Origin of the sequence: Mesorhizobium loti (genome assembly GCA_014189435.1) — a bacterium.
Taxonomy (GTDB): domain Bacteria; phylum Pseudomonadota; class Alphaproteobacteria; order Rhizobiales; family Rhizobiaceae; genus Mesorhizobium; species Mesorhizobium loti_G.
In genome coordinates this window covers 1496355-1611697 of sequence record CP050293.1, presented here as the reverse complement: position 1 = coordinate 1611697, position 115343 = coordinate 1496355, and the positions used below count along the sequence as shown (strand labels likewise).

The following is a 115343-nucleotide window of genomic DNA, read 5'->3' as shown; positions in this document are numbered from 1 at the left end:
GTGCCGGATTCGAAATCATCGGCCGAATAGGTGCCCATGAACGGCATTTCGAGATGCGTGTGCGGGTCGATGCCGCCCGGCATGATGTAGCAGCCGGTGGCATCGAACTCATGGTCGCCATGCAGGTCCGAACCGATGGCGACGATCTTGCCGTGCTGCATCAGCACATCGGCCTTCCACGTGCGGTCAGCGGTGACGATGGTGCCGTTCTTGATGACTTTGGTCATTTTTCTTGTTCCCTTGTTCTCTTCGCGCTTCTTTGCGAGCGGCGTTTGGAATCTAGATTTCTAGGATCACTCCACGATGACAGCCGTCTCCACCACCGCATGGAACAGAACGTCGGCGCCAGCCGAGGCCCATTCCTTGGTGATGTCCTCGGCCTCGTTGTGGCTCAGCCCGTCGACGCAGGGGCACATCACCATGGCGGTCGGCGCAACGCGGTTGATCCAGCAGGCGTCGTGGCCGGCGCCGGAAACGATGTTGCGATGGGAATAGCCGAGGCGGTCGGCGGCATCGCGGATTGCCTTGACGCAGCCGGCGTCGAAGGTGACCGGATCGAAAGCGCCGACCTGTTCGATCTTGTACTGGATGTCGAGTGCCTCGCAGATCGTGTCGATGCCTTCGCGGATGCGGCCGTCCATCGCATCCAGCACTTCCTTTTCCGGCGAGCGGATGTCGACGGTGAAGACAGTGCGCCCGGCGATGATGTTGCGCGAATTGGGAAACACTTCCATGTGGCCCACCGCGCCGACGGCGTCGGGCTGGTAGTCCATGGCGATCTCGTGCACCAGCTCGATCACCCGCGCCATGCCGAGCCCGGCATTGCGGCGCTTGGGCATCGGCGTCGAGCCGGTATGCGCTTCCTTGCCGGTCAGCGTCACCTGCAGCCATTTCAGGCCCTGGCCGTGAGTGACGACGCCAATGTCGATGTCCTCGTCCTCGAGGATCGGCCCTTGCTCGATATGCAGTTCGAAGAAGGCGTGGATCTTGCGGTCGCCGACCTTTTCGGTGCCTTTCCAGCCGATCCGCTCCAGCTCCTCACCGAACTTCTTGCCGGCCTTGTCGACATGCCCGTAGACATCGGCCTGGTCGAGTACGCCGGCGAACACGCCGGATGCCATCATAGCCGGCGCGAAGCGCGAGCCTTCCTCATTCGTCCAGTTGGTGACGACGATCGGATGTTTGGTCTTGATGCCGAGATCGTTGAGCGAGCGCACCACTTCAAGCCCGCCCAGCACGCCCAGCACGCCGTCATACTTGCCGCCGGTCGGCTGCGTATCGAGATGGCTGCCGACATAGACCGGTGGCAGGCTGGGATCGGTGCCTTCGCGGCGGGCAAACATCGTGCCCATCTCGTCGACGCCCATTTCGAGCCCGGCCGCATCGCACCAGCGCTTGAACAGATGCCGGCCCTCGCCGTCCTCGTCGGTCACGGTCTGGCGATTGTTGCCGCCGGCAATGCCGGGGCCGATCTTCGCCATCTCCATCAGCGAATCCCACAAACGGTCTGAATTGATTCGCAGATTCTCGCCGGGTGCGGCCATTCAAAGTCCTCTCATTTCATATACTGGTCGGGCGGCGGTTCCCGCCGCCACCCGTCCAGGCAAAGCAGATCTAGTCTATCGACCGCAGCACATCACGCACATGGTCGATCAATTCGTTGATCTGGCCTTTGGTGATGATCAGCGGCGGCGACAGCGCGATGATGTCGCCGGTGGTGCGGATCAGCGCGCCGCGCTCGAACGCCTTGACGAAGGCCGAGAAGGCCCGCTTGGTCGGCTGGCCGGCGATCGGCGCCAGTTCGATCGCACCGATCAGGCCGATATTCCTGATGTCGATGACGTTCGGCTCGCCCTTCAGCGAATGCAGCGCGTCCTCCCAATAGGGCGCCAGCTCCTCGCCGCGGGTCAGCAGGCCCTCTTCCTTGTAGGTGTCGAGCGTGCCGAGTGCGGCTGCGCAGGCGATCGGATTGCCCGAATAGGTGTAGCCGTGGAAGAACTCGATCATGTGCTCGGGGCCGGTCATGAAGGCGTCGTGGATTTCCTTCTTCACGAACACCGCGCCCATCGGGATGACGCCGTTGGAGACGCCCTTGGCGGTGGTCATGATGTCGGGCGTGACGCCGAAGTAATCGGCGGCGAACGGCGTGCCGAGACGGCCAAAACCGGTGATGACCTCGTCGAAGATCAACAGGATGCCGTGCTTGGTGCAGATTTCGCGCAGCTTCTGCAAATAACCTTTCGGCGGCAGGATGACGCCGGTGGAGCCGGCGACCGGCTCAACGATGACGGCGGCGATGGTCGAGGCGTCATGCAGGGCAACGATGCGCTCCAGCTCGTTGGCGAGTTCCGCGCCATACTCCGGCACGCCCTTGGTGAAAGCGTTCTTTTCCGGCAGATGCGTGTGCGGCATGTGGTCGACGCCGCCGAGCAGCGTGCCGAACATCTTGCGGTTGGTGACGATGCCGCCGACCGAGATGCCGCCGAAATTGACGCCGTGATAGCCGCGCTCGCGGCCGATCAGGCGGGTGCGGGCGCCCTCGCCCTTCACGCGGTGATAGGCGATCGCCATCTTGAGCGCGGTTTCGACCGATTCCGAGCCGGAATTGGTGAAGAAGACATGGTCCATGCCCTTGGGCGCGATGTCGACCAGGCGGTTGGCCAGCTCGAACACGATCGGATGACCCATCTGGAAGGCGGGCGCATAATCGAGCTCGGCGGCCTGGTGCTGGATCGCCTCGGTGATCTTCGGCCGGCAGTGGCCGGCATTGACGCACCAGAGACCGGCGGTGCCGTCGAGAACCTTGCGGCCATCGCTGGTCGTGTAATGCATGTCCTTGGCGGACACCATCATGCGCGGCGCCTGCTTGAACTGCCGGTTTGCCGTGAACGGCATCCAGAATGCGCTGAGATCGTTCGGCGTGACTTTCAGCCGGTTGGACATGACCAGGACTTCCCCTTGTAATCTGTTTCGGTGCGCCCAACGCTTGGTCTTTGCTGCATTTTCATGCTACGCAAATTTTTGACCGATTGGACAAACGTTAGCACCGCCCTGTCGGCGGTCAAGGGATTACTAGCGGAAATGCGGCACCTGAAGTGCGTTCCACAGGCTAGGGAAAAACTGGTCCAGAGAATTGGTCCAGATGACCCTCAACGCGAGGGCTGGCAACGGTGACCACCAGCACGGACGCCCCTCGTCGCACCCGCATCCAGCAGGAAAAGCGCGAACTCATCCTGGAGGCGGCGCTCGAGGTCTTCTCCACCAACGGCTTCCGTGGCTCGACCATCGATCAGATCGCCGAAGCCGCCGGCATGTCGAAGCCGAACCTGCTCTATTATTTCCGCCGCAAGGAAGACATCCACGAGACGTTGATGCAGCGCCTGCTCGACACCTGGCTGGCGCCACTCAGGGAACTCGACGATATCGGCGACCCCATGACGGAACTCAGGAGCTACATCAGGCGCAAGCTGGAGATGGCGCGCGACTTTCCACGCGAGAGCCGGCTGTTCGCCAACGAGATCCTGCAAGGCGCGCCGCGCATCATGCCGCTGCTGGCCGGCGAACTGAAGACGCTGGTCGACGAGAAGGCGACCGTCATCAAGGGCTGGATGCGCGCCGGCAAGATCGCCAAGACCGATCCGTGGCACCTGATCTTCTCGATCTGGGCGACGACACAGCATTATGCCGATTTCGACGTCCAGGTCCGCGCCGTGCTCGGGCCGAACCGCGGTGGCGAAGGCCGCTTCGAGGATGCGGCAAGATTTCTCGAGCAATTGTTCTTGGATGGGCTGAAGCCGAAGGGGTAATGTCTCGTCCTTACCAGCCGTTGAGCTGTTGTCGACAGTGGGGATGGCTGAGGCACCCTATCACTTCGTCATCCACGGGCGGAGCAAGGAGCGTAGCGACGCGGCGCAGACCCGAGGATCCATGCCGCGACCTCTAAGCGCCGCTGCGGGTGCAGAATTCTGCTCCGCTGCACTCCAGGACCAATGTCACGGAATGGATCCCAGGGTCTCCGCGACGCCGCTTCGCGGCTGCTTCGCCCTAGGATGACGAAGCCGAGAGGGCTTCGCCACAACACGCACCGTCGTCAAGCGCTGCGTCGCTCGGCCGGCAGTTCATCCAGCAATGTCTGCAGCTTGGCGACCGAGTTCTGCTCGGCGAGCGGTGTGTAGACGATCAGCTTCATGTCGGAGCCGTCGCCGATCGACAGGCTCATATGCTCGAAGGTCATGGCGCCCGCGCTCGGGTGCCGGACATGCTTCACCCCCGACAATCGGTGCGCGACGTCGCGCTGCGGCCACCAGCTGCGGAACTCCGGGCTCGAGCGCGTCATCAACTCGATCAGCCGCTCGAAATCCGGATCGCCGACATACCGGGCGCTCGCGGCGCGGAACGAGGCCAGCACCGTGCGCGCCAATTCCTCCCAGTCGACCAGCAGGCGCCGGTGGTGCGGATTGGTGAACACCATATGGACGATGTTGCGGGCATCACCCTCCAGCAGGCCATAATCGCCGAACACCGCCACCGCCGCCGGGTTCCAGGCCAGCACGTCCCAGCGCCGCCCGACCACATAGGCCGGCTGCAGCACCAGGCTCTGCAACATATGCAGCAACGGGCCGTCGACTTTTTCCGGCGCCACGGCACGGCGCTCCGGCTGCTGGCGGTTGGCGAGGATGAACAGATGCTGTTTTTCGGCTGCGTCGAGGCGCAGTGCTTCGGCGAGCGCCGTCAGCACCTCGACCGAAGGCCTGACCTCCCGCCCCTGCTCCAGCCATGTGTACCAGGTCGTGCCGACGCCGGCGATCATCGCCACCTCCTCGCGCCGCAAGCCGGGCGTACGCCGCCTGAGACCGGTGGCGATGCCGGTGGCCGAGGGCGTCAGCCTTTCGCGGCGCGAGCGCAGGAAGGCGCCGAGTTCGCGCCGGCGGCTGTCTTCAGCGGAGTGTGTCGGGACCGAGTGGGGTTGGGTCTCCATGCGCATATTATAGCAGTATTGATACCAGGATAAAGTTTGAACTGTTTGGCTCGCGCCAACTGTCCCATCTTCGGTTCAGAGCAACAGAACGGAGGCTCTGAACATGGAACTCAAAGACAAGACAATCCTCATCACCGGCTCGACCGACGGGGTTGGCCGCGTCGTCGCGCAACAGCTCGGCGCCGCCGGCGCCCGTGTGCTGGTGCATGGCCGCGATGCGACGCGCGGCAAGGCCGTTGTTACCGAGATCGAAGCCGCCGGCGGCAAGGCCGAGCTTCTGGTCGCCGACCTCTCTTCGCTGGCCGAAGTGCTGCGGCTTGCCGAAGCGGTGCGTGCCCGGACGAACCGGCTCGACATCCTCGTCAACAATGCCGGCATCGGCACAGCGGGCCAAGGAGCCAAAAGGCAGGTCAGCGCCGACGGCTACGAACTGCGCTTCGCGGTCAATTATCTCGCCGGTTTCCTGCTTACATCGGAGCTTCTGCCATTGCTGAAGGCGAGCGCTCCGGCGCGCATCGTCAATGTCGCCTCGGCGGGGCAGCAGGCGATCGATTTCAGCGATGTCATGCTGACCCACGGCTACAGTGGCGTGCGCGCCTACTGCCAGAGCAAGCTGGCGCAGATCCTGTTCACCGTCGATTTGGCGGAGCAGCTGAAAGGCACCAGCGTCACCGTCAACGCGCTGCATCCGGCGAGCTACATGAACACCACCATGGTCCGGCAGGCCGGCGTGACACCATGGAGCTCGGTCGAAACCGGCGCCGACGCCATCCTCAACCTCGCGACATCGCCGGCGCTGGACGGGCGCACCGGCCTCTATTTCGATGGCCTGCGGGAATCTCGAGCCGATGCCCAGGCCTATGACGCCAAGGCAAGGCAACAGTTGCGAGCCTTGAGTCTCGATCTCGTCGGCCCGGCCTCCCCCACATCGAAGGAACAGCATTCATGACCCAGACAACCGAACACACTGTCATCATCGGCGGCTCATCAGGCATCGGCCTGGCGACAGCGCGAAAACTGCTTGGTCCGGGCATGAAGGTGACCATCATCGGGCGCAACGAGGAGAAACTGAAGAGCGCATGGAAGGGTCTTGGCGGCGCTGCCGAGAAGGCGGCGTTTGACGCCTCGAAGCCGGATGAGGTCCGTCAATTCTTCGAGCACCTCGGTCCTTTCGACCATCTGGTGCTGGCGGCCAGCGGCGGCAAGGGCCTTGGCCCCTTCCCGACACTTGACCTGAGCGACATCGGCAGCGGCGTCGACGAGAAAGTCCGCCCGCAGCTGTCCTGCCTGCAGGCAGCCTTGCCGACGCTGAACAAGGCCGGATCGGTCACCTTCATCTCGGCGGTCTCGGCGCAGCTCGCAACGCCCGGCGTCGCCGGCATCGCCGCCATCAACGGCATGCTGTTGACCGTGGTGCCGATCCTGGCCCTGGAGCTGAAACCGCTGCGCGTCAATGTCGTGGCGCCCGGCGTCATCGACACGCCCTGGTGGGATTTTCTGGCCGAGGAACAGAAGCAGGCGATCTTTACCGACTATGCCGGCAAGACCCCGGTTGGTCGCGTCGGTCGCGCCGAAGACGTCGCCTCGGCAATCGCCTTTCTCGTCTCCAACGGCTTCATGACCGGTCAGGTGCTGACCTGCGACGGCGGCCTGCGATTTGCGGCGTAGAGACAAGGAAAAACGGCGGCGGTCCAAGGCCGCCGCCAGACCTGTCGAAGCGGCAAGCAGCAGGCGCATAGCCAAGGATCGTGATCGGGCGCCGTCAGGACTTGGTACTTATCTGGCCTCTTTGGAACGCACGGCTGTCCCTCACGTTTGTAGGTCTGTCGCCAACCGGTCTTGCCGTATCTGAAGCAGGCTTTTCCGGAACATAGGAATAATCAGGCGTATCGGCCCCATACATTTTGTTATCAATGGTTTCTTGCCAGCTGGAATCAGCGTCGGATGGCGATGTGTCGGTGGTCCCATGGCGGGAGAAGCGAGAGTGAAGCCAACTCGGCGTGATCTCTCGAACCAATTGTGCAAAGCGTCCCATCGAACGTTCCTTTCCTTTGCCGAAACCCCTCTCCAAGATACGCGATCGCCTTGGCGTGCTCGGCTGGGGCTAGAGTTGACCTCTCAGCCAGGCGAGCGTCTCGGCAACGCCGGCAAGCCCGTACCGCGCGGCAGTATGCGCTGCCGGTTTGATCCGGATCGATAGGCCGCCGGCATCATTGATGGCTTCGAAGCCGTTTTCGTCAGGCGTGTCGTCGCCGAGGAAGACCGGGCGGCGACCTACGAATGGCGCGATGTCCATGAAACGCCGGATCGCGGCGCCCTTGGCGGCCTCGAGCGGCAGCAGCTCCACACCGGCATTGCCCGCAACCACCCGGTAGCCCTTGGGCAGACTGGCCAGCGCCTGCTCGACGAGCTGCGTTGCGCGCGCAAGCAGATGCGGGGCAGCGCGCGTGTGAATGGCCAGCACTCGTCCCTTGCGCTCGATAAAGGCCTCACGACCAAGCTCTGCCTCGATCTCGTCGGCAAGCGCTGCGATATCCGCCGGCTCTCCCGCGACTTCGACATCGTCGTCCGGCTGGAGCCTGTGTTCCAGGCCATAAAGCCCGGCCGCGCGCAGCTTCAAAGGCTGAAACAGCTGGTCCACCGCCGCAACGGAGCGACCCGTGATGAAGGCCAATGCCCCGTTCAGCTTGTGATCCAGGCCTTGCAGCAAGTCGCGAAGCTCGTCGCTGACCAAGACGGCGTCCGGGTGTTCGGCATGTTCCAGCAGGGTGCCGTCGATGTCGAGGAACAACGCCCATTCGCCGGTCAGCACAGTCTGCGGTTTCCGCATGACGGCCGGCGGCTTTTGCAGGGTCTCGCTGGTAAACTTGTGCAGGGTCTCGCTCATAACATTGCCATCCGTTTGCGTTCGAACATGGACACGACATTGTCGATGCCTCCCGGCCGGTCGCCAGCACCGGTTACCCGATCGAGGTCACCGCGCTTGCGCAGGCGCGCCGCGTCCAGAAGCATGCTGCCGGCCCAACGATAGACATTGTTGTCGCGGACCATCTGCCGCATTGGCCGCATACGCTCGCGCTGTTCGTCGGGCGTCATGGTCAGCGCCTGCAGCAGCGCTTCGCTCATCATGGCGGCGTCGTAGGGGTTGACGATCAGCGCCTCCAGCAATTCGCGCGAGGCACCGGCGAAGGTGCTGAGCATCAGGACGCCCTGCTCGTCGTCGCGCGCGGCGACGAATTCCTTTGCGACCAGGTTCATGCCGTCATGCAGGCTGGTGACCATGCATATGTCGGCCGCACGATAGATCTCATAGACCTGTTCCTGCGAGTGATGTTCGGCCACCATGATCACCGGTCTGTAGCCCTCGCTGCCGTAACGCTGGTTGAGCTCCTCGGCATAGCGCTGGCATTCGTCGTGGAGCAGCTTGTAGGCCGGGAGCGTGCCGCGGCTGGGGGCTGCGATCTGCAGGAAAGACAGTTTTCCGATCCATTCGGGGTTGTGCTTGAACAATTCGTCCAGTGCCTGAAACCGATCCAGAATGCCCTTGGTGTAGTCGAGACGCTCGACGCCTACGGCCAGCTTCACATCCGCTTTCAGTCCGAATCGGTCGCGCAAGCGGGTCCGGCAGTCGTCGACATCAGGCAATTTTGCCAACAGGTCCGCCGGCCATTCTATCGAGATGGGATAGGCGTGCACCAGCGTCGTCTGCCCGCCATAAGAGATCGCCGCATCCGCTCGCTCGATGCGGCTCTCCAGGAAACGATCGACGCTTTCGGTGAAATTGTTGGCGTGGAACTGGGTGTGGAAACCGATGATCGAGCTGCCGAGCAGCCCCTCAAGGATGCGCTCACGCCACGGACAGATGCTGTACACTTCCGAGTTCGGCCATGGGATGTGCCAGAAGGTGATGATGATCGCCTCCGGCAGGCGCTCGCGGATCATGCGCGGCAGCAGCGCGAAGTGGTAGTCCTGGACCAGCACGATCGGCCGCTCGTTGCGCGCCTCGGCCACCACCGTGTCGGCGAATTTCCGGTTGACGGCCTCATAGGCTTCCCAATCCGAGGCGCGAAAGATCGGCCGGGTGAAGGCGATATGGCAAAGCGGCCACAGGCCCTCATTGGCGAAGCCGAGATAGTAGCCCTGATGTTCTTCCTCCGTCAGCCAGACCCGGCGCAGCGTGTAGGACGGATGGCCGGGCGGAACCTGTACCCGGTCGTCCTGGTCGACCGTCAGGCGGTCCGCGGTTCCGCCGCCATAGGCGATCCAGGTGCCGCCGCAGGCGCGGGTGATCGGCTCGAGCGCCGACACCAGTCCGCTGGCCGGCACCAGCAATTCGACGCCATCACCTTTGATGTTGTGGATATAGGGTTCGCGGTTGGACACCACGATGACCTGCGCGTCGGGCAGGTCGTCGGCCAATATCTTGCGCAACGTCTCGGGCGACCACGTCACCAGCGCCGCATCGGCCGATTGACCATTTTTTCGAACTCCCGGATCACCTTGCGCGCCGCTTCCGCGGCCACGTCTTCGCCCGCTGTATGCGCGACCGCCGGAGGGTGACTGCGGCGCTGCCGCGATAGGGAGAAGAAAACGGCAAAAGCGGAAAAACCGAGGCTCGCGAGGATCAGAACCCAGAGCAGGTCCGCACCGTAATTTGTCATGGGAATGCCAACTCACCTCCGGCCGTTCGGCGGCCGTTTTGTTCGTGTTTCCGATTTGAAACTGTCCGCGGCGACAGGGTCGACGTCCGGACCTGTATTTTTGCAACGCACAAAGCCCGGATCGGTTCCGGATCATGTTCTGACGATGAGCGGCACCAGCCCTTCATGGCGATCGGCGAGGAAAGCGACGACCCGGTCGCCGACGCGCTGGAAGGTGAGATCGACCACTCTATCGCCGACGCCTAAATGGCGAAGCGTGAGTGTGTCGATGCCGATCGGCAGCCTGGGACGGGTGACGCGGATTTCCCCATCCCAGCCGTCTATTTCAAGGCCAAGGCAGGCCTGCATCAGCATGAAGGCGGAGCCCGCCGACCACGCTTGCGGCAGGCAGGCGACCGGATAGGCGATCGGTGCTTCGCCCGGCGCGCGGGTAAAACCACAGAACAGTTCGGGCAACCGCATGTTGAAATGGACGGCGGATTCGAACGTGCCGCTCATCAGACGGACCACGCTTTCACGCTCGCCATAACGCGCCAGGCCGGCACCGCATAGGGCGGTGTCATGCGGCCAGATCGAGCCATTGTGGTACGACATCGGGTTGAAGAACACGGCATCATCGGCAAGCGTCCTCAGCCCCCAGCCGGAATGGAAGGAGGCGGAAAGCAGCTGGTCGGCGACCATCTGCGCGCGTGCCGGCTCGGGCAATCCGACAAGGAGCAGATGGCCCGCATTCGAGGTCCGAACCTTGCAGGGCTCGCCTTCACCGTCGATCGCCAGGGCATAGAAGCCGAGGTCGTCGAGCCAGAAGTCGCGTTCCACAGCCACCCGCATGGCCTCCGCGCGGTCCTCCCAGTGATCGGCTTTCTCGTCTTCGCCACGGCGGCGGGCAAGCTTGGCCAGCCCCCGAAAGGCGGCAAAGACATAGCCTTGCACTTCGACCAGCGCGATCGGACCCTTGGGAATGCGGCCGTCGGCGTGAAAGACGGAATCGAAACTGTCCTTCCATCCCTGGTTGGCGAGTCCGGACTCGGCGGCTCGCTGGTAGGTCACGAAGCCGGTCTCGCGGCCCGCCTCCTCCGTCCATTCGGCCGCGGCGCACAGCGACGGCCACAGGCTGTCGATGAACGCCATGTCGCCGGTCCGATCGGCATAGGCGCAGGCGAGATGGATATAGAGCGGCGTCGTATCGACGCCGCCATAGTAGCGGCCGAAAGGAAGCTCGCGCAGCGCCGCCATCTCGCCCTTGCGCGTCTCGTGCATGATCTTGCCCGGCTGCGAATCGCTGAACGGCGACGTCTCCGTCGCCTGATGCTGGGCCAGGAAGGCCAGCACGCCTCGCGCCAGGCCCGGATTGAGCCACAGCATCTGCAGCGCCGAGATGACGCCGTCACGGCCGAACGCCGTCGAGAACCAGGGGATGCCTGCATAGGGATAGGGTCCGGTCGCAAGCTCGGTGGTCAGCAGCGCGACGTCGGCGCGGGCGCGCTCGACCCAGTCGTTGAAGACGCGGCCCGAACTGTGCACTGTCGCGCCATGGCGGCGCTTGGCCCGCATACCAAAGCGCGCCCGGGCGGCAGCGGCGCGGAAACGGTCGCGATCGGGCGCATCCGACAACTCGGGACCGACCTCGACATAGAGAATGGTGCTGCTGCGCTTGGTGACGGCGATCAGGAAATCGGCGCGGTCGGCTGTCAGATGGTCGGGTGCTTGCGAGAACGATATCGCCGATGCGCGCGCCAGCCCGTCCAACCCATCATAGCGTAGCAGCACGGACGTCGCGTCCATCTCGGCCAGATGGGCCATCCCACGGCGCAGCCGTGTCGAGCCGCGCACTTCGAACATGTCGCGGAAATCGGCGGCAAAGTGCAGGGAAACGCCGATCGTCGAGGTTTCCCGGCTGTAGTTGGAAAGTGTGATGCGTTCGAACAGCCTGTCCTGCCAGAGCAGCCTGACGCGTTCGACATGGATCGCGCCCTGCGGAATGTCGCGACCGGCGGCACTTTGCATCGGCAGATTGGTCAAATTGGTGGTGAACAGCACATTGTCCTGACTGAGCGAGGCGCCAAGCAACGATGTCTGCCGCCCGCCGACGGTCAGCCGGAATTCGGAGAGCACGCGAGTGTCGTCGCGGAAGAAACCGTCGCCGGCGCCGCGTATGTCGCCATAGGCATCGGCAACGACAAAACAGTCGCCCTGCTTGAGCGCAAACAGCCGGTGCGGCTCGCGAGGCGCGGTTGCGTCGAGCGATGCAAGGGCTACGGCGGGATCGAGCTGGCGCTCATCGAGTTGGGCCATTCGTCACAGATCCCTGTTGTTGCGGTCCTGTCGCTGGGGCACGTCGCTGCTCACGACGCCTTCGCCTCGCTCGGGACGCCGATCAGGCGCGCATAGGCGGCCAGATAGTCGCCGGCCATTCTTCTGGCGGAAAACCGCTTTTCGAAAACGGCCCTCACCTTTCGCCTGTCGAGCTGCAGCAAATCAGGCACCGTGGCGACGGCGCCATCCACGGACTCCGCGATGAAACCGGTGACGCCATGATCGATGATCTCGGGCAGCGCACCGCAATTCCACGCGATCACCGGCGTGCCGCAGGCCATTGCCTCGATGGCGACAAGGCCGAACGGCTCCGGCCAGTCGATCGGAAACAGCAGGCCGGCCGCCTTGCCGAGAAATTCCGCCTTCTGGTCTTCCTCGATCTCGCCGACATAGACGATGCGATCGCCGTCGATCATCGGCTCGACCACCTCATGGAAATAGGCGCGATCGTCGTCGCCGATCTTGGCCGCAAGCTTCAGCTTGAGCCCCGAGCGCAGGGCGATCTCGATGGCGCGATCCGGGCGCTTGTCGCGTGAGAACCGGCCGAGGAAGGCAAGGTAGGGCTCCTCTGCCTTCGTCTCGAAAGTCGGCTCGTAGATACCGGTCGGCAGTCCGTGGTGGATCGCCGCCAACCAGTTAGCCTTGGCAAGGCCTGCCTTCTGGCTGTGCGAAATGGAAATCAGGGGAAAGCGCGGGAAACGCTCATAGGCGGGTGCGAGGTCGACATAATCCAGCCTGCCATGCGGCGTTGTCACCGTCCGCTCCGCAATGTCCTCGAAGAAGGAAAAATGCAGGAAGTGGCTGAGGTGGAAGTGGATGACGTCAAACTCCGACGCCCGTTCCCTCACCTGCGCAAGCATCGAAAGATGCGCCGCGATCTCGGATTTCAGCGGGCGCGGATCGAGGCGCAGAGCGCATTCCCGGCCAGCCACCAGCTTTGCCGAGGTCTGGCTGTCGCCGCTGGCAAACAGCGTCACCTCATGGCCCAGATCGACCAGCGCTTCGGTCAGGTACGAGACGATGCGTTCCGTGCCGCCATAGAGTCTGGGCGGCACCGATTCATAAAGCGGCGCGACATGGGCGATTTTCATATTTCATCCTGGATGCTGGGCATACAGGTGCGAAATGCGTCAACGGCTCGATTGGTTCCGATTTAATGATCGATGCCGTCGGCGCCGCACTGCCGAAGTCGGCATGGAACCGCATCAAGCAGACTGCGCGATCAGCGTCAGAAAGCCACCGCTCAGGGCGACATTGCCGACGAAGCCGTTGATGCGCGAGCCGCGGTCGGGACCCTGATGGTCCCAGAAATTGTGGAACATCGGCGTGGCGACGATCAGGAACACCAGCAGCACCGCGGCCGCGAATGCCGTCCACAATCCGGCGGTGACCAGCACACCGGCGGCGACCTGAAGCACGATGCCGAGCCACAGCGCCAACCGTGCCTGCGGCGCGCCGCGCGCGGCCATCAGCTGGGTCAGGAAGGCCTCGTTCTGGATGTTGCGCAGGCCGGCGAAGACAAAGGCGCCGCCGAGCAAAAGGCGGCCGAGAAACAACAAGGTCGAAGGCAAATCGGCAGGCATCAAACGCTCCCTTTGAAAAACAGTGGGAGCGCCGCCTGTCGACGGCGCTCCCAACAAAACCGATCGATCAGGCGGCCTTGGCCGCCGGCATCGGATGAATGGCCTGGAAGGGGATGCACAGCCGGTTCCAGGTGTTGATCATGCCGAGCGCAACGGACAGCTTGACCAGTTCCTCCTCCGAGAAATGCTCGAGCGTGCGCGCATAGAGTTCGTCCGGCACGCCATTGTTGGCGATCAGGGTGACGGCCTCGGTCCACGCCAAGGCGGCGCGTTCGCGCTCGGAAAACAGCGGCGATTCCTTCCACGCCGAAACCAGATAGAGCCGTTGTTCGGTCTCGCCGTCGCGCCTCGCCTCGCGGCTATGCATCTCGACGCAGAACGAGCAGCCATTGATCTGCGAGGCCCTGAGCTTGATCAGGTGCAGCAGGCCAACCTCGAGCCCGCATTCGTCGACCGCCTTGTTGAGCGCCGACACCGCCTTCATGATTTCCGGCGCCTTGGCGAAAAATTGCAGCCTCTGTTTCATCTTGATGTCCTTTCACGTCTGCTTTGGGTTTTGGGTCTGCGGGTTAACTGGATTTCTGCGACCGCTGGTGGCGCTCGACGAAGGCGCAGCTCGCGGCAAGCGACCTCGGATCGCCTTCTGCCGCATAAGTGGCCACGATATCGGACAGCTTGGTCTCGGCGAGCGCGGCCCGATAGGCGCGCTCGGCCTTCAGCATCGCGGCGTTGATGCCGCAGGGCTTCACATAGGCCGACGCATCGAGTCTCACGGGACCGCGCTGGCGGATCTCGCCGCAGCGGAAGGCCGGCTCGCGGCCCTCGACGGCCAGCACGATGTCGAGCAGCGTGATGCGCTCGGCCGGCCGCGCCAACCGATAGCCACCTGCCGGCCCTGGAACCGATTCCAGGATGCGCTCGGCGCTCAGCATGTTGAGATGCTTGAGCAGATAGCTCGGCGACAGTCCGAAGGACTCCGCCATGGCGGAGGCAGGCATGGTGCTGTTGCCCTCGACGCCAGCCAGCATGGCAGCGCAATGGATGGCTGCTTCGACGCCCTCGCCCAGCTTCATTGTGTTGATCTCCAATTCATGGATATCTTTTATCGTGGATAATTTTTATCTGCAATAGGGAAATGGACGACGACTCCATTTTCGAAATGGTAATATGCGTGAGATTTATAATGCTGCAGAAGCCGGGGAACTTCCGGTGCGCGATCTCAAAGGGTAGCGCTGCCCCTCATTGCCCTGCCGGGCATTTCTCCCCGTATAGTGACGGGGAGAAAGACGCCGTCATTGACGGTTTTCGCCAATCGTCAACGTAGCAAGACGAGTGCCGAGGGCACCGCAGCTTCCCTTCTCCCCGTCACTATACGGGGAGAAGGTGCCGGCAGGCGGATGAGGGGCGGCGCTGGCCTCAGCAGTTGGATTACAGCACGGTACGGAACGTACCCGTGCGACGATTTGGAGCGACCGAACTCAAACTCCCTCGCATGAGAGAGGCGCCCTACTCCGCCGCCACCTTGGCCATCGGGTTGTTCGGGTGCGTCGTCCAGTTGGCATAGATCGGCGACACCGGCTTGCCGGTGCGCTGGTCCATCTCGCCGACGGCCAGCGGCTCCATGGTGATGCAGTTCTCGACCGGGCAGACATTGACGCACAGATTGCAGCCGACGCATTCTGCCTCGATGACCTCGAAGTGCCTGACGCCGTCGACCATGCTGGTGATTGCCTGGTGCGAGGTGTCCTCGCAGGCGATGTGGCAGCGGCCGCATTTGATGCAGGCGTCCTGGTCGATGCGCGCCTTGGCGATGTAGTTGAGGTTGAGATACTGCCAGTCGGTGACGTTGGGCGTGGCGCGGCCGACGATGTCGTCGAGCGAGGCATGACCCTTCTCGTCCATCCAGTTTTCGAGGCCGGCGATCATCTCCTGCACGATCTTGAAGCCGTATGTCATCGCCGCCGTGCAGACCTGCACATTGCCGGCGCCGAGCGCCATGAATTCGGCAGCGTCACGCCAGGTGGTGATGCCGCCAATGCCGGAGATCGGCAGGCCCTGCGTTTCCGGATCGCGCGCGATCTCTGCCACCATGTTCATGGCGATCGGCTTCACCGCCGGGCCGCAATAGCCACCATGCGAGCCCTTGCCGTCAATGGTCGGCTGCGGCGCGAAACTGTCGAGATCGACGCCGGTGATCGAGTTGATGGTGTTGATCAGCGACACGGCATCGGTGCCGCCGGCATGTGCCGCGCGCGCGGGCTTGCGCACATCGGTGATGTTGGGCGTCAGCTTGGTGATGACCGGCATGCGGGTGTTCTGCTTGCACCAGCGCACCACCATTTCGATGTATTCCGGCACCTGACCTACGGCGGCACCCATGCCGCGCTCCGACATGCCGTGCGGGCAGCCGAAATTGAGCTCGATGCCGTCGGCTTCCGTCTCCTCGACCACCGGCAGGATCGCCTTCCAGGCTTCCTCGACGCAGGGCACCATCAGCGAGACGACGATGGCGCGGTCGGGCCAGTCCTTCTTGACCTGCTTGATCTCGCGCAGGTTGACCTGCAGGTCGCGGTCGGTGATCAGCTCGATGTTGTTGAGGCCGAGCAGTCGGCGGTCGGCGCCCCAGATTGCGCCGTAGCGCGGACCGTTGACGTTGACCACCGGCGGGCCTTCCTCGCCCAGCGTCTTCCACACCACGCCGCCCCAGCCGGCCTTGAAGGCGCGGATGACGTTGTAGGCCTTGTCGGTCGGCGGCGCCGAGGCCAGCCAGAACGGATTGGGCGATTTGATGCCGACGAAATTGTTGCGGATGTCAGCCATGACAGGTCCCTTTCAGCCGAGACGAAGGAGCAGTTCGACGGGTGCAAGAATGCCGCCTTCAAGCGCGGCAGTGAGATTGGCGATCTTGGTGCGGGCATCCTCGCCCATGACGAGGCCGACGCCGGGCGGCGGCTTCCTGCCTTCCGCTTGCGCGGCGGCCATCCGGGCACGCACAGTGGCGAAGAATTCGATGGCAAAGGCGCCGCGTGGCCGCTCAGCGATTACAGAGAACCCCGCTGCAGCAGCAGCCGAGCGATAGTCGTCGGGCGCGGCGACAAACGACATGGTATCGTTTGATGCCCATGGCAGCGGATAGGTCAGCGCTCCGGCTTTCAGGCGCATCACATCGTAGACAGCGAAGATACCGCCCGGCTTGAGCACACGGGCAGCCTCGCTCATCAGCTTTGGCTTGTCGGGAAGGTTCATGCCGACATGCAGGATGATTGCCGCATCGAAACTGGCATCGGCGAATGGCATGTCCAACGCGCTGCCTTGCACGAAGCGCGTCTTGTCGGCCAATTCGGTTCGCTTCGACAGGCTTGTCGCGATATCGACATAGCTTTGCGTCAGGTCGATGCCGGTGACGTCAGCGCCAGCACTGTTCGCGACAAAGCGGGCCGGACCGCCGATGCCGGATCCGATATCGAGAAGCTTGGCTGCAGGCTTCAGCCCCATCTGATCGATGAGTTCCCTGGTGGCGGCCACACCGCCAATATGGAACTCATCCACCGCCTCGAGATCGCCGGCACGCAGATGGGCAATTTCCACGCCGGTATCGGCGAGCGCGGCGATGATCCGCTCCTCCAGACCAAATATGTCGTAGTGACGGGCGATGCCTGGCTCCACCACGGTCATGGTTCCTATCCCTCTTGCCGGACCCTGATCATTCCTCGCATCGAAGAAAATCCGTCGGCGGCTCCCCTTCGACCGTCACTGTGACCCTGTCCGGATTGCCCTTGCGCGCCACCAGCTTGACCCTTCTCTCGTCCATACGCACGGTTTCGTCTCCGTTGAGATAGACCTCGCGCATTGAACCGCGGTTTCGACCACGTCGCCTTTTGGCGGCCCTGATGTCCATTGGCATATCGTGTGCTCATTGAAGCCGACGCCGGACGCTTCGACGGACATTCGCTCTTCACCTTTCTCGTCACACCATTGCGTGTGAAGCCAATAGTCTGCTGACCCCCCGGCACTGCCGCAACTCCAATGATGGCGGCAAAGACCGGCGCTATCATTGCAGCGCCCGGTTGATGCTCTCCGCCGCGTCGCGTCCCTGCGCCACCGCCGAGACGGTGAGGTCGTCGCCACCAAAAATGCAGTCGCCACCGGCCCAGACTGTTGCCAGCGAAGTGCGCCCTTCCGCATCGACCTTGATGCGGCCGGCTTCGAGGTCGATGGAGGCGCCGCTGCCGTTGAGTGCGGCCGGCACGAAGCTCTGGCCGATTGCCTTGAACACTTGGTCGGCGACGAGCGTAAGCCGCTCGCCGGTGCCGGCAAGCTTGTCGCCGTTCATGGCGGTGTATTCGAGTTCGATGGCCGATACCTTGCCGCCGTCGGCGATCACCCGCTTCGGCTGCAGCCAGTGGCGGATGGTGACGCCATTGGCGGCCGCGAGATTCTGTTCGAACTCCGAGGCGTTCATGTGCTCCTGGCCGCGCCGGTAGCAGATCGTCACCTCCTCGGCGCCGAGCAGTTTCGATTGCACGGCGGCGTCGATCGCCGTCATGCCGCCGCCGATGACGACGACACGCCGGCCAACCGGCAGACCGGAAAGGTCACTGGCCTGGCGCAGTTCGGCAATGAACTCGACCGCATTGATGACACCGTCGGCGTCCTCGCCATCGGCGCGCAACGCATTGACGCCGCCAAGCCCCATGCCGAGAAACACCGCGTCGTAATTGCGGATCAGATCGGACAGCTGATAGTCGCGGCCGAGCGCCTTGCCGTTCTGGATATCGATGCCGCCGATCGCGGTCACATAATCGACTTCGGCCTGGGCGAAATTGTCGACGCTCTTGTAGGCGGCAATGCCGTATTCGTTGAGGCCGCCGGCCTTTGGCCGTGCCTCCAGGATGGTCACGTCATGGCCATGGCGGGCGAGCCGATGCGCGGCGGCAAGGCCGGCCGGCCCGGCACCAACCACGGCGACCGTCTTGCCGGTCGGCTCGGCGCGCGGATAGAACTGCTTGTTCTCGCCCATGGCGACATCGGTGGCGTAGCGCTGCAGGCGGCCGATCTGCACCGGCTTGCCTTCCGCCACTTCGCGCACGCAGACCTCCTCGCACAGCGTCTCGGTCGGGCAGACGCGGGCGCACATGCCGCCCAGTATGTTCTGGTCGAAGATGGTCTTGGCCGAACCGATCGGATTGCCGGTCGAGATCTGGCGGATGAACAACGGAATGTCGATCGAGGTCGGGCACGCATTCATGCACGGCGCGTCATAGCAGAAATAACAGCGGTCGGATTCGACCAACGCCTCGTGGTGATCGAGCGGCGGGTGCAGGTCGGAAAAATTGTCCGCATACTGGTCGGCCGAGAGCCTGCCGCCTGCAATGCCTTCCCTGAATTGGCCTTCTGGCATCGTCAGTTCCCCATGTTTTGTTTTGGGGAAGGCTAGCACGTTTTATTTTTTTATCAATTGGTCAATTTTCGGCACAAGCCCCTGAAAAGGCTCGACAATAACATGATTTTTTTACTCATGTTATGGCAACTGCGGTTGCGTTTGCAGCGGGACCGAAGGACCGGGCTCAAGTCCATGGCCATGGATAGCCCGGACCTCCTCGGCGACCAGTTGCTGCAGCCGCCACAGATTGCGGTCGTGGATGCCGAACGCTTCAAGGTGGCTGACCGTGTTGTAGAGATACTCGGCGCCGGATCCGATATGCCCGCAAGCCCTGGCCAGAACGCTCGCCACTCTGTCCAGCGGCTGGTTCAGCGACGTTCCCCTGCCCTTCACGCCGACCCAGAAGCCAAGCGCACGCAGCGCGCCTTGCGGCGTATGCACCGGCAGCCACCGGACCGTGTCGATGCTTTCGTGGTCGCTGATCTCACGCCGCAGCAGCCTTTCGATCTGGGCTGGCTTTTCGCCCTCCGGCAAGCGATAGATCACCCCGTTGCAGCGTCCGCCCCGTTCGAGCGCCATCATCAAACCCGGCTGCTCGGCGCTGCCTCGCCAACGCACCATGTCGAGGCAGAAGGAGCGGTGCCAGCCAAAGGCGGTAGCGAGCTGTTGCTCGACAGACTCGAATTCCTGCTTCCAGATCAGCGATCCGTAAGCGAACACCCATAGCGGCCCCTCGTCGGCTTCCTCGGACAGCCGCAAGGCAAGCGTCCGGAAATCCGCGTCGTTCAACTCCGTCCAGCTCGGGTCCGGACCGGGATCGGCCTCCTCCCGGTGGCACAGTGCGACAAGCTCGGGCGTGAGCGACATCAAGCGCATGAACAGCACCCCCTCATCACCCTAGAGAAATCGAAAAACGCGGGGCGCGCAACCGGGAACGCTTACCGCGGTTCGACCATTATCGTCCGGGCGGTGTCGGATTTCCGTCGTGAAGATCGTCCTAGGATGGATCGGACGACGATCGATGCCTGAACGGTGAGGAGACCGACCATGCCAAAATCCCCGATGCCCTTCTTCTGGTACGAATTGATGACCACAGATCTCGACGCCGCCGAGGCGTTCTACCCTAAGGTGATCGGCTGGACGGCGCAGCCTTTCGACGTGGCGCCCGGCATGCCGCGCTATGTCGTCATGAATGTCGGCGAACGTGGCGTCGGCGGCCTGATGACGATGCCCGAGGATGCCGCCAAGATGGGCATGCCACCCGCTTGGCTCGGCTACATCAAGACAAGTGAAGTCGATGCCTCGACGGCATCGCTGGAGAAAGCCGGCGGCGCCGTCCACCGTCAGCCCGACGACATTCCAGGCGTCGGCCGCTTTGCCGTCGTAGCCGATCCGCAGGGCGCGACCTTCATGTTCCTGCAGCCGAACGGTCCCGACCAGCCTGTCGTGCCAGCCAGCACGCCGGGCCATATCGGCTGGCACGAGCTTTACACGAGCGACTGGAAGGCCGCGTTCGACTTCTATTCCGATCAGTTCGGCTGGGCCAATGCTGGCGATTTCGACATGGGTCCGATGGGCACCTACCAGACGTTTACGGCCGGTCCCGAATCCGGCGGCGGCATCATGAACAAGCCGCAGCAGATTCCGGTCCCGGTCTGGCAGTTCTATTTCAACGTCACGGCCATCGACGCGGCGGCCAAACGGGTGACCGACAATGGCGGCAAGATCCTGATGGGGCCGATGGAGGTCCCCGGCGGCAGCTGGATCGTGCAGTGCCAGGATCCGCAAGGCGCACACTTCGCCTTGATGGCGCCGGTGCGCTGACGGCGATAAACACGGCTGGTACAAAGCACCGGCCTTTCATCGCACCATCGATGAAGGCCGTGTTCCTTTGCTTGGCGCCGACCTATTCCGGCGCCAGCACCGCGACCTTCAGATCTGCCTTTTTCGCACCGCTGAACTGGACGGTGGCGGGGCCGGCCGCGAGCTTGAAGCGCACGCTCTTGCGGATGCCGGGGCAGGTTTTCACACCGCTATAGCCGGCCGACTTGATGGCTTGGCCATCCTGGATGACATCGATCCAGGCCTCCCCCGACAGACTTATCTGGATGGCCCCCTCGGCCGGTACGTCCACGCTGGCGACGGCGCCAAACGTGCCTGACGCCGGGGCATGTTCGGGCGCCAGCGCGAAGCCGGCCTTCTCCACCGGCACCAGTGCCAGATCCGCGGCAGCGCCCACCGCCAGCGTCGCTCCGGACGGTGTTGCCGGGGCGGCGGCAAACAGCGCCTGTTCCCGCGTGACTGGCCACTTGAAGGCCTCACAGCCGGCGTCCTCGGCCATGGCGAAGCTGGTGCCTGCAAGGATAGCGAACAGGATGATGACGACTTTTTCATGGCAAAGGGAACCCACATGTTGAGAGCATTCACATACAACCATCGCGATAAGAATGCAACCCTGACGAGAATAATATGAAAGACCAGGCTGGGGAACATTTCCAATCACCGATTGTTGATGGCAGGCCATGGGAAGTGAATGGTCCATTTCCGGGCGATAATCTATGGCCGGTCCGGGACGCCAAAATGGAGTTTTAGATGAAGCTTTTCGAAAGCCTCGCCAAGTATCAGCCGCAGGCTCTGGGCGTACTGCGCATCATGACCGCGCTGCAGTTTATCGAGCACGGCAGCCAGAAACTGTTCAATTTCCCGGTCAGCGACCATGCCGGTGCTTTGAGTGGGCTGTCACTCAGCTCCGGCATCCTCGAATTCGCCGGTGGCATCCTGCTGGCGTTGGGGCTGTTCACCCGCCCGGTCGCGTTCCTTCTGGCCGGCGAGATGGCGATCGCCTATTTCATGGCGCACATGCCGCGCGACTTCTTCCCGGTCAACAACGGTGGCGATGCGGCGATCTCGTTCTGCTTCATCTTCCTTTATCTGGTGTTTGCCGGCGCCGGCGCCTTCGCGCTGGACAACCGCCGCAGCGCCTAGCGCCTTGATAATTTGAATAATGCGTGCCTGATTTCAGGCACGCATTCTTTCGAAATTGGCGTCGAACAGCGGCGCAGCCTGCATGCGCGCCGCATGGCGCTTGCCCAGCAGCTCGATCTCGAAGCCGTCGCTCTTATCGGCGATCTCCTTCGGCACGTAGCCGACGGCGACGGACTTCTTCGAGTGATGCGCATAGCCGCCAGACGTCACCCAGCCGCGCACCGCGCCGTCGAACCAGATCGGCTCGTCGCCAATGACATCGGCATCGTCGGCATCGACGATGAAGACGCGCAGGCGCAATTTGCCGCCCTGCTTGCGCTCGGCAAGCGCCGCGGCCTTGCCGATGAAGTCGGCGTCCTTGCCATAAGCGACGAAGCGGTCGAGTCCGGCTTCCAGAGGTCCGTAGATCGGCCGGTATTCGCGCCCCCATGAGCCGTAATTCTTCTCCAGCCGCAGCGCGTTGAGGCGCGCGCGAGCCGAACAGGCCGATGCCGAATTCCTCGCCCGCCACCATCAGGGCCTGGAAGGCGGCGCGCTGATACTCCGGCGCTACCCACATCTCATAGCCGAGATCGCCGGTGTAGCTGACGCGGCCGACCAGGCACGGCGCCATACCGATATCCATCCTGCCAATGGCCATGAACGGAAATGCCGTATTGGAGACGTCCGAGCGCGTGGCCTTTGCCAGCACATCGCGCGCGTTCGGCCCGGCGATCGACAGGCCGGTGAGCTTCGCGCCCAGCGCCTCGACGCGGACCGAACCATCGCCGGGCAGGTGCTTCTCGAACCAGCGCATATGGTATTGCTCGGCGATGCCCGAACCGGCGAGGAACCATTCACCTCCACCGAGATTGGCCAGCGTGAAATCGCCGATCAGTCTGCCGTCTTCCTTCAGCATTGGCGCCAGCGTCATGCGGCCGGGCTTCGGCAGCTTGCAGGCAAGCATCCGGTCGAGCCAGGCGGCCGCCCCCTCACCCGTCACCTTGTATTTGGCGAAGCTCGAAATCTCGGACAAGCCGACGCGATCGCGAACGGTCGCGACCTCCTTGGCAACCTGTGTAAAGTCGCTCGAGCGGCGCCAGGAGAACTCGTCCTTGACACCCGCTGGCGCGTACCAGAGCGGCACCTCCAGCCCATAGGCAACGCCCCATTGCGCACCCTTGGCCGACAAAAGGTCATAGACCGGCGTCGTCTTCAGCGGCCGTCCTGCGGGCAGCTCCTCATTGGGGAAGCGGATCGAGAAGCGCCTGGAATAGTTCTCGCGCACCTTGGCGTTGGTGTAGGCCATCGTCGCCCAGTCGCCATAGCGCGCGACATCCATCGCCCAGATATCGGCGCCGGGATCGCCCTCGATCATCCAGTTGGACAGCGCCAGGCCGACGCCGCCGCCCTGTGAAAAACCGGCCATGACACCGCAGGCGACCCAGAAGCCCGGCAGGCCGCGCACCGGTCCGACCAGCGGGTTGCCGTCCGGCGCGAAGGTGAAAGGGCCGTTGATGATCTGCTTGATGCCGGTGTTCTGGAAGGCCGGGAAATGCCGGAAGCCGACCTCCAGCGATGGCGCAATGCGATCGATGTCGGGCGCCAGCAATTCATGGCCGAAATTCCACGGCGTCTGGTATTCGGACCACGGCTTGTTGGCTTTCTCATAGGTCCCCATCAGCATGCCGCCGCGTTCCTGGCGCAGATAGAGCTCGCCATCGAAGTCGACCGCATGGATGATCTCGGTGCCGGTCTTGGCGTTCCAGGCGGCGACTTCCGGCATGTCCTCGGTGATCAGGTACATGTGCTCCATGGCCAGCACCGGCAGTTCGAGGCCGACCATGCGGCCGACCTCGCGCGCCCACAGGCCGCCGGCATTGACGACATGCTCGGCCACCACCTCGCCCTTGTTGGTGATGACGCGCCATAGCCCGTCAGGACGCCGCACGATGTCCTCGACCTTGGTGAAGCGCTCGACCTCCGCACCCAGTTTGCGCGCGGCTTTGGCATAGGCGTGGGTGACGCCGGAGGGATCGAGATGGCCGTCCTCCTTGTTTCTGACGGCGCCGACAAACTGCTTGGGATCGAGCAGCGGCATCAGCTCGGCCGCTTCGTTGGGCGAGATCTCCTCAAGCTCGATGCCGAGATAGCGGCCCTTGGCAACGACACCGCGCAGCCAGTCCAGCCGTGCCTCGGTCGCCGCCAGCAGCACGCCGCCGGTCAGATGCACGCCGGTCGCCTGGCCGGAAAGCTCCTCGATCTCCTTGTAGAGGTTGATCGTGTATTTCTGCAGCTTGGCGACGTTGGGGTCGCCATTGATGGTGTGCATGCCGCCGGCCGCGTGCCAGGTCGAACCCGATGTCAGTTCGTCGCGCTCCAGCAAGACGACATCGGTCCAGCCGTGGCGGGCGAGATGGAACAGCACGGAGCACCCGACGACGCCACCGCCAATGACCACGACCTTTGCATGCGATTTCATGGATTTTTCTCTGATATCAGTGAGTTGGATGGGTGAGATGAATCAAGACGGGAGGGATCACGGCTCGCCCTGCCCGATCGCTTCCTTGCGCTTGGCCATGTAGGCCTCCAGAGCCTCGCGCACGGCGATATCCATCACCGGCTCGACATAATCTTCCAGCGCCTTCTTCCACAGCCGTGTCGCGCGCGCCGTGGCGTCGAGCCCGCCGGCTTCCTGCCAGGCCTCGTAATTCTGCCAGTTGGACAGCATCGGCTGGTAGAAGGCGGTGGCGTAGCGCTCCAGCGTGTGCGGCTCGCCGAAGAAATGGCCGCCGGTCGGCACCGCGCCCAGAGCCTCGACGGCAAGCTCGGCCTCGTTGACCTCGATAGGGCGCAGGAACTCCATCATGTGCTGGATCATCTCGACGTCGATGATGAACTTTTCAAACGATGCCGTCAGCCCGCCCTCCTGCCAGCCGGCGGCGTGGTAGACCAGGTTGCCGTGGCCGAGCACCGCGCCCCACAGCGCCATCAGCGTCTCATAGGCGCCTTGCGCGTCAGCGGCGTTGGAGGCCGAGCCCGGCGTCGTGCGGTACGGAAGCCCGTAGTGCCGCGCCAGTTGCCCCGACGCGATGTTGGCCTTGGTGTTCTCAGGCGTGCCGAAGGCCGGCGCGCCTGACTTCATGTCGACATTGGAGGTGAAGGCGCCGTACATCACCGGCGCACCGGGTCGCACCAGCTGCGTCAGCACGACGCCGAACAGCGCCTCGGCGTTCTGCTGCGCCAGCGCACCGGCCAGCGTCACCGGGCTCATCGCCCCCATCAGCGTGAATGGCGTCACCGCCACCGACTGACCGAATTCGGACATGGTCATCAGCCCCTCGGCCATCATCTCGTCGAAGCGGCGCGGCGAGTTGACCGAGATGATGGTGGTGATGCCGGGATCGTCGCGCATCTGGTCGAGCGTCAGCCCACGCGAAATCGCCATCATCTCGATGCCATCCAACGCCCTGCCCCGGCCGATCGCCGAGACATGAAAGCTCTTGTCGGTCAGCGTCAGATTGGTGAAGTAGGTATCGAGGTGACGGGAGTTTGCCGGCAGTTCCACCGGCGCGCAGACCTGGTTGCCGAGCATATGGATGCAGTTGAAATGCTGCGCCAACCGGGTGAGGTCCGCATAGTCGCGCAAATTGCCGGCGCGGCGGCCGCGCTCCATGTCATGCACATTGGGCGGCCCGGCAACGAGGGTGAAGTTGATGGTGTTGCCGCCGAGATGAACTGACTTGGCCGGGTTGCGCGGCGTCAACACATAGCTGGACTGCGTGGTCTTCAGCGCCTCGGCGACCAGGCCACGATCGATACGGACATTCGCTGAGGCGTGATCGACTTTGGCGCCTGCCTTCTCGAACAGCGACAGCGCGCGCGGGCTCATCACCTCGATACCGAAATTCTCCAATATGTGCATCGACCCCTGGTGGATCTGTTCGATCTGGTCGGGCGACAGCATGGCCATTGGTGGATAGGGATTTGTCACCCGCCGCAGCGGCAGTTGCGGGATGGCCGACGGCCCCCTGTTGCTGGTGCGCTCGGCGCCGCGTTTGCGTCTTGGTTCGTTCATGCCTGGCATCAAAGCCCCGGCAAACCAGGCAAGCTGTCAGAAATACGCCGTTTGCGGGCGTGATTTTATCCACGGCGGCATTTCTGCGATATCTGTTTAGAAAAAACGACGAAATGCGTCGGATTATCGATACTGGATTTCCTTGGGAGACTGCGCCGGCGAAGCGTTAACGAGCGCAGCAAGATTCCCTTTATGATTTCGGCCTATTGCTCTGCCAATGCGTAGTCCGAGTTTTAGTAAAATTGGTGCGGTTTGTGTGCTGCTGGCGCTTTCGGCCTGCGCCACGCCGCCCAATCACATCAACAATGTCTGCGCCGTCTTCGACCAGAATGACGGCTGGTTCGACAACTGGCAGTCGGCCGCCGAGCGCACCCAGCAGAAATACGGCATTCCCGTTCCCGTGCTGATGGCGACGGTTCGCAAGGAATCGGGCTTCAAGAGCAATGCCCGGCCGCCACGCACCAAGCTGCTCGGCTTCATTCCGTGGAAGCACGTCTCGTCGGCCACCGGTTTCTCGCAGGCGCTGGACGGCACCTGGTCGCAATATCAGAGCGAGACCGGCAACTGGGCGGCGCGGCGGACGAAATTCGCCGACGCGGTCGATTTCGTCGGCTGGTATCATTCCAAGACGGCAGACACATATGGCGTCGCCCGCAACGACACCTACAATCTCTACCTCGCCTACTATCTCGGCTGGACCGCCTATGGCCGGGGCAATCGGGGCGATGCCGGTGTGCAAGGTTATGCCCGCGCGACCGAGAAGATGGCGCGGGACTACGCCGTCCAGTTGCAGCAATGTGGCAACTAGCGCCTTCCCGGTTTAGTGCCGCCTTGTCGTATCTTTCGGCTTTTTAACACCGGTCTCGGAAGACTCGTCGATTACTTTGTGGCGACGGGCTCGCATCCCAGCCTGGCCCTGCTCCACGGCCTCGCCGATCTCGTCCGCTTCCGCGGTCGACGATTTGCCACGCGGCCGGTTGGGCGCTGTTCCTGTCGAAGCCGGCCCAGTGCCGTGCGGCGCGTCTTCCGGCACACCCTCATGCGCGGCGTGTTCCTTGTCGAACTTGATCACCGGCTCCATCTTGGCCAGCACGTCGTCGGCCAGCCAGCACAGGCTCATATGGCCGTCGCCGAGATGCTTGACCGGCGGCACCTTGGTCTCGCACAGATTGTCCGGCACCAGCTTCTTGTAGCCGCAGCGGGTCTGGAACGGACAGCCCGAAGGCGGGTTCATCGCCGACGGGATGTCGCCTTCCAGCACGATGTGGCGCTTCACCACGCTGGTGTCGGCGATCGGGATCGCCGACAGCAGCGCCTCGGTATAGGGGTGGTAGGGCGGCGCGAAGATCTGGTCGGTCGTGCCTTGCTCGACGATATAGCCGAGATACATGACGACGACGCGGTCGGCGATGTAGCGCACGACCGACAGGTCGTGGCTGATGAACAGCATCGTCGTCTTGTTCTTGCGCTGGATGTCCATCAAAAGCTCGGTCACCGCCGCCTGCACCGACACGTCGAGTGCCGAGACCGGCTCGTCGGCCACCACCACCTTGGCATCGCCGGCAAAGGCGCGCGCCACGCCGATGCGCTGCTTCTGGCCGCCGGAGAGCTGGCGCGGCTTGCGGGTCTCGAACGCCCGCGGCAACTTCACCAGGTCGAGCAGTTCAAGCATGCGCTTGCGGCGATCGGCAACCGTCTTGCCGACATTGAATTTCTCCAAAGTGCGGATGATCTGCGAACCGACCGAATGGCTGGGATTGAGCGTGTCGAACGGATTCTGGAACACCATCTGGATCGACGATACGGTTTCGACGCTGCGCTTCTCGATGCCGGTCGACTGGATTTCCTTGTTGCCCAGCGTCACCGTGCCGGCACTTGCGGTCTCCAGCCCGAGCAGCACCTTGGCCAGCGTCGACTTTCCGCAACCGGATTCGCCGACGATGGCAACGGTCTCGGATTCGCGTGCCATGAACGAGATCGTCTCATTGGCCTTGACGACGCGGCCTTCGCTCGAGCCGAAGACTTCGCTGCCGCCGACCTTGTAGTATTTTCTGAGGTCCTCGATCTTGAGCACCGGTGCGCCGGGCACGACGCGCTCATTGACCTTCTTCGCGCCGGGCGGCAGCGCTTCCCAGTCGATCTCGTTGAAGCGCACGCAGCGCGAGAAATGGCCTTCATGTCCCTCGACCTCGATCATCGGGATTTCGGCGGCGTTGCAGACGCCCTCGACGAAATGGTGGCAGCGCGGGCCGAAATTGCAGCCCTTGGGCCGCTCATGCGGCAACGGCAATTGGCCTGGGATAGAAATCAGCGGCCTTGAATTCTTGTCGGCGCCGGGCAGCGGGATCGAGCGGAACAGCCCTTGCGTATAGGGATGGCGCATCCGGTCGAACACGTCCTTGATCTTGCCGGTCTCGACCGCTTCGCCCGAATACATCACCGTGATGCGGTCGCAGGTTTCCAGGATCAGGCCGAGATTGTGCGACACGAAGATCATCGATGTGCCGAACTTCTCGCCGAGCCCCTTGACCAGGTCGACGATGCCCGCCTCGACCGTCACGTCGAGCGCCGTCGTCGGCTCGTCGAGCAAAAGCAGCGCCGGCTTCGACAGCAGCGCCATGGCAATGACGATGCGCTGCTGCTGGCCGCCGGAGAGCTGGTGCGGATAGGAGCGCATCATGCGCTCGGGATCGGGTAGCTTGACCGAACGCACCATATCGAGCGCGCGTTTGTAGGCCTCTTCCTTCGACACCTTGTCGTGGATCAGCGGCACTTCCATCAGCTGCTGGCCGACCTTCATCGCCGGGTTCAGGCTCGCCATCGGCTCCTGGTAGATCATCGCGATCTTGTTGCCGCGAATGGAGCGCAGCTCCTCGTCGGTGAGCTCGCCCATGTCCTTGCCCTGGAACTTGATCTTGCCGCCGACGATCTTCCCGATGTTGGAGAGATCGCGCATGATGCCGAGCGACACGGTCGACTTGCCGCAGCCGGATTCGCCGACGATGCCCATCGCCTCGCCCGGCATGACGGTGCAGGAAAAATCCATGACGGCCGGTATCTCACCCTTGCGGGTGAAGAAGGAGATCGACAGGTTCTCGATCTCGATGATCGGCCCGTTGGTAGGCTTGGCGGGATTTCGAACTGCCTCGTTCATGGGTCGCTCCAATCCAATTTTACCAGATGCGGGCCGAAGCCCGTCAATCAATCTTTCATCGATTGTTCGCGCAGCGAGTCGGCGAGCAGGTTCAAGCCCAGCACGAACGACATCAGTGCGATTGTCGGCGGCAGCGCCGGGTGGATGAAGGAACGCAGCAGGCGGCTCGCGTCCTTGATCGCGGTGCCCCAGTCCGGACTTTCCGGCGCCAGGCCAAGGCCGAAATAGCCGAGCGTGCCGAGCAGGATCGTGGTGTAGCCAATGCGCAGGCAGGCATCGACGATCAGCGGCCCGCGCGCATTGGGCAGGATCTCCCACAGCATGATGTACCAGGGCGATTCACCGCGCGTCTGCGCCGCCGCCACATAGTCGCGCGTCTTGATGTCCATCACCAGGCCACGCACGATGCGGAACACGCCGGGGCTGGAGGCGAACACCACCGCCACGAAGATGTTGAGCTGATTGGGATCGATATGGACGATGTGCAGCGGGTCCCTGTCGAACACAAGGCCTAGGTAGATCCAGCCGCCGAGGATCAGGGTGATGCCGAGCAGGATGTAGAGCCGGTCGGGCCGGTTCTTGTAGCGCGTCCAGAACAGCACGGAAAAGAAGATGATCGGGAACAGGAAGAAGACGCCGGCCATGCCATAGGGGATCGGCGTGTCCATGATGCCCGGCGTCACCAGCAGGTAGAACAGCAGGATGACCGGGAAGGCCAGCACAAGGTTGGCCAGGAAGGACAGCACGGTGTCGATCTTGCCGCCGTAATAGCCCGCGGGCAAGCCGAGCGTGATGCCGACCATCAGCGCGAAGCCGGTTGCGGCAGGCGCGATAATCAGCACGATCTGGCTGCCATAGACCATGCGCGAAAACACGTCGCGCGCCAGCTTGTCGCCGCCGAACAGATAGGTCAGCCCCGATTGCGGTTCGACGGCGCCCGGCAGCACGTCCTTCATGATGGGGATCTGGGCCAGCGGATCGAAGGGCGAGATGGTCGCGGCGAAGATCGCCGTGAACAGCCAGAACAGACAGATGCCGACGCCGACGATGCCGACGCCGCTGTCGAAGAGCTGGCCATAGAGCGCCAGCTTCTTCTTGTAGGCGAAGCTCGCTCCCATGACGATGAGGAGCGCGATCCAGACCGGCCAGAAGCGCGACAGCACTTCCAGAACGACGGTGAAGCCACTGATATATTGAACCGGCATCCGCTTCGCCCCCTACTGAACTCTGATACGCGGATTGAGAAACGCGTAGCCGACATCGGAAATGAGCTGCGTGATCAAGACGATGAACACCGAGACCAGCGAGCAGCCGAGCAAAAGGTCGATGTCGTTGTTGCCGGCCGCCTCGACCAGCGTGTAGCCAAACCCCTGGTAGCGGAACATCACCTCGACGATGACGACGCCGGTGAGCAGCCAGGGAAACTGCAGCATGATGACGGTGAAGGGCGCGATCAGCGCGTTGCGCAGCGCATGTTTGACCACCACGCTGCCGAAGGAGAGCCCCTTCAATCGGGCGGTGCGGATATATTGCTGCGTCATCACCTCGACCATCGAAGCGCGCGTCATACGGGCGATGTAGCCGATGCCGTAGATCGCCAGCGTCATCACCGGCAGCGTGAAATTGTAGAAGGTGATGCCCTGGCTGGCCGAAGCCGCTGAGCCGTTCAGCCAGCCAAGCCATGAGGCGAAGATGACGGTGAAAATGACGCCCGATACGTATTCAGGCGTCGCCGTCGAGGCGATCGAGGCCACTGACAGCACGCGGTCGGTTCGCGACCCCTCCCGCATGCCGGCAAGGATGCCGATCAAAAGCGAGATCGGCACCATCACCGCCAGCACCCAGAACATCAGGATGCCGGTGGCACCAAGCGCGGGAAACAGTTTTGAGGCAACGGTTGCCTTGAACTTGGTCGAGCAGCCAAAATCGCCCTCGAAAACGCCGGCGAAGGTTGGCACGAGCGGATCGTTGCAGAAGGAGAAACGCTGCGCCGGCTTGCCGGTCGCCGGGTCGGTCACCGGCTGTTTGGGCACGACGCCCAGCCACTGGCCGTAGCGGACGAAGAAGTTCTGCCGGTAGCCATGGTTGACCAGCCAGCTCTCGAGCTGCTCGGCCGAGGTATGCATTTCGGTCTGGCTGATCGCCAGCTTCTTCAAATTGGGCTCAAGGTTGATCAGGAAGAAGACGACCATGGTCAGGCACAGCATCGTCAATGCCATGGTGCCAAGACGCCTGATAACGAAGGAAAGCATGGCGGTCCCCTGCCGATGGGTTGGGGTTTGAGCCGGCTATGAAAGCCAACCCTGCCGTGACCGGCGGGGCTGGCTGTCAAACAGGCCTTCGGATGCGATCAACCCTGTTTTTGTTGCATGACCTTGCCCGCGAGTCCGCAACTTTTTTGAGAAAGCGCGGACCAACAGGGACGGACGACGCAAAGAGCGAGGGAAAGGGGCGACGCCCCTTCCCCTTGTCAGTGCGATCAAGCCTGGTCGAGCCAGACCTTGCCGTAGTCGCGCTCGAAAGTCGGATGCATCTTGTAGTTCTGCACCGCCTTGACCGAGTGGCTGTAGAGCTTACGCCAGTACGGCTGGATCATGATGCCGGAATCCTGCAGGATCTGCTCGATGTCCTTCATCATTTCCTTGCGCTTGGCGGCGTCGGCAACGGCGAGCGCCGCATTGAGCTTGGCATCCCAGTCCGGGTTCGAATAGCCTGTCTCGTTCCAGGCTTCGCCTGTGCGATAGCCGATCGCAAGCACCTGGACGCCAAGCGGCCGCATGTTCCAGTTGGTCATGGACAGCGGATACTTGGTCCAATCGTTCCAGAACGTCGAGCCCGGCAGCACGGTGCGCTTCACCTTGAGGCCGGCGTCGCGCATCTGGGCAGCGATCGCATCGCCGGTGTTCTTGTGCCAGTCCTCGTCGACGGTGATCAGCTCGTGTTCGAAGTCGGCCTGGCCGGCTTCCGCCATCAGCGCCTTTGCCTTGGCCGGATCGCGGGCGACCTTCGCAAGCTCATAATATTCCGGATGAATCTGGCAGACATGGTGGTTTTCGGCAACGGTGCCGGCATTGCCATAGCCAAGCTGAAGAACGACATTGTTGTCGACCGCGAGCTGCAGCGCGTTGCGAACCTTCTGGTCGCCATAAGGCTTGTTGTTGACGTTGGTGCGGCAGACGATGGTCGAAGCAGTGACGATTTCCGACTTCACCAGGTCCATGCCGTCGAGGATCGACACGTAGTCGGCCGAAGTCTCGAAATTGGTGTGCACTTCACCGGCTTCGAAAGCGCTGACCATGGCCGCCGGATCGGTGCCGTAGTCAATGAATTCCAGGCCGTCGAGGAACACTTCGCCGTCCCACCACTTGTCGTCGGTGCGGCGCTTGTAAACCACTTTCTGGCCGACATCGTAGGAGACGAGCTCGAACGGGCCGGTGCCGATCGGGCAGGCCTTGAAGTCGCCGCCCTTCTCATCGAAGCTCTTGTGGACGATCAGGCCGGGATAGTCGCACATGTTGGGAATGAGCGCGATGTCAGGCTTGCCGAGCTTGAGCACGACCGTGTGGTCGTCAGGCATGGTCACGGCGCTTTCGTCGAGCTTGTCGTCCTTGACCAGCGAGCCGAGACGGCCGGGCATCGAATTGCCTTCGGCTTTCTTGTCGGCCCAACGCTTTAGGTTGAAGACGACGTCGGCGGCGGTGAAGGCATCGCCATTCGACCAGGTGACGCCCTTGCGCACATGCAGCGTGTACTGCGTGGCGTCGTCGTTGACGTCCCAGCTTTCCAGCAGATAGGGGCGGAATGTGTATTCGGGTGTGTACTTGACCAGCGGCTCAAGCGCCTGGCGCTCGGCATTGGCGATTTCCGACCAGTCGGCCTTGCGCGGGTCTTTGGGATCCTTGATCCACTGGGCGATCTTCAGCGTGCCGCCCTTCTTGCCCTTTACCTCTTCGGCCTTCGCCGGCGTCGGGTCGGCGAGGCCGAGCAAGCCGTAGGCCATTGCCGTCGACGCACCAAAGACGCTGGCCATGGCCAGGAATTCGCGGCGATCGACCTTGCCTGCCTTGGCTTCTTCGGCCATGGCCAGGATGTGATCCGGAACGCGATCGCCATTGCTCTTATAAATTGTCATGACTTAACTCCCATTGTTGGCTTTCCGCCTTTTAACATTCCGCATCCAGGCCATGATGTCAAAGACGGCGTGGATTGAGAACATGTTAGGGAATGTGCAACTTTGAAAAGGGAGCGGTTCGCGTGATAACGACAGTCTTGGCGCAAATTTGCTACTGTCCGACGGATTCTTCTGGAATCTCGATAGTCGATTAAACTGAGACATTTACCGGGACCCGGACAGCACCAGCATCGAGCCGCCATGGGGCCAAAAGTCCCGCCGGAGATTAGTATTCCTTCTCGTAGAAGATGCCGCCCTTGGCTTCGCCGGCGTCGTTGGCCTCGCCACGCAGCTTGACGCCGCGCCCTACATTGAGGTCGATCGTCGCCTTGCCAGAGCCCGGCTTGTCACCCTTCTGGATCGTCACATAGGTGCGGTCGTTGAGATACTTTCCGGCCGAAACCGCCGTGCCGCCCTTGTCGTCCGTGGTGACGTCGAGATCGTCGACGCCGATGGCGCTGCGCAGGTTTTCGAGCAGCGACGTCGAACCGCCGACACCGGCCAGTTGTCCGGCGGCCTCGGCGAGCTGGGCGATCTGCAGCGGCGACAGGTTCGACATCGAGCGTCCGAAGATCAATTGCGCCAGCACCTCGTCCTCTGGCAGCGCCGGCACCGAGGAGAAGGTGAATTTCGGATTGGTCGCTTCGCCCGACACCACGATGGTGACGGTGGCGCTGGTCGTCGTCGTGGTCGCCGTCAGGTTAAGATAAGGCACTAGCGAGCCGGAAAAGCCGACCGTGCCTTCGGTGAAGGTCAGCCGCTTGCCGAGGATCGACAGCCGTCCACGCTGCAGGGTGAAGGTGCCGACCGCTTGCGGCGACGAGGCCGGGCCGGTCAGCTTGAGCGAGCCGCCGAGTTCGGCGTCGACGCCCCTGCCCTGGATGAAGATCTGGTTCGGCGCGTTGACCGTGACATCAAGCACCAGGCCAGTGCCGCCGCCCTTGCCGCTGGTCGCCGGCGGCCGCAACGCCTTGTCCTGCGCCTTGACCGCGCCCGGCGCGTTCTTGTGCTTGACGTCGAGCGCCGAAAGCGAGCCGGGCAGCTTGTCTGGAACCGTAACCACCGTCTTGGCGAGATTGATTGTGCCGGCAATAACCGGTGCGGATGTGAGCGGTCCCTTGATCGTCAGGTCGCCGCCGAGGTTGGCCGTTACCACCCTTCCGTCCGTATAGCGGCCGTCGACCAGCTTGATCGACAGATCGGCCGGGAAACCCTGCGCCGGATTGATGCCGACCGTGCCGCTTGCCGACAGGCTGCCGCGCGTCGACAGCGTCCCGGTCAGCCGGTTGATCCGGGCGACGCCGCCGGCGATCGAGACATCGGCGGCAAGATCGTTGACGGCGAGACCCGAGCGCGCATCGACAAGGCGCGCACCGGAGGTGCTGACGCTGCCGCCGATGACAGGCGATGAGGCAGGACCGCGCACCTGGACGTTGACATTGGCGGTTCCAGACAGCGACAGGCCCTGCGCCGCGAGTTTCTGGCTGAGCAGGCCGAAGGGCACGGCGCCATTGAAATCGAGCACCAGCGCCGGCGTGCCTGCCGTCGTCACGGTGCCGCCGCCCTTGAGGCCAAGGCCGGCTCCATCGCTGAGATTGGCGTTGAAGGTCAGCTTGTTGCCGCCGAAGGTACCCGACGAGGAAACACTGACCGCCCCGACACCAGCTCCTCGGGTCTGCGATGTCTGCACCCCGGCCGCATCGATGTTGAAGGCGACGGCAGGATTCGCCGGCGCACCCGTCACCTTGACCGTGCCCGAAATCGAGCCGGCGGCGTCGAGCCCCGGCGAGAAACTGTTGGCGAGCGACATCGGCACCCGCGCCAGCGTCGCGTTGATGTCGAGCGCCGTGCCGACCTTGCCGGTCACCGTCGCTGTACCGCCGCCGAGGTTGAGCACCAGCCGGTCCAGCGTCGTCGTGCCATTGGCGATGCTGACGGTCGAGGCCTGGGCGATGGCCGCCTTGATGCCCTGTACGGTCGCCTGGCCCGACGCGAGCTCGATGGTCGTCGTGCCATTGGCCACTTTCACGCGGCCAGCGGCCTGTGCCGGAATGCCCTTGACGGTTGCGCCGCCGGTGAAGCCGGTCCAGTCGCCGTCGCGTTTCAAGTCGACATCGATGCCGCTGATCACGGTGCCACCCGACGTGACGGTGTTGGCGCGGATCTTTCCGGAGATCACGGGTGCGGCGAGATAGTTGGCGACCAGCGCATCGATTGAGACAGCTTTCGCCTGCAGGTCGCCACGAGAGATCGATGCCGTGGTCGCCTTGATCGCGACCTGCGGCGCGGTGCCGTTCTTCGAGAAGGCGATCGTGCCGCGCACGTCGCCTTCGGCCTTTTCCAGCGCCAGCGCCGCCAGCGGGCCGATATCGGGCAGGTCGAGCGCGATGGTGCCGACCGGCACGAACTTCTCATCCAGCGCCAGATCGCCGGAAATCCTGTTCTTGCCCAGCGACAGCAGCAGGCCGTTGATGGCGCTCTTGCCGTCCGCCGTCGCCAGCACCGCACTGCCTTGCAGCGCCTGGCCGGCGACATTGCCGGTCAGTTGCACATTCGCCGCCGGGTTGGCGGCATCGGCCTTGCCGGTGGCGGTCAGCTTCAAGCCGGTGATCTCGCGCGATGCCACCAGAAGCCTGTCGCTGTCGACCGTCAGTGACAGATCAGGCGCCGTGGCCGGCCCTTGTGCGTTCAAAGCAAAGGCGATGGCGCCCTTGGCATCCTTCGACAGCAGCGCGATGTCGCTCAGCGCGCCCTTGAGGTCGGCGGCGACCTTGTTGTCGGCAAGGCTGGCTTGCCCTTCTGCAGTCAGCGCGCCCGAGGTCAGCTTCAAGCCGCCTATAGCGATACTGCCGTTGGGGTCGCGTTTCAGCGTGGCGCTGATCTGCGCGCGTTCGCCGAGCATGCCGCGCGCCGCCGCCGGCAAGGCCGATGATGGGGCATCCGCCTTCAGATTGAGGTCGATGGCGCCGTCACGCAGCGACACCTGGCCGGCGATCTGGCTGTTCAGCGCATCGCTCTTGAGCGAGCCGCTGTCGATGGCGACCGCGTCGGCTGTCAGCCGGGCACTAAGTGCGGCCGTGACCTTGCCAGCGATCAGCGGTGCGATCGCGGGATTGTCGAGACCGACCTTGTCCACCGACACCGTGCCGGAAACCGGCCCTGCACGGTTCTTGAGATCGAACGCATCCGAATGCAATGCCAAGGCAAGCCCGTCCACCTTCGCCGGGCTGGTGGTGATCGAGGGTAGGATCGCGGAGATGTCCAGGCGGGCCCGCGTGCTCTCGCCCGCTACCTTTGCCGACAAGGACTGGATCTCGATCTTGACCGGGCTCTCGGCGCTGCCGACAGTCAGGGGCAGGCTGGGGCCAGATGAGATGAGATCGAGCGCGAAATCGCTGGCGCCGTTCGGGTTGAGGGTGCCGGCCGCCTTGCCGGAAATCTTGTCGCCGGTCAGCGTCGCCTGATCGAGCACAACACCGCCGGCCATGGTGTAGCTGCCGGCAGCGTCTACAGCGAGGGCCCCGAGCCCCGCCTGGCGGGTCTGGCTGGTTTCGACGCCAGCCAGCTGCGCGTTGAAACGGACGTCGGGAGCGGCCGGCGATCCAGACACCTGAGCCGTGCCGCCAAGCGTGCCCACGGCATCGAGACCGGGCGAAAAATCATTGGCCAGTGCCGCCGGCAGTGCCGAAAATTGCGCCGTGAGGTCGAGCGTCTGGCCAGCCGTGCCCGACAGCGTCACCGAACCGCCGCCGATATCGAGCGCCAGTCTTTCGATGCTGGCCGTGCCGTTGGCGATGCTCAGCGTCGAGGCTTGAGCGATTGCCGCTTTGATGCCGCGAACCGTCGCTTCGCCCGAGGCGATCTCGACGCTGGTCGTGCCATCGGCGATCTTCACCCGGCCGGCAGCGGTTGCCGGAATGCCAGCTATGGTGGCGCCGCCGGTGAAATTGGTCCAGTCGCCGTCACGCTTCAGGTCGACGCCGATGCCGCCGATTTCGGTGGTTCCCGAGGTGACGCTGTCAGCCTTGATCGAACCGGCGATCGCCGGCGCCTTGAGATAGTTGGCGATCAGCGCATTGACGGTGATGGCCTTGGCCGTCACCTCGCCGCGCGCGATCGAGGTGCTCTTCGCGTCGATGGCGACGGAGGGCGCGTCGCCCTCCTTGGCAAAGCGGATGGTGCCGTCGATGTCGCCCGTCACCGCCTGGCCGGCCAGTGCGGCCAACTGGTCGATAGCGGGCGCGTCGAGCGTCAGCGTGCCGAGCGGCATGTACGTGTCGTCCAGCGCGAGATCGCCCGAGACCTTGTTGTCGCCCAGCGAGACCAGGAAGCCATTGATCGAACGCTTGCCTTCGCTCGTCACAAGTGCCGCCTTGATATCGAGCGACTGGTCGTTGACGGAACCGGTCAGCGAGATATTGGCGGCGGGGCTGGCAATGTCGGCCTTGCCGCTCGCCGTCAGCTTGATGGTCTTCACCGTGCGGCCCGAGGCGGTCAGGCTGTCGCTGTCGGCGGTAACAGTGAAATCCGGCGCCGTCATGGCGCCGCTTGCCGACAGCGCGAAATCGATACCACCGGCAACCGGCACGCCGACCATCGGCGACAGCACGGAAACGTCGCCCAGCTTGCCCTTGATGTCGGCCTGGATGTCGGTGCCTTGGGTGCTGGCGGTGCCGCTGGCGCTGAGCGACCCGGACGTGAACTCGATCGAGTTGGCGGCGAAGGATCCCTGCGGATCGCGAGCCGCGCTGGCCGAGAATTTCACCCGGGCGCCGAGCACCGAGGCGATCTGCGGCGGAAAGGCCGTCGCCACGGCATCCGCGTTCATCTTCAGCTGCATCGACAGATCGGCAAGCGCCACTGTCGCTGTCAGCGACGCGTTGAGCGCATCGGAGCGCAATGTGCCCTGGTCGATGGCGATGGCGTCCTTGCTGACCGATCCGGCCAGATCGACATCGACCTTGCCGGTGATCAGCGGCGCCAGCGTCGCCACGTCGGTCTTGAGACCACCCGCTACAAGCTTGACGGTAACCGGCCCGGCGCGGTTCTGGATGTCGAAACCGTCGGAATGGATCTGCGCCACCAGATCGTCCAGCCGCGTGCCGCCGGCCACGATCGAAACGAAGGAGGCGCCGATGTCGATGATCGGCGCCTTGCCGTCGCCGAAGGCGCGCGCGGTGGCGTTGCTGATCGCCAGCGTGATCGGCTGTGCCTTGCTGCCGACGCTGATCACGACGGGCGGGCCCTTGGCGGTGAGTTCGACCGAGAGATCGCTGGCGCCGGCAGGATCGACGATGCCGGTGGCGGTGCCATGCACCGCATCGCTGTCAACATTAGCGCGGTCGACACTGACGCCACCGGCTGAGGTGGCGGTGCCCGCGACATCGAAACTGGTCTTGCCGGCAAACAGCGGCTTCAAATTCTCCGGCAGGAAGCGGGCGAAGTCGCCGTCGCCCTTGGCTTCAATGTGATTTCCCTTGTCGGTCAGTTGGTGGCGGCCCGTCAGCTGAGTGACGATCTTGCCGTCGACCGCGAACGTGCCTATGCCGTTCCAATTGGCGAGCGGTCCCGTGCCCGAGACGATTATATCGACCGGCGGCGCATCAGGCAGCTTGAGCAGATTGGCGATGATGCCGCCTGCCGGCTCCGAGGCCTTGAGGTCGAGGTCGAGCCTGTTGTCTGCCGGCGCAAAATGGATCTTGGCGTCGACATTGCCTTGCTTGCCGTCATGGCGGGTGACGTTGAGAACCGTCTCGACCGCCAGCGGCGCGGCGTCGGCCTTGAGCATGCCCTTGGCGGCGAGTTCGGCGATGCCGCTGCCGGCAAGGTCTTGCCCCAGCGCGATCTCGGGCAGGTCAATCTGCTTGATGTCGAGCGAAACCGGCAGCGTCGTCGTGCCGCCGCTCGACGCCGGCTGCGTGCTGGCCACCGGCAACCGGGCCAGTTCTATGCGCTCCGCCGCGATGCGGTCGGCGCTGAAGTTCTTCGACAGCAGCGCCAGCGGCGACCAGTCGACGGCCACCTTGCGTGCCACCAGCCAGGCGCCCTCGCGGTCCTCCAGCACGACATGGTCGACGCTGAGCGCCCCGGACCAGATGCCGTCGATGCCGCTGACGGTGATCTTGCGGTCGTCGCTCGAAGCCAGGCGCGAAATGATGCCAGCGAGATTGTCGCGGCCGCGCTCGGTCTTGGTCAGCACCACCAGCGCGCCGATCGCGCCCGCAACCACGATCAGCAGCGTGTAAAGAACAATGCGGAGGATGCGCCAGACTATTTTCATCGCTCAGAATGCCTGTCCGATGCCGGCATAGATGCCGAAATGCGGATCGCCCGGATCGCGGTTGAGCGGCACGGCGGCGTCGATGCGCAGCGGCCCGAACGGAGTGACATAGCGCAGCCCGACACCGGCGCCGACCTTGACGTCGGCGAAATCGGGGACCGATTTGGTCGACACGGTGCCGGCATCGACGAATGGTACGATGCCGATCGTGTCGGTGATGGCGATGCGCATCTCTACCGAGGTTTCGAAGAAGGACAGACCGCCGATCGGCTGGCCGGTGAAATCCTTGGGGCCGATGCCCTGATAGGCATAGCCGCGCACCGAACCGCCGCCACCGGAATAGAAGCGCCGGTCCGCCGGCACGTGTTCGAGGCTGGTGCCGACGATCGAGCCGATGGCGACACGTTCGGCCAGCACGAACTTCGAAGCCGTATCCAGCGACTGATAAGCCGATCCCTCGCCCTTCAGCTTGAGGAAGGCCGCACCGCTCAAAATGTCGTAGCTCGGCTCGGCATAGGCCAGCACGCGGAAGCCGCTGGTAGGGTTCAGCCGGTTGTCCCTGTTGTCATAGACATATTGCAGCGGAATGCTGGCGATCAGATATTTGTGCTTGCCGAAAGCGTCGTGGATGCGGGAATAGTCGAGCGCCACCTCGGCCGAAACCGTTTGCTTCTTGGTCAGTTCGTAGGACAGGCCGGTGCTGCCCTTGACCGAGAAATGATCGTAGGCATCAGGATGTTCGAGCACGGTCTTGACGCTGGCGAAGAACTTCGATGCCGGCCCGATCACGCCCGGCTTTTCGAACATGATGCCGGCATTGTAATTGAGCTGGCTGAGGTCATTGCTGCCGATGCCGCTGATGGCGCCGTCGATGCGCAGCTTCTCGGCCCGGCCGAACAGGTTGCGGTGGCCCCAATAGCCTTCCAGGCCCAGCCCCTCGGTGTTGGAGAAGGTACCGCCGACGCCGAAATAACGCGGTTTGCGCTCGCTGACCTGGACGCCGATCGGAATGTTGCCCTCGGCATCGAGCGCGTCGGCTTCCTTGAACGTGACGCTGTTGAAAACCTCGAGTGCCAGCAACCGGTCGCGCGCGTCGCTGATCTCTTGCGGCGAATATTGCCGGCCGCGCTTGAGGCCGGTCATGTATTCGGTGAAGTCGCGATCGACCTTCTCGGTGCCTTCCACCGTGGTCGGGCCATAGCCGGCGACCGGCCCGGCGGCGACCGTCAGCGTCACATCGAGCGTCGAGGTGGCATGGTCGGCGACGATCTGGCGGTCGGTGACCTTGGCCAGCGGCCTGCCTTGCTCCTTCAGCGTCCGCACGATCAGCGCTTCGGCCTTGAGCACGGCGCCCGACCCGGCGTCGCCGCCTGATATCAGGCCGTAGTCGGCGCTCATCAGCCCCGCCGCGTCGCCCTCGAGGCGGATATTGCCCAAAGTGAATTTTGGCCCGCTGGCAATGTCGATGACCACTGGGACCGGTTGCGGCCCCTTGAATTCGGCATCCGGCGGCAAATCGTCGAGCGGCTTGCCGTCTATGGTGACGGTGACGACGCCTTCGTAGCGGGCGTCGGCATAGAGCGTGGCGACCAGCTGTTCGCGGTCGCCGCGTGCCTTGGCCATCAGTCCGAGCGAGCCGGAAACCGGACGCTCCTCGTCACTTTTCAGCGTCGAGGCGTTTTCGAGCTTCTTGACCAGATCCTTGTCGGCGTCGGGGGCATTGATGGTGACGGCATAGCGCATGGGGTCAACGATGTCGGCATCCTCGTCGCTGGACGATCCCCACAGCTTGATGCCGAAAAGCTCGAAAGCCGCCGCCGGCCACGATTCGGCGACCAGCGCGCTCGAGCACATCATGGCCAAAAGCAGGGCGCGCGGAAGCGCACGCCCTGGCGCGCGACCTCCTGACATCTGCTCTTCATGCGCCGGCATTAAGACAACCTAGGTTATAAAACTAAAATTGGAATGAAGTTCTGAAGCGCTCGTAAAGGGGCCACAATCCAATTGTCTGAAATAGGACGGGCTTGGAATTCACACCTTTTGCGTCGCCGCAAGAAAGCGTGATCCCCTGTCCTATGGAGGTACTACCGGTCATCGGCCGGAAAGGAAACCGTTGGCAGGCGGAACCCTGCCGCGTCCCTGTGTTGACAAGCCTGACTGAAGCTTGATCATGCCTGGACGTCAGCTGTGTCTGGAGGGGTGTTATGGCAATGCGCGCGGCTCGTGGTCTGTCGATTCTCATTCTTTTGTTGTTTGCCTGGGCCAATGTCTTGGCGTGGAGCGGTGTCGCGCAAGCGGCTGAAGCCCGGCGAATCGCGACAACGGACAATTCCGATTATTTCGGCTTTGATCTCAGGTCCGACCAGAATGTCACCCTCGACCAGTGCAAGACGACATGCCTTGGCGACCCGGCCTGCCGCGCCTTCACTTACAATAAAAAAGCCAAATGGTGCTTCCTCAAATCCGACTACAACCAGCTGAAAACCTTCAGTGGCGCGGTCGCCGGCAAGGTCGTCAACATCGATGGCGATCCTGATATCGGCGCGCCGCCGGAACTCGCCTTCTTCCCCAACTGGATGGCTGACCAGGCCCAGCAATACCGCAACAAGCTGCTCGGCCCGGCCTATGACAAGCCGACCGAAGGCATGGCCGCCTTGCTGAACGCAGCCGAACAGGCCGTGCTGACCGGCGACCATCGCTCCGCCATGCTGAAATACGAAGCCGCGGTCTCGGTGCTGCCCGACGATGGCCAGCTCTGGCTCAACCTGGCGCGTGAAACGCTGGCCGTTCAGCCCGCCGCCAACACATCCGAAGCGTCCACTTTGCCGACGAACGGTACTTCGGCCGCCTTCAACGCCTACAAATTGCTGCGCACCACCAAGACGCGCGCCGACGTGCTGGCGCTGCTCGGCAACGGCCTCGACAAGCGCGATCTCTACCGACCGGCGCTGCAGGCCTATGAGGCCAGCCTTGCCCTGAACCCTTCGCCGGCGGTCCAGGCCGACTATGCCGATCTCAAGGCCCGCAAGGGTTTCCGCGTCATCGACCACACCGTCGATGCCGACACCAGCGCGCCGCGCATCTGCGCCCAATTCTCCGAGGATCTGGTCAAGACCGGCGTCGACTACGCGCAGTTCGTCACCGTCGACAATGCGCCGCCCAAGGGCGTCGAGGCCAAGGACAAGCAGATCTGCGTCGAAGGGCTGGAGCACGGCCAGCACTACGACGTCACCTTCCGCGCCGGCCTGCCTGCCGCCATCGGCGAGGTGACCGCGGCTCCGGTGGTGCTGTCGATCTATGTCCAGGACCGCGCACCGTCCGCCCGCTTCACCGGCGACAGCTTCGTGCTGCCGGCCGGCGCGCGCCGTGGCATCCCGGTCGTCACCGTCAACATGAACGCCGCCGAAATGAAGCTCTACCGCATCGGCGATCGTTCGTTGGCGCAGCTTCTGTCGGGCTACCAGTTCCTGCACCAGCTCGACGGCTACGACATCTCCAACATTTCCGAGCAGATGGGCGCGCCGGTCTGGCAAGGTCAGCTCGACATCGCCAATGATCTCAACAAGGAGGTCACCACCTCCTTCCCGGTCGACGAGGCGGTGCCGCAGCGCAAGCCCGGCGTCTATGTGCTGACCGCCCAGGCCGTCAACGACAAGAGCGACGACTACAATTCGATGGCCACGCAATGGTTCGTCGTCTCCGACATCGGCCTGTCGACCTATACCGGCCAGGACGGGTTGAATGTCTTTGCCCGTTCGCTGGGCAGCGCCAAGCCGATCGCAGGCGCCGAACTGACCCTGGTTGCCAGGAACAATGAGGTTCTCGGCACGGCGACATCGGATGCCGACGGCCACGCCGTCTTCAACCCCGGGCTGACGCGCGGCGACGGCGGCATGGTGCCGGCCGTGCTGATGGCCAAGCAGGGCGACAACGACTTCGTCTTCCTCGACATGGGCCGGGCCGGCTTCGACCTGTCCGACCGCGGTGTCACCGGCCGCGCGGCGCCCGGTGCGCTTGACGTCTATGCCTGGACCGAACGCGGTATCTACCGCGCCGGCGAGGACGTTCATGTCGCCGCCCTTGCCCGCGACGGCGCCGCCAAGGCGGTTGAAAACCTGCCGCTGACCTTCATCTTCTCGCGTCCCGACGGCGTCGAGGACCGCCGCATCGTCAGCGACGGCGCCTCCGCCGGCGGCCATGCCGTCGACCTGCCGCTCGCACCCAACGCCATGCGCGGCACCTGGTCGGTGTCGATCTACACCGATCCCAAGCAGCCGGCGGTGGCCAGCCAGATGTTCCTGGTCGAGGATTTCGTGCCGGATCGCATTGAATTCGACATGAAGGCCGACAAGCAGGAGATCGCCCAGGGCGAAACCGCCAACATCAACATTGACGGCCGCTTCCTCTATGGCGCGCCGGCGGCAGGCCTGGCGCTGGAAGGCGAGTTGACGCTGTCAACGTCGCGCGACTGGGACCGTTTCCAAGGGTTCTCCTTCGGTCTCGCCGATGAACAGTCGGCCGAACCCACGGTCACCCCCCTCGCCGATCTGCCGGTGGTTGGCGATGACGGCAAGGTGACCTTCCCGGTCTCCGTCGAGCAGTTGCCCTCGACCACCAAGCTGGTCGACGCCAAGGTGACGGTCAGGATGCGCGAAACCGGCGGCCGCGCCATCGAGCGTTCGCTCAACATCGGCATCCGCCCGCAAGGCCATATGATCGGCATCCGCCCGGATTTCGCCGACAATGAAGTGCCGCAGGGCGGCACCGCCAAGTTCAGCCTGATCGCCGTCGATCCGGACGGCCAGCGCGAGGCGCTGAAAGGCGCGCAATGGACGCTGGTCAAGGTCGAACGCAATTACCAGTGGTACCGCTCCAACAATTCCTGGAACTACGAGCCGGTCACCTTCACCAAGTCGATCGCCAACGGCCAGGTCGACCTCAACGCCGACGGCGACGCAACCGTCTCCGTGCCGGTCGATTGGGGCCAGTACCGGCTCGAGGTCGAAACGTCCGATCCCGAGGGACCGGCGACCAGCTACGAGTTCGATGCCGGCTGGTATGTCTCCTCGACCACCACCGAAACGCCTGACGGCCTCGAAATCGCCCTCGACAAGGACACCTATGCCGCGGGCGAAGTGGCCAAGCTGAAAGTCTCGCCGCACTTTGCCGGCGAACTTCTGATCAACATCGGCTCCGACAAGCTGCTGAAGACCGTGACGGCAACTGTGCCGGCCGGCGGCAGCACGGTCGACATTCCGGTCGGCGACGACTGGGGCGCCGGCGCCTATGTCACCGCGACCCTGTTCCGGCCGGGCGAAGCGCAGGAAACGCGCATGCCGGCGCGCGCCATTGGAGTGAAATGGCTGAAGGTCGATCCGGGCTTGAAGAAGCTCGCCATCACCTTGACGCCGCCGGACAAGACCATGCCGCGCCAACAGCTGTCGATTCCGGTTTCCGTGGCCGGCGTGCAGCCGGGCAGCAATGCCTATGTCATGGTTGCCGCCGTCGACGTCGGCATCCTCAACCTGACCAACTACAAGGCGCCGGATCCGGAGAACTGGTTCTTCGGCCAGCGCATGCTGGGCATGGAAATCCGCGACATCTACGGTCGCCTGATCGATGGCTCGCTGGGCAACACTGGCAAGCTCAGGACGGGCGGCGACGGCGCCAACATGCAGGCGCAAGGCAGCCCGCCGACCGAAAAGCTGGTCGCCTTCTTCTCCGGCCCCGTCGAGCTCGATGCCGACGGCAAGGCGCGGATCGACTTCGACATCCCGCAGTTCAACGGCACCGTGCGCGTCATGGCCGTCGCCTGGACCAAGGAAGCGGTCGGCCACGCCCAGTCCGACGTGATCGTGCGCGATCCCGTCGTCATCACCGCCGGACTGCCGCGCTTCCTGGCGCCCGGTGACGCCGCCGTCATGCGCCTCGATGTCGCCGACACCGACGGTCCTGCCGGCGACTACGCCTTCTCGATCGAAACGACGGGCGACCTGTCGACGGGCGACAAGCCCCTGCCCCAGAAGCTGACGCTCGCCCAGGGCAAGCGCCAGACGCTGACCGTGCCGCTGATCGCACAGACGGCCGGCAATGCCTCGCTCACCATCAAGCTCGCCCATGCCGACGGCACCAAGGTCGAGCAGACGCTCTATGTGCCGGTGCGTCCGGCGCAATTGCCGGTCACCACCCGCCTGGTGGTCGACCTCAAGGGCAATGGCGGCGCGCTGCGCGTCGACAAGGAACTGCTGGCCGCCAGCCTGCTCGATGGCGCCTCCGTCAGCGTCGGCGTTTCGCAGGCCGCCGCCTTCGACGTGCCGTCGCTGTTGATGACGCTCGACCGCTACCCCTATGGTTGCGCCGAGCAGACCACCAGCCGCGCCATGCCGCTTCTCTACGTCAATGAGTTGGCATCCGGCATCGGCATGGCCAGTGATCCTGACATCCATGGCCGCATCCAGGACGCCATCTACAAGGTTCTGAGCTACCAGGCCTCGGCCGGCAGCTTCGGCCTGTGGGGTCCGGGCTCCGGCGATCTGTGGCTCGATGCCTATGTCACCGACTTCCTGACCAGGGCGCGCGAGCAGAAATACGACGTACCGAGCCTGGCGATGAACCAGGCGCTGAGCAATTTGCAGAACTCGCTCGGCTACGACCAGAGCGTACAGGACCGTGGCAGCGAGATCGCCTACGCCCTCTATGTTCTTGCCCGCAACAAGAAGGCCTCGATCGGCGATCTGCGCTACTATGCGGACACCCAGCTCGAAGCCTTCTCGAGCCCGATGGCCGTTGCCCAGCTGGCGGCGAGCCTGGCGCTCTACGGCGATACGCCACGCGCGGAATCGACCTTCAAGACCGCCCTGCAGCTTGCCAAGTCGACCACCGACTATGACTACTACCGCTCCGACTACGGCTCGCGGCTGCGTGACGGCGCGGCGATGCTGGCGCTGGCGGCGGAATCCAAGCCGGTGCCGACGATCGTGCCGGAGCTCATCAAGCTGGTGACCAGGGAACGCGCCGAAGCCCGCTGGACCACCACCCAGGACGAATCCTGGATGCTGCTGGCCGCCCGCGCGCTGAAGGAAGGCAATGATACGATCACGCTGACCGTCAATGGCACTGCGCATTCCGGCGGCTATTCCAACCAGGTCGACGGTTCTGACCTGGTCGACAGCCCGCTGACCATCGCCAACACCGGCAAGACCCCGCTGCAGGCCGTCGTCACCACGGTGGCGTCGCCGGTCCAGCCCTTGCCGGCCGGCGGCGACGGCTTCACCATCAGCCGCACCTACTACAAGCTCGATGGCACCGAAGCCAATGTCACCGAGGCGACGCAGAACGAACGCTATGTCGTCGTGCTCAAGGTCAACGAGCAGAACACATGGCCGTCGCGCCTGCTGGTCACCGACCTGCTGCCGGCCGGCTTCGAGATCGACAATCCCGGCCTGGTGTCCAGCGCCCAATTGACGAACTTCTCGTGGCTGGCGCAGACCGATGCGGCCCATCTCGAATTCCGCGACGACCGTTTCGTCGCGGCGTTCAACCCGGCCGACGGCGACCACGACCACAATTTGACCCTCGCCTATGTCGTGCGCGCGGTGACACCGGGCACCTACGCGCATCCGGCGGCAACGGTGGAAGACATGTACCGGCCGCAATACTCGGCCCGTACCGCCACCGGCATGATGGAGATCAAGGCGCCGTAAGGCGCCTTGGCGACTATGAACGTAAGGCCTGCGCTGCCCCTCATTGCCCTGCCGGGCATTTCTCCCCGTATAGTGACGGGGAGAAAGGGGCCTGCGCCGAAGCTTTCGCCAACTTTGAACGTTGCGGAAGTAGCGCCGATGCTTGCCACAGCTCCCTTCTCCCCGTCACTATACGGGGAGAAGGTGGCGGCAGGCGGATGAGGGGCAGCGCCATGCTCTCCAGAAAACTTCTCCGCCGTGCTGCCATAGCCGCAGCCTCCTGCGCCGGCATCCTTGCCCTCTCCGCCGCGTCCCTCTGGGAACTCGACCGCGCCTTCCCACCCCCGCTGCCAGCCGAACTCACGGTCTCGACCGAAGTGCAGGATCGCGATGGCCAACTGTTGCGCGCCTTCGCCACGCCGGACGGTTACTGGCGGCTGGAGACCCGGCTCGACCAGGTCGACAAGCAGTTCGTCGACATGCTGGTCACCTACGAAGACAAACGTTTCTGGGACCATGAGGGTGTCGACGTGCTGGCGCTGGCGCGCGCCGCCGGCCAGTTCGCCACCAGCGGCCACATCGTCTCCGGCGGCTCGACCCTGTCGATGCAGCTCGCCCGGCTGATCGAACCGCGCGAGAGCCGCAGCCTCGGCTCCAAGATCAAGCAGATGCTGCGCGCCATCCAGATCGAACGGCGGCTGTCCAAACGCGAGATCCTCGAACGCTACCTGACGCTGGCGCCCTATGGCGGCAATCTGGAAGGCGTGCGCGCCGCCTCGCTCGCCTATTTCGGCAAGGAGCCGAAGCGGCTCACCGTTTCCGAATCCGCGCTTCTCGTCGCTCTGCCGCAACTGCCGGAAAAGCGCCGGCCCGACCGCAATTTGAAGATCGCCCACGCCGCCCGCGACCGAGTGCTGACCCGCATGGTGTCCTCCGGCCTGCTCGGCGAGCGCGAGGCCGCACGTGCCGCCCTCGACGATGTGGCGGGCCTGCGCCGCACGCTGCCGGCGCTCGCCGCGCACGCCGCCTATGCGATGCTGCCCAAGGCCGTCCCCGGCCAGCCCTTGCAGCTGACCATCCGCAAGAGCGTCCAGGAAGGGCTGGAACAGGTGGCGAGGGACGCGGCCACCAAGCTTGGGCCTCGCCTGTCGGTCGCCATGGTGCTGGCCGACTCCCGCACCGGCGACATCCTCGGTGAAGTCGGCTCGGCCAATTTCTTCGATGCCAGCCGCTCCGGCTGGATCGACATGACCAAGATCGTCCGCTCGCCCGGCTCGACGCTGAAACCGTTCATCTACGGTCTGGCTTTCGAACAAGGCCTGGTGGCGCAGGAAACGCTGATCGACGACAGCCCCGTCGATTTCTCCGGCTACCGGCCGAAGAATTTCGACATGGGCTATCAGGGCGATGTCAGCATCCGGCAAGCGCTGCAACTGTCGCTCAACGTGCCGGCAATCCGCGTGCTCGACGCGGTCGGGCCAACGCGGCTGATGGCGCGCTTTCGCCAGGCCGGGGTAAACCCCATACTGCCGGTCAACGAGGCGCCAGGTCTGGCCATCGGCCTTGGCGGCGTTGGCGTGACACTGCGCGATCTCGTCCAGCTCTACACAGGGCTCGCCAATGGCGGCAAGACGCACACGCTGCATGACGGCACCGAGCCTGCCAACGCCGAGCGCACCAGCGCCACCATCCTCGATGGTCAGGCCAACTGGCAGATCATCGACATATTGTCGGGCGTCAAGCCGCCCGAGGGGGCCTTGCAGCGCGGCATCGCCTACAAGACTGGCACCTCCTATGGCTACCGCGACGCGTGGTCGGTCGGCTTCGACGGCCGCTATGTGCTGGGTGTCTGGGTCGGCCGCCCCGACGCCGGCGCGGTGCCCGGCCTGTCCGGCTACGTCTCGGCCGCCCCCATCCTGTTCGAGGGTTTTGTCCGCTCGGGCCTCGCCACCGTCCCCTTGCCGGGCAAGCCGCCCGGCCTGTTCAACCCCAGGCGCGAGGACCTGCCGGTGACGCTCGCCCGCTTCGGCGCCGGGTCTGACGGCCTGGTGCAGGCGACAGTGACCGAACCCGCACCGACCATCATCTTCCCGCCCGACGGCGCCCGCGTCGATCTCGGCACCAATTCGGCCGACGCCTCGCCGCTGGTGCTGAAGCTGCAAGGTGGCCGTGCGCCGTTCCGCTGGCTGGCCAATGGCAAGCCGCTGGTTGGCATCGACCGCCGCCGCACCGCCACCTGGCAACCCGACGGCGCCGGCTATTCGACGCTGACCGTCATCGACGCCGCGGGGCGTGCGGCCAGCGTCAAGGTGTTCGTCGAGTGAAAGTGTCCGTTGAATAGAATGCGCCAGGTGATTCAGCGCATTGGCTTTTGCGCGCTGATGCTTGCAGTCTTCGTTCCGCCGGCACATGCCGACGCCCTGCCCGCGGGCTTTGTCCGGCTCGCCGATGTCGACCCCTCGATCCGCCAGGACATCCGCTACGCCGGATCGGACAATTTTCTACATCGCAAGGTGAACGGCTATGAAGCGCCGGCCTGCATCCTTACCGAGCAGGCGGCAAAGGCACTCTCCGCGGTCCAGAAAGCGATCACAGCCAAAAGCCTGACCCTGGTGGTGTTCGATTGCTACCGCCCTGCCCGCGCCGTCGCCGACATGGGCGAATGGACAAAACAGGGCGGGCCGCCCGATCCGCAATGGTATCCGAAGGTCAAGCGCGGCGACCTCATCGCCGAGGGCTATGTCGGAGAACTGTCGACCCATTCACGTGGCTCGACCGTCGATGTCGCAATCGCCCAAACGGACCACAGGTCCAGCCCGAACCCGGCCTGCGGCGCCGTAGATGCCGACACGCTCGATTTCGGCGCCGGCTTCGACTGCTTCGACCCGATGAGCGAAACCGCCCACCACGGCCTCGCCGTTCAAGCGGCGGCAAACCGCAAGATGCTTGTCGACGCCATGCGAGCCGGCGGCTTCAAGAACTATGCGCGGGAATGGTGGCACTTCACGCTGACAAAAGAACCGTTCGCCAAGAAGCGTTTCGACTTCCCGATTTCCGCCGATTGAGGCGCCGGACTAAATTCCACACGGCCTTGCCTCGGCACTGCACATTTCTAGATAGGCTGGGTGACAGCCGCGGATTCTCCCCGGAGACGCGGGAGGAAAATATTTCTCCATACGACGAAAGATCGTCCAATATTTTCTCGAGAGGGGCAAAAAGGCAACATTGAATGCATCTTATTTCTACCAATTCGGTAGATTTGGCGTGGGTTCAACGGAGGCAGAAATGACCAAACCTCATTTCAGGAAACTGCTCGGCGCACTGGTCGCCACATCTGTCCAGTTCGGCACGCTCGGTTTCGCGTTTGCCGATACCACCATCCTCAACGTGTCCTACGATCCGACACGCGAGCTCTACAAGGCCTATGACGAAGCTTTCGTCGCCCACTGGAAGGCCGAGACCGGCGAGACGGTCACCGTCCAGCAGTCGCATGGCGGATCGGGCGCCCAGGCCCGCGCCGTGATCGATGGCCTGGATGCCGATGTGGTGACGCTGGCACTCGAAGGCGACATCAATGCGATCGTCTCGAAGTCGAAGAAGATCAATCCCGACTGGCGCAAGAAATTCGAAAACAATTCAGCGCCTTACACATCGACCATCATCTTCCTCGTCCGCAAGGGCAATCCCAAGGGCATCCACGACTGGAGCGACCTCGTCAAGGACGGCGTCCAGGTGATCACGCCCAATCCCAAGACCTCCGGCGGTGCACGCTGGAACTACCTCGCCGCCTGGGCTTACGCCAACGCCAATGACGGCGGCGACGAGGCCAAGAACAAGGAATTCGTCGGCAAGCTCTACGCCAATGCCCCGGTGCTCGACACCGGCGCGCGCGGCTCGACCGTGACCTTCGCGCAAAAGGGCATCGGCGATGTGCTGATCGGCTGGGAAAACGATGCCTATCTGGCGCTCGACGAATTCGGCGCCGACAATTTCGAAATCGTCTACCCGCCGACATCGATCCTGGCCGAGCCGCCGGTGGCGATTGTCGACGCCAATGTCGACGCCAAGGGCACGCGCAAGGTCGCCGAAGCCTATCTCGGCTGGCTCTATTCCAAGGAAGCGCAGACGATCATCGCCAAGAACCACTATCGTCCGGCCAAGCCCGAACTCGTGGCTCCGGCGGATCTGCCCAAGACACCTGAAATCAAGCTGATCTCCATCGACGATCCGCTTTTTGGCGGCTGGAAGAAGGCACAGCCTTATCATTTCGGCGATGGTGGTATATTCGACCAGATCTACAAGCCGGCCCAGTGAGCTAAATCTAGATCAGGACGATATGACCACAGCACCCGCGCATGCGGGGTGGCGGTTCAGACAGCCGAGTGTCATTCCGGGTTTCGGATTGACGCTCGGCTTCTCGCTTGCCTACCTCACCCTCATCATCCTCATCCCGCTGTCCGGGCTGATCTGGCGCTCGGCCGCCCTTGGCTGGCCTGAGTTCTGGGCGATCGCAACCGACCGTCGCACCATCAACGCGCTTGAAATCAGCTTCGGCACCGCCTTCATCGCGGCTGCCGTCAACGTCGTCTTCGGCACCCTCGTCGCCTGGGTGCTGGTGCGCTACCGATTTCCCGGCCGCCGCATCGTCGATGCCATGGTCGATCTGCCCTTCGCGCTGCCGACGGCGGTGGCCGGCATCGCGCTGACCACGCTCTACGCGCCGAACGGCTGGATCGGCAAATTGCTGATGCCGCTTGGCGTCAAGGTCGCCTATACGCCGCTCGGCATCGTCATCGCGCTGATCTTCATCGGCCTGCCCTTCGTCGTGCGCACCGTGCAGCCAATCATGGAGGAGATCGACAAGGAGGTGGAGGAAGCCGCCGCCACGCTTGGCGCCAGCCGCTTCCAGATCATCACCCGCATCCTGTTTCCGGGCCTGGCGCCGGCCATCACCACCGGCTTTTCGCTGGCCTTCGCACGCGGCGTCGGCGAATACGGCTCGGTCATCTTCATCGCCGGCAATTTGCCCTACAAATCCGAGATCGCGCCGCTTCTGATCGTCATCCGGCTGGAGGAGTACAATTATCCGGCAGCGACCGCGATCGCGGCGATCATGCTGTTTTTGTCGTTCCTGATGCTTTTGATCGTCAATCTCGCACAGTCATGGAGCCGCAAGCGCTATGGCTGATCCCGAGATCAAATCCTACGCACCGCATCACGAGAGCCGCTCGGCGGCGGTGACCGAGAGCCGGCCGGCGCAAGCCGTCCTGATGGCCATCGTCTTCGCCTTCCTTGGCATCTTCCTGCTCCTGCCGCTGATCATCGTCTTCCACGAGGCGCTGGCAAAAGGCGTCAGTGCCTATACGCAGTCGCTGAGTGACGCCGACACGCGCTCGGCGATCCGGCTGACGCTGCTGGTGGCGGCGATCTCGGTGCCGCTCAACATTGTCTTCGGCATCTCCGCCGCCTGGGCGATCGCCAAGTTCGAGTTCAAGGGCAAGGCCTTCCTGACCACGCTGATCGACCTGCCCTTCTCGGTCTCGCCGGTCATATCGGGCCTCGTCTATGTGCTTTTGTTCGGCGCCCAGGGGCTGCTCGGCGGCTGGCTGAAAGCGCATGGCATCGTCATCCTGTTTGCTGTGCCGGGCATCGTGCTGGCCACCGTCTTCGTCACCTTCCCCTTCGTCGCCCGCGAGTTGATCCCGCTGATGCAGGAGCAGGGCAATGGCGACGAGGAGGCAGCACTCTCGCTTGGCGCCAATGGCTGGCAGACCTTCTGGTACGTGACCTTGCCCAACGTCAAATGGGGGCTGCTCTACGGCGTGCTCCTGTGCAATGCGCGCGCCATGGGCGAGTTCGGCGCGGTCTCGGTGGTGTCGGGCCACATACGCGGCCTAACCAACACCATGCCGCTGCATGTCGAAATCCTCTATAACGAGTACAACGCCGTCGGCGCTTTCGCCGTCGCTTCATTGCTTGCGGGCCTGGCGCTCGTCACGCTGGTCTTGAAAACACTTCTCGAGATGCGCTACGGCGCCGAGATCGCCGCGACACGCGGGCACTAGAAGGTTCTGTAGATGGAAGTTCGCGTTGCCAACGTGCGCAAGGAATTTGACCGGTTTCCGGCCCTCCACGACGTGTCGCTCGACATCAAGTCGGGCGAGCTGATCGCGTTGCTGGGGCCGTCCGGCTCCGGCAAGACGACGCTGCTCAGGCTCATCGCCGGGCTGGAGCGGCCGACGCGGGGAAATATCTTCTTCGGCGACGAGGACGCCTCGCACAAGTCGATCCAGGATCGCAATGTCGGCTTTGTCTTCCAGCACTATGCGCTGTTCCGGCACATGACGGTGGCCGACAATATCGGCTTCGGCCTGAAGGTCCGGCACGGGCCGTCGCGCCCGCCGGCGCAGGAAATCCGCCGCCGCGCCTCCGAGCTTCTCGACCTTGTCCAGCTGTCGGGGCTGGAGAAGCGCTATCCGGCGCAGCTTTCCGGCGGCCAGCGGCAGCGCGTGGCGCTGGCGCGCGCCATGGCGATCGAACCCAAGGTGCTGCTGCTCGACGAGCCGTTCGGCGCGCTTGACGCGCAGGTGCGCCGGGAATTGCGCCGCTGGCTGCGCGAAATCCATGACGCCACCGGCCACACCACCGTCTTCGTCACCCACGACCAGGAAGAGGCGCTGGAGCTTGCCGACCGCGTCGTGGTGATGAGCCAGGGCCGCATCGAGCAGGTCGGCACCGCCGACGACATCTACGACACACCGAACTCGCCCTTCGTCTACGGTTTCATCGGTGAATCGAGCTCGCTTCCCGTTAAGGTCGAGAATGGCGAGATCTGGCTCGCCGACCGCCCGATCGGGCTTGCCGCTCCCAACGAGCCCTCGGGCGATGCGGTGCTCTACTTCCGCCCGCACGATGTCGAATTGCTGGACGGCTGCAGCGGCTGCATCGCCGGCACGGTCGCTGCCAGCCGCCGCGTCGCCGGCACGCGCCGGGTCGAGCTTGAGATCGGCGGTGAGCGCCAGCGGGTCGAAATCGAACTGCCGGTCGACCATCCGGCGGCGCAGAAAAGCCGGGTGGCGTTCCGCCCCGGACGCTGGAAGCTTTTTCCGGCGGCTTAGCCACAAGAAGAACATCCCGGCCTGGTGGCGGTCGCCTCTTTCGGGCTGAGCGACGTCAACTACTCTTTCAGCGCGCCTTTTAGTGACAGCACCAAGGTCATCGGGTTTTTCGGGGAAGCCGCGAAGCCATAGTGCTCATAAAAGGCTTTCGCTTCATCCGATATGGCATGAACAAAAATGCCACGAATACCGAGGATCGTCGCGGCGTGACCTGCCCGCAAAACGGCGTCTTGCAGCAGCGCGGCACCCAGCCCCTTTCCTTGCCAGCCCGCATCGACGGCAAGACGCCCGAGCACAACCATCGGAGTGGGATCAGGCATGTTGCGGCGAATGGCGCCGGGTGCCTGCGCGAGATCAAGCCCGCCCGAAGAGAGACAGTAGTAAGCGACAACGCGCGCACCTTCCGCGACCACATAGGTGCGCGACGCGCCGCTGACCTGGTTGGCCCGCGCCCTGCGGCGAAGCCATTGGTCGAGAGTTTCCGTCCCGCTTTGGAAAAGGTCGAGATCGTGGTTTTCGGCCAGAGGCGTGGGCGCTGATAGCATCACCCCTGCCACGGCCTGGGCACGTTCATAAGGCGTGCAAAACCTTCACCGTTCGGCGGTTCATCGAGGATGTCGAGATAGTGCCGGTAGCTCTCCGGATCCACCTTGATCAGTGCCTGGTCGAGCAGCGTGTCCTCTGCAGCACGGTAGGCGGCATCGATCATAAAGTCGGAGCGGGTTTTCCCGCGTATTTTCGCGGCGCGGTCAATCAGTATGCGCATGTCCTCGCGGATGCGCAGATTGACAGGTTTGGCGTGTGTCGCGGGTGCGGTCTTTGTCATGAAAAACTCCTGTACCAATCATAGCACATTCGCATACACAATGTGTATCTACGCTCCCTGAAAGAAAATCCTACGAATCGTCTATTTCGGCAACGGTTTTTCCAGGAACGAGCGCTAAGCCCTGAACCTATGCCTCGTCGTGCGCCCTGCGCCACGGCTATGGTTCGACCATAAACGCATTGCATCGGAGCCTGTTTTCATGAAGCGATTTTTCCTCGGGCTTGCCGCCGTCGCCGGCCTGGTCCTCGCATCCTCCCAAGCCTGGTCGGCCGACAAATTGCTCAACGCATCCTATGACGTCGGCCGCGAACTGTTCGTGCAGGTCAACAAGGCCTTCGTCGCGCAGCATCCGGGCGTCACCGTCGATCAGTCGCATGCAGGCACTTCGGCGCAGGCGCGCGCCATCGCCGAAGGCCTCGGCGCCGATGTCGTCACCTTCAACCAGGTCACCGACATCGACTTCCTGGTCAAGAAGGGGCTCGTCTCAGCCGACTGGCAGAAGGATTTCGCCAACAACGCCTCGCCCTTCTATTCGCTGCCTTCGTTCCTTGTCCGCGCGGGCAACCCCAAGCATATCAAGGACTGGAACGATCTCGTGCGCGACGACGTGCAGGTGATCTTCCCCAACCCGAAGACATCAGGCAATGCGCGCTACACCTATCTGGCGGCAACCGCCTACGCCAAGGAAGCCTTCAAGGGCGACGACGCCAAGGTGAAGGCGTTCATCACCAAGCTGTTCAACAACGTGCCGATCTTCGACACTGGCGGACGCGCGGCGACCACCACCTTCGTGCAGCGCGAGATCGGTGACGTGCTGATCACCTTCGAGTCTGAAACACGCGGCATCCGCAAGGAGTATGGCGACGACAAGTTCGAGCAGGTCACGCCGACGGTCAGCCTGCTGGCCGAATTCCCGGTCGCGATCGTCGACAAGGTCGCCGACGAGCATGGTACGCGCGACCTGGCCAAGACCTATCTCGACTTCCTCTACACACCGGAAGGCCAGGACATCGCTGCCCGCAACGGCCTCAGAGCCCGCGACGCCGCGGTGGCGGCGAAATACAAGGCCGACTTCCCCGATATCCGGCTGCTGACGGTGGAAGACGTCTTCGGCGGCTGGGACAAGGTGCAGAAGGAGCATTTCGCGGCCGGCGGCCTGCTCGACCAGACCTACGGAAGCCGCTGAAGCAGCATTGTCTGGAATAGACGGGAAAGCCGGCGCTTTTTGCCGGCTTTTTTCGTTTTGTGCGCCGGAAACCCGGTCTTCAGCCGAATATCGGCACCGTCCGTGCCAAACGTTACAAAGAATCAACGCGTTTGTGCCTAACGTGCCATCCGGCGGCTTGTTTTCGCGAAACATCATCGCGCGGCGAAAACGTCATTATTTGCACACAAACAGTCGCCAGATGCGAGTGGTTGGGGCTTCAATGGGTTGATCTGGGCATGCTGACAAAAAAGGCAAATACGGCCTCAAGGCCCTCGTGCATCTGTCCGGCCTGCCGGTCGGCCAATTGGCCTTCGTCAACGATATCGCGGTGGCCAACAACATTCCGAAGAAATTCCTCGATGCCATCCTGGGCGAGCTGCGCAATGCCGGCTTCGTCCAGAGCCGCAAGGGCAAGGAAGGCGGCTATCGCCTCGCCCGGCCGGCCTCCGAAATCAAGATCGGCCATGTCGTGCGCGTGCTTGACGGGCCGCTGGCGCCGATCCCCTGCGCCAGCCGCACGCAGTATCAGCGCTGTGACGACTGCGACGAGGCGACCTGCCAGGTCCGGCACATGATGCTGGAGGTGCGGCAGGCGATCGCCGAAGTGCTGGACAATCGCAGCCTCGCCGCCATGCGCGATGCCGACAATGATGATTTTCCGGTCGAGCTGACGTCGCAGATCTGAACCACTGACGCGCGTTTGCCATCGCAAGGTTGCGCGGCCCATGCCGACGCAGTAAAGCGGGGTTCGAAGAACGGGCTGGACCGATGAGGCTGTCGTGGTTCGCAAAATCCCGCAAGGCCGCCCGCAAGCCGCCATCGGCAGCCAGTTTCCGCACTGAAATCATCGCCGACGTGTTTGTCCCGGACCGGGCGGAAGATGTGCGCTTTTTCAGCCGCAAACTGGATCGCCCCGGCCGGCTTCGCCGCTTTTCCAACAAGGACCTCCGCGAAAGCCTGCTGTCCCTCTTCTATCTGATGGTGGCAGTGGCCCTGCCGGTGAGATGGTGGAGCCCGATCTGCGGCCGCGTGTCCAGGTTTCGCCTGAAGCGCCATATGCGCAAGGAGTTTCCCGCCTACGCTGCCGCCACACGCGCGGTGCTTGGCGACGCCACCGATGCACGCAAGCTGTTCGAGGGATTGCTGGCGGCGCGCCATCGCCGCCGTCTGCAGCTCGCCGCGCATCTGGTGGCAGGCCGCTGGTCTCCGGCGATCCGGCTGGAGGGGCTGGACGGGCTGCAGTCGGCCTTGCGGCAGGGCCACGGCGCGATCCTCTGGTGCGACCAGTTCACCGCCCAGACCATCATCGGCAAGCGCGCTTTGTACGAAGCCGGCATCGAGGCGCATCAGGTGAGCGTCCACACCCACGGCATTTCCGAAACGGCGTTCGGCCTGCGTTTCCTCAACCCGCCGCTGATCGATGTCGAGAACCGGTTCCTGAAAAGCCGGGTCTCCTTTGATCGCGACGACGCCTATCAGGTCACCATCCGCATCCAGAAGGTCCTGAAGCAGAATGGCGTGGTGATGATGACCAACACCATCCATGCCGGCACGACCTTCACGGAGGCCGCCATCGGCGAATGCGGCTGGACCCACCTCGCCTCGGCGCCGGCGAATTTCGCCGCCAGGGGCAGGACGGCGCTGTTTGCCATGTCGACCTTCGAAGTGGTTCCCTTCATCGAGTACCGTGCCGTGCTCAGCCCCGCGCTGACGCCGGAAGCGTCAGTCACCCCGGCAAACGACATGGTCAGGGATGGCACCAAGAACATGGCCGTGCAGGCGCACTACATCCTGCTCAAGCGCGACCGCCTGCTGGAGGCACTGACGCTCTACCCCGAGCAGATGATGACGTGGTCCCGTCGGCAGCGGCTGACCGAGGCTCAGGGCAGCACCGGCATCGGCACCGATGAAGGCTCATGACCGGCGCGTCTGGCGGATCGCGGCAGCGACGACTTCACCGACCGGGCGTGTCGCATCGAACGTCAGGGCCTGCTCATCCGCTGCCGGCGGCTCGAGGATGGCGAACTGGCTGTCGACCAGGCTCGCCGGCATGAAGTGGCCCTTGCGGTTGCCGACGCGTCGCTTGGCCGTGGCGGGGTCGATCTTCAGATAAAGGAAGAGGATCCGCGGGCAGAAGCCGCTCAGCCGGTCGCGGTAGCTGCGCTTCAGTGCCGAGCAGGCGGCGACCACGCCTTCGCCCTTCCCCACCGACGCCGCGATGCGCTCGCCGATCGCGTCGAGCCAGCCCTCACGCAGTTGATCGGTGAGAGGCTCGCCGCTTGCCATGCGCGCGACGTTTTCCGGCGGGTGCAGCCTGTCACCCTCGATAAAGGTAACGCCCAGCGCGGCCGCCAGCGCGACACCGACGGCCGACTTGCCGCAGCCGGCGACGCCCATCACCACGATGGCCGGAGGCACCGAGCCGAGAGCGCCCGTTGGCGCCTGTGCTGCCTTTTCGTCCACTGTCAGCGGCTTGCCGGCGCGCGGCCGTAGAGGAGCAGCATGGCGACGATGACGACGCCGTAGATGATCTGTCGCCCCGCCTCCGGCATCTGCATGACCGACAGGATGGATTGCAGCAGCGTGATCAGGATGACACCGGCGACTGTGCCGAGATACGAGCCGCGCCCGCCCAGGATCGAGGTGCCGCCAAGCACGACAGCGGCGATCGATGGCAGCAGATAGGCATCACCCATCGACTGCGCCGCCTTGGAGGCATAGCCGGCGAGCAGCACCCCGCCGAAAGCGGAGAGCCCGCCGGAGACGGCGAAGGCGATCATCACCACACGCCGTGTGTCGATGCCGGAGAGATAGGCGGCGCGCTCGCGGTTGCCGATGCCATAGACGGTGCGGCCGAAGCTGGTGCGGGTCAGCACGAACACCATTGCAGCGCCGATCAGTGCCCAGATGATGACCGCGTTGGGCACGCCCGGAATGGTGAAGCCGGTCGCCAGGTAGCGCATCGCGCCCGTCGCCGAATCCTGCGGCGAGAAGCCGCCCGTGTAGACGACCATCAGCCCTTGCGCGACGGCATTGGTGGCCAGCGTGATGATCATCGAGGGGATGCGCAGATAGGCGACGCCGATGCCGTTGACGACGCCGATCAGCATGCCGCAGAAAATGCCGAACGGAATGGCCAGTGCCACGCCAAGCGGACCATAGGCGGCCGCAGCGCAGGCCATCATGGCGCCTACCGCCACCGACCACGGCACCGACAGGTCTATCTGGCCGAGCAGGATGACCAGCATCATGCCGGTGGCGATGACGCCGAGGAACGAGGCCACCTTGAGCTGCTGCAGAAGATATTCAGGCGACAGGAAGCTTCTGGAATAGAGGCTGCCCAGGAACAGCAACAGCACGATGCAGGCAAAGGCCGTCAGCACCGCCGGATCGGCGCGGCGGATGAATTTTGGCATGCGGCCGGCAATGCCGCCGTCGCTCTTCCCAACCATCGGCGTCGTTTCGCTCACAGGAACCACTCCAGCCGGTTGCGGACCCGAAACAAGGCGAAGGCGCCGAGGCTGACCGCGACCAGCAGGATAACGCCCTGGAACAGCGGCTGCCAGAGCGGATCGAAATCGAAGACGAAGAGCAGGTCGCCGATGGTGCGGAAGGCCAGTGCGCCGAAGATCGCGCCGATGGCGCTGCCCTTGCCGCCGAACAGCGAGACGCCGCCGAGCACGACGGCGGCAATCGAGAACAGCGTGTAGGCGTTGCCGCTGGCATAGGCCGCGTCACCCGTATAGGTGAAGAATGTCAGGAACAGCCCGCCGATCGCGGCGAGCAGCCCGGCAAGCGCGTAGGCGGCGAACTTGCCACGCCGGATCGGCACGCCGGACATATAGGCCGCCATCTCCGAAGAACCGGCCGCGTACGCCGCGCGGCCGAGCACCGAGCGGCTGAACGGCACCCAGACGACGAGCACCACGGCCAGCAGCACCACCAGGCTCGCCGGCACCACGCCGAACAGCCGCCCGGTCAGCGCGTCGGCGAGGTCCTCGTTGACCGAACCGCCTGGAAAGGGTCGCAGCAACAGCGCGATGCCGAAATAGACAGCACCCGTGGCGATGGTGGCGACAATCGGCTGCAGGCGTCCATAGATGACGATGGCACCGTTGATCGCCCCGCACAGCAATCCGGTGCCAAGCACCGCAATGACCCCGAACGCGGTTTCGATGCCGGTACCGATGACCAGCCACGAAGCCAGGCAATTGGTCAGCGTGAAGATCATGCCAACGGAAAGGTCGATGCCGGCGGTGATCACCACCAGCGTCTGGGCCATCGCCACAAAGGCGAGCAGCACGCCCTTGTTCGAGGCTGTCTGCACGACGTTGGCGGTGAAGCCGGCCGGATGGTTCGAGGTGTAGATGACGAACATGACGATGAAGATGCCGAACGCCAGCAGCGTTCCGCGCTGCTCGGCCAGCCAGTAGCGCCAATCTTTCACGCACTTGCTCCCAGGCCCACCGGGCTCTCCTCGCCATGGATGTTGAGCGCACTTGATATCAGCGCCCGTTCGGTGATCTCCGCGCCGACCAGCTCGCGCTTGACCGCCCCGTCATAGAGCACCAGCACCCGGTCGCAGCAGCCGATCAGTTCGTCATAGTCGGTCGAATAAAACAGGATCGCCGCACCCGCGTCGGCGAGCTTGCGCATCAGCTGGTAGAGCTCCTGCTTGGTGCCGACATCGATGCCGCGCGTCGGATCGTTGAGAAGGATGATGCGCGGCTGCCGCATCAGCCATTTGGCGATGACCACCTTCTGCTGGTTGCCGCCAGACAGTGCGCCGACCGGGATGTCGAGGCCGGCCGTCTTGATCGCCAAAAGGCCTACCATGTCGTCGATCAGCCGCTGTTCGGCGGCGCGGTCGATGATGCCGGCTTTCGACAGCCGGTCGAGGGCTGCGAAGGACAGGTTCTCGCGCACCGTCATCGGCAACATCAAGCCTTCGGTCTTGCGGTCCTCGGGAATGAGCGCCATGCCGATGCGGTCATCGCGCGCGGCGGCGGGGCTGGCGATCGCCGCCGGCTTGCCGTCGATCAGTATCTGGCCGCCGAGGCCGCGCAGCACACCGAAGAAGGCGAGCAGCAATTCGCGCTGACCCTGGCCATCGAGGCCGCCGAGGCCGACCACTTCGCCTGCCCTGACGATCAGCGAGATGTCGTGCAGCCGGTCGGCCCAGGAGAGCTTGCGGGCCTCGAGCCTGGGAGCTGCGGTGGCAGGCACGGCCGCCGGCTTGAGCGGAAAGATATGGCTGTATTCGCGCCCGATCATCAGTTCGACGACTTCGTCGTCGCTCTTTGTGCCTGCCTTGTAGCTGGCGACATTGCGGCCGTTGCGAAACACGGTGCAGTGGTCGGCAAGCTCGGCGATCTCGTTCATGCGGTGCGAGATGTAAAGCAGCGCCAGCCCTTCCGAGCGCAATCGCTTGAGCACGCTGAAGATCTTGGCGACGTCGGTCGCGGTCAGTGCCGAGGTCGCCTCGTCGAGGATCAGAATGCGTGGCTTCCTGGCCAGCGCCTTGGCGATCTCCACCATTTGGCGGCGCGACAGCGGCAGGTCCTTGACCAGCGCCAGCGGGTGGATGTCGGCGGCGCCCGCGCGTGCCAGCGCCTCCTCGGCGATGCGGCGCTGCGCCCTGCGGTCGATCATGCCAAAACGCTTCGGCGGATCGGAAATGACAATGTTGTCGGCAACGCTGAGTTCGGGAACCAGCGACAGTTCCTGGAAGATGCAGACGATGCCGGCTTTGTTCGCCGCGCCTGGCGAGGCGAACGTCACCTCGCGTCCATCCAGCATCATGCGGCCTTCGTCGGGCGCGACGACGCCCGCCATGACCTTGATCAGTGTCGATTTGCCGGCGCCGTTTTCGCCGAGAATGGCGTGAATGCTGCCGGATGAGACCGAAAGCTCGGCCTTTTCCAACGCCCGCACACCACCATAGCGCTTGGATATGCCCTCCATCCGGAAGAGCGGAACCATACCGTCCATCGGCCCTCCCGAGGCACTTTGACGACCAGGGATATCGAGTGGCCGGCGCCGCGGGAGATCCCGCGGCGCCTGTATGCTGCCTATTGATCCGCCTTGGTCTGGCCCATGATTTCCTGCGCTGTGAAATTGATGCCGCAGGTCGGGAAGGAGTTGCCGACGAAGAAATTGTCGGACTGGTCGGGGAAGAAATCCTGACCGGCCTTGAAGTTCGGATCCTCGACAATCGCCAGCGGCAGTTTGACCGCTTGCGGAACGACATTGCCCTCGAGTGCGGCAATCGCCGTCTTGATGGCAACCGCCACCTGGGCCGGACCGGTGCCGGCCGATGAGCATTTCAGCCCGTCCGCGGCATGAGCGGCGCAGAACTTGCGGAAGCCATTCTCGGTCTCGCCACCGAACGGCACGAATGGATGCTTGGCATCGATCATCGCCTGCACGATGCCGGTATCGCCGCCCTGCCCGGTGACGCCGTCGAAGGGGCCGTTGGTGGCGATGGCGTCGGCTGAAGCCTTTTGCGCCACGCCGTCATCCCATTTGCCGACCACTTCGGTGACCTCCCACTTCTTCCCGGAAGCGTCGAGAACCTCATGGATGCCGTTGTGGCGGTCGGTATCGACCGAGGTGCCGGCAACGCCGCGCACTTCGAGCACCTTGCCGCCATTCGGCACATGGCCGACCAGCCATTTGCCCCACAGCTCGCCAAGACCCTTCTGGTCGACGTTGACGTTGATGGCGTCCTTGGTGTCGAGAATGTTGTCGAAGGCAACCAGCACGACGCCGGCTTCCTTGGCGCGCTTGATCACCGGCCCGAAGGCCGTCGGGTTCTGCGCGTTGACCACGATCGCATCATAGCCGGAATCAATGAAGTTGTTGATCGCTGAGATCTGCGCCGGCACGTCTTCGCCGGTCGAGACGACCTTGAATTCCTTCAGCTTTGCTGCAACGTCCTTCTGGGCTGCATAGGCCTTCGCCGTCTGCACCATCTGGATGCGCCACGTGTTGGCGATGTAGCCATTGGCGAGCGCGATCCGATATGGACCGTCTTTCTTGGGGAATTTGAAGAATTGCGTGTCAGCTGCCCATGGCGCGAAGCAGTCCGGCTCGGCGGACGGTCCCTTGACGATTTCGGGGTCGGCGATCGCCGATGAGCTCAACATGACAAATGCAGTGGCGGCAACGATGCCACCAACGAGTGACTTGATCATCGATATTCCTCCCAGTTGCAGTTCTGATTGTTGTTTGGCTTTGCGAAGTCTCGCGCGATGGCCGGCACCTCCTGCCTGGTCACACGCTTTCTTGGTCGCCGGTGACGGCCGACCCGGCCCCTCCCCTCGTCGCAGTCAGCAGGGCGAAATTATCATATTATCCATAATAAACAAGAATTAGTTGTCGCTTATGTATAATAAACAGGCGTCATCTGTTCCACAGGCGCCCGTTAACCAAAGATGGTAGCGCTACCAAATTGGTGTGTAAACCGGCATTCGCACAGTCGCCTCTGTGCGTTTCAACGCGCCGTGCTCTCGCGCCGCTTGAGTTCGAAACCGAGATCGACGATCCGTTGCTCCGGCCTGTTGCCGGCGATCGCCGCCAGCGCCATGGCGACCGCACGCCGGCCGATCTCATAGCGATGGGTGCGGATACTGGTGATCGATGGAAACGCCACCTGCATCATGTCGAGGTCGTTGAAGCCGACGATGCCGATCGTCTTCGGCACCGCGATCGAGGCGCGATGGCACTCGAACAACACGCCGAGCGCGATGTCGTCATTGTTGCAGAAGACACCGTCGAGCGTCGGCACCTTGGCCAGCGCGTCGCGGAGCATTTCGCGGCCGAGCGACACGCTGGACAGCAACGGCGTGGTGGTGACAAGGCGTGGGTCGAACAGGCCGGCAGCCTCCATCGCCGCGCGATAACCGGCAAGGCGCCGCTGCGAACGCGGGTCCATGCGCGCGCCGATGAAGCCGATGCGGCGGTAGCCCGCCTCGATCAGATGTTCGGTCGCTGCCCTGCCGCCGTCGAGATGCGAGAAGCCGACCATCATGTCGACCGGATCGGGACCGGTCTCCATGACCTGCACCACCGGGCAGCCGGCGCTCTCCAGCAGCTTTCGCGAGGTTGGCGTCTGGTCGATGCCGGCGACGATAAGCGCTGCCGGCCGCTGCGAGCCAAATACCTGCAGCAGCCGCTCTTCCTCAAGGCCGGAATAATGGGTGTTGCCAAGCTGGATGCGGAACGGGCTGGCCGACAGGCTGTCATAGATACCGCGCACCACTTCGGCGAAGACATTGTTGGTGAGCGACGGCACCAGCACGCCGAACACCTCGGCGCGCGCCGAGGCCAGCGCCCGCGCATTCGGGTCCGGCACGTAACCGAGTTCGTCGACGGCGGCCTGGATCTGGCGACGCAATTCTTCCGAGACACGCTCCGGCTCGCGCAAGGCGCGCGACACGGTGATGGCGCCGACCCCGGCCTTGCGCGCGACATCGGCAATCGTCGGGCGTCCGCCGCCCCGGCGTGAGCGCGGCTTGGTCACGGGCGCGCTCGCTTGGGAACGCACCCGGTAGGGCGCGGTCGCGATACGATCATCCTTGCTGTCGCCATCTCACCGGCCTTTTGCCGCCCCAACTTGCCTTCTGGCGTCGCGCGGCGTCCGTCGGTTGTCAAGCCAAGGCGCGTGCCGGGCTCACATGCGTGCGAAGATCGCCGCCGTCCTTCAGGCCATCACGGCGGCGCTGCGCCTTGCTCTCCAGAACAACAGTCCGATCACCAGTATGTTCAGCAAATTCCAGGCGATGCCGTTGAGGAACGCAGCCGCATAGGAGCCGGTCAGGTCATAGATCCAGCCCGACATCCAGCCGCCGATCGCCATGCCGAAGATCGTCGCCATCATGACGATACCTATACGCTGGCCAGCCTCCTTGGCCGGCATGTAATCGCGCACGATGATCGCGTAGCAAGGCACGATGCCGCCCTGCGACAGGCCGAAAACCAGCGACACCACATAGAGCGACGCAAGCCCGTCGAACGGGATGTAGAACAGCAGCGACAGGCACTGCAGCACCGAGCCGATCATCAGTGTCCACACAGCGCCGATTCGGTCGGCAAGAAAGCCCGATGCCAGCCGGCTGACGACGCCGCCTGCCATCATGATCGACAGCATGTCGGCGCCATGCGCCACGCCGTAGCCGAGATCCATGCAATAAGCGACGATATGCACCTGCGGCATCGACATCGCCACGCAGCAGCCGAGCCCGGCGACGACCAGCAGCACCTGCAACGCCGCCGGCGACAGCGAGATCGGCTGCACCTCCCGGCTTCCGGGCGAACCGGCGGCGGCCGCCTCCGGAGCACCGCGCCGCAGCATCAGCACCAGCGGCACCATGGTGACCAGGCAGAAGATGCCGATCGCCGCATAGGTGAAACGCCAGCCTTCCGCCTTCATCACCGTCGGCATGATGGTCGGCCAGATCGCTCCGGCAAGGTAGTTGCCGGCGGCCGCCGCGGTCACCGCGACGCCACGCCGGCGGTTGAACCAGTGCGAGATATCGGCGATCAGCGGCCCGAAGATCACCGACGTGCCGACACCGATCAGGACCCCTTGGGCAAGGGTGAATTGCAGGATCGAGGTCGACAGCGCCGCGAGCAGGAGGCCGGCGGAGAGCGCAATCGTGGAGAGCAGCGCCGGGATCCAGTAGCCCATCCGGTCGATGGCGCGGCCGACCAGCACGTTGCCGGCGGCAAAGCCGACCATGGTGGCGGTGTAGGGCATGGACGCCGCGGCGCGGTCGACGCCGAACTCAGCCTGCACGGCGGGCAGCACGACGACAACAGCCCACATGCCAACGGCGCCGATCGTCGCCAGCAGCATCGAAATGGCAAGCCGCATCCAGGCATAGGAACTGTCGATGCCGGGGTTCGGCCGGCTCAAGTCGGTTCGGGTCAAGGCGTTTCCTAGCCGGCTGTCTCGAAAGCGGCTGCCGTTTGCGCCACTATCGGCGCATTCTCCGGCCGCAGCAGCGCCACAGCGGGCAAATCCGTGGCTCCAGAGCCACCCTTCGGGCTTGAAAAAGACGATTGGAAGCGAGGCCCTACCGGGCGCGGATGACGCCGTCGGTGTTGGCGAGCAGTTTGCGCACCGCGTTGCGCGCCGCGTCCGGTCGCTGCAGGCGGATGTTCTTCTCGATCGCCTCATGAAGCTTCTGAGCGTGGTTGAGATCGTCGATTTCCCGCGTCGTATAGGCAAAGAGATGATCGAAGGCGGATTCGATCAGCACGCCGAGCGGCACCAGAAGGTCGTTGCCCGAAGCGCGCAGGATGGCGAGGTGAAAGCGCGTGTCGGCGCGGGTGCGCTCCTGCAGGCTGGTCGCCGCGCCCATCTCCCGGCAGGCCTGGCTGATCTCGGCCATCTGTTCGTCGGTGCGCCGCATGGCGGCAAAGGCCGTCGCTTCCGGCTCGATGATGTGGCGGAACTCCTGCACGGTCTTGAGAAACACCTCGCGGTCCGGCGACGTCGCGTACCAGGCCAGCACATCACGATCGAGCAGGTTCCAGCGTTCCTTCGGCTCGACCCAGCTGCCGATCTTGGGGCGTGACGCCAAAAGGCTCTTGGCCATCAGCATCTTGATCGCTTCGCGCACCGCGGAGCGGCTGACGCTGAAAGTCTCCGACCATTTCGCTTCATTGGGCAGGATGGTTCCCGGCGGATAATCGCCGCGCACGATCCTGAGGCCAATCTCGCTGGCCAGCGAAGCGTGGACGCTTGAGCCTGGAATACGCGCAGCGTCGGGACGGCGAACGCCGGCCGGACGCTCGGCGGATGCCGCTTTCGCAGGCGATTTTTCCTTGTTCGGCTTCGCGTCCCGCATAGGCTCCAGAAAGTCTGGTTTCAGCAAGCTGTCAAGCGCGGCAAGCGGCTTGGGCCGCAAAGCCGGCCGCTGTGCACAGATCAGCCCAGATCCGCCGCTTGATTGGCACGTCGCAGGCCGGCATCACCTGAATATCGATATGCCTAGGCCTGCTTGACGTATTTGCGCCAGCTGTGCTCCGGGCGGAAGCCGAGCACGTCGCGCGCCTTGCGGTTGGAGAGCAGCGTCTCGTATTCGCCGAGCTCAGCCTTGACCGGCACGCCCGGATAGAAGCGCTTCAAGAGTTCGGCGGTCGGCAGATCGGACGATGTGTCGTCATTGGCGGCGTTGAACACCTGATAGCCGAGCCCATCCTTCTCGATGGCGCGCAGCGTGATCTGGCCGAGGTCGCGCGCGTCGACATAGCTCCAGGCAATGCGCTTGCGGAAACCCGGATCGGCGAACCATTTCGGAAACAGCGAATATTCATGCGGTTCGATGACGTTGCCGATGCGCAGGGCATAGATGTCGGTGCCGTTGCGCTGCGCAAAGGCCCGCGCGGTCTTCTCGTTGACGATCTTGGACAGCGCGTAGCTGTCCATTGGATCGACATCGTACTCCTCGTCGAGCGGGAAATATTTGGGATCACGCGGCTCGTTGGCGAAGACGAGGCCATAGGTGGTCTCGCTGGAGGCGATGATAACCTTGCGGATGCCGAGCTTCACCGCCGCTTCGATAACATTGTAGGTGCCGAGCGCATTGATGCGGAACACCTCATTGTCGGTGGTGATCATGATGCGCGGAATGGCGGCGAAATGCACCACGGCATCGACCGGCTGCGGGCGCAGCGACGGGTCGAATTCATGCAGGCCCATATAGCTCGACAGCGCGTTGAACACCTGCCCGCTGTCGGTGATGTCGGTGATCAGCGTACGCACTTTGGGATTGTCGAGCGGCCTGGTGTCGATGTTGAGCACCTGGCAGCCTTGCTCCACCAGATATTGCACGACATGGCGTCCGGCCTTGCCGCTGCCGCCGGTGAACATGATCCGCTTCGTCATTTTGCTCTCCACATCCTCTGGGATTTATGTGTATTGTCAGACAATATCGCCATCCGCAACCACCCTCGCCTGCAAAACGGCAGCGCTGACCATCAATCATTGCAACAGGACTTGAAGACATGAACACGACTGCCGCGAGCGAAAAGATCGGCTTCATCGGCCTTGGCTTGATGGGGCACGGGATCGCCAAGAACATCGTCGACAAGGGCTACAGCCTGACCTTCCTTGGCCGCAACAACCGCAAGCCGGCGGAGGACCTGCTTGGTCGCGGCGCCACTGAAGCATCGACCTCGCGTGATGTGGCGGCGGCATCGACAATCGTCTTCATCTGCGTCACCGGCTCGCGCGAGGTCGAAGCCATCATTCGCGGCCCCGGCGGCCTCAAGGAGGGCTTGAAAAAGGGCTCGGTCGTCGTCGACTGCTCGACCTCCGATCCGGTCTCGACGGTGGCGCTGGCAGCGGAACTCAAGGCGCTCGGCATCGATTTTGTCGACGCACCCCTCAGCCGCACACCGAAGGAAGCCTGGGAAGGCACGCTCGACGCCATGGTCGGCGCGCCGGACGCCCTCTTTGCCAGGGTGAAACCGGTGATCGAAACCTGGGCCGGCCGCATCGTCCATATCGGCGACACGGGCGACGGCCACCGCATGAAGCTGCTCAACAATTTCATCTCGCTCGGCTACGCCGCGATCTATTCCGAGGCACTGGCACTGGCCGAGAAGGTCGGCATCTCGCCGCCGCGCTTCGACAGCGTCATCCGCAATGGCCGCATGGATTGCGGCTTCTACCAGACTTTCATGCGCTGGACGCTGGAGGGCGACCGCGACGCCCACAAATTCACCATCGCCAACGCTTTCAAGGACCTGACCTATCTGGAATCGATGGCCGGTGCCGCCGGCATCGCCAACCCGCTCGGCAACGCCACCAAGAACTCCTTCGCCGGTGCCCATGCCACCGGCCCGGCCGAGCAGTTCGTGCCGATGCTGGCAACGCATATCGCTGAGGTGAACGGCGTCGACCTGATGCCGATGAAGGACGGCAAGAAACAGACGATTTGAGAGATTGCCGACCGCAGCCGCGGATCACCGCCTCCAGCGCCCGATCCCATCATCGGTGTTTGCAAGCAGCTTGTGCACGGCGTTGCGCGCGGCTGCCGGCCGTTGCAGGCGGATGTTCTTCTCGATCGCTTCATGCAGCTTCTGCGCCTGACGCTGATCGCTAACCTGCTGCGTCGTAAACGCGAAGAGATGGTCGAGTGCCGACTCGATCAGGACGCCGAGCGGCACCAGCAGGTCGTTGCCGGAGGCGCGCAGGATGGCCAGATGAAAACGCGTATCGGCGCGGATACGCTCCTGCAGGCTCAACGCCTCGCCCATTTCGCGGCAGGCCTGGCTGATCTCGGCCATCTGCTCCTCGTTCCGTCGCATGGCGGCAAAGGCCGACGCCTCCGGTTCGATGATGTGGCGGAATTCCTGCACAGTCCTGAGAAAGGCCTCGCGATCGGGCGCCGTCGCGTACCAGGCCAGCACGTCACGGTCGAGCAGGTTCCAGCGCTCCTTCGGCTCGACCCAGCTGCCGATCTTGGGGCGCGATGCCAACAGGCTTTTCGCCATCAGCATCTTGATGGCTTCGCGCACCGCTGAACGGCTGACATTGAAGATCTCGGCCCATTTGGCTTCGTTGGGCAGGATAGTGCCGGGCGGATAGTCGCCACGCACGATCCGTAGGCCAATCTCGCCGGCCAGCGAGACATGGACGCTGGTTCCCGCAAAGTGCGCGGCACCAGCCTTGCGCATGACAGCCGGGGCGCGGCTGGCTTGTGCCTTGGCCCGGTCGGCTCGCTTCTTTGACTGCTCGTCCGGCATCCACGTTCCAATGCGTCGGCCGTCTGTCGTCCGGGCTGGTCCGAACCTGTACGGCGCGCCGATCTCGTTGCCGAAAAATCCAGATTATGGCCGCGCCAAAGCGGGAGCCTGTTGCCCCAACCCATTGCGTCCGTTCAGGAATTGACGGGGCGCCCGGTCACCGGGCGCCCCGAAATCGAAAACCTACTTCTGGATGCAGGTGTCGACCGTGTCCTTGGTGCATTCGTCGAGGCCGGTGAACACCGGATCGGCGACGGCCTTGCCTTCGACCAGGTCGATCATCACCGACGGTGCCTTGTAGCCCATTTCGAACGGCCGCTGACCGACCAGCGCGGTCACGAGGCCGTCACGAGCGATCGCCACTTCGTCGCCGATCGTATCGGCGGCGCCGATGACGAAGTCGTTGCTGGCGATCCGGTCCTTGAGCGGTCCGAACAGATCGCGATAGGGCTGCGGCGCGCCGAACAGCGGCCAGCCGCCCATGATGCCGAAGGCGTCAAGCTTGGGGTTGGCGGCGAGGATGTCGGTCATCGCCTGCACGCCCTTGGCGCCGTCGTCATTGGTGAACACCGGGCAGCCCGCAACTTCGGTCCAGCCACCTTCGCCGGCAAGTGCCGCCAGGCCTTCCTTGCCCGACAGTGCGTCACGCATGCCCTGGGCACGGCGCAGGATGTTGTCAGCCGCAGGATTGCCCTCGATCGTGCAGATCGTGCCGCCATTCGGCTTGCCCTTCTTGATATACTCGCCGATCTTGTGACCCATCAAATAGTTGTCGGTGCCGAGATAGGTCTTGCGAAGTGCGGCATCTTCCTTGCTGAGGTCGGCATCGAGCGTCATGATCGGGATCGTCGGATTGGCGGTCTTGATCGTCTGCGCGATCAGCGGCGCGTTTGACGGCGAAATCGCCATCGCCACCGTGTCGGCCTTGCTCAGCATGTCCTGAACGATCTGCGCCTCGCCGGCTTCGTCGGAAGTCGACGCCGGACCGGTGTAGAAGCATTCATATTCCGAGCTGGCGTTTTCCTTGTTCCATTTCTCGCAGCCCTGATGGATGGCTTCGAAGAACGGATTGTCGAGACCTTTCACGACAATGACGAGCTGTTTCTTGGCCAAAGCCGGCCCGGCACCCAACGCCATGGCGGCGACGGCGGCGAGCAAAAGTATTTTCCTCATGTCAGTCCTCCCTTGAAACAAACGGACACGGCGTGCCCGCCATACAGATCGACCGGATGCGTGATGACCGAGGGTCGTTTCGCGAGCGCTCGTGTCGCCAGGACAGATCGATAAGCATTTCCAGATTCGGCTTCAGATCGGCTCAAACACACAAGGTGCGCCGGATCCTGGACCGCTAAACCCTCCGCCGATTCCGTCCGGCGAACCGCCAGCAGGATCGGAATAATCTCCTCCAACGCTTAGCTAATATCGGCTTGCCGCCAACGTCAATGCTATTTGTCCTACAAAACGGATTTTTAAAATAGTCCTGGCCCAATTCGTCCGACAATTGATTGACGCGCGCCGGCTTTTGCGTAAAAGAACGCTAACGCTGTCTCGGGAGGAGCCGGGGAGGGCGAGGCCAAAGCAGCGTCGGCATCCACGCCGGGAACAGCAGCAGGTCGCAAAGCACGGGGAGGCAAAGGCTGGTGGCGGTTCTCGAACTCACCAACATCTCAAGGCATTTCGGCGCCATCCAGGCGGTCAACGACGTTTCGCTGTCGATCGAGCCCGGACAGGTGGTCGGCCTGATGGGCGACAACGGCGCCGGCAAGTCGACGCTGGTCAAGATGATCGCCGGTAATTTCCGCCCGAGCCATGGCACCATGCACATGGACGGCAAGGAATTGATCCTGCACAAGCCGGCGGAAGCCCGCCAGCACGGCATCGAGATCGTCCATCAGGACCTTGCGCTCTGCAACAATCTGACCGCCGCCGCCAATGTCTATCTCGGCCGCGAGCTGCGGCGCGGCATGGGGCCGTTCCGCATCCTCGACTATGCGGCGATGTACAAGCGCGCCGGCCAGCTCTTCGCCGAATTGAAGTCCGAGACCCGTCCGCGCGACCTCGTCAAGCAGATGTCGGGCGGCCAGCGCCAGGCGGTGGCGATTGCCCGCACCATGCTGTCGCAGGCCAAGATCGTGCTGATGGACGAACCGACGGCCGCGATCTCGGTGCGACAGGTCGCCGAGGTGCTGAACCTGATCCGCCATTTGCGCGATCAGGGCATCGCAGTTGTGCTGATCAGCCACCGCATGCCTGACGTCTTCACCGTCGCCGACCGCGTCATCGTCATGCGACGCGGCCGCAAGGTTGCCGACAAGACGATTGCGTCGAGTTCGCCCGAAGAAGTCACCGGGCTGATCACCGGCGCCATCGAACAGGTTTGATTTAAGCGAATTCCACCACGCACAGCAAATGAAGGTCGACGATGGCACTGACAATTGACCAGCCGATCGAGCACAAGCGGCAATCCTTGGCCGCGCGGATGTTTGCCAGCCAGACTTTCTGGGTGGTGATCTCCGTCATCCTTGCCTGCGTGTTCCTGTCGTTTGCCACCGACGCGTTTGCCACGTCGAAGAACCTCTACAACATCACCCGCAACATCACCTTCGTCGCCATCATCGCGCTCGGCATGACCTTCGTCATCATCACCGGCGGCATCGACCTGTCTGTCGGCTCGGTGCTGTGTCTGTCCTCGATGGTGCTGGCCGTCACCATGCATGCCGGCTATTCGATCGAGGTCGGCATCCTGGCCTCCATTGCCACCGCGCTGGCTATCGGCGCCTTCAACGGCATATTGATCGCCTATCTCGGCTTTCCACCGTTCGTGGTGACGCTCGGCATGCTGTCGATCGCCCGCAGCCTGGCCATGGTCGCCTCCAACAACACCGTGGTCTTCCAGTTCGGACCCGACCACGCCAAGCTGCTGGCATTGGGCGGCGGCGCCTGGGTGTTCGGCATCGCCAATCCGGTGCTCTACATGATCCTTCTGGCGCTGATCACCGGCTTCATCCTGCGCTGGACCAAGTTCGGCCGACACATCTTCGCCATCGGCGGCAATGAGCATGCGGCGACGCTGACCGGCGTTCCGGTGCGCCAGATCAAGGTTGCGGTCTACATGATCTCGGCGCTGTCCGCGGGCATTGCGGGCATCATCCAGACCGGCTGGCTTGGCGCCGTCACCACCAACCTCGGCACCGGCATGGAGCTGCAGGTGATCGCCGCCACCGTCATTGGCGGCGCCAATCTGGCCGGCGGCGTCGGCACTGCCTTCGGCGCCATCGTCGGCGCGGCGCTCATCGAGGTGATCCGCAACAGCCTCGGCCTGCTCGGCATCAATGCCTTTTGGCAAGGCGTGTTCATCGGCGGCGCCATCCTGCTGGCGGTGCTGTTCGACCGCATCCGCAATTTCCGCCGCAGCGATTAGACCGGTACAGTCTGTGACAACCCCCCTGTTCAGCCTCGATGGGCGGCTTGCGCTGATCACCGGTTCTGGCCAAGGCATAGGGTTCGCCATGGCTCGCGGTCTGGCTGAACACGGCGCCAGTGTGGTGCTCAACGGCCGCGATGCAGCCAGGATCGACAGCGCCGTCGAAAAGCTGCGCGCTGCCGGCTTCAAGGCGCATGCTTCGACTTTCGACGTTACCGATTTTCAAGCAGTCAACGCCGATGTCGCCCGCATCGAGGCCGAGATCGGGTCCATCGATATCCTCGTCAACAATGCCGGCGTGCAATTCCGCGCGCCGCTCGAGGATTTTCCCGAGGAGCAATGGGAGCGGCTGTTCAAGACCAATGTGTCGGGAGCGTTCCATGCCGCCAAGGCGGTCGCCCGCCACATGATCCCGCGCGGCAAGGGCAAGATCATCAACATCGGCTCGGTGCAGAGCGAACTGGCCCGGCCGAACATCGCGCCCTACACCGCAACCAAGGGCGCGATCCGCAACCTGACAAGGGGTATGTGCGCCGACTGGGCAAAGTACGGCCTGCAGATCAACGCGATCGCACCCGGCTATTTCCGCACCGAGATGAACCAGGCGCTGGTCGACAATCCGGAATTTTCCGCCTGGCTGGAAAAGCGCACCCCGGCCGGGCGCTGGGGCAATGTCGACGAATTGATCGGCGCGGCCGTCTTCCTCGCTTCCGACGCCTCGTCCTTCATCAACGGCCATACACTGTACGTCGATGGCGGCATGACGGCTTCGGTTTGAGGAGCTCCTTCCCTTCTCTCTTGTGGGAGAAGGGGAAACCTATCGCTCAGTCTGAAATTCCACCGGCATAGGCCGTCATCCACCCTCGTCGCAGCCCCGCGTCTTGACGCGGCCCCGAACTCAGCCGCACAATCCCCATTGCAGGCGAAGGGAGGCCAGTCGTCTGCGGGAGGAAGTACCCATGACGGAAGCGATCAGGCTCTACTGGGGCCGGTTCGGACATGTTTCTGTCCTGAATGTCGCAAGCGACTTCGTCACCCATGCCCATGTCGAGGCGCATCTGATCATCTGGCTGGAAGGCACGGCCGGCGAGATGACAATCGGCCGCGAGACGGTACCGCTTGGACCGCGCACCGCCGCCGGCATCAACTCCTTCCAGCCGCACAGCCATATTCTGTCGCGAGACGGCACTCCCGGCCTGTTCCTCGCCTTCTACATCGATCCGGACTGGGCGCGGCGCCGCCGCGACCTGCCTTCGTCCGCGCCGCTGTTTACGCAGGCGGCGATCACGCTGGAGCCCTGGCTGCACCAGGCCGCCGCCAACCTGCTTGACCATCTCAGCGACAACGAGAGCATCGACGATATCGCCAATTACGAGATCGAGCGCTTCATCGACTCAGTGCTCGATGCCGCCGATGCCTCGGCGCCGCAGGAGGCGCGTGTCCGCATCAACACCATGCAGGATTTCCGCGTCCGCAAGGCGATCCAGCTGATGAAGGCCAATGTCTGTGAGCGCATCTGCTTCGACGATGTGGCGCGCAGCGTCGGCCTGTCGCGGCCGCATTTCTTCGCCCTGTTCAAGGAACAGACCAATCTGACGCCCAACGTCTACTGGAACACGCTGCGTATGGAGGAAGCGGTGCGGCAGCTGCAATGGTCGCAGGAGCCGCTGATCTCGGTCGCCTGCAACCTCGGCTTCACCACGCAGGGCAATTTCTCGCGCTTCTTCCGCGACCATGTCGGCGTGCCGCCGACGCTCTACCGCGAGGCCGCGCGGGCGATCGCCTGAGCCGGCCGCCCGTCAGCCTTTTTCAGACTCCCACCGTTTTTCAGACTCCTTGATACGCGCTCAAGACGCATTGATAAGCGCCGCTGAAGCGGCCGCCCTACCCTTGCTCCGGATCGTTTTTGCAAGGGAACATTTGAATGGCCAAAGTCACCATCTCCAGCGTCATCGACGCGCCGGTCGAAAAGGTCTGGGCGCGCATACGCGACTTCAACGGTCTGCCGGGCTGGCATCCGCGCATGGTCGAAAGCCATATCGAGGATGGCAAGGACGCCGGCGCGATCGGCAGCGTGCGCAACTTCCAGCTCGCCAGCGGCGCCCGTATCCGCGAAAAACTGCTCGACTTCTCCGATCAGAATTTCCTCGTCAGCTATTCCATCCTGGAGACGCCGCAGCCGCTCACCAATCACAAGGCGACGCTGCAGTTGCGGCGCGTGACCGATGGTGACCGCACCTATGCCGAATGGACCGCCAGCTTCGATGCCGCGCCCGAGGAAGCTGACAAGATTGCCGAGGGCATGGGCGCCAATGTCTTCCAGGGCGGCTTCAACGCCCTGAAAAGCCATTTCGCCGGTCAGAGCTGACAGGAGCCAGGCCATGGCGCTAGCACTTCAGACTTTTGCAACGGTGAAGGATGCCAACGCGGCGCTGAAAGCCCAGGGCAGCCGCTATCTCGGTGGCGGGACACTCGTGGTTCGCGCGGCCAATGAGGGCGATGTTTCGGTCTCCGGCCTTGTCAGGTCGACCGAGCCGTCTCTGTCCACCATCGTTGTTGCCGGCGGCAAGGTCCGCATCGGCGCCTCGGTGACCATGGCGGCGATCGCCAGCCATCCGGAGCTCGGCGCCCTTGCCAAGGCCGCCCGCGCCGTCGGTGGCCCTGCAATCCGCAACATGGCAACCGTTGGCGGCAATCTGTTTGCCCCGGCGCCCTATGGCGATTTCGCTGTTGCCTTGCTGGCGCTCGACGCCATTGTCGGCACCGATGACGGCGAAACGCCGATCGAGATTTTTCTGGCCAAACGGGACGGCAGCCGCGCCATCGTCACTTCCGTGAGCTTCACGCTTCCGAAGGCCGACAGTTTCCGCTTCCTGAAAGTGTCGAGGGTCAAGCCCAAGGGCGTCTCGGTGCTCAGCATCGCCAGCGTTCTGGAACGGTCGCCGGACGGCATCGTGTCTTCGGCACGAATTGCACTGGGCTGCATGGCCGATCGGCCAATGCGTGCCAGAGCGGCCGAAAAGGCGCTGACCGGCCGTAGCTTGACCAAGGACGGCATCGCGCCGGCTTTGGCCGCAGCCAGTGATGGTACATCGCCGATCACCGATCCGATTGCCAGCGCCTGGTATCGCAACGAAGTCCTGCCGGTCCATCTCGGCCGGCTGCTGCTCGCATAATATTTCGTTCGGGGGCGCGCGTCTGTCCGATGGTTCGGGCAGGCGCGCTGGGAGGAAAACATGGCAAAAGTTCCGGTTCAATTCACACTCAACGGTTCTGAAAAGGCCGAATTCGTCGACAGCGGCACGACGCTGCTGCACGCCTTGCGCGACAAGATCGGCGACACCTCACCGAAAGGCGGTTGCCATCAAGGCACTTGCGGCGCCTGTTCGGTCATCATCGACGGCGAACTCCGGCTCTCCTGCCTGACACTGGCCGAGACCTGCAACGGGGCGACCATCAGCACGACATCAGGCCTTTCGGAAAGCGGCGTCTTGCATCCCTTGCAGCGCGCCTTCCTCGACACTTTCGCCACGCAATGCGGCTTCTGCACGCCGGGCATGATCATGGCGGCCAAGGTGCTGCTCGACCACACGCCCAATCCCAGCCGCGACGAGGTGATCGAGGCGCTGTCGGGCAACATCTGCCGCTGTACCGGCTACGAGCCGATCATCCAGGCGGTGCTGACCGCCGCGCGGTCCAACTCGCAGAATGCGGCTTGAGGGAACAAAAAATGGAACTGCGCAAGAGCTACTTCGCCGATGTCCGCAAGGACGACCTGCACGAGATCGGCCAGCCAAGGCCGCGCTCGGATTCTCCCGGCCATGTCACCGGCAAGACCGCCTTTTTCGCCGACCGCAATTTCCCCGGCATGCTGCATCTGAAGATGGTGCGCAGCCCACACCACCATGCCCGCATCCGCTCGATAGACACGTCGGAAGCCGAAAAGCATCCGGGCGTGGTGAAAATTCTGACCGCCAAGGACGTGCCGCACAATGTCTACACCATCCTGATCCTGATCCAGATCGGGCCGGAGGACGAAACCGTGCTGGCCGACGGCAAGGTGCGCTGGAAGGGCGAGGCGGTGGTGGCAGTGCTGGCCGAGACCGAGCGCGCGGCCCAGGAGGCCGCCGCCAAGGTCAAGGTCGACTATGAGGTGCTGCCGGCCGTCTTCGACATGGAAGAGGCGCTGAAGCCCGGCGCGCCGCTGGTCAACGAATATCACGGCCAGAACTACTACCTCTATGACAGCGGCGAGTGCCGCAAGGTGCGCTTCGGTGATGTCGAGGCGGGCTTTGCCGGCGCCGACCACGTGTTGGAGCAGAGCTACCAGTCCTCGCCGATCGAACACGCGCCGACCGAGACCACCGGCTGCGTGGTGATGCCCGAGGGCAATGACCGCTTCACCTGCTACACCAACACGCAGGCGATGTTCTTCACCCTCGACAACACCTCGATCATCCTGCAGATGCCCGGCAGCAAATTGCATTTCGTCGGCGGCACCGTCGGCGGCGGCTTTGGCGGCAAGGTCGACGTCATCGTCGAACCGATCGCTATCCTCGGCGCAAAATTAACCGGGCGTCCGGTCTGTTTTATCTATAGCCGCGAGGAGGAGATGCAGATCTCCTCGCCACGCGCGGCCGAAAAGGTCGTCATCAAGGACGGCGTCATGAAGGACGGCCGCATCGTCGCGCGCAAGGTCACCGGCTACACCGATGCCGGCGCCTATTCGCGCCACTCGCCCTATGGCGCGCAGAAGGGTGCGGGGCACTATCCCGGCCCTTACACGATCCCCAATGTCTGGATCGACACCTACTGCGTCTACACCAACCGCACGCCCTCCTCCGCCATGCGCGGCTTCGGCGTCACCATCGGCGATTTCGCGCTGGAGGTGCAGATGGACAAGCTGGCGCGGCTGATCGGCATGGATCCGCTCGAATTCCGCTTCATCAACGCCTATCGCGACGGCGACATGAAGGCGCATCGCCAGCCGACCGAGGGTGCTGCGCTGATTGAATGCATGCAGGAAGCCTCGCGCGCCGCCAACTGGCCGGTGGCGGAAAAGTACCTAGCGATGTCCTCCTACGTGAAGGGAGCTTGAGATGGCGATCAGGCGTGGACGCGGCGTTGCCGCGATCAACTATCCCACAGGCATGAACCTCGGCGGCGATCCGACCCAGGCGCTGGTGCATTCGACGCCGACCGGCAATTTCATGGTGACGCTGTCATCGGTCGATCTCGGCCAGGGCATGAAGCAGATCATGGCGCAGATCTGCGCCGAGACGATCGGCGTGCCGACCGACCGTGTCGTCGTCGACACCGCCGACACCGACACCGGCCCGCACTGCATGGGCACATTTGCTTCGCGCGGCACGCACCGCGCTGGCAATGCCGTCATCCAGGCCGCCAGGGAAGCGCGCCAGGTGATGCTGGAAGTGGCTGCGGAAGAGCTGGAGGTGAATGCCTCCGACCTCGAGACCGACGGCCAGGGCAACATCCTGGTCAAGGGCGCACCGCAAAAATCGATCTCGATCTTCGATGTCGCGCTGTCGGCGCATTTCAAGCGCGGCCGCTCGATCTCGGGTCGCGGCATGTTCCTGATCCCACGCTCCTATCCCGAGAAAGAAACCGGCGCGATGAAGCCGTCGACCTGCTATGCGCACGCCTGCACCGTGGCCGAGGTCGAGGTCGACGACGAAACCGGCGAAGTGACAGTGCTGACCGTCAAGAACGTCTTCGAGATCGGCCGCGCGCTGAACCCGAAAATGGTCGAGCAGCAACTGGTCGGCGGCTCGTGGATGGGCATCAGTCATGCGCTCTACGAAACCACCGAGCCCTACTACCCCAACCGCGACCACGGCGGCACCGACTTCAACCAGTATCTGATGCCCGGCCCCGGAGATCTTGCCGAGACTGAGATCATCGTGCTGGAGCGCCCGTCGGCAGATGGGCCATACGGCGCCAAGGGACCCGGCGAGATGTGCGCCAACCCGCAAATCCCCGCCGTTGCCAATGCCGTCTTCGACGCCGTCGGCGTGCGCATCGACACGCTGCCGATCACGCCGGAGCGCATCCTGCGCGCGCTGAAAGCGCAAGCGGCGAACTGAGGGCTGCAATGAACGGGACAAGCGCCGAGACTGTCGCGATCTCGCCGGAGGCGGTGGCGCAGCATCTGGCCGCCTCGCGCTATCTGGCCGATGAGAGCCTTTCGACTGCCATCTTCCTGGCGATCCGGCTGGGCAAGCCGCTGCTGCTTGAAGGCGCGCCAGGTGTCGGAAAGACGGAAGCGGCCAAAGCGATCGCGCAACTGCTCGGCCGCGATCTGGTGCGGCTGCAATGCTATGAAGGCATCGACGCAGCGCATGCGCTCTACGAATGGAACTACCAGCGCCAGCTGCTCGCTATCCGCCATGCCGGCGAGCACGAGATCGACATCTATGACGATCGTTTCCTGATCGCCCGGCCGCTGCTGCAGGTGCTGAAAGCGCCGGAGCAGCGCGTGCTGCTGGTCGACGAGATCGATCGTTCGGACCATGAGTTCGAAGCGCTGCTTCTGGAATTCCTCTCCGATTTCCAGATCAGCATTCCCGAGCGCGGCACCATCCGCGCCGCCGCACAGCCGATCGTCATCCTGACCTCGAACCGCACCCGCGAGCTCGCTGAGGCGCTGCGCCGGCGCTGCGTCTATCACTGGATCGGCTATCCCGATGCCGTGCGCGAGGCCGCCATCATCATGCTGCGCGCCGGCGATGTGGCGGAGGCAACGGCGCGCGCGGTGGCGGCAGCCGTGCAGGCCATCCGCGCCCGCCCGCTGGCCAAGCCACCCGGCATTGCCGAAGCGGTCGAATGGGCCAATGCCGCCACCATCCTGGAAAAAGGCGGCAGTCCGTGGCCGGAAGCCTTCCGCCGCGCCATCGGCGTGCTGATCAAGGACGAAGAGGATCTCTCCTACATCGCGCCGGAGCTTGGACGGATCGTCGAGGAGGCGTTGGCGTGACGCGCGATCGACCCGGCTCTTTCCACAATGCTGGCGCTCTACGGCGCCCCCCTCTGTCCTGCCGGACATCTCCCCCACATGGGGGAGATTGGCAGTTTCGTCGGCGTCGCCCTTCCTGCAGCATTGGAGATTGGCGAAAGCACTCGTGACGTCCGATCTCCCCCCTCGTGGGGGGAGATGTCCGGCAGGACAGAGGGGGGCGCGAAGGATCGCGACGCGGAAGACCTGCCTGCCATGTGTGACAAAGAAAGCTTGCCCCGCGCCGCCACACCCTTGCTCAGCTTCGGCCGGCTGCTGCGCCGCTACGGCTTCGCCATCGCCCCCGAGCAAGTCACCGGCTTCATGCAGGCGGTGACCCTGCTCGGCCCGCGCTCGATGGCGGACATTCGCGAGGCCGCCCTTGCCACCCTTGCACCCCCGCCCGACCGTCGCGACGAATTCGAGGCGCATTTCCAGAGCCATTTCTACGGCAACACATCCGCGATGGCCGAAGGTGATGCCGACGAGGAAACCCGCATCAAGGATGATGGCGGCGCCGACGACCAACGACTCGAAGCCGAACAGAGGCAAGAAGGCGGCGAGCTGTCGTCGGCCCTGGAGCAATTGAGCGCGCGTGATTTCCAGCGCGACGACGACAGGCTGACCGCGTTCAGCCGCAAGCTCGCTTCCGCCCTGCCTGCCCGCCGCTCCTTCCGCACCGTGCGCACGCATTCGCGCGGCAAGCTCGACCTGCGGCGGTCGCTGCGCGAAATCGTCAGCGCCGATGGCGATGTCCCCTCACCACTGCTGCGCCGGCGCCAGACCGTGCCGCGCAAGCTGCTGATCCTGATCGACGTGTCCGGCTCGATGAAACTGCACACCGCGGACTACCTGAAGCTCGCGCATGCCGCCGTGCAAGGTGCCGACCGTGCCGAGATATTCACCTTCGGCACGCGGCTGACCCGCATCACTGCGGCGCTGCGCATCCGCGACCGAGACCAGGCGCTGGCGCGCGCGGCGGCCCAGGTCGATGACTGGGACGGCGGCACCCGCATGGGGCCGACGCTGCTTGCCTTCCTGTCGGTGCCGCGCTTTTCTGCCTTCGCCCGCGGAGCCGCGATCGTCATCCTGTCCGACGCGCTGGAGCGCGGCGATCATGGCGAGCTGGAGACGGCGATGCGTCGGCTGAGCGCCCGCGCCTTCCGGCTGTCGCTGGCGACGCCCTTGGCTGGCGATCCGCGCTTCCGGCCGGCAACGGCGGCACTTCGTGCCATCCTGCCTGACCTCGACGATCTCGTCGACGGCTCCTCGCTCAAGGGTCTCACCGATTTCATCCTGTCGCTCGCCCGCCCTGCCCCGGCGGCGGCGGCAATCTGGAAGAGGGTTTCGTGATGCAGAAAACAATCGACGCGCATTTCCACATCTGGCGCCAGAAAGACCAACCCTGGCTGGTCGGACCGATGGTGCCGCGCATCTTCGGCCCCTACGAGCCGATACGGCGCGATTACCCGATCGAGGAATTTTCGGCCGACCAGCAGGGCGCCGGCGTCGAGAAGGCCGTTTATGTCCAGACCAACTGGGCCAAGGAGGATTTCGAGAAGGAAGTCGCCTTCCTGCAGAAGACCGCTGACGAGACCGGCTGGCCACATGCCATCGTCGGCTACACCGACATGACCGTTGACGACATCAGGCCCCAGATCGACCGATTGAAAAAATATCCGCTGCTGCGCGGCGTGCGCATGCAACTGCACTGGCACGAAACGCCAGCCTTCCGTTTCGCCGCCTCGGCCGACCAGGTGATCGACCCGAAGGTGCGCGCCAATGTGGCAAGGCTCAAGGATTATGGCCTGTCCTTCGATCTGCAGCTCTTCCCTGCCCAGATGAAGGACGGCCTGACGCTGGTCGGCGAAAACCCGCAGACCAATTTCATCCTCACCCATGCCGGCATGCTGACCGGCATGGAGCCGGAAACCACGGAAGCCTGGAAGGAAGGCCTACGCACGCTGTCGGCGGCGCCCAATTTCTACGCCAAGCTCTCCGGCCTCGGCACCTTCGTCCACCGCAACGACCCTGCGCTGATCGCCTACATCGTCGACAACGTGATCGAGATCCTAGGCGCCGACCATCTGATGTTCGGCTCGAACTTCCCGATCGAGAAACTGTGGACCAGCCACGCCGAACTGATCAAGGCGCACCGGGATGCGGTGGCCCAGCATGGTGCTGCGGCAGAGGCGGATATCTTCTGGAATACGGCGGACAAGGTTTACCGGCCGGTGTAGTGCGCCACCCTCACAACGGCCGACCCAAAACCTGAATCATATGCTGTTTGGCGCCGAAGCTGACCGGCCCCGCCGTCCGCACTGGTTCGAAACCTTGCCCTTGCCAGAACCGAAGCCCGTGTTCATTTTCCATGAGCACGCCGAGTTCCAGCCGTTGGACGTGCTGTGATTTCAGCCACCTGAAAAAGTCATCGCAAAGCGTTCGCCCGACCCCTCTTCCACGAAGCGCTTCGTCGATCATGAGCAATGCGATCCACCAACACCCCGCCCGGGGATGATCGCGATCGCAGGCCAGCAAACCGACAAATTCGCCATCGACTGCTTTCAACCCGAATACGAACTTGTCGGCCTCCGTCCGGTTCGGCGGAAAGTTCTCAAATTCCTCTTTTGCGCTGGCGGCGTTGGGTAGTTCGCCTCGTTCAAGCACGACATAGTCCGAGCAGGCCTGATACAGCGGCACCAGTCGCGGAGCGTCAACTCCAGTTAGCCCTTCAATCTCGTACCCGGAGATCGAAATTGGAAATCTGGTGGTTTTGTCCATGAAAGTCCTGGCTCTGGAAAGCGCCGCCTCCTCACTTCACCTCGAATTGCGGATCGACCGGAATCTGCAACGCCGTGACCATATGGTTGGTCTGCCCCGCCAGCCCGATGATCGACACCAGCTCGCCATGCTGCGCATCCGTCATGCCCTTGGCGCGGGCTGCCGCCGTGTGCGAGTGGACGCAGTAGGAGCAGCCATTGGCGGTCGACACCGCGATGTAGATCATCTCCTTGGTCAGCGGATCGATGGCGCTGTCAGCGACCATCACCACCTTCAGCTGCTCCCATATCCGCTTCAGCGCCGGGGGATCATTGGCCAGCCCGCGCCAAAAATTGTTGACGAAGTCAGATTTGCGCGTCGCGCGGATGTCATCGAAGACGGCCTTCACGGCGGGGATTTTTTCGACCTCGGCATCGCTGAGGAGTCTTGTGGCGGCCATGGGGTTTCCTTTCGTTTGGATTGTCGTGTGAATTGAATCAGAGCTTGAGCAATTGCGGTCAATTGTCTTGGACGATTCAGTTTTTGCAGGTCGGCGCCCCTAGCTTCGTCATCCTAGGGCGAAGCAGGCGCGAAGCGCCGTCGCGGAGACCCTAGGATCCATTCCGTGACGTCTGTCGAAGTGTGCAGCGGAGCAGAATCCTGCACCGCAGCAACGCCTGGAAGTCGCGGCATGGATCCTCGGGTCTGCGCCGCGTCGCTACGCTCCTTGCTTCGCCCGTGGATGACGAAGGGATGGACGTCCCGGCCAATTATCGACGTAAGCACCGCCCAGCACCCTAATGCACGGCCGCGTACATGATCTTCTCCTCCGTCGCCTCCGCCGGCGAAAACTCCTCCACAATACGCCCTTGCCTACAGACAAGAATCCGGTCGGACAGGTTCATGATCTCCGGCAGATAGGACGAGATGACGACGACGGCGAGGCCCTCATCGGCCAGCCGGTTGATGATCTGGTGGATTTCGGCGATGGCGCCGACGTCGACACCGCGTGTCGGTTCGTCGAAGATGACGATACGCGGCTTCTGCACCAGTCCCTTGCCGATCACCACCTTCTGCTGATTGCCGCCGGAAAGCTCGACGACACGCGCATTGTCGTTGATCGCCTTGATGTTCAGCGTCTTCGTCCATTCGGCTGACAGCACACGCATTTCCTGCTGGTTGATCACCCAGGCCTTTTCGCGGCCAGCCGCCAGCAGCCCGCCGAACAGGTTCTCGGCAATGCCCATCGTCTCGAAGATGCCTTCGCTCTTGCGGTCCTCGGTGACGTAGACGATGCCGTCGGCCACCGCTTCGCTCGGCACGAGATAGCGCACCGGTCTGTCATCGAGTTCAATGGCGCCGCCGCGCAGGAAATCGCGTTTGTAGATGCCCGACACGATCTTGAAGGTCTCGGTGCGGCCCGAGCCGATCAGCCCGAACACGCCGGTGATCTGGCCCTCGAAGATCGAAAAAGACGTGTTGCGCACGACATTGCTCATCGAGATGTCCTGCACCGACAGCACCTTCTTGCCCGCCTTGCGCAACTTGGCTTCATCGCGCTGGCGGTAGATCTGCCCTGACAATGTGCGCCCGACCATGGCTGAAACGATCTTGTCGCGGTCGAAAGCCGACGTGTCGTCTGTGATGACCAACTCGCCGTCGCGCAGGATGGTGATGCGATCGGCAATATCGAGCGCTTCTTCCAGCGCATGGCTGATGAAGACGATCGAAACGCCGCTCGCCTTCAAGCGGCGGATCAGCGCGAAGAAGTGTCGCTTTTCTTCCGGCGTCAGCGTCGCCGTCGGCTCGTCGAAGATGATGATCTCGGCATTGTGGTGCACGGCGCGCGCGATCTCGACCATCTGCCGCTTGGCCGCACCCAGCGTCGCCACCATGGCGTTCGGATCGACCGGGAAATTCAACGACTGCAGGAATTGCTGTGCTGAAATATACGTGCCGCGCAGTCGATTGAGGAATTTTTCAGTACCGAGATAGAGGTTCTGCGCCACCGTCATCGATGGCACCAGGCTGGTCTCCTGGAACACCATGGCGATGCCGGCTTCAAGCGCCGCATGCGGCGAGGCGTAGGCGATCTCCCGGCCCTTGTGGAACATCTTGCCTGAGGTGGCGTCGACCACGCCGGCGATGATCTTGGTCAGCGTCGACTTGCCGGCGCCGTTCTCGCCGAGCAGCGCGTGGATCTCGCCCTTGCGCAGCTCGAAGCTGACATTCTTCACTGCAGGCACGCCGCGATAATTCTTGGTGACGTTTTCCAGCCGAACGATCGGTTCCATCAAAAACCTCCCGCGTCGATCGCCAGCACGCAGTCGCCGCCCCTGGAGGCGATGAACAGAAGGCCGTCCTTTTCCACCACACTGCAGATGCCGTGACGCGTGCCGTTGGCGCGACTGTGCAGGCTGAATTGCGGCTGCATCTTCTGGTCGAGCCTCACCACCAGCCCATAGGAGCGGCTCGGCGACCACGGCTTGTGGATGCCCATGGTGCGGATGCCGCCGCATTGCAGCGGCTCGAGGAAGCTGCGGCTGGACGCCAGCGCCGGCGCGATCCAGTAGGCCGGTGACACCTGGCTCAGCATGTCCTGGCGATAGTGCGTTTCCTGCAGCACGAATTCGATCAGCCGGTTGCGCGGCGCGAACAGGGTCAGCCAGGCGCCACCATCGGCGGAAGGCGACAGCCGCGCGGGATAGCCGGGCAGATGCGCCAGCATTGTGGAACGGCTACCGGTCGCGCCGTCGAAGCGGACGAGTTGGTGACGCCAGCTCTCGCTGACCAGCACATCCCGGCCGACAGGATGCAGCCCATAAGGAAAGGCGATATCGCCGGCGACCTTGCGGAAGTCACCGCCTGCCGCGTCCCGCTTCCAGAGCGAACCGGAAGCGCCCTTCTTCATCAGATCGGCGACCCATTGCGGCGGCGCATGCTCGGCCGAGCCATTGGCCAGCCACAGCGTGCCATCGTCTGCGTAGGCAAGTGCGGTGATGCAACTGATATCAGCGGGCAGCGAAACGTCCTTGCCTGATATCAGCAGCTTGCCGCTTTCCAGCCCAACCGTGAGCTCGCCCGATTGCGACAGCGCCAGAGCCGTGATCGGAGATGGAAAGGTCTCGACAATCGTGGGTTCGCTTCCGGCGGCAAGCGAGTAGACGGCGTTGCCGCTGGAGGCGAACAGCCTGTCACCGGAGACCAGCAGATTGTCTGGCTCGGTCAGCTCGGCAAACGCCGGCGCATCATCGAGCCGCGTGTTGGGACGAAAAGCGCCGTCGAGCGGCGGGATGGTCACGGCCTTGCCGCGAAACAGGTCAAGCACAGGGTCGAGGATCATGGCTTTGCTCCCCAATAGGAAGCGGGGCTGGTCCAGTTCGGATCGGCGCCTGAAATCTTGTAGCGGCCGATGCGATTGTTGAGGATGCCGCCGACGAACAGATATCCCTTGTGCTCGCGCATCGAGGTGACCATCGGGTGTGCGCCACCGGTGAGGTCGCCCATCGCCTCGACGATACCGCCCTTTTCGTTGAACTTCACCACGCCGCCGGTGTTGATGTTGGGGAACAGCCATTCGTCCTGCGGCAGCCGCCGCGTCATGCGCTTGCGCATATCGGGATGGCGCAGCGACAGGTCGAAGCTCGGCGTGCGCATGCCGAGCCACGCCATCCAGTAATTGCCGTCGGAAGCGCGGTTGATGTTGTCGGGATAGCCCGGCATGTCACGGATGACGCATTCAGCGGTGCCGGCCTTCGGCCCTTCCAGCCAGTAGCGATGCACCCGGCAGGCCCAGCTTTCGGCGAAGAACAGCGACTTGCCGTCATGCGCCATGCACACACCGTTGGTGTAGCGGTAGCCGTCGAGCAACGTCCTGGTCGACCCGTCCTTCGGGTCGTAGACCAGCAGCCGCCCCGTGGCGCGGTTCTCGATCGAGTCCAGCGCCCAGTCATGCGCGTCGTAGCGCTTGGTCGAGTCGGTGAAATAGATGCGGCCGTCCGGTGCGATGTCGCAGTCGTTCGGGTCACGCAAACGCGCATCGTCGACGATCGAGGTCCACGAACGCGATGTCTCCGCTGACAGGCGTTTGACCTCTCGATCCGGCGAGACCGAATAGAGCCCCATGGCGCCGACGCAGCTGATCAGATTGCCCGATTTGTCGAAGGCCAAGCCCAGCGGAAAGCCGCCGATGTGGGCAAAGACTTCCGACCTGACATAGTCCGGCGCGAAGAAGCGGACGATTTCGCCATGGCGCGTGCCGCAATAGAGATTGTCGTCGCGGTCGAGAATGACGTCTTCCGGCCCCTCCAGCTCACCAAGCCCGATATGCTCTGCGGCCGACAGCCGGTTGTCGAGTTCGTACGGCGTGCCCGAACCGGGCGCCGCCGACTGCGTTTCGCCCATCCTGAGATAGACCGGCGCGACATAGACCTCGTTCAACACCTTGTGGCGGTTCTTCAGCCAGCGGATGTCGATGGTCACCGCCACAGCCAGCATGATGCCGAGCACCATCTGGTTGGTGCCAGTACCGTAGCCCAGGCGGATAAGCCCGTTGGTCATGGTCAAGACGATGATTGCGCCCATCAGCCCCTTGATCACCGAACCGCGGCCGCCGCCGAGGCTGACGCCGCCGACAACCGCCGCCGTCAGCGCCATGATCTCGAGATTGAGGCCGGTGCCCGGCCCTGCCCCGCTCAACCGGCAAGCGATGAGGAAGCCGCCGATCGAGGCGCAGAAGCCGGAGAAGACATAGGTCATGAACACGGTGCGGCGCACGCGGATACCGGCATTGTGCGCCGAGCGTCTGGAGCCGCCGACCGCCAGCACGTGCCAGCCGGGCCGCGAGCGGGTCAGCGCGATGTGGGTGACGATGGCCAGGATGATCGCCAGCCACACCGAGACGGAGAGCCCCCAGAAGGTGCTGTCTCCGATGAAATCGAGCACATCCGAGGTGGCGGTCGAAAGCTGCACGTCGGCGGCATAGGTGGTGACCAGGATGTCGAACAGCGCCCGGCCGAAGATGAAGGTGACCAGCGTGGTGAGAAAAGCGCGCAGCCTGAGATAGCCGACGAGATAGCCGTTGATGGCGCCGAAGACGAGGCCGGTGACGAGCGACGCGGCCATCGCCAGCCAGATCGACTGTTCGAGGATGAAGAAGACATAGACCGCCGAGAAGCAGGACAGCGCGAAGATCGAGCCGACCGACAGGTCGATGCCGCCGCCCAGCATCACCACCGTCATGCCGGTGACCACCATGGAGAACTCGCCGAGCTGGCGGGTCGATTCCTGCAACGCGGTCAGCTTGAAGAAGCCCGGAATGATCGAGCCGAAGGTTGCCAGCGTCGCCACCAGCGCCAGGAACGGAATGGCGTTGTCGGTCCAGCGTTTGGTCAGGATCTCGCCGACGACATGGTCGGGCACGAGATTGTAGCGCCAGGACTGGAGGCGTTCGCGAAAGGACATCGGGCTGTGTTATCCGAGAGAAAAGAGAAAGAGGTGGCCGGCCGATCCGCAGAGGCAATCACGTCAGGTTTGCGCTGCCCCTCACCCTTACCCTCTCCCCGTGAAGAACGGGGAGAGGGGGTCGCCAGCGCTGGAGCTTCTTCCTCGACCATTGCGACAGGCGCCTTGGTACGCGGGTAGCTCCCTTCTCCCCGTCACTATACGGGGAGAGGGTGCCGGTAGGCGGATGAGGGGCAGCGCCAAGGTCGAAAAAAATCGATCCTACTTCGCCGCCGCTTCGGCCTGCAGCGCCTTCAGGTCCCAGCAGCTGTCGGGCTTGAGGTCGGCCTTGGTCGTCGCCTTCTCCAGCGTGTAGATGTAGGTGTGCGAGGTGCCGGCCGGCTGGCCGCTCTGCAGCAGGAACTTGATGATGGCGTTCATGTCACCCGACTGGCGGGCGAGATCGGTCATCACCACGGCGCCATAGGTGCCGTCCTGCAGCTTGTCGCAGTCGGCCGCCTTCTCGCCGCCGCCGGTGGTGACCAGGAACACCTTGCCGTCGAGCTTCGCGTCGCGGATCGCGGCGGACGCGCCGGTCGCGTCACCGTCCCAGAAATCGATGATCGAGCAGATATCCGGATTCTGCTGCAGCATCGTCGTCGTCACGTTGCGCGAGGTCGTCGCATCCCAGTTGGAATCGGGCTTCGCCACCACCTTGAAGTCGGGATGCTTGTCCAGCACCTTCATGATGCCGGCATATTGATAGAGGCTGGAGGAGTTCGCCTGGTCGCCCTGCACAAGGCCGATCTTCTTCGAAGAGTTTTCGCCGCAGCCCTTGATCGCCGCTTCGGCCTCCAACTGGCCAAGCCGGTCCCAATCGCTGCCGATGAAGGCGTCGGCCGGGAAGTTGGCCGGATTGTCGACCAGAATGACATAGGTGCCGGCGGCCTGCGCCTTCTTCATCAACTTGGAATAGGAGTTGAGGTCCGGTGCATGGATGATCAGCACATCCGGCCTGGTGTCCGACGAGATGGCGTCGGTGATCGCCTGCGCGCCGGCATCGACCACCCAGTTCGGGTCGCGCGTCTCGAACACGCCGCCCCAGGCCTCGACTTCGGTCTTCAGGTAGTGCGCCCAGCCCTGCGCCAGGTCGAAGCCCATCGCCAACGGCACCAGCATGACGCGCTTGCCCTTGAGCGCCTGTGCGTAAGCCGCCGGGCCGGGATCGTCGGCGGCGAAGGTCGGCGCCACGAAGGCGGTGACGGCGAGCGCCGTGGCGGCGGCCATCAATGTCCTGATGAATTTCATGTCAGATCCTCTCGTTTCGATTTTCATTGCCGGCCGATCGGGATGGATCGGGCCGGGTACCCCTAAATGTCGCCTTGCTGGGCGGTCTGTTCGTCGCGTGGATTGATGATGCCGTCGACGATGATGGCGCCGAGCAGGATCGCTGCCTTGATCAGGTTCTGGTAGAGCAGCGGAATGTCGATGATGGTCATGGCGTTGAGCAGGATGCCGATCAGCGCCGCCCCAACCAGCACGTTGCGCACCCCGCCCCGCCCGCCCGAAAGGCCGATGCCGCCGATCACCGCGACCAGCACGATGTCGTAGAGCAGCGTCGAATTGACGACGCGGGTATTGATCGAATGCAGGCTGGCCGCCGTCAGCAGGCCAGCGATCAGCGCCACCAAGGCGGAGAGCACATAGCGCAGCACCAGCATCGGCCGCACCGGAATGCCGATGTTGCGCGCCGCCACCGGATTGTCTCCGGCGAAATAGATGTAGCGACCCCATTTGGTGTAGCGCAGGAACAGGAAGAACAGGAAGGCCAGCCCTGCGAAGACGAACACCTCGACGGGAATGTCGAGGAAGCGCAGGCCGCCGAGCAGCTCTACCCAGTGGCCTTGTGGCACCGGCACGGCATCCTGCGTGATCAGTTGCGAGCGCACATAGCCGAAGACGAAGGAGCCGGTGGCCAGCGTCACGAAGATCGCCGGCACATCTGCATAGGCGACGAGAAAGCCGTTGAGCAGGCCGATGGCGAGCACACCGGCCAGCACATAGGCGAAGGCCAACCCGTCCGGCGTGCCCGAATTCAGAAGTTGCAGATACCAGGCGACCGACATCGCCATGATCGCCACCGCCGACAGGTCGATGCCGCGGCCGATGATGACGACGGCCATGCCGAGCGCCAATATGCCGAGTACCGACACGGAGCGGACAATGGCGACAAGGTTGTTGGGATCGATGAAGCCCGGCAGGCCTATGGCAGCGGCAACGAACAGCACCACCGCGATGGCAAAGACAATGCCTTCCTGATTCAGGCTCCTGAAATTCGGCCAGCCGATCGTGTTCATGTCTGCGTTTGCCCCGATGGCAGCGCTGCCATCCCTGGGAAGAAAACTAATCGGCTCAGCGCCGGTTCGTCAAATGAATCCGCGTTCAGAACCCGGGCTGGCAGCGATATTCACCGAGTGGACGCATCGATTGCCGAAGTTGGCGCAATGCATGGAAAAGCCTGCGCTTTTGGCAATTGGTTGCGCCATTGCGGCCGCTCGCGAAAGCGCAGCACCAAGGCGAAAGGGCAAGACGGAATTTATCTCCGCATCAGGCGGGAAAAATCGATCTCACTTCCCCGGCGCGTGGCCGGAAACCTCGGCGCCCGCACCCTGCGGCAGCGCGAGAAAGCGCAACGCCGCCACCAGCCCAATGGCGCCGATCGCCAGGAAGGCGATTCGAAAATCGACGAGGTCGAGTTCCGGTTGCGCCCTGGCGATCTGCGACAGATTGAGGATCGCCGCCGCCACCGCGACGCCGAACAGCATTGCAACCTGCTGCAGCATCGAGGACAGCGTCGCCGCCGAGCTGCGTTGCGCCGCATCGATATCGGCGAAGGCCAGCGTGTTGAGCGCGGTGAACTGCATCGAGCGCGACAGGCCGGCGATCAGCATCAGCGTAACCACCAGCGCCTGTGGCGTCTGCGGCGAGATCGCAGCGCAGGCCATGATCGCCGCCGAGGCGATCAGGCCGTTGACGACCAGCACCGATCGGAAGCCGAAGCGGCGCAGCGTCGGCGTCGTCACCGTCTTCATGCCGAGATTGCCGAGGAAATAGGCAAGGATCATCATGCCGGCATCGACGGGGCTGAGGCCAAAGCCGACCTGGAACAGTAGCGGCAGCAGGAACGGCGTGGCGTTGATCGCCACCCGAAAAATGGTGCCGGCGGCAAGTGTCGATATGGCGAAGGTCAGCACCTTGAACGAGGAGAGATCGAGAAGCGGATGCGGCGCGCGCCTGAGATGCCGCACCGCCAACCAGCCGATGACGATGCCGGCTACGATCAGCATCACCGTCGGCAGGATACCGTCTTCGGGATGCGCGATGCGCTCGAGGCCGTAGAGCAGCAAGGCAAGTCCCGCCGATGTCAGAAAAAAACCCGGCCAGTCGAGCGGCTTGGGATCGGCCTCGCGGTCGCCCGGAATAAAACGGGCGACCAGCGCCAGCCCGATCACGCCGAGCGGGATGTTGATGAAGAAATTCCAGTGCCACGACAGAGTGGTGGTGATGAAGCCGCCGAGCACCGGCCCGACCACTGGCGCAAACAGTGCCGGCCAGGTGATCAGCGCCGTGGCGTTGAGCAGCTCCGACTTCGACGCGTTGCGCAGCACGAGGATGCGCCCGACCGGCGTCATCAGCGCGCTGCCCAGCCCCTGCACGACACGGGCGGCGACGAATTGGGTCAGATTTTGCGAGAAGCCGCAGGCGAGCGAAGCCAAAGTGAACAGGACGATCGCCAGCAGGAAGATGTTGCGTGCGCCGAACCGGTCGGCGAGCCAGCCCGACAGCGGCACGAACACCGCCATGGTCAGCATGTAGACGGTGATGCCGATGCTCATCGCCACCGCCGACACGCCGAAGGACGCACCCATCTGCGGCAGTGAGGTCGAGATGATCGTCGAATCCAGCAACTGCATGAAGAAGGCGATGGCGACGATCAGCGCCACGCGCCGCGCATTGGTGGCCGTTTCGGGTAAGGCTTCGGTCTCGGGAATGGCAGTCATGACGGAACCGGTTTGAACAGCATTTGGCAGGCTGCGTCCAGAGACGGCGCAACAAACTTTCGTGTCGCGAAACTTTCGTGTCGCGCCATGGCCTGCTATGGGGTGAACGGGGTGGCCGAGGAAAGTGTCCGCGTAAAATGAAGCCCATCTATATCGACTACCTCAATGCCCTCGACATCGATGCCCTTGCCATGACCGATGGCGAAATCATCGCCGCCATCGAGGCTGGCCTGGTGGCGCAAGGCAAGGGCCAGACGGTGATCGAGCCGCGCGTCCATCTCGAGCCGGACCCTTCCTTCCACGGTCATTTCAACGTCTTGCGCGGCTACGTCGCGCCGCTCGACACCGCCGGCGTCAAGATCGTCGGCGACTATGTCGACAATTACCTGCACGGGTTGCCTTCCGAATTCGGCATCCTCAATCTGTTCGACCCGCGCACCGGCACACCGCGCGCCATCCTCGACGCCACCGTCATCACCGACATGCGCACCGGCGCCGTCACCGCCATCGGCGCCAAGCATCTGGCACGCAAGAATTCCAAGGTGCTGGCCCATATCGGCGCGCGCGGCACCGCCTACTGGAATGTGCGCCTGCTCGACCATCTCTTCGACTTCGACGAGATCCGCGTCCATTCGCGCCGCCCGGAAAGCCGCGACGGTTTCGCCGCCAAACTCTCCGCCGATCTCGGTAAGAAAGTCACGGCGGTGGCCGACTGGAAGAGCTGCATCGAGGGCGCCGACATCGTCGTCGAGGCCTCGCGCCTGCCCGAACCGCAACCGCTCTTGAAGACCGAATGGATCAAGCCCGGTGCTCTCGTGGTGCCCTATGGCACGATGAGTGCGGTGGAGCTGTCGCTGACAGACATCATGCAGAAAATGGTCGTCGACGATTGGGGCCAGTGCAAGGGCGGCAAGTTCGGCTCGCTGCGCGCCCATGTCGAGACCGGGCGGCTGAGCGAGAAGACGCTGCATGCCGAGCTCGGCCAGATCGCCGCCGGTCTCAAGGCCGGGCGTGAGAACGACGACGAAACGATCCTGTTCTGGCACCGCGGCCTGTCGCTGTCCGACATTGCACTGGGCAAGGCGATGCTGGCCAAGGCGCAGGCGCAAGGCATCGGCCAGAGGCTGCGCTTCGCATGACCGCCCTCGTCCTCACCGGAACCGGTATCCGTATTGAGGATGTCGCCGCCGTTGCGCGCGAGGCACGCAAGGTGGAAATCGGACCCGATGTCATCGGCAGGCTGGAGAAGGCACGAAAAGTGCTCGACCAGGCCGCCGCGTCCGGCCAGCAGATTTATGGTCTGAACACCGGGCTCGGCGCCAATCTCGGCACCACGGTGGAGGGCGACGCCAGCGCCTTCCAGCGCCAGTTGCTGGAGGGACGCAGCGGCGCCGTCGGCGAAGCGTTGCCGCTTGATGCCGTCCGGGCAACCATGGTCGCCCGCGCAGCAATGCTGTCGACCGGCGGCTCCGGCCTTTCGCCCGCCGTCTTTGTTGCGTTGGTCGACGCGCTCAATGCCGGCGTCCATCCCGTCATGCCGTCGCTCGGCTCGATCGGCGCCGGCGATCTGGTGCTGATGACAGCCCTCGCCCGCATGCTCACCGGCGAAGGCGAAGCGGACTATCAGGGCCGTCGCATGCCGGCGGCCAAGGCGCTGATGATGGCCCGCCTCGCCCCCATCAGCCTGGCGCCCAAGGACGGGCTGTCGCTGATCAACGCCTCGGCGGTGTCCGCAGGCAGCGGCGCACTTGCGGTGACGGATGCGCTATCCGCCCTTGCCCAGCAGCAGCAGGCCGGCGCGCTGACCATGGAAGGTTTTGGCGCCAACCGCACCGTCCTCGACCCGCGCCTGCATATGGCGCGTCCGGCGGCTGGCCAGCAGGAAGCGGCTAGGGCGCTGCACGATCTGCTCGCCCGCGACGAGGCGCCGGCGCCGACCACCTTGCAGGACCCGCTGTCGATCCGCTGCATGCCGTCGATCCATGGCGCACTGATCGAGGCGATCGGTCAGGCGAGACAGGCTGTCGAGATCGAGCTCAACGCCGCCGCCGACAATCCGCTGGTGCTGGGCGATGATGAGCTGGTGCTGTCGACCGGCAATTTCCACACCGCGTCGCTGGCGCTCGCCTTCGAGACGCTCGGCCTGGCAATCGCCCAATGTGCCGCTGCCAGTGCCGCCCGCTTCATCCAGCTCACCGGCTCGGGCCGCAACGGCCTGCCGAAATACCTGTCGCCGGTCGGCGGCGCCTCGGCCGGCTTCGTGCCGTTGCAGAAGACGGCGACGTCGATCCTGGCCGCCATCCGCCACAAGGCCAATCCGGTCATGCTCGACTTCCTGGCCGTGTCGGAAGGCGTCGAGGATCACGCCACGCAGACACCTCTCGCGATGGTGAAATGCGCCGGGATGATCGCGCTGTGGCGCCGCTTGATCGCCTTTGAATTGATGGCAGCTGCACAGGCCGTCGACTTGCGCGAAGGATTCACACCGGCGCCGCGCACCGCCGCACTTCACGCGGCGATCCGCGCACTCGTCCCGACGCTGAAGGATGACCGGCCGCTCGGCATCGACGCCGAGGCGCTCTACGCCGCGCTCGCCGGCGGCAGTTGGTCGGCCTGACGCGGCTTCTCAGAAGACGACGGTCTTGTGGCCGTTGAGCATGACGCGGGCTTCAAGATGCAACTTGACGGCGCGCGCCAGCACCCGGCTTTCGATGTCGCGCCCGACAGCGACGAAGTCCTCGGCGCTCATCGCATGGGTGACGCGTTCGGTCTCCTGATCGATGATCGGGCCTTCGTCGAGGTCGGAGGTCACGTAGTGCGCGGTCGCACCGATCAGCTTGACGCCGCGGTCGAAGGCCTGATGGTAGGGCTTGGCGCCCTTGAAGCTCGGCAGGAAGGAATGGTGGATGTTGATTGCCCGCCCGAACAACCGGTCCGACAGGCCTTTCGAGAAGACCTGCATGTAGCGCGCCAGGATGACCAGTTCGGCCCCCGTCCGCTGCACAAGGTCCAGCAGCTTCTGTTCCTGTTCGGCCCTGTTTTCCCTGGTGGTCGGCCAATGGTGATAGGGAATGCCTTCAAGCTCGGCGAAGCGGCGGGCATCCTCGTGGTTGGAGACGACGGCGGCAACCTCCGCGTTCAGCCAGCCGACCCTGATCTGGTACAGCAGATGGAGAAGCGCATGGTCGAACTTGGAGACCATGACGATGATCTTCGGGCGGCGCCCCTGATCGACCAGCGCGGTCTTCATGCCGAAGCGATCGACGCTTGATTTCAGGGCCCGCTCCAGACCGTCCTTGGTCGAGCCTGGCGGACTGATGAAGGCGATGCGCATGAAAAAGCGATTGGTCTGCCGGTCCCAGAACTGGCTGCTTTCGGCGATGTTGGCGCCGTTCGCGGCAAGCTCCGCCGTGACGGCGGCGACGATCCCCGGCCGATCCTCGCAGGAAAGGGTAAGAATATGAACCGGCGCGGCCTCGCCCATCGCATCATTGCCTTGAGATTTCACGCCCCGTCGACCCTCTTCATGAACAGGCTGAGCTCAGCCGGGTCCATATGCACCACATGCTTGTCTTCGGGATAGGCCAGGCTGTTGACATCGGCAACATATTCCGAGAACGCGGCGATGCGCTCGGCTTGCAAACGATCATATTCGGCGGCGAAATTGCGATAGACCTTGGAATGGCGGGGCATGTGGCCACGGTTCTGGCCAAGGATATCGTCGGCGAACAGATATTGCGCGTCGCAGCCGGTACCCGCCCCCATCGACAGCATGATCAGCGACGTCCGCTCCGAGATCGCCTTCGCCACCTCGACCGGCACGACCTCGATTTCGGCGCCGATGGCGCCGGCGGCCTCCAGCTGCTTTACCGCCGCGAAGATATCCATGGCTGTGTCGGCGGTCTTGCCGACCGCCTTGAAGCCGCCAGTCCAGGTCGCGCGGGAAGGAATGAGGCCGACATGGCCGATCACCGGGATATTGTCATCGGCCATCCGCTTGATGGTGGCGTAGCCGGCGCTGCAATAGACCGCGTCGGCGCCGGCCTTATAGAGCCGGAAAGCCCAGCGCACGAAATCGTCCGCCGTGCCGATCTCGTAGAAATTGTCTCCCGGCATGGTGAACAGGCTGGGTGCCGCGTCGCGGTATTGCGGGTTGAGCACCAGTTCGGGCGGCACCGAGACGATGTCGACCCCTGCCCGCTCGGCGGCCTCGGCCTCGTCCATCGTCAGCACGCGCAGCATGGTCAGTTGGCGCTTGCCCTTCATGGCGCGCAAATCCGCCACCGTCGGTCTTTTTCGGCTCATCTGGAGGTCCCTCTGTTACATGCTGCGGCAGGTCAGCCGATCTGGATCATCACTTTGCCAGCCTCGACCTTCACCGGATAGGTGGCGAGATTGACGCACACCGGTGCGCCCTTGGCCACACCTGTCTTGTAGTTGAAGCGGCCATTGTGCTTGGGGCATTCGATGATGTCGTCCATCACCAGCCCATCGGCCAGGTGCGCCTTCTCATGCGTGCAGAAACCGTCGGTGGCGAAGTACTCGTCATCCGGACTGCGATAGATGGCAAAGGTTCGGCCGCCATGGTCGAAGCGGATGACGTCCTCTTCCTCGACATCATCGACGCCACACGCCTCAACCCAGTCCGCCATCTGTTTCTCCCGCAACTCTATTCCGCCGCCGCCGGGACGGTCAGCGCATGAAACTCCTCGCGGTACGGCCGCGCCGTCGGCGGCAGCTCGCGCTTGAGGAAATAGTCCTCATACTGGAGTTGCTTGATGAGCACCGGCCAGACCTCGCGATAGGCATGCCACATCGACGGATTGGGTTCCGGCAGGTCATGCTTGATCAATTCATGCAGCCTCGGCAGCGCGTGATAGGGCACCATCGGGAACATGTGATGTTCGACGTGGTAGTTCATGTTCCAATAGATGAAGCGGCTGATCGGGTTCATGTACACGGTGCGCGTGTTCAGCCGGTGGTCGGTGACGTTGTCGGCGAGGCCGATATGCTGCAGCAGCCCGGTCAGCACCATGTGCCAGCTGCCATAGAGGCGCGGCAGGCCGATCAGCACCAGCGGCAGGAACGACCAGAGGTACAGCGCCAGCGCGAGCGCAGCGACATAGATGGCGACATGCCAGCGCGCCGCGGTGACCGCCTTGTGCAACTCCATCTCGGGGATGAAACTCTTTTCGTCGGGCGAGATGCCGCCAAAGGCGTTGCGCACCAGTGTCGGCAGCGAATAGCGGAAATCGAGAACGCCGGTGAAGGCGAGTGCGGCGCGCAGCAGGTCTGGCGGACGCATCACCGCGATCTCGGCGTCGCGGCCGACTATGATGGTGTCGGTGTGGTGGCGGGCATGGCTCCAGCGCCAGGTCACCGGATTGCGCATCAGCATGAAGCTCGCGATCTGGTAGACGACATCGTTCATCCAGCGCGTGCGGAAGGCGGTGCCGTGGCCGCATTCATGCCAGCGCGAGTCGCTGGACGAGCCGTAGAGCACGCCATAGACGAGCAGGAACGGCACCACCCACCACGTGCCCCAGAACCAGATGATGCCGGCGGCAGAACCCAGTATGGCAACGATCCAGATGATCGTGTCGCGGATCGCCGGCCCGTCGGAGCGCTGCATCAATTCCTTCATCGCCTTGCGCGCGACGTCGGTGTGATACCACTCGGCCGAGGCCAGTCCGGTCTCGATCGCAAGCCGAGTGCTTTCGCCGACCAGGCTGTAGTCGCGCTTCTTCTCCATCACATCGATCTCCGATTTCCGGCCCGCCAGCCGGAGCATTCGTTTCGCATCATGCCCTGTCCGCCAATCCCGGAAAATTTCCCGACGGCGCAGGATAATCCTGTTGCGGTTGCCTGGCGATCGAAGCGATCCTCTGTTCAGCCGCGGCGATCGCGCCGGCGCCGTCGAGCACCCGGAACACCGCGTCGTAGGAACGGCTTTCGCCATGCTCCAGCCAGATCATCTCGCCACGCTCGCGCGCCGCGAGATTGCCGAGCACATGATGCGTTGAAGGCTCGATGCCCAGCGCATACTGCCCCGCCTGGAAATTCTGCCACTGATAGGCGCAAGGCAGCTGATCCTTGCGCGTCACCACCTCGAAGCCAAGGCCAAGACGGTCGTTGACCACCGCGACAGGAACTTCGCCTGCGCCGTCCGCCGTCATCTCGTGTTGCCAGACCTGCTCGCTGAAACCCGATTGCGGCGCCGGCATCGTGTGGTAGCCGACCTTCTGCGCCTGATAGCACTCGCCGGCGTGGCCCGCCCAGACCACATCCCGGATCGGCGCGAGATAGCGCGAGCCTTCGTCGAGCAAGGGATGGCTGATATTGACGTGGTAGAAATACATATGCGGCGTGCGGTTGAAGCCGTGATTGACGACGCGGTCCGAGAGCCGGATCTCGTTGCCGCCGACATCGGCCTCGATACGCCGCAGCAGATGCAGATCCTCGCCGAACACCGCCGATTGCTGCACGATGCCTTCGGCCCACAGCACGCAGCGGTCGCCATCCCAGGTCTCGCCATAACCGGTCAGCCGAGCCGGAATGGTGCCGACGCGGCCGTGCAGCGAATGAACCACGCTCTTCTTGCCCGGGTAGTTGTAGGTCTCGGCGGGCACTTCTTCCCGGCCCAATATGTGGTCGAGGCCGCAGGTGACAAGCAGGCCCGAAAAAGAGCGCGCCCAAGCCAGCCCGCTCTCCCCCTCATAATCGTGCAGGCCGGGGTTGCGAAAACCGCTCGGCGAATGCCAGCCGATCGCCTGGCCCTTGAAGTCGCAATCGGCGATGTCGAGCGCCCGGTCGACCAGCGCGGTGAAACGCAGGCCCGAGCCGGTGCGGAACTCCAGCATGCGGATGCCGCGTTCCACGCCGTCGCCGAGCGTCATCAGCCGCACGCCGGCGAATTGCGACAGCATGCCTGAACGTTCCGATACCTGCCGGCGCGAAAGCGTCTTGCCGTAGAGCTCTACCATGTGACGGCCAACTTCTTCACTTCGCTCTCGTCTCTTTCAGCAGGGCCGACATGTCGGCGCCGGTGATGATGCTTTCCACGGTCAGAAGATCGGTATCGGCAACCGTCTGCTCGGCGACGATCTCGCCACGGCGCATGACGATGATGCGGTCGGCGACCTGGAACACGTGATGGATATTGTGGGTGATCAAAAGCACGGAATGACCGGCGTCACGCACCTCCTTGACGAAGCGCAGCACGCCATGGGTTTCCTCGACGCCGAGATTGTTGGTTGGCTCGTCGAGGATGATGACCTTGGCGGCGAACTGCATGGCGCGCGAAATCGCGATGGACTGTCGCTCGCCGCCCGACAGTGTTGAGACCAGCGCATCGGCATCGAGTTTTTTCGAAATGCCAACGCGCTTCAACAACGCCGATGCCGCACCGCGCAGTTTGGCGAGATCGAGCGGCGCGAACACGCCCAGCCATTTCAGCTTGACCGGCTCGCGGCCAAGGAAAAGATTGCGCGCGATGCTGAGATCCGGCGCCAGCGACGTGTCCTGGTGGATGGTCTCGATGCCGAGATCCATCGCATCGCGGGTCGAGCGGATCGAGACCTTTTCGCCGCGCACATAGATGTCGCCACGGTCGACGGGAAACACGCCCGAGATCGCCTTGATCAGCGTCGACTTGCCGGCGCCATTGTCGCCGAGCAAGGCCACCACCTCGCCCTCGTTGAGGGCGAAGGACGCGTTCTTCAGCGCACGCACGCTGCCGAATGATTTTTGTAGATTCTGCAGCCGGAGAACTTCCATCGTCAGCCCCTTGCGGCGTTCTTCTGCAGCAGAGCGTGCAGGATGAGCATGGCCAGGATGATGACGCCGACGAAGATGTTGTAGGCCAGGCCCGGCACGCCGATCAGCACGATGCCGTTGCGGATGGCGCGCAGCATCAGCGCGCCGACGATGGTGCCGAGAATCGTGCCGCGCCCGCCGGTCAGCGCCGTGCCGCCGACCACCACCATGGCGATCACTTCGAGCTCGTAGCCGGTGCCGGCGACCGGCGACGCCGCCGAGATGCGGAAGGCGCTGATCATGCCGGCCAGCCCCGCCAGAACCGAGGTCAGGATGAACAGCCACACCTTGACGGCGTCCGCCGGCACGCCACGCGCCACCGCCGCGTTGCGGTTGGAGCCGATGGCGCTGATCCAGTTGCCGAGCTTGGCATAGCGCAGGACATAGATTGCCAACAACGACAGGCCGATGAACCACCACAGCGAGGTGTAGAACCGGAACGAGCCTATGTTGAAGCTGCCGGCCAGCAGCGTCACGAAGAAGCCAGGCTGATCCCAGGATTTCAGCGGAAAGCCCTGTGTGATGTAGAGCGCTGCCCCGCGCACCACGAGCAGCATCGACAGCGTGACCAGGAAGGAGGAAATGCCGATCTTTGTGACGATCAGCCCGTTGATGGCGCCGATCGCCACGCACAGCAGAAGCCCGGCCAGCAGCGCCACACCGATGCTTGCTTCGCCGTTCTGCACCAGGAGCATGACAACGACCGGCGCCAGCCCGAACACGGCGCCAACCGACAGGTCGAACTCGCCCGCCGTCAACAGCAGCGTCATGCCGAGGGCGATGATCCCGAGCTCAGGCAGGAACGCCATCATGTTGGAGATGTTGAGCGGCGACAGGAAATTGGCGTCGGCGATGGCGAACACCGCAAGGAGGACAATCAGGATAATGAGCGAAGAAAATTGCGGCGAGCGCAAGAGGCTCGATCTGCGTTTCCCGATAGGCATTTCGTCTTCTGCGGCGATCGTCATGACTGCTTGAACCATGCTTTGAAGAGACGCCCGCGGCCTGCGCCGCGGGCACCGGCTTTCACTTCGTGTTGTAGAGTTTCAGGATCGGTTCGACGCTTGAGGCGTCGTAGAGGCTGAACGTGTGGATGTCGTAGCCGATCGGCTCGCCCGACGCGGCGAGCCCGAGCAACGCCACCGGCATGAAACCTTGCGCCGACGGGAACTGCCAGGCGGCCGCGTTGACGAAGCCGGATTTGACGGCCTCCGCGGTCTCCTTGGAATTGCCCCAGCCGACGACCGGGATCTTGCCGGCCGGCACGCCGGCGCCGTCGAACACCCGCTTGACGCTGGCCGCCACGGAATCGCCGAGCGCGATGATCGCCGGTGGATTGTTGGCGACCATGTAGTCGGTCATCTTGGCGATGATGCCGGCCGGATCGGTGCCGCAATCGACCACATCATATTTGATGCCGAGCGGATCGAAGACACTGGCGATGCCTTCGGTCTCCAGCTGCTGGTAGCTGGCGCCCGGCACTTCCACCGGCAGGAACACCTTGTCGCCCTGCTTCACCATCTTGTGGTCGACCAGATACTTGGCCCAGATGACGCCGGCCTCCTTGAGATCGGCGCCGACATAGGCCTGCCGTCCGGTCGCCGGATCGTCTGTATTGAAGAACACGATCTGGATGCCGGCCGCCTTGGCAGCCTTGACCTCCTCGGTCCACAGGCCCGGCTGCGCCGAGGTGGTGGCGATGCCGTCGGGCTTGGCGGCAAGCGCGGAATTGAAGGCCTCCTTCTGCGCTGCCATGTCGCCACCGCTGAAGGAGATCTTGCAGGTCACCTTGAGCTGGTCGCAGGCCTTGGTGGCGCCGGCATTCCAGTCGAGCCAGAACGCATCCGACGGACCGCCATGCGACAGCAGGTAGAAGGTTTTCTGCCCATCCTGCGCCAATGCCTGCGAGGCGAATGCGATGCCCGCGAACACAGTCGCGGCCGCCGCCAGTTTCAATCCGAATTTCAACACTGCAATTCCTCCCTTGTTGTTGCTTCCAAGCCGGATGCACCGCCGGCAAAGGGCGGCGCACAGCCGGTCAGAGGCCGTTGGCGCGGAACTTGTCGTCGAGAAATTTCTTGGCCCTCGGCACGTCGTCTTCCGAAAGGTGTTCGATGATCACCGGGATGTTCGGATTCTTCTGCGACAGGCGCTGCAGATAGAGGTCGTAGTTCAGCGAGCCGGTGCCTGGCGCGTTGAGCACCATCTCGCCAACGCCGCGGAAGGTGTGCGAGGCCAGCGCGTCGTCATCGCCGATGTCGGCATGCTTCTCGCTCTTGTCGTCGCCGGCTCGTGCGACATCCTTGGCATGCGCGATTTTGACCTTGTCGGCCAGCGTGTCGAACACCTGGTTCAGCACCTTGTCCATCTGGTCGATGTTGTGGCTTTCGAAGTAGTTGGTCGGATCCATCAGCAGGCCGAGGCCCGGATGGTCGACCTGCGCGAACATCCTCACCGTTTCCTCGACCGAGCCGACGACATTGTTGACGTAGGTTTCGAGCAGGAACATTGAGCCGTGGTCATAGGCTTCCTGCGCCAGTTCGGAGATCACCTTGCGGCACATCTCAAAACCCTCTTCGGACTTGTTCTTGGGATCGCTCATCCACTCGCTCTCGGTGTTGTAGGTACCGGTCTCCGAGATCACGTAAGGACTGCCGAGCTGGCGGGCGTTGCGGATGATTTCCTTCAGCCGATCGACATTCGCCTTGCGGTGCGCGAGGTCGGGATGAATGACATTGGTGTAGCCTGAGATGCAGCAGATCGGCAGGTCGTGGGCACGGAACGTGTCGCGAACCTCCTTGGCCTTATCCTTGGTGATCTGGCCGGCCGACAGATCGATATCCTTAAAATGAAGGTCGAGCTGCACGGTGTTGAAACCGTGGCCGCGAATTTTCTTCGCAGTCTCTTCGAGGCCGTAGGGGAAATACCCCGTAAAGATCCCGGATTGCATCATGGTGTGAATTCCTCCCTGTAAGCGATTCAGTTGATTGAAGTTGTCGAGATTTCGGAAAGCTTGACCGTGCGGCTCTCGTCGATCGAGCGGTAGCCCGCCTCGACCAGCGCCATGGTCTTGACGTTGTCGGCGACCGACAGCGCCGGCGGCGTGCCGGTCTTCACCGCGTGCTGGAGCTGCTCCATCACCCCGATGAAGGCGTGCGGGAACCACATCGTGTCCCAGCTTGGGCTGACCCACTCGCCGCCGGTCGTCTCGGTCGAGGCGTAGGTCAGCGTCGAGGCAGCACCCGTCGGCCAGCCGATCGTGCCCTTGGCGACGCCCTTGGTGCCGTCGACACGCCAATTGATGTGCTGGTCGTCCTTGTAGCCATCCTGGCGCGGACCGGACCACACATCCTCCAGCGACACGGCGAGCACGCCGGACGGGAAGCGCAGCGTCGACACGGTGATGCCGTCCGAGTGGTCGAATTTCGTGCGCGGATCCTTGCGGGTCAGCGTGGTGATCTCGTCCGGATCGCCGAACAGGAAGCGCAGCACGTCGAGATGGTGCACGCTCATATTGGCCAGCGTCAGCCGGTCGTAATCCTCGAGGAAGCTCTGCCAGTGCGGGATGGCGTGCATGTCGATCTGCGCGAAGACGATGTCGCCCAGCGCGCCGCTGTCCATGATCTGCTTCAAGACGCGCATCGACTGGTCGTAGCGCATGTTCTGGTTGACCGAGAGGATCTTGCCGGCCTTGGCCGCCTCGTCGCGCAGCTTGACTGCTTCCTCGACCGACAGCGCCAGCGGCTTCTGCGCCAGGATCGCCTTGATGTGCTTCTGCTTCAGCGCGTGACGGATCAGCGCCGGCTGCAGGTCGGGCGGGAAGGCAAGGTCGATGATCTGGACATTTTCGTCCTCGATCAGCTTTTCCGGCGTGTCGTGGACGGTCGGGATGGCCCAACGCGTCGCCACCTTCTCGGCACTCGCCTTGGTGCGCGAGGCGATCGCTATCACCGGGAAGCCAGCTTCCTTGTAGGCGGCGAGATGGCATTCGGCCATGATCATGCCGGCGCCGACGCAGCCGATCCTGTATTCCTTCGTGCGGACCTTCACGTCCGGCTCGAAGCCATTGCCTGCCATCTGATCCTCCCGAAGCTCGTGTCTTGCGGCCGCCGTCATCGTGCCAGCGCTCCCCCGCTCTGTCCGAAATAATGCACGCGAGCTGGCTCGCAGGATATCGCCACCATGGCGTCCGGCCGGATGTCGGGCTGGCCGCGCAGCAATGCCTTCAGCCGTGACTGCCCGGCAGCGAGCGTCACCACGGTGTAGCCGCCAAGCGGTTCGACCTCGAACACCCGCGCCGGGCGGCCTGGCCCACCGTCCGCCCACGGTCTGACCTTGATATCTTCCGGCCTCAGCCCGATCTCGATGGCATCCGCCGGCACCGTCTTGTCCTTGATATGGATCGTGCCTTCGGCAGCCTCGATACCGCCCTCGCCGCGCACCGATCTCAGGATGTTCATGACAGGCGAGCCGAGCAGCCGCGCCACATAGGTGCTGGCCGGGCGGTCATAGATTTCGGCCGGCGCGCCGATCTGCCTGATCCTGCCATCCTCCAGGATGGCGATACGGTCGGCGACCGACATCGCCTCTTCCTGGTCATGCGTGACATAGATCAGCGTCTTGCCGAGTTCGCGCTGGATGCGCTTCAGCTCGACGCGCGTTTCTTCGCGCAGCCTGGCGTCAAGCGCCGAGATCGGATCGTCCATCAGATAGGCGTTGGGATCGCGCACCAGGGCACGCGCAATCGCCACACGCTGCCGCTCGCCGCCGGAAAGCTGTCCCGGCGGCTTGTGCAGGATGTGGCCGATATGCAGCTTCGCCGCGACGTCGGCGACCCGCCTTTTGATCTCGACCTCGGCGACCCGGCGTTCGACCAGGGGGAAGCGGACATTGTCGAGCGCGCTCATATGCGGGAACAGCGCCAGGTTCTGGAACACCATGGCGACGTTGCGCTCGGCCGGCGACACGGTGTTGACCAGCCTGCCGCCGATCAGGATCTCTCCGGTATCAGGCGTCTCCAGCCCGAGCACCAGGCGCAGGATGGTCGACTTGCCCGACAGCGGCGGCCCGAAGAAGCAGAAGAATTCGTTGTCGTTGACTGTGAACGAGGCGTCGTCGACGGCAAGTGTGTTGCCGTAGCGCTTGGTCACATTGCGGAAGACGATATCGGCCATCTCAACCTGCCTTCATCGCAAGGCCGGTAGCGGCGTCGAAGATGCGCACCGACGACGCGGTGGGGGCAACGATCGCGGTGTCGCCGATCGCCAGCCCGACATCGTTGTCGAACACCGCCTTCACCGCATTTTCGCTATGGCCGAGATGAACGATGGTGCGCGCACCGATCCGTTCGACGAAGGTGACAGGCATGGTGAGGCCCTGCCCATTCTGCACCAGCGTCGCCTGTTCCGGCCGGAATCCGTAAAGCACCTCGCCGCGCGCGCCGCGCAGCGCCGCCGCGAGCTCACCCGGCAGCGGCGGGGTGATGCCCACGGGTCCGAGATCGACGACCAGCCCGCGGTCGCTCTCCGCCGGCCTGCCCTTGAGCAGGTTCATGCCTGGCGCGCCGATGAAGCGTGCGACGAAGACATTGGCCGGATCGTTGTAGACCTCGAGCGGCGTGCCGACCTGCTGCAACACGCCGTGGTCCATCACCGCGATACGGTCGGCCATGGTCATCGCCTCCAGCTGGTCGTGGGTGACATAGACCATGGTCTGGCGGAACTGGCGCTGCAACTGCTTCAGTTCGGTGCGCATGACGGCCCGGAAAGCGGCGTCGACATTGGACAGCGGCTCGTCGAGCAGGAAGATCGCCGGCTCCATGATCGCCGAACGGCCGATCGCCACCCGCTGCAATATGTTGACCGACAGCCGGTCGGCCTTGCGGTCGAGCAGCGGGGTCAGCTGCAGCATTTCGGCGATGGCGCCGACACGGCGGTCGATCTCGACTTTCGCAGCGCCTCGCATCCTCGGTCCATAGGAGAGGTTCTGGCGCACCGTCATATGGGTGAAGATAGCGTAGTTCTGGAAGACGAAGCCGACGCCGCGCCGTCCCATCGGCACGCCGGCCATGTCGCGCTCGCCAAACAGGATCTTGCCGCCGGTCGGCTCCTCCATGCCGGCGATCATGTTCATCGTCGTCGACTTGCCGCACCCCGACGGCCCGAGCAGCGCCATGAACTCGCCATCGGCAATTGCCAGGTCCATGGTCTTCAGCGCGGTGAAGTCGCCGAATTTCTTGACCAGGTTCTGCAGGTGAATGGCGCTCATGCCGGTACCTCGCGCGCCCGCGCCATGCGCTTCATGGCGAACACCGCGACGATCGAAAGCACGATCAATATGGCCAGCGCGATCGCTGCGACATAGCCCCAGATCAGATCCTGCGTGGTGAGCTTGTAGATGTAAACGGAGATGGTCTCGGTGGCGACGCCGGGACCGCCGCCGGTCATGATGTAGAGCGTATCGAAGATCTTGAAATTCTCGATCACCCGGATCGCCAGTGCGATGATGATGATCGTCTTCATCTTCGGCAGCACGATGGTGACGAAGCGCTGCCACGGATTGGCGCCGAGCAGCGTCGCCGCCTTGATCTGATCCTCCGGCACGCCGACCAAGCCGGCAAGCAGGATGAGGAACATCAGCGGCGTCCACTGCCAGATGTCGGCGACCATCACCGCGATCAGCGCCAGCGTCGGATCCGACAGCCAGGCGATGGTGACCGGAGAGCCGGTGAGCGACGACAAGATGTCGTTCACCGGGCCGCCCGACTGGAACAGCATGAAGAACATGTAGCCGGCCACCGCCGGCACCACCATCATCGGCATCAGCAGGATCGAATAGAAGATCCGCTTGCCCGGAAAATCGTCGGCAAACAACGTCGCCAGCGCGAGGCCAAGCAGGAACTCCGCCGGCACGCAGACAATCATGACGATGGCCGTGCGCTTCAGCGCGCTCCAGAAGCGCGGATCGGCGGCAAGGTCGGTGTAGTTGGCAAAATTGTTCCACAGCGACCAGGCGTTCCACCAGCCAAGACCCGACAGCGGCGACCAGTCGGTGACGCTGATGTAGAGCTGCATCAACAGCGGGAAGGCCGAGATGAACAGCACCAGTATCTGCGCCGGCAGCGTCAGCCGGAAACCCAGCCTTGCGCCCTCGTCGCGCGAAACCGGCCTTGCTCCAGCGGTTTTCATCTCGTCCTCTGAAACCATGGCAGTCACCGCGCTCATTGCTTGAGCGCCCCGAAAGTCAGCCCGCGCACCAGATGGCGCTGGATGGCGATGCCCATGATCACCGGCGGCACGGCCGCGATCAGGCCAAGCGCCGCCTTGGCGCCATAGAGCTGTCCGGTCATCGAAGAGGACAGCGAGGCCATGTAGACGGGGATGGTCACCCATTCGCGCGTCGTCAGAAGCAGTGCGATCAGATAGTCGGACCAGTTGAGGATGAAGACGAAGAGTGCAGCACTTGCCAGTGGCGCGCGCATCATCGGCAGGGTGATGCGGGTGAAGACGCGCAGCCGTGAACAACCCTCGACAAGGGCTGCCTCCTCGATCTCGCGCGGCATGTCGTCGAAGAAGGTCTTCATCAGCCAGAAGGCGAACGGCAAGGTGACGATGCCGTAGATCAGCGCCAGCCCCCACCAGCTGTCGGTGAAATTGAGAAAGGCCCACATGATCATCACCGGGATCATCACCGCCATCGGCGGAAACAGCCTGAGCTGGATCAGCGCCAGCGGCAGGTTCTGGCCGGAGCCGAAACGCGACAGTCCGTAAGCCGCGGCAGTGCCCGCCGACATGGCGATCACCGTGCCGAACACCGCCGACAGCAGCGACGACAGGATCGGCTTCAGCGCCGTGCGGTCGAGCGCGACGATCAGATTGTTGGTCGACTCGCCGAAGACGAAACGGAAATTGCTGAGCGTCGGGTTCTTCGGCCACCATGTCAGGTCGGCGCCGGTCGCCGACCATTCGGCGATCGGCTTGAACGCCATCGACACCATCCACAGGATCGGCACAAGCGTCACCGCCATGGCCGCGAGGATCGCGGCGTAGCGGAATATCTCGAAGGGAATGGAACGCTTCATCTGGCGGCTTTGCTGGTGGCGTTGTGGGCGGAGGGGAGAGAGCAAGCTCCTCCCCTCCTTCGATGTGATCCAGGGAGAAGGATCAGACGATCGGATCGAGAACTGTCGGCCAGGCCTCCTTGTTGGTCTTGATGGCTTCGAGCAGTTTGTCCTCGCCGGTGCGCCGGGCGATCTTCTTCCACTCGGCCTCGGTATCGGCCATCGCCTGCTCTGACGTCTTGGCCTTGGTCAGCGCCGCCATCAGGTTCTCGTCGAGCGCATTGTGGAAGGCTGTCGCGCCGGGATAGTTGATGGTCGGCACGGTGCGCGCCACCGTCTCGCGCACCACGTCCATGTGGTAGGCATGATAGGTCTGGCGCACCAGCGGATCGGAGAAATCCGACAGCCGGAACGGATCCAGATAGCCGCCGGGATTGGCGCTCATCCAGGCGTAGATGCGGGCGGAGCCCAGCCATTGCAGCAGGAGATAGGCGACCTCCTGGTTTTTCGACTGCGCCGAGACCATGCCGGTCAGCGAGAACCACAGCACGGAACGGCTGATCAGCTTGCCGTCGATCTCGCGGCCGGGCGGCAGCATCGAGCCGATCTTGCCGGTGACGGCCGAGTCCTTGTTGCCGGCATTGTCGAGGAATTTCGGCAGGTTGGAGAAGGCGCAGGTCATCGCAGCACCCCCCTTGGCGAAATTGCCGTACTGTTCAGGCCAGCCCCAGGAGATCGCATCCGGCGAATGATGCGCGAGCGAAGCGACATATTCGTTGGTCGCCGCGATGCCTTGCTCGGAATTGATCATCGGCTTGCCGTCATCACCAAACAGGAACTGGTTGGGCGAGGCCATCGAGACATAGCGCTGATACCAGTTGGTGTAGCCCCAGCCCTGGTTGCGCAGGTCGGTCGAGCCGAACAGACCCTTGTCCGGGCGCTGGAAGAAGGCGGCGATGTCGCCATGCTGCTTCCAGGTCTTCGGCGGCGCCAGATCGTAGCCGTATTTGTCCTTGAAGGCCTTCTTCTCGGCTTCGTCGCCGAACAGATCGGTGCGGTAGACCCAGGTCTGGAAGTCGCCGTCCAGCGACACGCCATAGTTCGAGCCGCGATATTTGTTGAGCAGCGACACGCCCTTGGCGCCGTTGACATAGCCGCTGACGGGATCGTCCCACTCGGGCTTATGCTGCGCGACAAAGTCGTCGAGCTTGGCGATGCCGCCGGTTTCGGCGAGGTCGCCGAGGCGGTTCCATTCGGTCGAGTAGATGTCGTAGGCTCCACCCTTGGTGGAGATGTCCTGCATCGTCTTGGTGAATTCCTGGCCGTTCGGCAGGCCGACGATTTCGATCGGAATGCCGGTCTCCTTTTCCCACAAATCCTTGATCGACGGCGCACCGGCCGGGAACGGCTGTGTGAGCTGGCCGATCGAGCCGTCGGACAGGCCGAGCACGATCTTGGCCGGCGCCTTGCCGGCGCCCTTCAGCGCCTTGGCTGCCTCGATGGCGCGGCCTTCCGGCGTGTCGGCGCCATACTGGTAGCGCTCGGCCCCATCGAAGCCCGTCGGGCCGCCGATCATGCCTGGCGCCAGCGCGTCGGCCGCAAAGGCGCGGCCGGGACGAATGAATTGCGGTGCGATACCAGCGGCGGCCATGATCACGGCCGCCTTTCCTCCGGACGCCAGCAAGCGGCGCCGCGAGATGCGGATCAAGTCAGACATTGAAACTCCTCCCTCAGGGCCACGTTTCCTCCACGACCCTATGAGGGATATTGACGGCAGCATGGGAAGGCTGTCAACATCATAAATAATCAAAACACCTCACAACATTGCAAACAGGGCGGAGAAATGTGCAAAACCGGGATCCATACCGTACTCTTGATGCCTCGATTTGATGGAAAACGCCTCTCCCCGACCCTGCACAGCCCAGCCGGATCATTTGATTTAGCCCGGCGGCTTGCACATCGGCCAAGGGCGGATACATCATTTCCCATCAGAATCGCCGATGGCAGAGACGCCGTCGCCAGCCGATCTGACGCATGCAGGAGATGAAACACGGTGCGGTCCACCCTGACTGACATAGCCCGGGAAGCCGGTGTCTCGGCCGCCACGGTCGACCGAGTGCTCAACAACCGCCCCGGCGTGCGGGCGCGTACACGTGAAATCGTGCTCGAAATGGCGCAGCGACTTGGCTACATCGCCGAAAGCCCGAACGGAGCGCCGCCGCGGCCCTTGCCCGGCGACGTCATCCGGCTCGACTTCGCGCTGCCCGCCGGCACCAATTCCTTCATCAAGATGCTGCACCGCCAGATCGAGGCGCAGGCGCAATCACGGCCCGACCTCGATGTGCACATTGCCACCATCGAAGGCTTCAACCCGGACGGTCTCGCCCGGCTGCTGCAGGATTTGCGCGGACAGACGCAAGGCGTCGGCGTCATCGCGCTTGACCATCCGACGGTGCGCGAGGCGATCCGCTCGCTGTCGGCCAACGACATCAAGGTGGTGACCATCGCCTCCGACATCCTGCATGTGCCCAGGGTCGCCTATATCGGCATCGACAACCGCGCCGCCGGGCGGCTGGCCGGCTATCTGCTCAATCGCTTCATGGGATCGGGGCGTCCGGGCAAGGTGGCGCTGTTCGCCGGCTCGCTGTCCTATCGCGGCCACGAAGAACGCGAGATGGGCTTCCGCCATATCCTGACGGAGGAATCGCCCAATCTGCAGATCGTCGAGATGCGCGAAATGCTCGACGACCGCGAGAAGGCCTATTCGGAAGCGTCAGCCCTTCTGGAGCGGCATCCCGACCTTGCCGCGATCTACAATGTCGGCGCCGGCAACACCGGCATCGCCCGCGCGCTCAAGGAGCGCGGCCGCGCCCAGTCCATGGTTTTCCTTGGCCATGAGGTGACCGACGGCACCAAGGACCTTCTGCTCGACGGCACGCTCGACGCGGTCATCGACCAAAATCCGCGTGTCGAGGCCCGCGAAGCGCTCAACACTCTGACCCATGCGGTCAGGGGATTGCCCTATGAATTGCACCAGCCAAGACTGCAGGTGATCTTCAAGGAGAACATCCCGGAGATTTGAGCAGCAAGCCTAGTCAACCCTCTCCGTTTCCGGATAGAGCGCCTTCGCCAGGTCGCGGATCGCATCAGCCGTGCGCGGGCCGAAGCCAATCATGTAGGCGCCGTCGAGCACGACCAGCGCCTTGTTGGCCGCCGCCGGCGTTGCCGCCAGCGCGCGATTGCCGAACACCTGCTCTGATGTCGGGCCGCCCTTGCCGTCGCTCATCATCAGGATCACATCCGGCGCCATCTCGATCAGCTTCTCCTCCGACGCCGCCTTGTAACCCTGCACGACATCCATCGGATTGAGGCCGCCGGCATAGCGGATGATGGCGTCGGCAGAGGTGCCGGCGCCGGCCGCGCTCAGCTTCACAAGGCCATGGAAGAACACCACTTTCTTGCGCCGCGCCGGCGGGATTTTCGCAGCCAGATCGGCTGCGGCCTGGAAGGCAGCGAGCACTTCGGTGGAAACCGCCCTGCCCTTGTCCTCGAGCCCAAGGCTGGCGGCGATCAGCGTGATCTTGCGCTCGATGCCGTGCGGGGTGTTGTCCTGCGGGATGAAGACGATCGGGATTGCGAGCGACTTCAGCACCTCCATCGCCTCGGGCGGTCCGCTGTCTTCGGCCGCCAGGATCAGGTCAGGGCGCAGGCCCGCGACGCCCTCCACCGAAAGCTGGCGGCGATAGCCGACGTTGGGTTTTTCGGTCACATCAGGCGGATACTTGCTGCCGCGATCGATGGCGATGATCCGCTCGCCGGCGCCGAGCGCATGGACGATCTCGGTGACGTCGGAGCCGAGCGTCAGTATCCTCGTTGCCGATCCCGGCACGACGGTTCGTCCCAGCGCGTCGACAACCGTCTCGGCGGCCAGCGCCGTGAAGCCGCAGGAAGGCACCAGCACCGACAGCGCCAGAAGCAGCACCGCCGCGACTCTGCCCGGCGAGCTGATCCTCTTGCCCTCCCCCACACTGCCGACCATGCCGCCGCTCCCGTGCCAGATGCTTCTCGATGATGGTCGGCTATAAATTTAAAGTTGACTCATGTCATCATGTTTTAATATGTGACCCGTGCCCTGACCCGCCTGGTCGAGGGATTCTCGATCATGCCAGCCAAGGCCCTTCAGCCACCGCCAGCAGTTTTTGCTTTTGCTTGGGGGCTGCATGACAACGACAACAAACACGACCTTGATGGCGAGCACCGCGCTTGCCTTTGTGCTCGGCCTTTGCGCCGTGCCCTTTGCCAGCGCGCAGGAACAGGACCAGGAGAAAAAGGCCGCCGCCAAGACCGGCCGCCTGGCGCCGGCCGAGGCCGCGCAACCGGCGACGATGCTCGACCTCATCACCATCTCGGCGACGATGATCAAGACCGCAGTCATCGAATCGATGGCAGCCATCAGCGCCATCGATTCCGACGAGCTCGACCGCATCCAGCCCGACACCGCCGCCGACATCTTCCGCACCACGCCCGGCGTCGCCGCCTCAATGAATGGCGACGACCCGGCGACAGCCATCAACATTCGCGGCCTGGAGCAATATGGCCGCGTCGTCGTAACGCTTGACGGCGCCCGTCAGGACTATTGGCGCGTCGGTCACGGTTCGGGTTCGTTCTACGTCGAGCCCGACCTGATCAAGGAAGCCACCGTCATTCGCGGCCCGGTGTCGAATGCCTATGGTTCCGGCGGCATCGGCGGCGTCGTCTCCTTCGAGACCAAGGATGCCGGCGACTTCCTCAAAAAGGACGAGCGCTGGGCGCTGAGCGAGAAGCTCGGCTATGAGGACAATGGCGACGGCTTCACCACCAGCACTACCGGCGCCTACCGCTTCAGCGACGATGCCGACATCATCGGCAACCTCATCTACCGCGACCGCGACAGCTATACCGACGGCAATGGCGACACCGTGCCTTGGACCGGCGAGCGGGTGACCAGCGGTTATCTGAAGACGACGCTGCGGCCAGCCGACGGCCACGAGCTGAAGCTCGGCGCCATCCTGCAGCGCTATAACGACCAGATCACCGGATCGAGCGGCTCGACCTCGCCGACGCTGAGCCGCTACGACACCAACACCACCAACCAGACCTACACCGCGGCCTACACCTGGAAGCCTGACGACAGTGAGCTGATCGACTTCAGCGCCAATGCCTACCACAACCGCACCCGCGCCGAGCAGACACAGGTCTGGCCCACCTCGGCGATCGGCAATTTCCGCTTCTACGACGTCGCCACGACAGGCTTCAACGTGAAGAACTCCTCTCGCTTCGACGCCTGGGGACTTGCCCACACGCTGACCTACGGGCTCGACTATTACTATCTCGAAGCGTCGTCGGAAGCGGCGCATTTCGGCGCCGGTGAGCAGCAGGGCTATGGCGGCTTCCTGCAATGGCAGGGCGACTACGAGGACTGGCTGCAGGTGATCGCGGCCATGCGCTATGACGGCTACCAGCTCGATGGCGAAACGCGCATCCCGTCGCCGCAGGAAGCCTCGATCTCCGGTGACCGCTGGTCGCCACGCCTCACCGTCGGCGTCACACCATTCGACGGTCTTCAGCTCTACGGCACCTATTCCGAAGGTTACCGGGCGCCGGGCCTGCAGGATGTCTTCCGCGGCGGCGGCGCGCATGGCGGCGGCGATACATACCGGCCCAATCTTCTGCTGCAACCCGAGACGGCGAAGAACTGGGAGGCGGGCATCAACGTGAAATATGACGATTTGCTGACGGTGGGCGACCGGTTGCGCGCCAAGGTCAACGTCTTCCACACCGCCGTCGAGGACTATATCGACGTTGACCTGACCGTCCTGCCGCGCACGGCGATCAACATCGGCGACGCCCGCCTGAAGGGCGTCGAGGCCGAGATGGTCTACGACTACAACTGGGGTTTTGTGAACCTCGCCGGCGCGCTGATCGACGCCAAGGTCGTCAGCGGCGTCTATTCCGGCCAGGCGCTGAACAACACGCCGCTGGACCGCTTCTCGGCCACGATCGGCTTCCGCATGCTGGAGGACCAGCTCACCGTCGGCGCGCAATATCTCAGCGTCGGCAAGATCACCCGCACCAGCCGCACCAATCCCAACGCCGTGCCGGTTGTCGATGACGGTTTCGATCTGGTCAACGTCTTCGCCAACTGGCGCGTCAGCGACAGGCTGAAGCTCGATTTCGGCGTCGATAACGTCTTCAACACCGCCTACACCGACCCGCAAAGCGCATGGTCGACCACGGCGGCAACCGAACAAGGCAAGGGCCGCACCTTCAAGGTGGCCCTCACCGGCAGGATCGGAGGCTGAGAATGAGCGAAGCATCGGCAAGCGAGCTGACCTGCGAGGCGCGCCTCGACCTGCGCCACCTGCCCGACTACATGGACAGCATCAGCGACAGGCTGCAGAGTTTCGAGGCAGATGCTTCGCACCATGGCCAGCGCATCGATTTCCGCTTTGCCTTTGGCGCCGCCTCTTTCGACATGGAACGGCTTGTGATGCGGGCCAATGCCGCCGACCGCGACGGACTTGCCCGCATCAAGGACCTGCTTGCCACGGCGGTGCAGGTCTATGCCA

At 63.6% G+C, this 115343-nt stretch carries 94 protein-coding genes and 3 pseudogenes (2 of these 97 cut by a window edge); 34 read left to right on the top strand and 63 right to left on the bottom strand.

Annotated elements, in window-relative coordinates:
* The 3 genes from hydA to HB777_07765 form a co-directional block, all read right to left on the bottom strand.
* A protein-coding gene (gene hydA, locus HB777_07775; GenBank protein QND63809.1) for a dihydropyrimidinase crosses the window boundary here: on the bottom strand, positions 1 to 227 show its start. The gene continues 1225 nt to the left of window position 1, outside the view; the window shows 227 of its 1452 coding nt (coding positions 1-227); the start codon lies at positions 225 to 227; the stop codon falls past the left edge of the window.
* A 66-nt stretch (positions 228 to 293) separates the two neighbouring features.
* Positions 294 to 1544 carry a Zn-dependent hydrolase gene (locus HB777_07770; protein QND63808.1) on the bottom strand — a complete coding sequence of 417 codons (1251 nt, stop codon included), beginning with the start codon at positions 1542 to 1544 and terminating at the stop codon, positions 294 to 296.
* A 70-nt stretch (positions 1545 to 1614) separates the two neighbouring features.
* Positions 1615 to 2943, bottom strand: a complete 1329-nt coding sequence (locus HB777_07765; GenBank protein ID QND63807.1) for an aspartate aminotransferase family protein — start codon at positions 2941 to 2943, stop codon at positions 1615 to 1617.
* Between the two features lie 227 nt (positions 2944 to 3170).
* Between HB777_07765 and HB777_07760 the strand changes: the two genes are divergently transcribed.
* Positions 3171 to 3806 carry a TetR/AcrR family transcriptional regulator gene (locus tag HB777_07760; GenBank protein QND63806.1) on the top strand — a complete coding sequence of 212 codons (636 nt, stop codon included), beginning with the start codon at positions 3171 to 3173 and terminating at the stop codon, positions 3804 to 3806.
* A 284-nt stretch (positions 3807 to 4090) separates the two neighbouring features.
* Here HB777_07760 and HB777_07755 read toward each other — a convergent pair whose 3' ends face one another.
* On the bottom strand, positions 4091 to 4978 hold the full coding sequence (locus HB777_07755; protein QND63805.1) for a helix-turn-helix domain-containing protein: 888 nt from the start codon (positions 4976 to 4978) through the stop codon (positions 4091 to 4093).
* Positions 4979 to 5081: 103 nt separating this feature from the next.
* Between HB777_07755 and HB777_07750 the strand changes: the two genes are divergently transcribed.
* Complete coding sequence (locus HB777_07750; protein ID QND63804.1) at positions 5082 to 5927, top strand: SDR family NAD(P)-dependent oxidoreductase; 846 nt, start codon at positions 5082 to 5084, stop codon at positions 5925 to 5927.
* A complete protein-coding gene (locus HB777_07745; GenBank protein QND63803.1) occupies positions 5924 to 6646 on the top strand; it encodes an SDR family oxidoreductase in 723 nt (240 codons plus the stop codon). The genes HB777_07750 and HB777_07745 overlap by 4 nt, the downstream gene beginning before the upstream one ends.
* 436 nt (positions 6647 to 7082) lie before the next feature.
* Here HB777_07745 and otsB read toward each other — a convergent pair whose 3' ends face one another.
* From otsB to HB777_07685, 12 genes and pseudogenes are all read right to left on the bottom strand, one after another.
* Positions 7083 to 7808 (bottom strand): trehalose-phosphatase, encoded by a 726-nt coding sequence (gene otsB, locus HB777_07740; protein ID QND68705.1) that lies wholly within the window; start codon positions 7806 to 7808, stop codon positions 7083 to 7085.
* 53 nt (positions 7809 to 7861) lie between these two features.
* Positions 7862 to 9639: pseudogene (locus HB777_07735) on the bottom strand (trehalose-6-phosphate synthase).
* Positions 9640 to 9771: 132 nt separating this feature from the next.
* Positions 9772 to 11934 carry an amylo-alpha-1,6-glucosidase gene (locus HB777_07730; GenBank protein QND63802.1) on the bottom strand — a complete coding sequence of 721 codons (2163 nt, stop codon included), beginning with the start codon at positions 11932 to 11934 and terminating at the stop codon, positions 9772 to 9774.
* 50 nt (positions 11935 to 11984) lie between these two features.
* Positions 11985 to 13046, bottom strand: coding sequence for a glycosyltransferase family 4 protein (locus HB777_07725; GenBank protein ID QND63801.1), 1062 nt, complete (start codon positions 13044 to 13046; stop codon positions 11985 to 11987).
* 114 nt (positions 13047 to 13160) lie between these two features.
* A complete protein-coding gene (locus HB777_07720) occupies positions 13161 to 13538 on the bottom strand; it encodes a DoxX family protein (protein ID QND63800.1) in 378 nt (125 codons plus the stop codon).
* Between the two features lie 67 nt (positions 13539 to 13605).
* Positions 13606 to 14064 carry a carboxymuconolactone decarboxylase family protein gene (locus tag HB777_07715; protein QND63799.1) on the bottom strand — a complete coding sequence of 153 codons (459 nt, stop codon included), beginning with the start codon at positions 14062 to 14064 and terminating at the stop codon, positions 13606 to 13608.
* Between the two features lie 43 nt (positions 14065 to 14107).
* On the bottom strand, positions 14108 to 14611 hold the full coding sequence (locus HB777_07710) for an Rrf2 family transcriptional regulator (protein ID QND63798.1): 504 nt from the start codon (positions 14609 to 14611) through the stop codon (positions 14108 to 14110).
* Positions 14612 to 15044: 433 nt separating this feature from the next.
* Positions 15045 to 16358 carry an NAD-dependent dihydropyrimidine dehydrogenase subunit PreA gene (gene preA, locus HB777_07705; GenBank protein QND63797.1) on the bottom strand — a complete coding sequence of 438 codons (1314 nt, stop codon included), beginning with the start codon at positions 16356 to 16358 and terminating at the stop codon, positions 15045 to 15047.
* 12 nt (positions 16359 to 16370) lie between these two features.
* Entirely contained in the window at positions 16371 to 17213 is an 843-nt protein-coding gene (locus tag HB777_07700; protein QND63796.1) for a methyltransferase domain-containing protein, read from the bottom strand.
* Between the two features lie 28 nt (positions 17214 to 17241).
* Positions 17242 to 17436 (bottom strand): hypothetical protein, encoded by a 195-nt coding sequence (locus HB777_07695; protein QND63795.1) that lies wholly within the window; start codon positions 17434 to 17436, stop codon positions 17242 to 17244.
* Positions 17437 to 17589: 153 nt separating this feature from the next.
* Positions 17590 to 18939, bottom strand: a complete 1350-nt coding sequence (locus tag HB777_07690; protein ID QND63794.1) for an NAD(P)-dependent oxidoreductase — start codon at positions 18937 to 18939, stop codon at positions 17590 to 17592.
* Positions 18940 to 19059: 120 nt separating this feature from the next.
* Positions 19060 to 19797 carry a gamma-glutamylcyclotransferase gene (locus HB777_07685; protein ID QND63793.1) on the bottom strand — a complete coding sequence of 246 codons (738 nt, stop codon included), beginning with the start codon at positions 19795 to 19797 and terminating at the stop codon, positions 19060 to 19062.
* Between the two features lie 171 nt (positions 19798 to 19968).
* Here HB777_07685 and HB777_07680 point away from each other — a divergent pair, with 171 nt between their 5' ends.
* Complete coding sequence (locus tag HB777_07680; protein ID QND63792.1) at positions 19969 to 20745, top strand: VOC family protein; 777 nt, start codon at positions 19969 to 19971, stop codon at positions 20743 to 20745.
* An 82-nt stretch (positions 20746 to 20827) separates the two neighbouring features.
* Here the strand turns inward: HB777_07680 and HB777_07675 are convergent, their stop codons facing one another.
* Positions 20828 to 21331 carry a hypothetical protein gene (locus tag HB777_07675; protein ID QND63791.1) on the bottom strand — a complete coding sequence of 168 codons (504 nt, stop codon included), beginning with the start codon at positions 21329 to 21331 and terminating at the stop codon, positions 20828 to 20830.
* Between the two features lie 182 nt (positions 21332 to 21513).
* Here HB777_07675 and HB777_07670 point away from each other — a divergent pair, with 182 nt between their 5' ends.
* Positions 21514 to 21906 (top strand): DoxX family protein, encoded by a 393-nt coding sequence (locus HB777_07670; protein QND63790.1) that lies wholly within the window; start codon positions 21514 to 21516, stop codon positions 21904 to 21906.
* Positions 21907 to 21939: 33 nt separating this feature from the next.
* Here HB777_07670 and HB777_07665 read toward each other — a convergent pair.
* Together HB777_07665 and HB777_07660 are read right to left on the bottom strand one after the other, a co-directional pair.
* Positions 21940 to 24367, bottom strand: a pseudogene (locus tag HB777_07665) (FAD-dependent oxidoreductase).
* A 57-nt stretch (positions 24368 to 24424) separates the two neighbouring features.
* On the bottom strand, positions 24425 to 25963 hold the full coding sequence (locus HB777_07660) for a trimethylamine methyltransferase family protein (protein ID QND63789.1): 1539 nt from the start codon (positions 25961 to 25963) through the stop codon (positions 24425 to 24427).
* Between the two features lie 217 nt (positions 25964 to 26180).
* Between HB777_07660 and HB777_07655 the strand changes: the two genes are divergently transcribed.
* Positions 26181 to 26771: a transglycosylase SLT domain-containing protein gene (locus HB777_07655; protein ID QND63788.1), complete on the top strand. Its 591-nt coding sequence runs from the start codon at positions 26181 to 26183 to the stop codon at positions 26769 to 26771.
* Between the two features lie 12 nt (positions 26772 to 26783).
* Here HB777_07655 and HB777_07650 read toward each other — a convergent pair whose 3' ends face one another.
* From HB777_07650 to HB777_07625, 6 genes are all read right to left on the bottom strand, one after another.
* Complete coding sequence (locus tag HB777_07650; protein QND63787.1) at positions 26784 to 29117, bottom strand: ABC transporter ATP-binding protein; 2334 nt, start codon at positions 29115 to 29117, stop codon at positions 26784 to 26786.
* A gap of 47 nt (positions 29118 to 29164) precedes the next feature.
* Positions 29165 to 30322: an ABC transporter permease gene (locus HB777_07645; GenBank protein ID QND63786.1), complete on the bottom strand. Its 1158-nt coding sequence runs from the start codon at positions 30320 to 30322 to the stop codon at positions 29165 to 29167.
* A 12-nt stretch (positions 30323 to 30334) separates the two neighbouring features.
* Positions 30335 to 31336 carry an ABC transporter permease gene (locus HB777_07640; protein QND68704.1) on the bottom strand — a complete coding sequence of 334 codons (1002 nt, stop codon included), beginning with the start codon at positions 31334 to 31336 and terminating at the stop codon, positions 30335 to 30337.
* A gap of 260 nt (positions 31337 to 31596) precedes the next feature.
* Positions 31597 to 33249, bottom strand: a complete 1653-nt coding sequence (locus tag HB777_07635; GenBank protein ID QND63785.1) for an ABC transporter substrate-binding protein — start codon at positions 33247 to 33249, stop codon at positions 31597 to 31599.
* 265 nt (positions 33250 to 33514) lie between these two features.
* Entirely contained in the window at positions 33515 to 39568 is a 6054-nt protein-coding gene (locus tag HB777_07630) for a translocation/assembly module TamB (protein ID QND63784.1), read from the bottom strand.
* Positions 39569 to 39571: 3 nt separating this feature from the next.
* Complete coding sequence (locus HB777_07625; GenBank protein ID QND63783.1) at positions 39572 to 41500, bottom strand: outer membrane protein assembly factor; 1929 nt, start codon at positions 41498 to 41500, stop codon at positions 39572 to 39574.
* 272 nt (positions 41501 to 41772) lie between these two features.
* Between HB777_07625 and HB777_07620 the strand changes: the two genes are divergently transcribed.
* The 7 genes from HB777_07620 (at position 41773) to HB777_07590 (ending at position 54368) form a co-directional block, all read left to right on the top strand.
* Positions 41773 to 47271 carry a hypothetical protein gene (locus tag HB777_07620; protein ID QND63782.1) on the top strand — a complete coding sequence of 1833 codons (5499 nt, stop codon included), beginning with the start codon at positions 41773 to 41775 and terminating at the stop codon, positions 47269 to 47271.
* A 197-nt stretch (positions 47272 to 47468) separates the two neighbouring features.
* Positions 47469 to 49574 carry a penicillin-binding protein 1C gene (gene pbpC, locus HB777_07615; GenBank protein ID QND63781.1) on the top strand — a complete coding sequence of 702 codons (2106 nt, stop codon included), beginning with the start codon at positions 47469 to 47471 and terminating at the stop codon, positions 49572 to 49574.
* Between the two features lie 18 nt (positions 49575 to 49592).
* Positions 49593 to 50315, top strand: a complete 723-nt coding sequence (locus HB777_07610) for a M15 family metallopeptidase (GenBank protein ID QND63780.1) — start codon at positions 49593 to 49595, stop codon at positions 50313 to 50315.
* A gap of 220 nt (positions 50316 to 50535) precedes the next feature.
* Positions 50536 to 51564, top strand: a complete 1029-nt coding sequence (locus HB777_07605; protein QND63779.1) for a sulfate ABC transporter substrate-binding protein — start codon at positions 50536 to 50538, stop codon at positions 51562 to 51564.
* Positions 51565 to 51586: 22 nt separating this feature from the next.
* Positions 51587 to 52438, top strand: coding sequence for a sulfate ABC transporter permease subunit CysT (cysT, locus tag HB777_07600; GenBank protein QND63778.1), 852 nt, complete (start codon positions 51587 to 51589; stop codon positions 52436 to 52438).
* Positions 52431 to 53315 (top strand): sulfate ABC transporter permease subunit CysW, encoded by an 885-nt coding sequence (gene cysW, locus HB777_07595; protein ID QND63777.1) that lies wholly within the window; start codon positions 52431 to 52433, stop codon positions 53313 to 53315. Before cysT ends, cysW begins: the two co-directional genes overlap by 8 nt.
* 12 nt (positions 53316 to 53327) lie before the next feature.
* Positions 53328 to 54368, top strand: coding sequence for a sulfate/molybdate ABC transporter ATP-binding protein (locus HB777_07590; protein ID QND63776.1), 1041 nt, complete (start codon positions 53328 to 53330; stop codon positions 54366 to 54368).
* A gap of 59 nt (positions 54369 to 54427) precedes the next feature.
* Here the strand turns inward: HB777_07590 and HB777_07585 are convergent, their stop codons facing one another.
* The gene (locus HB777_07585; protein ID QND63775.1) at positions 54428 to 54913 is read right to left on the bottom strand and encodes a GNAT family N-acetyltransferase; all 486 of its coding nucleotides are present in this window, start codon (positions 54911 to 54913) and stop codon (positions 54428 to 54430) included.
* The gene (locus HB777_07580) at positions 54913 to 55194 is read right to left on the bottom strand and encodes a DUF1778 domain-containing protein (GenBank protein QND63774.1); all 282 of its coding nucleotides are present in this window, start codon (positions 55192 to 55194) and stop codon (positions 54913 to 54915) included. The genes HB777_07585 and HB777_07580 overlap by 1 nt, the downstream gene beginning before the upstream one ends.
* 199 nt (positions 55195 to 55393) lie before the next feature.
* Between HB777_07580 and HB777_07575 the strand changes: the two genes are divergently transcribed.
* From HB777_07575 to HB777_07565, 3 genes are all read left to right on the top strand, one after another.
* On the top strand, positions 55394 to 56380 hold the full coding sequence (locus HB777_07575; GenBank protein QND63773.1) for a sulfate ABC transporter substrate-binding protein: 987 nt from the start codon (positions 55394 to 55396) through the stop codon (positions 56378 to 56380).
* 295 nt (positions 56381 to 56675) lie between these two features.
* Positions 56676 to 57086, top strand: coding sequence for an Rrf2 family transcriptional regulator (locus HB777_07570; GenBank protein QND63772.1), 411 nt, complete (start codon positions 56676 to 56678; stop codon positions 57084 to 57086).
* A gap of 83 nt (positions 57087 to 57169) precedes the next feature.
* Positions 57170 to 58321: a hypothetical protein gene (locus HB777_07565; GenBank protein QND63771.1), complete on the top strand. Its 1152-nt coding sequence runs from the start codon at positions 57170 to 57172 to the stop codon at positions 58319 to 58321.
* Here the strand turns inward: HB777_07565 and HB777_07560 are convergent.
* From HB777_07560 to HB777_07520, 9 genes are all read right to left on the bottom strand, one after another.
* A complete protein-coding gene (locus HB777_07560) occupies positions 58316 to 58864 on the bottom strand; it encodes a gluconokinase (GenBank protein ID QND63770.1) in 549 nt (182 codons plus the stop codon). The genes HB777_07565 and HB777_07560 overlap by 6 nt on opposite strands.
* 2 nt (positions 58865 to 58866) lie before the next feature.
* On the bottom strand, positions 58867 to 59853 hold the full coding sequence (locus HB777_07555) for an ABC transporter permease (GenBank protein QND68703.1): 987 nt from the start codon (positions 59851 to 59853) through the stop codon (positions 58867 to 58869).
* Positions 59854 to 59867: 14 nt separating this feature from the next.
* Positions 59868 to 60848, bottom strand: a complete 981-nt coding sequence (locus HB777_07550) for an ABC transporter permease (GenBank protein QND63769.1) — start codon at positions 60846 to 60848, stop codon at positions 59868 to 59870.
* The gene (locus HB777_07545; protein QND63768.1) at positions 60845 to 62392 is read right to left on the bottom strand and encodes a sugar ABC transporter ATP-binding protein; all 1548 of its coding nucleotides are present in this window, start codon (positions 62390 to 62392) and stop codon (positions 60845 to 60847) included. The genes HB777_07550 and HB777_07545 overlap by 4 nt, the downstream gene beginning before the upstream one ends.
* 80 nt (positions 62393 to 62472) lie before the next feature.
* Positions 62473 to 63597 carry an ABC transporter substrate-binding protein gene (locus tag HB777_07540; protein ID QND63767.1) on the bottom strand — a complete coding sequence of 375 codons (1125 nt, stop codon included), beginning with the start codon at positions 63595 to 63597 and terminating at the stop codon, positions 62473 to 62475.
* 299 nt (positions 63598 to 63896) lie between these two features.
* Positions 63897 to 64925: a LacI family DNA-binding transcriptional regulator gene (locus HB777_07535; GenBank protein ID QND63766.1), complete on the bottom strand. Its 1029-nt coding sequence runs from the start codon at positions 64923 to 64925 to the stop codon at positions 63897 to 63899.
* 180 nt (positions 64926 to 65105) lie between these two features.
* Complete coding sequence (locus HB777_07530; GenBank protein QND63765.1) at positions 65106 to 66335, bottom strand: MFS transporter; 1230 nt, start codon at positions 66333 to 66335, stop codon at positions 65106 to 65108.
* 145 nt (positions 66336 to 66480) lie between these two features.
* Positions 66481 to 67257 carry a FadR family transcriptional regulator gene (locus HB777_07525; GenBank protein QND63764.1) on the bottom strand — a complete coding sequence of 259 codons (777 nt, stop codon included), beginning with the start codon at positions 67255 to 67257 and terminating at the stop codon, positions 66481 to 66483.
* A gap of 143 nt (positions 67258 to 67400) precedes the next feature.
* Positions 67401 to 68297 (bottom strand): NAD(P)-dependent oxidoreductase, encoded by an 897-nt coding sequence (locus HB777_07520; GenBank protein QND63763.1) that lies wholly within the window; start codon positions 68295 to 68297, stop codon positions 67401 to 67403.
* A gap of 119 nt (positions 68298 to 68416) precedes the next feature.
* Here HB777_07520 and HB777_07515 point away from each other — a divergent pair, with 119 nt between their 5' ends.
* On the top strand, positions 68417 to 69355 hold the full coding sequence (locus tag HB777_07515) for an NAD(P)-dependent oxidoreductase (protein QND63762.1): 939 nt from the start codon (positions 68417 to 68419) through the stop codon (positions 69353 to 69355).
* A gap of 24 nt (positions 69356 to 69379) precedes the next feature.
* On the opposite strand, the gene HB777_07510 is transcribed toward HB777_07515, so the two are convergent.
* Positions 69380 to 70162, bottom strand: a complete 783-nt coding sequence (locus tag HB777_07510; GenBank protein QND63761.1) for a FadR family transcriptional regulator — start codon at positions 70160 to 70162, stop codon at positions 69380 to 69382.
* A 183-nt stretch (positions 70163 to 70345) separates the two neighbouring features.
* Positions 70346 to 71335, bottom strand: coding sequence for a sugar ABC transporter substrate-binding protein (locus HB777_07505; protein QND63760.1), 990 nt, complete (start codon positions 71333 to 71335; stop codon positions 70346 to 70348).
* A gap of 467 nt (positions 71336 to 71802) precedes the next feature.
* On the opposite strand from HB777_07505, the gene HB777_07500 reads away from it, so the two are divergent.
* The 10 genes from HB777_07500 (at position 71803) to HB777_07455 (ending at position 80580) form a co-directional block, all read left to right on the top strand.
* Positions 71803 to 72543, top strand: coding sequence for a sugar ABC transporter ATP-binding protein (locus tag HB777_07500; protein ID QND63759.1), 741 nt, complete (start codon positions 71803 to 71805; stop codon positions 72541 to 72543).
* A 41-nt stretch (positions 72544 to 72584) separates the two neighbouring features.
* Positions 72585 to 73583: an ABC transporter permease gene (locus tag HB777_07495; GenBank protein QND63758.1), complete on the top strand. Its 999-nt coding sequence runs from the start codon at positions 72585 to 72587 to the stop codon at positions 73581 to 73583.
* Positions 73584 to 73596: 13 nt separating this feature from the next.
* Positions 73597 to 74364: an SDR family oxidoreductase gene (locus HB777_07490; GenBank protein ID QND63757.1), complete on the top strand. Its 768-nt coding sequence runs from the start codon at positions 73597 to 73599 to the stop codon at positions 74362 to 74364.
* A 181-nt stretch (positions 74365 to 74545) separates the two neighbouring features.
* A complete protein-coding gene (locus HB777_07485) occupies positions 74546 to 75373 on the top strand; it encodes a helix-turn-helix transcriptional regulator (GenBank protein ID QND63756.1) in 828 nt (275 codons plus the stop codon).
* Positions 75374 to 75510: 137 nt separating this feature from the next.
* Entirely contained in the window at positions 75511 to 75954 is a 444-nt protein-coding gene (locus HB777_07480; GenBank protein QND63755.1) for an SRPBCC family protein, read from the top strand.
* A gap of 13 nt (positions 75955 to 75967) precedes the next feature.
* The gene (locus HB777_07475; protein ID QND63754.1) at positions 75968 to 76762 is read left to right on the top strand and encodes a xanthine dehydrogenase family protein subunit M; all 795 of its coding nucleotides are present in this window, start codon (positions 75968 to 75970) and stop codon (positions 76760 to 76762) included.
* Between the two features lie 60 nt (positions 76763 to 76822).
* Positions 76823 to 77305 (top strand): (2Fe-2S)-binding protein, encoded by a 483-nt coding sequence (locus tag HB777_07470; protein ID QND63753.1) that lies wholly within the window; start codon positions 76823 to 76825, stop codon positions 77303 to 77305.
* Positions 77306 to 77316: 11 nt separating this feature from the next.
* Complete coding sequence (locus tag HB777_07465; GenBank protein QND63752.1) at positions 77317 to 78684, top strand: xanthine dehydrogenase family protein molybdopterin-binding subunit; 1368 nt, start codon at positions 77317 to 77319, stop codon at positions 78682 to 78684.
* Position 78685: 1 nt separating this feature from the next.
* On the top strand, positions 78686 to 79690 hold the full coding sequence (locus tag HB777_07460; protein ID QND63751.1) for a xanthine dehydrogenase family protein molybdopterin-binding subunit: 1005 nt from the start codon (positions 78686 to 78688) through the stop codon (positions 79688 to 79690).
* An 8-nt stretch (positions 79691 to 79698) separates the two neighbouring features.
* Positions 79699 to 80580: a MoxR family ATPase gene (locus HB777_07455; GenBank protein ID QND63750.1), complete on the top strand. Its 882-nt coding sequence runs from the start codon at positions 79699 to 79701 to the stop codon at positions 80578 to 80580.
* A 36-nt stretch (positions 80581 to 80616) separates the two neighbouring features.
* Here HB777_07455 and HB777_07450 read toward each other — a convergent pair.
* Positions 80617 to 80816 (bottom strand): annotated as a pseudogene (locus HB777_07450) (precorrin-3B synthase).
* On the opposite strand from HB777_07450, the gene HB777_07445 reads away from it, so the two are divergent.
* On the top strand, positions 80815 to 81951 hold the full coding sequence (locus HB777_07445) for a VWA domain-containing protein (GenBank protein ID QND63749.1): 1137 nt from the start codon (positions 80815 to 80817) through the stop codon (positions 81949 to 81951). The pseudogene HB777_07450 and the gene HB777_07445 sit on opposite strands and share 2 nt — an antisense overlap.
* Positions 81951 to 82838, top strand: a complete 888-nt coding sequence (locus HB777_07440) for an amidohydrolase family protein (GenBank protein QND68702.1) — start codon at positions 81951 to 81953, stop codon at positions 82836 to 82838. The genes HB777_07445 and HB777_07440 overlap by 1 nt, the downstream gene beginning before the upstream one ends.
* Positions 82839 to 82848: 10 nt before the next feature.
* On the opposite strand, the gene HB777_07435 is transcribed toward HB777_07440, so the two are convergent.
* From HB777_07435 to HB777_07400, 8 genes are all read right to left on the bottom strand, one after another.
* Entirely contained in the window at positions 82849 to 83379 is a 531-nt protein-coding gene (locus tag HB777_07435; protein QND63748.1) for a GNAT family N-acetyltransferase, read from the bottom strand.
* Between the two features lie 31 nt (positions 83380 to 83410).
* Positions 83411 to 83818 carry a carboxymuconolactone decarboxylase family protein gene (locus tag HB777_07430; protein ID QND63747.1) on the bottom strand — a complete coding sequence of 136 codons (408 nt, stop codon included), beginning with the start codon at positions 83816 to 83818 and terminating at the stop codon, positions 83411 to 83413.
* A 337-nt stretch (positions 83819 to 84155) separates the two neighbouring features.
* Positions 84156 to 85652 (bottom strand): sugar ABC transporter ATP-binding protein, encoded by a 1497-nt coding sequence (locus HB777_07425; protein QND63746.1) that lies wholly within the window; start codon positions 85650 to 85652, stop codon positions 84156 to 84158.
* On the bottom strand, positions 85652 to 86701 hold the full coding sequence (locus HB777_07420; GenBank protein ID QND63745.1) for a hypothetical protein: 1050 nt from the start codon (positions 86699 to 86701) through the stop codon (positions 85652 to 85654). The genes HB777_07425 and HB777_07420 overlap by 1 nt, the downstream gene beginning before the upstream one ends.
* A complete protein-coding gene (locus HB777_07415) occupies positions 86698 to 88821 on the bottom strand; it encodes an ABC transporter permease (GenBank protein ID QND63744.1) in 2124 nt (707 codons plus the stop codon). The genes HB777_07420 and HB777_07415 overlap by 4 nt, the downstream gene beginning before the upstream one ends.
* Before the next feature lie 261 nt (positions 88822 to 89082).
* Entirely contained in the window at positions 89083 to 90108 is a 1026-nt protein-coding gene (locus HB777_07410) for a sugar ABC transporter substrate-binding protein (protein QND63743.1), read from the bottom strand.
* Positions 90109 to 90170: 62 nt separating this feature from the next.
* Positions 90171 to 91157: an ABC transporter permease gene (locus tag HB777_07405; GenBank protein ID QND63742.1), complete on the bottom strand. Its 987-nt coding sequence runs from the start codon at positions 91155 to 91157 to the stop codon at positions 90171 to 90173.
* 270 nt (positions 91158 to 91427) lie between these two features.
* Entirely contained in the window at positions 91428 to 92861 is a 1434-nt protein-coding gene (locus HB777_07400; GenBank protein ID QND63741.1) for a DHA2 family efflux MFS transporter permease subunit, read from the bottom strand.
* 137 nt (positions 92862 to 92998) lie between these two features.
* Here HB777_07400 and HB777_07395 point away from each other — a divergent pair, with 137 nt between their 5' ends.
* Both HB777_07395 and HB777_07390 read left to right on the top strand, forming a co-directional pair.
* On the top strand, positions 92999 to 94000 hold the full coding sequence (locus HB777_07395) for an ornithine cyclodeaminase family protein (GenBank protein QND63740.1): 1002 nt from the start codon (positions 92999 to 93001) through the stop codon (positions 93998 to 94000).
* Positions 93997 to 95478, top strand: a complete 1482-nt coding sequence (locus HB777_07390; GenBank protein ID QND63739.1) for a histidine ammonia-lyase — start codon at positions 93997 to 93999, stop codon at positions 95476 to 95478. The genes HB777_07395 and HB777_07390 overlap by 4 nt, the downstream gene beginning before the upstream one ends.
* Positions 95479 to 95487: 9 nt before the next feature.
* Here HB777_07390 and purU read toward each other — a convergent pair whose 3' ends face one another.
* From purU to HB777_07315, 15 genes are all read right to left on the bottom strand, one after another.
* Complete coding sequence (purU, locus tag HB777_07385; protein QND68701.1) at positions 95488 to 96345, bottom strand: formyltetrahydrofolate deformylase; 858 nt, start codon at positions 96343 to 96345, stop codon at positions 95488 to 95490.
* Positions 96346 to 96365: 20 nt separating this feature from the next.
* Entirely contained in the window at positions 96366 to 97166 is an 801-nt protein-coding gene (locus HB777_07380; protein QND63738.1) for a 3-methyl-2-oxobutanoate hydroxymethyltransferase, read from the bottom strand.
* Positions 97167 to 97198: 32 nt separating this feature from the next.
* Positions 97199 to 97513, bottom strand: a complete 315-nt coding sequence (locus tag HB777_07375; GenBank protein QND63737.1) for a Rieske 2Fe-2S domain-containing protein — start codon at positions 97511 to 97513, stop codon at positions 97199 to 97201.
* Between the two features lie 17 nt (positions 97514 to 97530).
* The gene (locus tag HB777_07370) at positions 97531 to 98616 is read right to left on the bottom strand and encodes a fatty acid desaturase family protein (protein QND68700.1); all 1086 of its coding nucleotides are present in this window, start codon (positions 98614 to 98616) and stop codon (positions 97531 to 97533) included.
* Positions 98617 to 98662: 46 nt separating this feature from the next.
* A complete protein-coding gene (locus HB777_07365; GenBank protein QND63736.1) occupies positions 98663 to 99844 on the bottom strand; it encodes an aldose 1-epimerase family protein in 1182 nt (393 codons plus the stop codon).
* Between the two features lie 16 nt (positions 99845 to 99860).
* The gene (locus HB777_07360) at positions 99861 to 100643 is read right to left on the bottom strand and encodes a sugar ABC transporter ATP-binding protein (GenBank protein ID QND68699.1); all 783 of its coding nucleotides are present in this window, start codon (positions 100641 to 100643) and stop codon (positions 99861 to 99863) included.
* Positions 100640 to 101659: an ABC transporter permease gene (locus tag HB777_07355; protein QND63735.1), complete on the bottom strand. Its 1020-nt coding sequence runs from the start codon at positions 101657 to 101659 to the stop codon at positions 100640 to 100642. The genes HB777_07360 and HB777_07355 overlap by 4 nt, the downstream gene beginning before the upstream one ends.
* 43 nt (positions 101660 to 101702) lie before the next feature.
* Positions 101703 to 102647, bottom strand: a complete 945-nt coding sequence (locus tag HB777_07350) for a substrate-binding domain-containing protein (protein QND63734.1) — start codon at positions 102645 to 102647, stop codon at positions 101703 to 101705.
* A gap of 67 nt (positions 102648 to 102714) precedes the next feature.
* Positions 102715 to 103629, bottom strand: coding sequence for a sugar phosphate isomerase/epimerase (locus tag HB777_07345; GenBank protein ID QND63733.1), 915 nt, complete (start codon positions 103627 to 103629; stop codon positions 102715 to 102717).
* Positions 103630 to 103655: 26 nt separating this feature from the next.
* Positions 103656 to 104753: a Gfo/Idh/MocA family oxidoreductase gene (locus tag HB777_07340; GenBank protein ID QND63732.1), complete on the bottom strand. Its 1098-nt coding sequence runs from the start codon at positions 104751 to 104753 to the stop codon at positions 103656 to 103658.
* A gap of 35 nt (positions 104754 to 104788) precedes the next feature.
* On the bottom strand, positions 104789 to 105850 hold the full coding sequence (locus HB777_07335) for an ABC transporter ATP-binding protein (protein ID QND63731.1): 1062 nt from the start codon (positions 105848 to 105850) through the stop codon (positions 104789 to 104791).
* 1 nt (position 105851) lies between these two features.
* Positions 105852 to 106943, bottom strand: coding sequence for an ABC transporter ATP-binding protein (locus HB777_07330; GenBank protein QND63730.1), 1092 nt, complete (start codon positions 106941 to 106943; stop codon positions 105852 to 105854).
* On the bottom strand, positions 106940 to 107899 hold the full coding sequence (locus HB777_07325; protein ID QND63729.1) for a sugar ABC transporter permease: 960 nt from the start codon (positions 107897 to 107899) through the stop codon (positions 106940 to 106942). The genes HB777_07330 and HB777_07325 overlap by 4 nt, the downstream gene beginning before the upstream one ends.
* Positions 107896 to 108756 (bottom strand): carbohydrate ABC transporter permease, encoded by an 861-nt coding sequence (locus HB777_07320; protein ID QND63728.1) that lies wholly within the window; start codon positions 108754 to 108756, stop codon positions 107896 to 107898. Before HB777_07320 ends, HB777_07325 begins: the two co-directional genes overlap by 4 nt.
* An 82-nt stretch (positions 108757 to 108838) precedes the next feature.
* Entirely contained in the window at positions 108839 to 110452 is a 1614-nt protein-coding gene (locus HB777_07315) for an extracellular solute-binding protein (GenBank protein QND63727.1), read from the bottom strand.
* Positions 110453 to 110788: 336 nt separating this feature from the next.
* Between HB777_07315 and HB777_07310 the strand changes: the two genes are divergently transcribed.
* Positions 110789 to 111817, top strand: a complete 1029-nt coding sequence (locus HB777_07310; protein QND63726.1) for a LacI family transcriptional regulator — start codon at positions 110789 to 110791, stop codon at positions 111815 to 111817.
* 9 nt (positions 111818 to 111826) lie between these two features.
* Here the strand turns inward: HB777_07310 and HB777_07305 are convergent, their stop codons facing one another.
* On the bottom strand, positions 111827 to 112774 hold the full coding sequence (locus HB777_07305) for an ABC transporter substrate-binding protein (protein QND63725.1): 948 nt from the start codon (positions 112772 to 112774) through the stop codon (positions 111827 to 111829).
* Between the two features lie 181 nt (positions 112775 to 112955).
* Here HB777_07305 and HB777_07300 point away from each other — a divergent pair, with 181 nt between their 5' ends.
* Together HB777_07300 and HB777_07295 are read left to right on the top strand one after the other, a co-directional pair.
* Positions 112956 to 115076 (top strand): TonB-dependent hemoglobin/transferrin/lactoferrin family receptor, encoded by a 2121-nt coding sequence (locus HB777_07300; GenBank protein ID QND63724.1) that lies wholly within the window; start codon positions 112956 to 112958, stop codon positions 115074 to 115076.
* Positions 115077 to 115078: 2 nt separating this feature from the next.
* On the top strand, positions 115079 to 115343 hold the beginning of the coding sequence (locus tag HB777_07295) for a siderophore-interacting protein (protein QND63723.1). 821 nt of this gene lie beyond the right edge of the window; only the first 265 of its 1086 coding nucleotides appear in the window; its start codon is at positions 115079 to 115081; its stop codon lies beyond the right edge, outside the window.

Coding starts and splice junctions, on each gene's coding strand:
- HB777_07765 (QND63807.1), bottom strand. CDS start 2,943: ATGTCCAACCGGCTGAAAGTCACGCCGAACGATCTCAGCGCATTCTGG.
- cysW (QND63777.1), top strand. CDS start 52,431: ATGGCTGATCCCGAGATCAAATCCTACGCACCGCATCACGAGAGCCGC.
- HB777_07455 (QND63750.1), top strand. CDS start 79,699: ATGAACGGGACAAGCGCCGAGACTGTCGCGATCTCGCCGGAGGCGGTG.
- HB777_07575 (QND63773.1), top strand. CDS start 55,394: ATGAAGCGATTTTTCCTCGGGCTTGCCGCCGTCGCCGGCCTGGTCCTC.
- HB777_07565 (QND63771.1), top strand. CDS start 57,170: ATGAGGCTGTCGTGGTTCGCAAAATCCCGCAAGGCCGCCCGCAAGCCG.
- HB777_07315 (QND63727.1), bottom strand. CDS start 110,452: ATGTCTGACTTGATCCGCATCTCGCGGCGCCGCTTGCTGGCGTCCGGA.
- HB777_07655 (QND63788.1), top strand. CDS start 26,181: ATGCGTAGTCCGAGTTTTAGTAAAATTGGTGCGGTTTGTGTGCTGCTG.
- HB777_07525 (QND63764.1), bottom strand. CDS start 67,257: ATGCGGGACGCGAAGCCGAACAAGGAAAAATCGCCTGCGAAAGCGGCA.
- HB777_07580 (QND63774.1), bottom strand. CDS start 55,194: ATGACAAAGACCGCACCCGCGACACACGCCAAACCTGTCAATCTGCGC.
- HB777_07435 (QND63748.1), bottom strand. CDS start 83,379: ATGGACAAAACCACCAGATTTCCAATTTCGATCTCCGGGTACGAGATT.
- HB777_07610 (QND63780.1), top strand. CDS start 49,593: ATGCGCCAGGTGATTCAGCGCATTGGCTTTTGCGCGCTGATGCTTGCA.
- HB777_07380 (QND63738.1), bottom strand. CDS start 97,166: ATGAGCCGAAAAAGACCGACGGTGGCGGATTTGCGCGCCATGAAGGGC.
- HB777_07520 (QND63763.1), bottom strand. CDS start 68,297: ATGACGAAGCGGATCATGTTCACCGGCGGCAGCGGCAAGGCCGGACGC.
- HB777_07445 (QND63749.1), top strand. CDS start 80,815: ATGTGTGACAAAGAAAGCTTGCCCCGCGCCGCCACACCCTTGCTCAGC.
- HB777_07320 (QND63728.1), bottom strand. CDS start 108,756: ATGAAGCGTTCCATTCCCTTCGAGATATTCCGCTACGCCGCGATCCTC.
- HB777_07300 (QND63724.1), top strand. CDS start 112,956: ATGACAACGACAACAAACACGACCTTGATGGCGAGCACCGCGCTTGCC.
- HB777_07340 (QND63732.1), bottom strand. CDS start 104,753: ATGGCAGGCAATGGCTTCGAGCCGGACGTGAAGGTCCGCACGAAGGAA.
- HB777_07465 (QND63752.1), top strand. CDS start 77,317: ATGGAACTGCGCAAGAGCTACTTCGCCGATGTCCGCAAGGACGACCTG.
- HB777_07545 (QND63768.1), bottom strand. CDS start 62,392: ATGGACGGTATGGTTCCGCTCTTCCGGATGGAGGGCATATCCAAGCGC.
- HB777_07375 (QND63737.1), bottom strand. CDS start 97,513: ATGGCGGACTGGGTTGAGGCGTGTGGCGTCGATGATGTCGAGGAAGAG.
- HB777_07755 (QND63805.1), bottom strand. CDS start 4,978: ATGGAGACCCAACCCCACTCGGTCCCGACACACTCCGCTGAAGACAGC.
- HB777_07770 (QND63808.1), bottom strand. CDS start 1,544: ATGGCCGCACCCGGCGAGAATCTGCGAATCAATTCAGACCGTTTGTGG.
- HB777_07640 (QND68704.1), bottom strand. CDS start 31,336: ATGGCATTGACGATGCTGTGCCTGACCATGGTCGTCTTCTTCCTGATC.
- HB777_07425 (QND63746.1), bottom strand. CDS start 85,652: ATGGAACCGATCGTTCGGCTGGAAAACGTCACCAAGAATTATCGCGGC.
- HB777_07620 (QND63782.1), top strand. CDS start 41,773: ATGGCAATGCGCGCGGCTCGTGGTCTGTCGATTCTCATTCTTTTGTTG.
- purU (QND68701.1), bottom strand. CDS start 96,345: ATGGGCGAGGCCGCGCCGGTTCATATTCTTACCCTTTCCTGCGAGGAT.
- HB777_07555 (QND68703.1), bottom strand. CDS start 59,853: ATGGTTGGGAAGAGCGACGGCGGCATTGCCGGCCGCATGCCAAAATTC.
- HB777_07660 (QND63789.1), bottom strand. CDS start 25,963: ATGAACGAACCAAGACGCAAACGCGGCGCCGAGCGCACCAGCAACAGG.
- HB777_07690 (QND63794.1), bottom strand. CDS start 18,939: ATGCCAGAAGGCCAATTCAGGGAAGGCATTGCAGGCGGCAGGCTCTCG.
- HB777_07430 (QND63747.1), bottom strand. CDS start 83,818: ATGGCCGCCACAAGACTCCTCAGCGATGCCGAGGTCGAAAAAATCCCC.
- preA (QND63797.1), bottom strand. CDS start 16,358: ATGGCTGACATCCGCAACAATTTCGTCGGCATCAAATCGCCCAATCCG.
- HB777_07730 (QND63802.1), bottom strand. CDS start 11,934: ATGGCCCAACTCGATGAGCGCCAGCTCGATCCCGCCGTAGCCCTTGCA.
- HB777_07510 (QND63761.1), bottom strand. CDS start 70,162: ATGCCGGACGAGCAGTCAAAGAAGCGAGCCGACCGGGCCAAGGCACAA.
- HB777_07410 (QND63743.1), bottom strand. CDS start 90,108: ATGAAATTCATCAGGACATTGATGGCCGCCGCCACGGCGCTCGCCGTC.
- HB777_07605 (QND63779.1), top strand. CDS start 50,536: ATGACCAAACCTCATTTCAGGAAACTGCTCGGCGCACTGGTCGCCACA.
- HB777_07635 (QND63785.1), bottom strand. CDS start 33,249: ATGACAATTTATAAGAGCAATGGCGATCGCGTTCCGGATCACATCCTG.
- HB777_07745 (QND63803.1), top strand. CDS start 5,924: ATGACCCAGACAACCGAACACACTGTCATCATCGGCGGCTCATCAGGC.
- HB777_07395 (QND63740.1), top strand. CDS start 92,999: ATGAAGCCCATCTATATCGACTACCTCAATGCCCTCGACATCGATGCC.
- HB777_07720 (QND63800.1), bottom strand. CDS start 13,538: ATGCCTGCCGATTTGCCTTCGACCTTGTTGTTTCTCGGCCGCCTTTTG.
- HB777_07325 (QND63729.1), bottom strand. CDS start 107,899: ATGAGCGCGGTGACTGCCATGGTTTCAGAGGACGAGATGAAAACCGCT.
- HB777_07470 (QND63753.1), top strand. CDS start 76,823: ATGGCAAAAGTTCCGGTTCAATTCACACTCAACGGTTCTGAAAAGGCC.
- HB777_07405 (QND63742.1), bottom strand. CDS start 91,157: ATGAACACGATCGGCTGGCCGAATTTCAGGAGCCTGAATCAGGAAGGC.
- HB777_07715 (QND63799.1), bottom strand. CDS start 14,064: ATGAAACAGAGGCTGCAATTTTTCGCCAAGGCGCCGGAAATCATGAAG.
- HB777_07505 (QND63760.1), bottom strand. CDS start 71,335: ATGAGGAAAATACTTTTGCTCGCCGCCGTCGCCGCCATGGCGTTGGGT.
- otsB (QND68705.1), bottom strand. CDS start 7,808: ATGCGGAAACCGCAGACTGTGCTGACCGGCGAATGGGCGTTGTTCCTC.
- HB777_07460 (QND63751.1), top strand. CDS start 78,686: ATGGCGATCAGGCGTGGACGCGGCGTTGCCGCGATCAACTATCCCACA.
- HB777_07695 (QND63795.1), bottom strand. CDS start 17,436: ATGGACATCAGGGCCGCCAAAAGGCGACGTGGTCGAAACCGCGGTTCA.
- HB777_07625 (QND63783.1), bottom strand. CDS start 41,500: ATGCCGGCGCATGAAGAGCAGATGTCAGGAGGTCGCGCGCCAGGGCGT.
- HB777_07680 (QND63792.1), top strand. CDS start 19,969: ATGCCAAAATCCCCGATGCCCTTCTTCTGGTACGAATTGATGACCACA.
- HB777_07420 (QND63745.1), bottom strand. CDS start 86,701: ATGATCCTCGACCCTGTGCTTGACCTGTTTCGCGGCAAGGCCGTGACC.
- HB777_07750 (QND63804.1), top strand. CDS start 5,082: ATGGAACTCAAAGACAAGACAATCCTCATCACCGGCTCGACCGACGGG.
- HB777_07685 (QND63793.1), bottom strand. CDS start 19,797: ATGCGCTTGATGTCGCTCACGCCCGAGCTTGTCGCACTGTGCCACCGG.
- HB777_07645 (QND63786.1), bottom strand. CDS start 30,322: ATGCCGGTTCAATATATCAGTGGCTTCACCGTCGTTCTGGAAGTGCTG.
- pbpC (QND63781.1), top strand. CDS start 47,469: ATGAGGGGCAGCGCCATGCTCTCCAGAAAACTTCTCCGCCGTGCTGCC.
- HB777_07330 (QND63730.1), bottom strand. CDS start 106,943: ATGAGCGCCATTCACCTGCAGAACCTGGTCAAGAAATTCGGCGACTTC.
- HB777_07440 (QND68702.1), top strand. CDS start 81,951: ATGCAGAAAACAATCGACGCGCATTTCCACATCTGGCGCCAGAAAGAC.
- HB777_07355 (QND63735.1), bottom strand. CDS start 101,659: ATGGTTCAAGCAGTCATGACGATCGCCGCAGAAGACGAAATGCCTATC.
- HB777_07400 (QND63741.1), bottom strand. CDS start 92,861: ATGACTGCCATTCCCGAGACCGAAGCCTTACCCGAAACGGCCACCAAT.
- HB777_07710 (QND63798.1), bottom strand. CDS start 14,611: ATGAAGCTGGGCGAGGGCGTCGAAGCAGCCATCCATTGCGCTGCCATG.
- HB777_07485 (QND63756.1), top strand. CDS start 74,546: ATGACGGAAGCGATCAGGCTCTACTGGGGCCGGTTCGGACATGTTTCT.
- HB777_07590 (QND63776.1), top strand. CDS start 53,328: ATGGAAGTTCGCGTTGCCAACGTGCGCAAGGAATTTGACCGGTTTCCG.
- HB777_07670 (QND63790.1), top strand. CDS start 21,514: ATGAAGCTTTTCGAAAGCCTCGCCAAGTATCAGCCGCAGGCTCTGGGC.
- HB777_07480 (QND63755.1), top strand. CDS start 75,511: ATGGCCAAAGTCACCATCTCCAGCGTCATCGACGCGCCGGTCGAAAAG.
- HB777_07475 (QND63754.1), top strand. CDS start 75,968: ATGGCGCTAGCACTTCAGACTTTTGCAACGGTGAAGGATGCCAACGCG.
- HB777_07725 (QND63801.1), bottom strand. CDS start 13,046: ATGAAAATCGCCCATGTCGCGCCGCTTTATGAATCGGTGCCGCCCAGA.
- HB777_07630 (QND63784.1), bottom strand. CDS start 39,568: ATGAAAATAGTCTGGCGCATCCTCCGCATTGTTCTTTACACGCTGCTG.
- HB777_07540 (QND63767.1), bottom strand. CDS start 63,597: ATGATCAAGTCACTCGTTGGTGGCATCGTTGCCGCCACTGCATTTGTC.
- HB777_07305 (QND63725.1), bottom strand. CDS start 112,774: ATGGTCGGCAGTGTGGGGGAGGGCAAGAGGATCAGCTCGCCGGGCAGA.
- HB777_07700 (QND63796.1), bottom strand. CDS start 17,213: ATGACCGTGGTGGAGCCAGGCATCGCCCGTCACTACGACATATTTGGT.
- HB777_07650 (QND63787.1), bottom strand. CDS start 29,117: ATGAACGAGGCAGTTCGAAATCCCGCCAAGCCTACCAACGGGCCGATC.
- HB777_07345 (QND63733.1), bottom strand. CDS start 103,629: ATGATGCAATCCGGGATCTTTACGGGGTATTTCCCCTACGGCCTCGAA.
- HB777_07415 (QND63744.1), bottom strand. CDS start 88,821: ATGTCCTTTCGCGAACGCCTCCAGTCCTGGCGCTACAATCTCGTGCCC.
- HB777_07365 (QND63736.1), bottom strand. CDS start 99,844: ATGGTAGAGCTCTACGGCAAGACGCTTTCGCGCCGGCAGGTATCGGAA.
- HB777_07515 (QND63762.1), top strand. CDS start 68,417: ATGAACACGACTGCCGCGAGCGAAAAGATCGGCTTCATCGGCCTTGGC.
- HB777_07335 (QND63731.1), bottom strand. CDS start 105,850: ATGGCCGATATCGTCTTCCGCAATGTGACCAAGCGCTACGGCAACACA.
- HB777_07585 (QND63775.1), bottom strand. CDS start 54,913: ATGCTATCAGCGCCCACGCCTCTGGCCGAAAACCACGATCTCGACCTT.
- HB777_07495 (QND63758.1), top strand. CDS start 72,585: ATGGCACTGACAATTGACCAGCCGATCGAGCACAAGCGGCAATCCTTG.
- cysT (QND63778.1), top strand. CDS start 51,587: ATGACCACAGCACCCGCGCATGCGGGGTGGCGGTTCAGACAGCCGAGT.
- HB777_07390 (QND63739.1), top strand. CDS start 93,997: ATGACCGCCCTCGTCCTCACCGGAACCGGTATCCGTATTGAGGATGTC.